The organism is Bradyrhizobium sp. SZCCHNRI1029, from assembly GCF_032487555.1.
In the GTDB taxonomy this organism is placed as follows: Bacteria; Pseudomonadota; Alphaproteobacteria; order Rhizobiales; family Xanthobacteraceae; genus Bradyrhizobium.
On sequence record NZ_JAUEUK010000001.1, the window covers coordinates 573332 to 688674 of the forward strand.

Genomic DNA, 115343 nt, shown 5'->3' on the forward strand with positions numbered 1-115343 from the left:
CCTCGATCTGGACGTAAGCCGCCTCGGTCAGCGCATCGTCTTCGAGCAGCGCGAGCTGAAAGCCGATCAGCTCGGCCGCGTCTCCCTCGAGCCTGTCGATCAGCTCGGCCACGGCCTCGCGCGCATGCGCGACCGCTACGGCGAGCGCTTCATGCTCCTCGGCGATCGCCCCTTTCGTCCGGCTGGCGCCCTCCAGCGCATGCAGGATCGCCGCGGGCCCGATGGCCATCCCGTCCGACGCCGCCCGCCCGAAGATACGCCGCTCCATCGTCACTCCTCGTCGAACTTGCGGTTCACCAGATCGACCAGCGCGGCGATGGCGGCCTCGGCATCGGTTCCATTGGCGCGCAGGAACAGCGTCTCGCCCTTGGCGGCCTTGACGCGCATGATCTTCACCGGGCTCTTGGCGTCGGTCCAGGGCCCGTCGGCCGCGATCGCGACTTCGATGCTCGACGCAAAGCGCTTGGCGAGCTGGGTCAGCTTGACCGAGGGCCGCGCATGCAGCCCGACCTCGTTGGTCAGCAGCGCGTGCGCCTTCGCTTCCTGCATGCCGATCTCTCCACCGTCAGCCATTGTCGTTCCCGCTCATCCGCCCATCAGCTCTTCGGCGGTCGCGCGCACCGCATCGAGCGGCGAGCCGCCGGAAGCTTCCGTCGCCGCCATCACGGCGCCCTCGACCAGCGGCGCGTTGCAGATCACGATGCGCTCGCGCCGCTCCTCCGGCATCATCTCCACCGCCATCTCGCTGTTGGTCTCGGCGCCGCCGAGATCGACCAGGATCGCAACGCCCGACTCCGACCATGCCTTGTCGATCGCGCCCATGATGGCGCCGACATCGGTGCCGAGCCCGCCATCGGCATTGCCGCCGACCGCCGCGAGCGGCACGCTGTCGCCGACCATCTGCCGGACCATGTCGGCCGCGCCTTCCGCCACCTTGGCGGAATGCGACACGATGACGATGCCGACATTCTTCTGCTCACTCATGCCCAGGCCTCATTGAATACGCCGCAGATCGCCTGCACCAGCAGGCTGGACGAGCGCGCGCCGGGATCCATGTGCCCGATCGAGCGCTCGCCGAGAAACGAAGCACGGCCGCGGATCGCCAGCATCGGCACCGTCGCGTCGGCGGCCTCGGCGGCGATTGCGGGCAGCCGGGAACTGAGATCGTCGCCACCGGCCGCAAAAGCGACCTGCACAGGGATCAAGACGTCGAGCATGGTCTTCTGCCCTGCTTCCGACTTGCCACGCGCTTTGACGTCCGCGATGGCGCGACCGAGCGCCGCCGCCGCTTCGGCGGCAGAGGGCTCTGATGGCAGCGCCTTGCCAAGTCCCATCGCCAGCGTGCCATAGAGCGGACCGGACGCACCGCCGACCTTCATCACCAGCGCCATGCCGACCGCCTTCAACGCCTCGGGAAGAGGCTTGGCGGAGATATTGTCCACATCGGCGAGCACGGCCTCGAAGCCGCGCTTCATGTTGAGGCCGTGATCGCCGTCGCCGATCGCCGAGTCGAGCGCGGTCAGCTCCTCCGCATGGGCGATGATGGCATCGGCCATCGCCACGATCACCTTGCGCTTGAACGCCTGGTCCATTGTCTATCTCACCCGCTGGCCCGCCCGGTCGAACAGCAGCGGCCGGGTGAACTCGATAGCGACGGAGTCGCCGACTTTCAATTCCGTATCCGGCTCCACCAGGCTGACGATGGTCTGGTCCTGCAGCGTGATATGCAGATGATTCTGATCGCCGAGATGCTCGATCCATTTCACCCGTGCGTCGGCACGGCTCTCGGCGCGCCGGACCGTCATGTGCTCGGTGCGCGCGCCGATCGTCGCGACGTCGCCCGGCACCGCAAGATCCGGAAACAGCCCGCGCGGCAGTAGATTGATGCCGGGACTGCCGAGCCGGGTCGCCACATAGGTATTGGCCGGATCCTCATAGACCTCCCGCGGGCTGCCGACCTGCACCAGCCGGCCCTGCTCGATCACGCCGATACGGTTGGCGAGCGTCATCGCCTCGATCTGGTCGTGGGTGACGTAGAGCATGGTGGCGCCGAGATCCTGCTGGATACGCTTGAGCTCGATGCGCAGCTCGGAACGCAGCTTGGCGTCGAGCGAGGATAGCGGCTCGTCTAGCAACGCGATCGCAGGTCTGCGCACCAGCGCGCGGCCGATCGCCACGCGCTGCATCTGGCCGCCGGAGAGCTGAGTAGCGCGGTTGCCGAGCTTGTCCTCGATCCGGAGCATCGCCGCGACGTCACCGACGATGCGCCTGATCTCAGCCTCCGCAATCTTGCGCACCGGCGAGCGCAGTGGGAAAGCCAGATTGTCGTACACCGACAGATGCGGATAGAGAGAATATTGCTGGAACACGAATGTGACGTCACGCGCGGCCGGCGTCGCCTTCGTCTGGTCGACGCCGCCGATGGTGATGCTGCCGCGATCCGGCATCTCGAGGCCGGCCACGAGCCGCAATGTCGTGGTCTTGCCGGCACCGGTCGGCCCGAGCAGCACGACGAGCTCGCCGTCGCGGATGGTCAGCGACAAATCCCGTACCGCCGGCTTGGAACCGAACGACTTGCTGACGGCGTTGAGCCGCGTCTCAGCCATGATGGCGCCCTCCTCTCACCGGCTGCTCATACAGCGCCGTGCGGACCGCGCGGCCCGTGGCGGCGTCGAACAGCGACAGCCGGTCGGCGCGGAAGCTGAGCCCGACCGGCTCCGCACGCTGCACCCGGACCGCCGCGGGCGCGCGCGCCTTGACGATGCCATGAGACGTCGTGACGGTGATGATCTGGGTGGTGCCGAGATATTCGGCGCCGAACACCTCGCCGCGCAGCCCGCCTTCGGCGCTGAGCGCCACCTGCTCCGGCCGCACACCGAGGACCAACTCGTCGCTCCCGGCATCCTCGCGCAGCTCGGGCACGCCGATCTCGGCGCCGTCGATCCGCACGCAGTTCGTGCCGGCGCCAAGCCTGCCCGCGAAGCGGATGAAGTTCATCGCCGGCGAGCCGATGAAGTCCGCGACGAACATGGTGGCGGGACGGTCGTAGATCTCCTGGGGCGTTCCGAGCTGCTCCACGACGCCGCGATTCATCACCGCGATCGTGTCGGCCATCGACATCGCCTCGAGCTGGTCGTGAGTCACGAACACGGTGGTGGCCTTGAGCCGGTCGTGCAGGGCGCGCAGCTCGCCGCACATGATGTGACGGAACTCCGCATCGAGCGCGCCGAGCGGCTCATCCATCAAGAACGCTTTCGGCTCGCGGACGATGGCGCGGCCGAGCGCGACGCGCTGGCGATCGCCGCTCGACAACCCGCTCACCGGACGGTCGATCAGATGGTCGATGCGCAGGATGCGCGCGGCTTCCTCGACCCGCCGCCGGATCTCCCCCTTGGGCACCCCCATCGAGACCAGGGGAAAAGCGATGTTCCGGCGCACGTTCATGTGCGGGTAGAGCGCGAACAGCTGGAACACCATGGCGATGTCGCGCTCGCGCGCGCGGCGGAAGGTGACGTCCTCGCCGCCGAGCCTGATCGCCCCCGAGGTCGGCAGCTCCAGGCCTGCAATCATGCGCAGCGTCGTGGTCTTGCCGCAGCCGGACGGACCGAGCAGGCAGAAGAACTCGCCGTCGGCGATCGTGAAGCTTGTGCCGCGCACGGCGGCAAAGCCGCCGAACTCCTTGAACAGATTCTCGATCCGGATCTCGGCCATGGCGTCAGTCCGGAAACTTGGAGACGATGGTGAACATCACGACGCCGGCGAGCGTGGTGATGAAGGAATAGGTGTAGAGCACCAGTGCGAACGGCTGCAGCAGCATCAGCACGCCGGCCGCAATGAGGATCGTTGCCAGCGTCTCCATCGGGCCGCGCCGCAGCGCCCGTGGCCAGCGCGAGTGCGCCGCATCGGCCGGCTGATCTTGTGCCATCTCGGTCATTTGCGCACCGCTCCGAAGGTGATGCCGCGCAACAGATGTTTTCTCAGCAGCACCGTGAACACGACGATCGGGATCAGGAACAGCGTGGTGCCCGCCGCGACCGCCGGCCAATCCTGGCCGCCCTCGCCGATGATGATCGGGATGAAGGGCGGCGCGGTCTGCGCCGTGCCCGAGGTCAGAAGCACCGCGAAGGCATATTCGTTCCAGGCGAAGATCAGGCAGAAGATCGCGGTGGCGACGATGCCGGTGGTGGCCTGCGGCAACACGACCTTGAAGAAGGCTTGCAGGCGGGTGTAGCCGTCGACCATCGCCGCCTCCTCGTATTCGCGCGGGATCTCGTCCATGAATCCCTTGAGCAGCCAGACCGCGAGCGAGATGTTGACGGACGTATAGAGCAGGATCATGCCGAGCCGCGTGTCGGACAGGCCGAGCTCGCGATACATCAGATAGATCGGGATCGCGACCGCGATCGGCGGCATCATCCGGGTCGACAGGATGAAGAACAGCAGATCATCCTTCAACGGCACCTTGAAGCGCGAGAACGCGTAGGCCGCCAGCGTGCCGAGCACGACCGACAGCGCCGTCGAGCCGAACGCGATCACCAGCGAATTCACGTAGCGCGGGATGTAGTTCGATGGACCCGCGACCACCATGTTGCGGCCGCGCGAGATGCGGTCGCACAGACTGGCAGCCGGTGGCAGCTTGGCCATGTACTCCGGCGCCTGCCGGGTCCGGGTCGTGAACAGGTTGCAATAGCCCTCCAGGCTCGGCTCGGCGACGAGCTTCGGCGGATAGGCGATCGCGTCCGACGGCGACTTGAAGCCGGTCATGAAGATCCACAGCAGCGGCACCAGAGTGATCAGCGCATAGGCGATCACCACGGTTGCCGCGATCCGCTTGGTCAGCGGCGACGGATCGACGACGGAATGGGCGGTTGCGAGACCGGTCATCGGCTTTTCACCCGGTTGAGCGCCTTGACGTAGATGTTGGCGAGGCCGAACACGGTGACGAACAGGATGATGGCGAAGGCCGAGGAATAGCCGGTCCGCCACTTCTCGAAGGCTTCGCGCTTCAGGGTGATCGAGGCGACCTCGGTCGTCGAGCCTGGACCGCCGCCGGTCAGGAGGTTGACCATGTCGAACATCTTGAAGTTTTCGATGCCGCGGAACAGCACCGCCAGCATGATGAACGGCAGCGCCATCGGCAAAGTGATCGACCAGAACTGCCGCCACGGCGAGGCGCGATCGACCTCGGCCGCCTCATAGATGTAGTCGGGAATCGAGCGGAGACCTGCAAGGCAGATCAGCATCACGTAAGGCGTCCACATCCAGGTGTCGACGATGACGATCGCCCAGGGCGCGAGCGGCACTTGCGCCAGCATCTGGAAAGACGATGCGGGCGCGCCCGTCGCGGCGGAGATGACGTAGTTGAAGAGCCCGATCTGCGGCTGGTAGAGGAACGTCCAGAAGTTGCCGACCACAGCCGGCGACAGCATCATCGGCAGCAGGATCAAGGTGGTCCACAGGCCGTGGCCGCGGAACTTTTTGTCGATCAGCCAGGCTAGCGTAAAGCCCAGCAGGGTCTGGATCAGGATGGTCCAGAACACGAAGCGCGCGGTCACCGTCATCGCCGCCCAGACGTCCGGATCGGTCAGGATCGACTGGTAGTTGGCGAGTCCGATATCGAGCACGGTGGCGTTCGGACGGTTCGCGCGATAATTGGTAAAGGACAGCCGGATGGTCCAGATCAACGGGAAAATGTTGATCGCGAGCAGCAGCAGCATGGTCGGCATGATGAATAGCCAGGCGATGGCGCGCTCGGACAGGCCGCGCACGCGCCCCGCCACGGCGGGCGGCGTCACCAGGGCGGCGCGGTCGACGAGGCTGCTCAGTCCGGTTTGGTCGGTCATGCGAGGGGCTGCTTCACTGGCGGCTTCGGGCTGGCGGTGAGACTGGCTGGTCCGCCCGGCAAGCCGAAGCTCGCCGGAGGGATTGTCGTGGCGGATCTCGCTTGCGCGAGAGGTGCCGCCTCCATCACAGCTTGCCGTCCTCCTTGAACACCTTGGTCCAGTCGGCGATCAGCCCGTCGAGCGCGCCTTTCGCCGTACCCTGGTCGGCGACGACATAGTCGTGGACGCGCTTCTGCATCGCGAGCAGAAGCTGGGCGTAGGACGGCTCGGCCCAGAAGTCGACCACCTGGTCCATCGCCACCAGGAAGTCGGCGGCGAACGGCGCGGTGTTCTTGAAGTTGGGATCGTTGAGCACGCCCTTGTGGCAGCTGTAGCCGCCGAGCGCCCACCACTTCTTCTGGGTGTCGAGCGCGGCGAACCACTTGATATATTCGAGCGCTTCGGCGCGGTTAGGCGAATATGCCACCACCGAGATGCCCTGCCCGCCGAGCTGCGAGCCCTTCTCCTTCTGCGCGGGGTTGACGAAGAAGCCGATCTTGTCGCCGCCGACATTGGGGTCCTTGTAGAGGCCCGGGAAGAAGGCGAACCAGTTCATCTGCAGCGCGACCTGGCCGGACTTGAAGGCATCGAGGCCTTCCTGCATGTAGCCGTTGGAATAGCCGGGCGGCGTGCAGCATTTGTACAGCGCCTTGTAGAACTCGAGGCCCTTCACCGCATCGTCCGAGTTGACGAAGCCCTGCATGTCATACGGCTTCTTCGGGTTCTGATACTTGAAGCCGAACGGATAGAGCGCGTTGGTGACGCCCATGGTGATGCCTTCCGAGCCACGCTCGGTGAAGATGGCCGCGCCATAAACGGTCTTGCCGTCGATCACCCGCTTCTGGAAGAACTCGGCAATGTCCTTCAGCTCTTCCTGCGTCTTCGGCACCTCGAGCTCGCGGCCGAACTTCTTCTTGAATTCCTCGCGAATCTCCGGCCGCGCGAACCAGTCCTTGCGATAGGTCCAGCCGTTGGCGTCGCCCATCGCCGGCAGCGCCCAGTAGTTCGGCGAGCCCTTCGGCCATTCGGCGTAGCCGGCGACGGTGGCCGGCATGAAATCAGAGATCTTGATGCCTTCCTTGTCGAAGAACTCGTTGAGCTTGACGTATTGGCCATTCTCGGCCGCGCCGCCGATCCATTGGGAATCGCCGATCATCAGGTCGCACAGCTTGCCCTTGGAGTTGAGCTCGTTGAGCATGCGGTCGGCGAAGTTCGGCCATGGCACGAACTCGAACTTCATGTTGACGCCGGTCTTGGCGGTGAAGTCCTTGGACAGCTCGACCAGCGCATTGGCCGGGTCCCAGGCGGCCCAGCACAGGGTGATCGTCTTTCCTTCGGCGCGCGCCGGCGCGGACGCGCCGAGCACGGTCGCGGCGGCGACCGTCGCCGCCAGTGCAAATGTCTGCAGCAACTTCATCTGGCACTCCCTCCCTGTTGGCGCCGTCCCCGCTTCGCGTGGGTGACGGCGATGCATGGCCCGCGGCGAGCGGCGCCGTCACAACGACAGCGCGAGCCGCAAGCGTTTCCCCTGGCCCTCGGATCATCCGTCCGAGTTAAGTATTTTGTTTAGTAGATTGCGAACGACTAAACATGTCAAGCGCGTTTTCGCGACGTTTGCAGCGCATCATGTTTAGCGACTGCGGTAAGCTGCTCGTCGTCCGGAGGTTTGCCGGGATGGCGATGGCGTGGCTCTCCGGCGCCGCCGCCAGGACGCAGGCGCGGCCCAACTCCAGGCTGCATCCGCGTGATCAGCCCTTCGCCAACGTCACGCCGCAACTGACCCGGCCGTCAGCGATGAAGAAGCGTCCGGCAAGGCGAGCAACGGCGGCCGGCCAATCCTCTCTCATGACACGCACCTCGAAGGTGCCCGCCGCCCATGCGATCGCGAGCTCGACATCCTGGAAATCCAGGAAGCCGCGCGTGAGCGGATACTGGCATTTGTAGTAGGCTTCCTTGGCGCTGAAGATCACGATCGGCAGCATCGGCTGCAACGCGTCGGGCTGGCCGCGAAGCCATTGCCGTTCGGCCGGCGTGAGCACAAGATCGCGCATCGACGGATCGAGCTCGCGCAGGTCCTCGACATCCAGTCCAAGGGACGGGACATCCCTGCTTCGGGCCACGGCCACGGCGCAATGATCGGCACAATGGGAGATGCTTCCCGCATAGCCCGACGGCCACACCGGCGCGCGATCCGGCGTCGGGACGAGCGCGACCGGCGAAGCTCCCAGCGACGCCAGCGCCCTGCGCGCCAGGATCCGCGCGGTCGCGAACTCGGCGCGCCGCTTGGCGACCGCGGCCTGGATATGCGCGCGCTCTTCGGGAAACAGCTCATCCTCCGCCAGCGAGAGGCTGGACGCCGCCACCACGACCGGACCGTCAAACAGATTTGCAAGCACTCACATCACCAACTCTGCACGCGCGTCTCTTTGCGGACCGGCCTCGACCAGCCGCCACCGTATACGAAACGGCGACGTCGAAGCGAATTCCAACGATTCAACATGTCTCGCGATCTCGCGGCGCCACGCCCCCGAGCTTTGCATGGCGAGCGCACGCTGCCGCTCGGCGAGCTGCACCACCGACCACTGCGGATCGGCATCGACTAGCACTTGCGCCCGGCGAGGTGCCAATGCACCCGGCTCCCCCCGGGAGCCCATGGTTGGATCAGGATCAGAACATACTGCGATGCAAGTCGATTCTGCCATAACTCGCCGGCTTGTCCAACGCGCCCCGGCCGCTGTCCCCCGGTCCATGCTTTTCGGCCCCGCTGACATGCGCGTCGGCGGCCAGCTTTTGCTTGACGGCAGCGGGCTGCAACGGGACTTATCCAGTCCCTCTGTCTGCCGAAGAAGTGCGTTCCCATGGCCGCCGATCCGCTCTCGATCCTCAAGACCGTGTTCGGTTACGACAGTTTCCGCGGCCGGCAGCGTGACATCGTCGAGCACGTGATCGCCGGCCACAATGCCTTCGTGCTGATGCCGACCGGCGGCGGCAAGTCGCTGTGCTACCAGATCCCGGCGCTGGCGCGTCCCGGCCTCGGGCTGATCATCTCGCCGCTGATCGCGCTGATGGAGGACCAGGTCACCGCGCTCCGGCAGGCCGGCGTGAAGGCCGCGGCGCTGAACTCGCGGCTCTGGGGCGCCGAGAAGGACCTGCTGTGGCAGGACATCGAACGCGGCGAGCTCGATCTCCTCTACATGGCACCCGAGACGCTGCTCAAGGCGGAGAACCTCGAGCGGCTCAAGACCGCACGGTTGTCGCTGATCGCGATCGACGAGGCGCATTGCGTCTCGCAATGGGGCCATGATTTCCGTCCCGAATACCGCGCCCTCGACTGCCTCGCCGGGCTGTTCCCGACCATCCCGCGCATCGCACTCACCGCCACGGCCGATGCGCCGACGCGCGCGGAGATCGTCGAGCATCTTTCGATCGGCGACGGCAACAGCTTCATCGCCGGCTTCGACCGGCCGAACATCCGCTATGGCGCAGCGGAGAAAACCAGCACGATGCAGCAGATGCTGGCCTTCCTGAAATCGCGCGAGGGCGAGAGCGGCATCGTCTATTGCCTGTCCAAGCGCAAGACCGAGGAAGTCGCCGCCTCGCTCAGCGATCATGGCTTCCCGGCGCTGCCCTATCATGCCGGCATGGAGATGAAGGCGCGCGAGAAGAACCAGCGCCGCTTCCAGCTCGAGCAGGGCCTGATCATGGTCGCCACGATCGCCTTCGGCATGGGCATCGACAAGCCCGACGTGCGGTTCGTTGTTCATGCCGATCTGCCCTCCAGCATCGAGGCCTACTACCAGGAGACCGGCCGCGCCGGGCGCGACGGCCTGCCCTCCGAGACTCTGATGCTGTACGGGGCGGAGGACATCGCGCTGCGCCGCCGCTTCATCGATGAGTCCGACGCGCCCGATGCGCGCAAGCGCACCGAGCGCCGCAAGCTCGATGCGCTGCTCGGCTTCGCCGAGACCTGCCAGTGCCGCCGCCAGGTGCTGCTGCGCTATTTCGGCGACGATTGCGCTCCGTGCGGCAATTGCGACATCTGTCTTGACCCGCCGGAGACCTTCGACGGCACCATCGCCGCGCAGAAGCTGCTGTCCTGCATCCACCGCACCGGCGAGCGCTTCGGCCAGGCCCACGTCATCGCGGTGTTGCTCGGCGAGACCGACGAGCGCATCGAACGGCTCGGCCACGACAAGCTCTCGACCTTCGGCATCGGCAAGGAGCACGACCGCAACGCCTGGCGCTCGATCGTCCGCCAGCTCGTCGCGCATGGTCTGATCAGCGTCGACGTCGCCGGCCATGGCGGCCTGTCGATCTCGCCCGAGGGCCGCCAGTTCCTGCGCGACAAGCCGCAGCTCAGCCTGCGCGTGCTGAAGAAGCCGCGGCGCGACCGCAAACCCCGGGAGCGGCAGACCACGGCGGCATTTCCCGACCTCGACCGCGACCTGTTCGAGAAGCTGCGCGTACGCCGGATGGAGCTCGCCAAGGCGCAGAACGTCCCGCCCTATGTCATCTTCCACGACAAGACGCTGGCCGAAATGGCGGCCCGCCATCCGCGCTCCGTCGCGGAGCTTGCGAGCATCCCCGGTGCCGGCACGGTCAAGCTCGCGCGCTACGGCGAGGCCTTCGTGGCGGTGATCAATGCGCATGATGCGGGCGCCTGAGCCGGCCATCGTCCAGCAGCACCGCGGCTCCTTCGCTCGACGATCAGACGGCACACATGGCTCACACATGGCCTCGCGATCCCGCCGCTGATGACGCCCGGGTTATGCAACTGAAGTCCCCTTCTCCTCGAAGAAGAGGCGCAGGGAAGACCGGGTATCAGCTGATACCCGCGGTCCGCGTGCAGCAAAAAGCACGCGGCAGAACCACAGGTTCAGCCCAATATCCGGCCTTCCCTGCGCGACGGTTTGACGACTTATAGGCGCTCTCCCCGGGGATCGGCTGTCTTGCCCCCGTCGCCGGCGGATCATCATCACCGCCGGTTTGGCATCAGCACCGCGATGCCAGGACCACACCACTTCGCCGTCGCATCGCTCCGTTCGTCGGCGCGGGCTTTGACACCCGGCTGCGGAGCAACGCGCCCGTCGCCTCCCCGGCTCGACGCTCGTGACGATCGCGAAACGTCCCTCTTCAGCGAGCCGGGATAACAGGAAATGTGGATGTGATTTGCCCGACGGTGCAAGTGATGAGTTTGCGACAAACTGGCACGACGGGCAGTTGGCGCATACGCGCCATGCAGAGATTGCCCGTCGTGCAGCTCGGGATGGCGCGAGTTCGTCGGGTCACAGCAGCCGGTCCCATCGACGCCTTCAAACGTCTTCAGTGATTGGAATGCACCGTCACAGTGATGAGCTTGGCTCCGGCACCGAGCTGCCGGGTCGGCAAAGCACGAGCCATTCTACTTCTCCGCGTGCCCGGCGGCACTGGTCCGACCGCATGGAAGTTCGGGCGGGGCCGGAAGATCGATGCTGCCAATCAGGTCCGAGCGCAACGTTTCAGCGGCGGCCGTCGCCGCCATGGTCTGTCGCAAGGTGCTGACGTTCGATCCGAGCGAAACGATGCCGCCGAGCACCGCGGCAATCGTCCCGAGGACGACGACCGCATTGGACCCCAGCAGGCCCAGCACCGCCCCGAGCAGCAACGCGGCGCAGCCGGATATCACGATCTTCGAGGCCATGATGATCTTTCGACACCGCTCGGCCGCGTCGGCCAGCTGTTCGATCCGCGCCTCGATGAGGGAGATTGATCGCTCGGGTCGTCCTCATCCATCAGACCAACTGTTCTCCACGGTGTTGCTTTGGGCTAATTCCGTCCCCGCCCACCAACGTACGGCCATTGGTTGGACAATCCAAGAGATGGTTTGCGGCCGTGAGGCATCGACCTTGATGAAGCTCGCGATCATCTGAGATATTACAGGCCTTGGATCACACCAACGCATGGCATCTGGCTTTGTTACGGCGCGACCAAGCCGAGGAGCCTCTCGAAACTAGGCCGGCACGGGAACCCCGGCTTTCTTCTCCAGCGCGGCCACCCGGTCGCGAAGGCTGCGGATCTCCGCGACCAGGTCAAGGACGTCCGGCGCGGGTTGATGCCCCATCATCCCGACATGGCTCGTTGTCACACGAATGGTCGACGAGCTGATCTCCATGCTGGTGCGGGAGCTCGCAACTGATAGACCCGGTTGCAATGCGGGCGGTGCGGGGACTGCGATCGTAACGCCACCCGCGACAATTCCGTCTGGAGCGGTAACGGTTTTCTCGAACCGCGCGGCGCCTTTAACGGTCACGTCTTCGAGTTTCGCCGCACCGTGAATCGAAACGCCCCCGGCGTAATGCTTGCCATCGTTGAGAACAAGTTCGTCAGCCTGGGAGTGAGAGAGCGCCGCGCGCGCCGCCGGAGGCACTTTCGGGCTCTGGAGCTGCACGGTCTCGACGTTGCATGCCATTATCGCTCGCCCCAACCAAGCCGGGGCTAGCAAGAGACGTCCCGCGTGGGCCGCCGCGCCGTCAAACTCGATTCTGAGCATGCCGGGATAGCCCTGCGCGTCGACGGGAACCCTGACATTGCCGCTCTGCAGCACAGTCGTTGATCCTTCCAGGATGACCGACGTGTCGGTGAGTTTGATGTCGCTCGTCATGTTCGCCGCCTCCCGCTGAAGATGTAACTTAAAATATCGTCAACTCGGCCGCCGCAGTTTGATTCACGTCAACGCTCCATCGGCTGGCGCCTGCGACCGTTAACTACGAAGTAGGATGTTCTGGCGCGCGCCAGGCCGCGCTCAGAACATGGGAACTGGCGGGGTCTTGAAATGCCCAATGATCTGCACACCGTCCTGAGCGGCATTCACGGATTGAAGGTCGACGCAGTCGAGAGGTCGGTTCCGGCCTGCGCGGACCATGCCTTCGCCTGGGCAGGCAAGCTGCTCCCCACGCCCCACGTTCGAGCCCGCGCCGATTTCAGCTCGGCTCATCAGCGGGCTTGGCTCGAGGCCATGAGCAATCTAAGTGCATGGAAGACGCGGCAGATCGATCTGAACCTGCCGGCATCGGGGAAGCTGCTGATTGTCGGATGGTACTTCCCGGAGCTCGCTAGCCTGCTCGGCACTGCGGACAAAAAGCATGTGATCGTTCTGGTATCGAATGATGCTCCCTGGCTCTCCGAGTTGAAGGACGCAGGCACCACACTGAACTTCCGGGCCGCAGGCGGTGCGGAGGCGCTCGCCGCGTACATGCGCGAAGGCCGCAACGTGTTCGCGATGATGGACAATATTCATCCGGGCACCGAGTTCATCCGCAGCCCATTCTTCGGGCGCCCCGCCAAGACTCCGGCCGCCATTCTGAGGCTTGCGATCCGCAACGGCTACACGCTGGCGCTGATAGCGCCCAGGGACAGCCGCGTGGAAGTGGTGGCGACGCTGCCCACCGCCGGCAAGCAGCCGGAGGATCTCGCTGCCTGGGTGAACCAGAAGATCGAACAGGAAGTCAGACGGGCGCCGGAACGCTGGCTGTCGTGGCCGACGCTCGCCTACCGCTTCCAGGCAAGCTGATTCACCAGTCAGGAGGACGCGCGCATGCCCACCACGTCGTTCAATCAGCTCGCGCAGCAGGCCGACGCACTTTACCCGCCGCAGTCGATGCACAGCCTGTTGTCCAGGCTGCGCTACCCCGGAGCGGCACCGGGAACGACCCTGCCGACGGCTTCGTTCGCCGAGGCGGCTTGGCGCCTGTCGGGCCCCTCCACGACACGAATTTCATTCCTCCACTACAACATCTGGTGCCTGCGCGCGAAGATCGGATTGAAGGAGATCGTCGCCGCTGCCGGAGGGGTGGGCCACTTCGCGGCTTGTCTTGGGGTCTCATCGGCTGAGTTCATCGGCAAGGCACTGGAGATGATCGGGGCCGACATCGGAGATGTCTGCGACCGCATCTTCCCGCCGATCGTGGAAGTCTGCGGCGTTTCCGCCAACCCGCTGAACGATGCCTGCAAGCTGGTGGGCAACAGCCTCTCGCTCGGCGGATACATCATCGAAAATCTCAGTTCCGACCTCGACTGGCTGATAAGCCTCTTCTCGATCCCCGAGGAGGTCGTATTCGAGGTGCTGATGCAGTTGGTCGCGCCGGTGCTTGGCGTGTTCGAAGTGAGTGTCATGGAGAAGCCGGTCATCCCCGAGCGCGCCGGCGAAATCGGCCGGAGGGTGTTCGCCTACGACCTCGTATCGCTGGTCGAGGCTTGGGACCAGGATACGCGGGATACGATCCTGGCACATGGCACCGCGCAGCATGTCGACGGACCGACCGGCTCCCTCGCCTACAAGCAACTGCAGAGCGGGATCCTCGTCCTCAGCCCGACGCGGACGATCGAGAATGGCGGCGGGCATGTCTATGCCGCGGACGGCGTGTCGCGAGTGATGCCCGGCGGATGCGAGATGGGCTACATGTTCGATTCTGACAAATGGGCGAACAAAGGGGTGCAACTCACGCGTATCCCGGTCGGCTTCGGTGCGATCGAGCTCTATTCGACGCATGTTTATGCCGGCGATGGCGGCCTTCTGCCGCCCGGCCCAACTGACGCGGAGAAGATCGACGTCAGGCGCAGGCAGATTGATGAGTTGATTGCCTTCATCAAGGCGACGCACCTTCCATCCAACGTGGCCATTGTCGCAGGAGATTTCAACATCGGTGCTGATACCGACGAATACCACAACCTGGTCGCGGCGATGGAGCAGGCCGGCTTCTATGACCTGTGGAGCGTCCCGTACGATACGATGAAAAGCGACGGTTTGACCGACCGTCACGGCGAGGGCGACGAGCCGATCTACAACGACTTCAATACCAACTGTAAGGTCTATCGCGCCAGCGAGGCATATCGGCAAGCCTACGATCCGGCCGTTGCCACGCCGACGATGTCAGATGATGTCGATTATTACTGCGACGACATGCAGCCAGACGACGCGAATCCCACCGGATCGAGGATCGACTACCTGTTCATGGAACGTGCGACTGCATTTCACGGCTTCAATCTCGACGTCTCACGTGTGCGCCGGCGTGCTTTCAAGTCACGCATTCGCTGGGTCGTCACCCCCGGCCCGCAGGACTACCTTTCGAACCACATCGGACTGGAGGCGACTTTGTTCGCCAGCTCAAGGCACTAGAGCTCCGGGCGTTCAAGAAGCGCGGCAGAGGCTCGGAGTCACAGAATGGGTCACTCATCGTCGACAATGCCGACTTGGCCGTCTGCGCAGCGCTTGTCGGCGGGGATGCCAAGTTGAGGCGTCTTGGCACTCGACCTGGTAAACGGTAGGCGATTAGCATCACCAACCTCTCGCCGACCGCTGAGCATAAGGGTTCGGCCAGCTTCATGTTCATGCGCGCCGGCAGACCGCCGACCTCGTGGTGCGACTTGATCGTCACCGACAGGCCGCCGGTGAAGAAGACGCTCTCGATCACGTCGAGATAGGGCCGCAGATCACCTTGCGACTGCCCACTTTGTGCGGGACATCGCACGACCGCGTGTTGTACGTTTCAAACAGCAGGCAAGGCTGAGCCATCTCGCGGCGGCATCCGCCCGAGTTGTCATCTTGAGTGAACCTCTTCCTCCGAAGAAGAGACGCAGGGAGGACCGGGTATCAGCTGATACCCGCGGTCCGCGTGCAGCAAAAAGCACGCGGCAGAACCACAGGTTCAGCCCAATATCCGGCCTTCCCTGCGCGACGGTTTGACGACTTATAGGCGCTCTCCCCGGGGATCGGCTGTCTTGCCCCCGTCGCCGGCGGATCATCATCACCGCCGGCTTGGCATCAGCACCGCGATGCCAGGACCACACCACTTCGCCGTCGCATCGCTCCGTTCGTCGGCGCGGGCTGTGCCCCCCGGCTGCGAAGCAACGCGCCCGTCGCATCTCCGGCTCGACGCTCGTGACGATCGCGAAACGTCCCTCCTCAGCGAGCCGGGATGCGCGAGAATGTGAGGGTGATTTGCCCGACGGTGCAAATGATGAGTCCGCGACAAACTGGCACGACGGGCAGTTCAGGCATGAGAGGCATGCACGGATTGCCCGTCGCGCAGGAATGGCCGTGGTCAGATGCGCCGCTGCACCGACGCGGGCTGGAGATCCTGCTCGCAGTGGCAGGTCCTCTGCGCCCTCTCCCGCAGGATCTGCGAGACCATCCGCTCCGTCCCGGTCAGGCCGGTCAGGATCGTCGCGCCGACAGCCATGCCCGATCGCAATCCGGCGGGCATGGCCGCCTTCAGCAGGCTGATCTTCAGCGCGATCCGCGCTTCGCCGGTTGGCGAGCCGGACGCCGCGCCGATCCACTCAGCATCCGCGACATGTCCATAGAGCCGGACGGGCAGGCCCGGCACGTCGATCGTGACCGCCTGTCCGATCGCGACATAGGTGATCTCGGAAACCGCGAGAGCTGCGATGACGTGGGGCTCGCCTGGCGTGACCACCGCCATCAACGACCGATCTGTCGTCACGGCGTCGCCGACATGGAGACCGCTTGCAGCCACGACGCCGGCGACGGGAGCGATGACGTCGTTCAGCGCGACCGTCGAAGCGCGCTCGTCCCGGTGCTCGATCCGCGCGAGAACCTGTCCCGCAGCGATCTCCTGATTGTCGGTCACGAGCAGGTCCCTGACCAGGCCGGACACCGCCGACCTGACCGGGATCTCGTTCATACTGACATAGGCGTCATCGGTGTGAACCAGATATTGGCCCACGGTCACATACTCGACCATCCACGGCACCGCGACCAGCATTCCGAACATCAGGCTGAGCGCGGCGAGCAACCACAGCGCACGTCCTGCGGACGCCCCGGCGCGCGGCTCCGCTGGGGGACGCTCCTGATGCAGAATGACCGGCCGGGATCCACCCGGCGCTTGCTGTCCGTCCACCACTCGCTCCTCACGACCACGGCATGGGGCGCGTTGCCGCCTCGGCGGCATCCTGTTGACGTCAGGGTCGCACCCATCGAATGCCCGTGACGCGAGATGTGGCGGCTCGCGGGCCGGTTGATAATGGCGCCTGGACCGAATTGGGTCTTCAATTTCTCGAAATAATGCCCGTGTCGACGACACCGCGACACCGCCGCAGCCTCGACACGAGACGGGGGTAACGCCGTTGACCGTCGCGCAAGCTTTGCCAGCGCTTCAAACAACGGCCCCAAACAGCCTTCCGATGCCTGCGGTGAGACCCAGGGCGAAGGCCCCCCAGAACGTCACGCGAAAGGTGGCGCGCGGAATGTTGGCCCCGCCTGCCTTTGCGCCGATCGCTCCCAGCACCGCGAGAAAGGCGAGAGAAGCCGCGGAGACGATCGGGACCAGCAAATTGGCGGGCGACACGACGACCATCAGCAAGGGCATGGCGCCCCCCACCGAAAACATCATGGCCGAGGTCAGGGCAGCCTGGATCGGCCGCGCTGCGGTGATCTCCGAGATTCCCAATTCGTCGCGGGCATGAGCCGTCAGTGCGTCTTTCGCCATCAACTGCTCGGCCACCTGCCGCGCAAGGGATTGATCCAGACCTCGCTTGACGTAGATTTCGGCAAGCTCGTCGCGTTCGAATGCGGGGTTGTCGCTCAGCTCCTTGCGTTCCCGGGCCAGGTCGGCCTGCTCCGTATCCGACTGCGAGCTGACGGAGACATATTCACCGGCGGCCATCGACATCGCTCCGGCGACCAATCCCGCCACGCCTGCGATCAGGACGTCGTTTCGTGTCGCTGCTGCCGCAGCAACACCGACGATCAGGCTCGCAGTCGAAATGATGCCGTCATTGGCTCCCAGAACGGCCGCTCTGAGCCATCCGATCCGCGCCACCAGATGGCTTTCGGGGTGGACGTGAAGGCGGCTCATGTCTTTCTCCTGATCACGCCTTGCAACTTCGTGGCGGCCGCCACGGTGTTGGAAATCGTTCCATACTTCCTGACATTCTGATGAAGCAGCTCGAGCCGGCGGTCGTCTTCGTCGGTGTCGACGATCAGCTCGTAATCGATCGACGCCATCATCGGCGGGCTGTCCTGACGGAAGCCGATCAGTCGCACCTCGACGCCACGAATATGGAACTTGAGCATCGGCGTCACGCGTTCGATTCCCTTGATCATGCAGGCGGCAACCGCGGCGAGAAGAAGCTCGGCCGGGTTGAACGCATCCCGCCGTCCCTGGACATCGGTGTCGAGCACCACGGTCGCATCCTTGCAGTCAGCCACGCTTTCATGCGCATCGATCCGTCGGGCGTTGACGCGATACTCTAGCATTGGGGGAGTCTCCGGGCCGCGTGTCCTTGGGGTTGGCAATCCGAACCATGAGCGGAGTGATCGATCGGATCGCGACCGTCCGGTTACGGCGGCGGAAGCGACCGGCGCAATCCATGGTTTCCGACAGGCGTGTCGCCTTCCCTAGTCGTCCGAGTGAGGCAGCATGCGAAGCAGCGTCCGATCCCGGAAGATCCAGTGATGGATCAGCGCGGCGGCCGCATGCATTGCGGCCACGATGACGAGGGCGTGGGCGAGAATTTCATGCACTTCCTTGACGTTGTGAGCAAACGCGCGGTCCTTGGGCCAGGGCGACGCGATCTCGGCAATGCCAAACAGCGGCAAGGAATCACCGCGCGCAAACTGCAACACGATGCCAACGACGGGCACGGCAAAGAGCAGCGCATAGAGAACGTAGTGCGCGAAACGCGCGGCCGGATCCTGCCACTTTCCCATCCATGTGGCGAATTCGGTCGCTTCGGGCGGCGGAGAAGGATCGGCCAGCCGCCAAGCCAGGCGCACCGCCAGAAGCATGAGGATCGCGATCCCAGCCGTGACATGGACGAGCAGGCCGGACTCGCGCGGCGCGCCCTTGGGCAGCACGTCACCGAAGACCCCAAGCGCCCAGGCGACGGCCACGAGAACGACCGTCAGCCAATGCAGCGTCTGCGGAATCGCCCCGTAGTCCCTCGTCGAGTTGAAGAGCTGCATCTCAGACCTCTTTGATCAAAAGATGCTCCTGGCGCGACCGTCCCTCGTTGATGTGGATCAAGCCCTTGCCGGTCTGGGTGCTCAGGACGGCGGGGCGAGTGCCAGCTCTGCATCGGCGATGACATAGCGGACGTAGCGGTAGTCGCGGATGAAGCTGATCTTGCCGTCGCGCCAGCTCAGCCACATGACGTAGCTGGGCCGCGGATCGCCCTGGCGTTCGAACACGGCGATCACTTCCCGGCCCTCGAGCCAGGCCGGCGCCAGCCAGACGCCGTCCATCCCGGCGTAAATGCTGAAGAACATCCCGACATCGGCCGGGCCGACACGGACGGGATGAGTGGACTGGTGCAGTTTGACGTCGTGTGCCAGCAGCGCGCGCAGGCCGTCCCAATCACGCCGGTTGAACAGGCTCACATAGCGTGTCGCCGCATCGGAGGCGGGTCTCGCCGCCGGCCGCGCCTCGGCCACAGCGTTGATCTCGGAGAGCCGCGCCCGGGCGCGGGCGAGATGCGCCTTCACCGAGTCCACCGTCAGGTCGAGCAGCGCCGCGATGTCGGCGAGCGACTCATCGAGCACATCCTTCAGAACGAGGACACTCCGCTGAGGGATCGGAAGCTCCGTGAAGCGCGACACCGCGGTCCGGATCGCCTCGTCGCGCATCATCGCCTCCACGGCATCCGGCACGGTGTCGTCGGCGACACCGTCAGCCGCCTCCATCGGTTCGGCGGCCCGGATCGCACGGCTGCGCAGCAGGTCCAGCGCCCGGTTATGCGCGACCCGGAACAGCCAGGCGCGCAGCATCACGACGTCGCGCATCTCGTCCACCGCGACGAGCGCTTTTGTCAGGGTGTCCTGCACGACGTCCTCGCCGTCGATCACAGAGCCCATCAGGCGCGCGCAATAACGATGCAGCTCGGGCCGCAGCTGCTCTGCGAGGGCCACGAGCTCGGCGCTGCGCGCGCCGCGCGAAGCATGTCCGCCGTCGCTCAAGCTGCCGCTCCTTCCATCACCGTCACGCCGGAATCTCCGTTGAGACCGAACACGACGCCGTCGACGAACCGCGGGTCCTCCAGCACTGCGACCACACGATCGCCGAACGCCCGTGGCGGCATCGGCGCGCCGAAGCGGGCAACGAACGCTTCCGGCGCAATGCCCATGGACCCGGCATAAGCACCCGCGGCCGTATCCCCCACTCCCGTGCCGAGGATCATCATACGCGGCACGATCGCCTGGAAGCGGATGCCGAGCCTGTCGTCCTGCGACACGCCGTTGGCGTATTTCGCCATGAACCAGAGCATGCGCTTGGCGCCGCCGTAGCCGCCTGACATCTGCGAACCGCCCACCGCCGCGCCGCTCGATCCGACCAGGACGCGGCTTCCTGGTTTCAGGGGGAGCTTGAGCGCCGCCTGGATCCAGTACAAGCCCGCCTTGACGTCCGTTTCCCAGGCAACCGAGAAATCCCTCCAGGTCAGCCGATCCAGCCGGTCCATGTGCGGCGTTGTGCCGGCGTTCAAGATCAGGATGTCGGGGCTGATATCGCCGACGATGCGATGCGCAGCGGCCTCGTCGGTGACGTCGGCCGCGATCGTGGCCACACCCAGGCGCGCAGCAATCGCGTTCAGCGCCTCGGTTCCGCGCGCGACGACGGTCACCTTGGCGCCGCGATCGACGAGGGCCTCCACGACTCCCAAGCCAAGGCCGCGGCTTCCGCCGGTCACGACGATCGTCTTGTCTTTCAGGCTCATGATGATGCTCCAATGTCCAGATGACATGAAAACGATCGAGGCATCGGAAAAGAGTCAGGCGGCGAAACCAATGCGAGCCCCCTTGCGCAACCGGCCGCCCGGCTGGATGCTCCGGGCACATCGTTCATCACGGGAATCGCTTCATGTCCGTCGACACCACCGCCGCCACCGATCGTCTGATGCGTTTTCTCGCCGTCCAGGGCGTGACCGGACAGGAAAAGGCGATCGGGCGCGAGATCATGGCGGCGCTGAAGCAGGCCGGCGTGCCGGCCAAGGCGATGCGGCTCGACGATGCCAATACGCGCATTCCGCTGCCGACCGAGACCGGCAACCTGATCGTCGAGCTGCCTGGCCGCGGCAGCCAGCACAATCAGCCGCGGATCATGTTCATGACCCACATGGACACGGTGCCACTGTGCGCCGGCGCGCAGCCGAAGATCTCCGGTCGCAAGATCGTCAACCAGGCCAGGACCGCGCTCGGCGGCGACAATCGCTGCGGCTGCGGCATTCTCGTCACGCTCGCGGCCGAGCTAATCCGGCAGAAGCTCGATCATCCGCCGATCACGCTGCTGTTCTGCGTGCGCGAGGAGAGCGGGCTCTATGGCGCGCGGCACGTCAACACCGACGACCTCGGCGCGCCCGAGATGGCGTTCAACTTCGACGGCAGCTCGGCCTCCGCCGTCACGATCGGCGCTGTCGGCGCCGACCGCTGGGAGGTCGAGATCTTCGGCCGCGCCTCGCATGCCGGCGTCGCGCCTGAGCGCGGCATCAGCGCCACCATGATCCTGGCGCTCGCGCTCGCCGAGGTGAAAGCCGGCGGCTGGTTCGGCAAGGTGGTGAAGGGCAAGGGCAAGGACGCGAGGCTTGGCACCAGCAATGTCGGTCCGGTCACCGGCGGCGAAGGCCGCCCCGCGGGCGACGCCACCAACGTCGTCACCGACTACGTCCACGTCCGCGGCGAATGCCGCAGCCACGATGCCAAATTCATCCGCGAGATCACCAAGGCCTACAAGGCGGCTTTCGAGAAGGCGGCCAAGCAGGTCACCAACAGCGAAGGCAAGTCCGGCCGCGTCAAGTTCAAGGCCGAGACCGACTATCATCCGTTCCGGATGAAGGAGACCCTTCCCGTCGTCAAGCGCGCCATGGCTGCCGTTTCCGACATCGGCGCCGCGCCGACCCTGCGCGCCGGCAATGGCGGCCTCGACGCCAACTGGATGGTCCGCCACGGCATCCCCACCGTGACCTTCGGCACCGGCCAGAACGAGCCGCACACGATTGACGAATGGATCAACCTGGACGAATACGATCGGGCGTGTGCGCTGGCGGTCAGGCTGGCGACGATGGGGTGAGACGACGCCATCCGGACACGCACTTGGATGGCTGCAATCTCCTTGCTCCCGCGCAACGTCGTGATGACGGGCTCGCCAGCAAACGCGCATGTTCCGAACAGGTCGAACAGCGAGGCCATGACGTCGCGCTCCCGCGGCGGATGTCACCCAGGCAGAGATTGCCCGTCGTGCAGCTCGGGATGGCGCGAGCTCGTCGGGTCACGGCGGCCAGTCTCATCGACGCCCTTCAAACGTCTTCAGTGATTGGAATGCACCGTCACAGTGATGAGTTGGCTCCGGCACCGGGCTGCCAGGTCGGCAAAGCACGAGCCATTCCTCCTCCGTGTGCCCAGCGGCCCCTGTCCGATCGCATGGAAGTTCGGGCGGGGCCGGAACTCCAAAGCCGGACGGCGGTTCTAGTGCGATGGACCTGCCATTTGCGTTGGACCGTCGCCAGCTCCTCGGCGAGGTCAGGTCCAGAACCGCAATCGATCATCCGTTTGCCGGCATTGTTCGGCTCTGACGTTCGTCACAGTTCTCGGCAGAGCCGGACACCGGAGACATCAGCCAATCACGGCGCACTTCACTGGAGGCCTGACATGTCGACCAAACCAGCTCTGCTCGGCCGCACGGCCGCAATTGCTTCATTGACTGCACTCGCGATCGGCGCCTTCACCCCGACCAGTGCCGACGCGCGAAATGGGCGCTGGCACGGCGGCGGCGGCGGCGCTGCGATCGGCGCGGCACTTGCGGCGGGTGCCATCGGCACCGGTCTTGCGATCGCCGCAAGCCGCGACGCCTATGATTATTACGATGGCCCGGTCTATGACGGCCCGGCCTATTACGCGGCTCCGTCCTACTACGGCGTGAACCCCCACGCCTATGGCTATTACCGCAAGGGCGAATACCCCTATCAGGTCTATGGCGGCGACAGCCCGAACGCGGTCTGCGCGCAGGGCACGACCTGGAATTGCCGCTGAGACCGCTTCTGATTGAAACCTCGACGCGGCATCGGGCGAGGTCTCGCGGCGCTCGCCCGGCGCTGGACTCGCTTCTCTGCCGTCGCGATCAGTCCCGTAACCTGCCATGAGCGCAGCGACATGCGGGACCGATCTCTCGCCGGGTCGCTTCCCCGAAACCCATTGAGCCGCGGCGGGGGCTACGCGTCGAACGCGAGGCGGATGACCGATCGCAATACCTTTACCGGCATGCGTACCGCTGCCCAATTCCGCGTGCCAGCCGGCATCATGATCCCGATGCGCCATCCGGCGGGATGACGCCTTTGCTGAAGATGAAGCAGCCGTAGAACCGGCGCTCGCCGGTGGCGATCACGCAATAGGCTGATCTGGCCATCTCATAGAATGCGAAGCGCTCGACGCCGACCAGCGGCCACGACCTGCCCTCGGCGCGGTCGATCACCGCCTGCACCTCCTGCTGCACCGGCGTCACCTCCACAGGACTGCCCACGACCTCCATCCGCACGGCGGCATCGTCGATGAAGCTATCGAGCGGCAGCACCGATAGCACGGCCTGGACCGCGCGCGCCGCGCTGACATTATCGATGCGCAGCAGCCCGCCGAACACTGTCTGCCGCGCGATCGCATCCGCCGGAAAATTGGTGTCGCAGATCACGAGACGGTCGCCATGCCCCATCGCGCGGAGCGCATGGAGCACGTCGGCATTGAGCAGTGGATCGATCCCCTTGAGCATGTGGTCTCCCTGTCATTTTCATCGAACGGACCAAGTCGCCGGGCCATCGGCCAAGGGCAACTGCTGCCAAACACCTGGAGCGCGTCACGCCGTCATCCCATCGCGAACTACACGCTCCCTCGCCTCTCGCCAACCAGGCGAAGATCGATGCTGCCGATCAGGTCCGAGCGCAGCCTTTCAGCGGCGGCCATCGCCGCCATTGTCTGTCGCAACGTGCTGACATTCGATCCGAGCGACACGATGCCGCCGAGCAGCGCCGCAATGGCGCCGAGGAGCGCGACCGCATCGGATCCGAGCAGGCCCAGCACCGCGCCGAGCAGCAATGCGGCGCCGCCGGCTATCGCGATTTTCGAGGCCAGGATGATCTTTCGACACCGCTCCGCCACGTCGGCAAGCTCGTCGATCCGCGCCTCGATCCGGGATATCTCTCCGCTCGGGTCGTCCTCATCCATCACGCGAGCTGCCCTCCGCGCCATCAGCGCCTCATCCTGAAACGACCCGGTCCCCGATCATGCCACCTGTCACGTGGCGCGCGAGCGTACGACGCCGCCATCCCACCGGCAACCATCCACGGCCTGACTTCACCGCGCACAACAGGTCCCGATGCACGCGGACGCTCCTCCAGGGCCGAAGGCCCGGAACAAGGCCGGCAACTCCGGATTGTCGTAACCGGAATTTCCACACGGCAGATGGGCGGCCCATGCCGAGCGCCCGTTCGGCAACCATCGGCTGCTATTGCCTACACGGCAATGAGCAACTTCTGACCTTGGTGCCAGCAGCTCATGAATGAGAGCTGAGCGGAAACGACAATTCAACTACGAAAGCAGCGCGACGGCCAGGCGATATCAGGAAAAGGCCGCAGAGGCGCGTGATGCTCAAGGCGCCTCGTTACGGGGACGCGCAACCATATCATCTCGAGTTGCCCAAACACGAGCACCGTCCGCTACTCGCGGCGGCCCGAGCCGTTCGTCAATTGCAAACTTCCCAAGTTGATCCTGTGTTGCACGCGATATAGTAGCGAGCCGGCGGGGATCCGAAGCGGCGCGACTCCACTAGCGAGCCATTTGCGTCCGTCGGCCGGGCGGCGGGTGGGGAAGGCCACCCCACCCTGGACAACGACAACGGTCCTCCTGACCACTGCCGCGTCCCCACTTCAGGCAACAACCCGTGGCCGACTTTCACAAGCCGCGAAGTGTGACCAAGTCGTTCTCATGCCTCCAGGCTCCGAGAGGTCACATCGAGCCATGCCTGGAGCGAGCTCACGAGCATGAGAGTCCTCAAACGTTCGCGCCGGCGACGTTCCTGCCCGCGAGCCAGCCGAAGACCAGCGCCGGACCCAACGTGATGCCGGGCCCGGGATAGGCCCCTTCCATGATCGAGGCCATATCGTTGCCGCAGGCGAACAGGCCAGGAATGGGTGAGCCATCCGCGCGCAACACCCGCCCGCGCGCATCGGTGACGAGGCCCGCAGACATGCCGAGATCGGCCGGATAAACCGCGACCGCATGGAAAGGCGGCTCCAGGATCGGCGCGACGCAGGGATTGGGATGCTGATCGGCGTCGCCGAGCGCACGCTGATAGATGTCGCCGCCGCGGCCGAAGGCGGGATCCTCGCCGCGCACCGCACCGGCGTTGAACTGGTTGACGGTTGCAGTCAGCGCCTGCGCCGGGACGCCGATCGTCTCCGCGAGCGCGTCCAGGCTGTCGGCACGCTTGAGATAGCCCGCGGCGACATCACGCGCGACACTGCGCGTGAACGGCTTGATCTTGCCGAGGCCGTATCTCCACAGGAAGCGGCGATCGCAGATCAGCCAGGCAGGAACAGCCGTCGCGTGCCTGAGCTGCGCGCGCACGAACTCGTGGTAGGACACCGCCTCGTTGACGAAGCGGCGGCCGGTGCCATCGACCGCGATCAGGCCGGGCTTGGCGCGATCGGTGACCGTGTGCGGGAAGATGCCGCTTCTGCCGTCGGCCCGTGTGAATGTCGAAGCCGGCACCCAGAACGCGCCCTCTTTCGTCGGCGCCGACAGGCACGCGCCCAGGGCCATGGCCAGACGCGCACCGCGTGGTGCGGCGCCGGGGTCGACGGTGGCCGACAGCAGGCCGGCGGCCTGCGGCACATAGCAGCGGCGCAGCTCGGCATCATGCGACAGCCCGCCGGTCGCGAGCACCACGCCGCGCCTTGCGGTGATCCAGGAGCGGCCGGAGCGATCGACAATTTCGAGCCTCGAGACCCTGCCCTGCGCGTCGGCCTCAAGCTGCTGGGCGGAGGTGCCGGTGCGTATCACGACGCCACGATCGAGTGCCGAGCGCAGCAGCCGCGCCGCCAGCGCGTTGCCGAGATAAAGCGTCGTGCCGCGCCGCGCCGTGAGCCGCTGCAGGCCATAGCGCGCGATCAACCTGGCCGCATGCAGGGCCGAGCGCAACGATCGGCCGGCACGGCGCAGATGCGGGATATCCTGGCGGCTGATCATCATGCCGCCGAACAGCATGAACTCCGGCAGCGGATCGCGCAGCAGCGCAAAGGCGTCGCCGAGGCCGCGCGCATCGAATGGCAGCGGCTCCAGCACCCTGCCTCCCGCGGTGGCTCCGGGCAGGTCGGGATAATAATCCGGATAGGTCGGCACCGGCTGCAGCCGCAGCGCAGTGCGGGCCTCGAGATCGCGCAAGGCTTCGTCGCCGAATGCAAGGAACGTCTCGAGCCGCGTGCGGTCCTGCCCCGGCACGGTCCGGTCCAAATACGTGCGCGCCGCCTCCAGCGTATCCGCCCGACCCTCCGCGGCCGCCTTGTGATTGGCAGGAATCCAGACCATGCCGCCGGAGATGGCGGTGGTGCCGCCGACGAATTCGGCCTGCTCCAGCAGCAGCACCGAGCAGCCGTCAGCAGCCGCGATCGTCGCCGCCGTCATGCCGCCCGCGCCGGCTCCGACGACCACGACATCGAACGTCTCGCCGGCGTGCACCGCCGCCGTCATGCTCACACCATGCCGCCATTGGGCTGCACGATCTGTCCCTGGATCCAGGAGGCCTCGCCGGAGGCCAGGAAGCGCACCACCTCCGCAATTTCGCCCGGCTTGCCGATGCGATTGAACGGGCTCAACGCCGCCATGCGCTGCTTGGCCTCCTCGGTCTTGCCGGCATTGAAAAGTTCGGTGTCGACGGGACCGGGCGCCACCGCATTGACGCGAACACCGCGCGCCGAGAGCTCCTTCGCCATCGACCGCACCAGGCTTTCGACCGCTGCCTTGGTCGCCGCATAGGGCCCGGTGCCCGGCACCGCGTGACGGACCAGCGACGTCGTGATCGCGACGATGGCGCCGGCGTCGCGCACACGCCGCGCTGCCTCCGCCAGCACGTTGAAGGCACCCACGACGTTGACCTCCATCAGCAGCCGGAAGTCCTCCGGCTTGAAGCTCGCCAGCGGACCTGCCGGCACGTTGATGCCGGCGTTGGCAATGACGGCCTGCGGCGCACCACCGAAATCGGCGGCCACTTGCGCGAAGACCTGCGCGACCGACGCGGCATCGCGAATGTCGACCTTGTATTGCCGGCCGGGCCCTCCGTCCGACGGGCTGGCGGCGTAGGTCGAGGCCACCTGCCAGCCGGCGACGGCAAACGCCTGGGCGCAGGCGGCGCCGATGCCGCGGGAGCCGCCGAAGATGAGAACGATCGGAGAAGAGGTGGTCATTTTCGATTCCCTGATGCAGATGGTGTCTTCGCCATCGCGGCCCGCGTCGCTTCGATCGTCGCCTCGATGCCTTTTTGCAGATCGTAGCGCGGCTGGTAGCCGAGCTCCGCCTTGGCGCGGCCGATGTCGAGCGCGCCCTTGACGGCGCTCAGCACGCGGCCGCCATGATGATAGGGACCGGTGTCCCCGACCGTGATCCTCGCACCGGGAATGGCGCGATTGACGGCGTCGGCCGTGTCGCGCAGCGTCGGAGCCACTCCGGTCGCGACGTTGTAGGCGTCGAAGCTGTGATGCGGCTTGTCGAGCGCGAGCAGCACGCCGGCCACGGTATCGTCGATATAGACCTGATCGACCGCGAGATTGCCGCCGTCCTCTTGATGAAATGGCTCGCCGCGCAACGCGGCCTCGATGAAGGTGCGGGGCATGCGCAGGCGCGGCAGATGCGGTCCGTACACCCAGCAGGTCCGCACATTGATGCATTCGAGCCCGTGATCGCGCGAATAGACGCGACCATAGTGCTCGGCTGCGAGCTTGGTCACACCGTAGACGCTGGCCGGCTTCTGCGGGTGATCCTCGTCGATGATGGCCGACTGGAAGTCGCCATAGGTCTCCTCGGTCGAGATCTGCACGACGCGCCGGACGCCGGAGAGCCGCATCGCCTCGAACAGGTTGATCGCGCCCTCGACATTGACCCGCAGCGCCTTCAGCGGGATATCCGCGGCCTGAACCACGCCGACCACCGCGGCGGCGTGGATGACGGCGTCGGGACGAAATGTCTGGAACGCCCGCAGCACTTCATGCCATTCGCCGAGATCGATCGCAGCGTTGACGAGTAGCTGTTGTTGCGAGGCGAGTGCGGCCATGGCCGGCGAGACCACCAGGTCGATGGCGACGACGCGATCGCCGCGGGCGAGCAGCGCCTGTACGATCGCCGAGCCGAGCCAGCCGCAGGCGCCGGTAACCAGGATGGACTTGGTCGTGGTCATGCCCGGCCCCTCACCGCGGCGCCGGCTCTTCGTCGGTCGGCGGGCTGGTGATCACCAGGAACACCAGCGGGTCGTTGCCGGTGCAGTGGAATTCGTGCAGCACGCCCGGCGGAATGTAGGTGACGTCATTGGCACGGACCAGCCGGCGCTCGCCGTCGAGGATCAGGATGCCCTCGCCCGACAGCACGTGATAGATCTGCTCCTGCACCTTGTGAGAATGGCTCTCGACATGCGCGCCGGGCTCGTAGGACGAGATGCGATGGTCGAAGAAGCGGCTGCCGGTGGTGTCCGGCGTCACGATCGCCTTCGACAGCGCCTGGTTATAGTGGCCCGGATACTGGGTCCAGAAAATCTCGGCGAGATTGCGCGTCACCGCCTTCTTCTCTGTCGCCGCATTCGCGTAGGCGTTCGGTCCGGGAACGACGATGGTCATGTCTCATCTCCTCAGGAAGGTTCAGATTGGGCCGGCCAGCCGGTGCCGATGGTCACGAACTCGCAGCTGCTCATGACCCGTTTGCCGCCCGTTGCACTGCATCAGCGGTCTGAGTGATGCCAAGCAAACGCCCTTGCAGTTCGTGATCGGCCGCGAGCGCGGCAGCATCGCCGACATGGGCCACGCGCCCATTCACCAGCACATAGGCGCGGTCCGCCATCGCCAGCACGCTCTCGGCATGATGCTCCACGATGACGAGGCTCGCGCGCGACCTCAATTTGGACACGGCGTCGCGGACCTCCTGCACCACAGCGGGCGCCAAGCCCTCGAACGGCTCGTCGAGCAGAATCAACCGGCTCGGCACCATCAACGCGCGCGCGATCGCCACCATCTGCCGCTCGCCGCCGGAGAGATTTTCGGCACGCGCCTTGTGCAGGATGCGGAGCTTCGGGAACAGATCGAACACGTCGTCGAGCGACGCGCCGCCGGCGCGGCTCGCGAGCTTGAGATTCTCCTGCACGGTCAGATTCGGAAACAGCCGGCGTCCTTCCGGTACCAGCGAGATGCCAAGACGGTTGATCTCGTCCGGCCGTAACCGGTTGAGCTGCCTGCCGTCGAACGTGATGCGACCGCCGCTCGCCGGCACCGTGCCTGTGATGGCCCGCAGCGCGGTGGTCTTGCCGACGCCCTTGCGCCCTAGCAGCGCCACCACTTCGCCAGGCCGCACGGCCAGGTCGAGCCCGTCGAGCACGGTGCCACCGCCGTAGCCGGCGCGCACGCCCTCGAGCCTGAGCAGCGGCTCGGCGGCGGCGCTGCCGGGAAGCGGCGTCACATTGGTCGCCCGCGACGGAGCCGCCGCGACCTGGCCATGGGCCGTGCCGAGATAGGCCGTGACGACTTCGGGATGGGCAGCCACTTCCACCGGCTTGCCGTCGGCGATCAGCCGCCCCTGATGCAACACCGTGATGCGGTCGGACATGGCCAGCACACGGTCGATGTCGTGCTCGATCAACAGCACGGCATGGGACTTCGCCAGTCGCATGATCAGCTCGCCTACGATCTTGCGGTCCGACTCCGCCAGACCAGCCAGCGGCTCGTCGAGCAGAAGGAGCTTGGCATCGATCGCGAGCGACACCGCGATCTCGAGCAGCCGCTTCTCACCATGCGCCAGCGCGGAGCAAAGCTCGGCGGCGCGATCGGCGAGGCCTACGGCATCGAGCAGCGACCACACCTTCGCGTTTGCAGCCGCATCGTCATAGGCATCGCGCCAAAGACCTGTCCATTGCCGGTTGGCAGCCTGGACCGCGATACGCACGTTCTCGAATGCGGTGAGGTTGGGAAACACGCTCAGGATCTGGAACGAGCGGGCGATGCCGAGCCGCGCGCGCTTGTACGGTGACAGCTGATCGATGGGCATGCCCTCGAACAGGATGGTGCCGGCGTTGGCCCGGAGCACACCGGTCAGCAGATTGAACAACGTGGTCTTGCCGGCGCCGTTGGGGCCGATCAGGCTGTGCAGTCCGGTGCGGCTCATCTCGAAGGACACGTCGTTCTGGGTCACGATCGAGCCGAAATGCTTGGACAGGTTGCGGATCGCGAGAATTGGCACCTCTGAGGCCGTCGCCGCAGCCTGACGTGCACGATCCGGCGCATAGGGAACGATGTCGCGCGGCCGCGGTGGAATGACATTGCGCGTCAGGGTCCAGCGGCTGCGGCCGGCGATACGCTGGAAGATGCCGTGAATGCCCTCATCTGACAGCAGCGCGAAGGCGATGATGATGGGGGCGAAGACCAGCCACCAATTCTCCGTGATGGCGCTGAGCCGGTCCTCCAAGACGATGAAGACGATGGCGCCCCACAACGGCCCCAGGAAGTGATGCACGCCGCCGAGCGCCGCCATCAGCACCGGATCACCGGCATGCTCCCAGTTCAGGTTGTTGGCGTAGACGCCCTGCAGCAGCAGCGCCATCAAACCGCCGGCGACGCCGATGCCGCCGCCGGCAATGACGAGCGCAATCAGCTTGGTGCGGTAGGTGTCGAAACCCAGGCTTGCGACCCGCTGCTCATTGTCGCGCAACGCCTGCATCAGCCGGCCGAACGGCGCATGCGCCAGCCGCCACAGCATCCACAATGATCCGATCACCACGACGAGCGTGAAGCCGTGGAAGGCAAGCGCGGAGCGAAACAGCGGACGCGCGACGTTCTGCAGGCCGTTCTCGCCTCCGGTCACCGAGGTCCATTTGAACGCAATCTCGAACGCGATCTGGGAGCACGCCAGCGTCAGCAGCGAGAAGTAGAGTCCGCGCCGGCGCAGGATGATGGCGCCGACGATCAGCGCCAGCAGCAGCGAAAATGCCAGCGCGATCGCCAGGCCGGTGATTTCGTTGGCGGCCGGCATGAAGCCCAGGCCGATTGCCAGCGCATAGCTCGCGCAGCCGAAGAAGAAGGACGCGCCGAACGGCACCAGGCCGAGATAGCCGATCAGGAAGTTCACCTCCGCGCCGTAGAGCGTGTAGATCGCGATCTGGGTCACGCGATGGATCGGCATGCCCACAGCGAGCGCGATGCCGGAGGCGAGCGCCAGTATCGCGGCCGCCACGAGCACCGGGTGACTTGCGAGCCGCTGCAGCACGGACTTGGCCGTCGTCATTCGAAACGCTCCCAGCGCTCGCCGAATAGCCCGCGCGGCCGCAGCAGCATGATCGCGAACATCAAGGCATACATCGATGCCGCAGCCGCCTCTGGCCAGAACTGAATGGTCAGCGAGGTGACGATTCCAACCGCGAGTCCGGCGACCACTGCGCCCCGAAAGGAGCCGAGGCCGCCGATGGCCACGATCACGAACGCTGGCATCACCGCATTGGCAGCCATTGACGGCGACACCGTCCACAGCGGCGCGGCCAGCACGCCGGCGATCGCCGCCAGCATGCAGCCGAGCCCGAACACCGCAGTGAGCACCCGCGGCAGATTGATGCCGAGCAATTCCACCATCTCCGGGTCCCGGCTGCCGGCACGCAGGATCCGGCCATAGGGTGTGAACGCCAGGAAGCCCCATAGGCCGAGCAAGGTCGCCGTGGTCGCGCCGAGCACGGCCACGCGATATTTGGTGATCAGGAGAGGACCAACTTCAACGATCCCTGCAAAGGCCGGCGGGGGATTGAATGGCTTGCCGTCGGCGCCCCAGGCGTAGCGGATCACCGCTTCGATCAGCAGCGCCAGCGCAAAGGTCACGATCAGGCTGAGCAACGGCTCCTTGCCGTAGAGGCGGCGGATGATCGTCACCTCCACAGCCATGCCGATCAGCCCGACCACCGGCGGCGCCAGGATCACGGCGCTCCATCCGAACAGCTGGAACAGCTGCCAGGCCACGTAGGCCCCCAGCGCGAAGAAGGCGCCATGCGCGAAGTTGATGACGCCGAGCAGGCCGAAGGTAATCGACAGACCTACGGCGATCAGCACGTAGATGAAGCCGAGCACGAGTCCATTGGCCGCCTGGGAGACGAGAGTGTCGAGCATCGTTCGAGCCTGTCAGTACGCTGCGGGAACAAGGGTCGCCGCCGCCTCAGAGCGAGGGCATGCTGCAGCCGATATCCTCCTTGGTACCGAACGCCTTCGCCGTCTCCTCGGCGGTCGCCGAGGTGTTCTTCAGGACGTCGAAATAGTCGAACTTGTCGGTGATCTGCTTCTTGATCTGGACGATGACGGCCGGGCGGACCAACTGGTGATCCCAGTCGCGGAAGAAGAACGGAAACTCGCCTTCGGTGTTCTTCCACTGCTCGAGATGCGCCACGAGCTGAGCGGCCTCGGTCGACTTCGCCGCCTCGATCGATTCCAACAGCGCCCGCATGCCGATCCAGCCCGACCACGTCTTGTCCGATGGCGGCTGATTGTACTTCTTCTTGAAATCCTCGATCAGCTTCTGCTCGGCGGCGGTATTCTTCGGATTGTTGTAGTACCACGGCTTGATGTAGATGCCGGTCGAAGCCTGCGGCCCGACGTCCCAGAAGTCGGTGTCCGTGACGGCGACCGCCGCATAGGGGATCTTGTCCTTCATCCCCATCTCGTTCCACTGCTTCAGGAAGTTGGAGAAGTCGCCGCCCACCAGGCCGCCGACGATCACGTCCGGCTTGGCCTGGCGGATCTTGAGGATGTAGGAGCTGTAGTCCGCGGTGTTGATCGGCACCTCGTCGACCCCGACCTCGGTGGCGCCGACCTGCTTCAGCATCGCGCGCGAGGCGCGCAGGATGTCCTGGCCGAAGGCATATGACGCCGTGATGAAATAGACCTTCTTGCCGATGCTGGAGACGTAGGGCATCAGGCCGGCCATCTGAACCGGCACGGTCGCCTGGGTGCGGAACGTGTACTTGCTGCAGCTCTTGCCGGTGATCTCGCTGGCCGCGGCGCCGGTCAGGATCAGCGGCACCTTCTCGCGATTGGCAACGCTCATCATGGCGAGCGCCGAGGACGAGTAGTTGCCGCCGACCACGGCGACCACCTTGCTCTCGTCGACAAGCCGCTGCATGTTCTGCTGCGACACCTGGGGATTGGGCTCGTCGAGCCAGACCAGCTCGATCGGGCGGCCCAGCACCTTGCCGCCGGCCTGCTCGACCGCAAGCGCGCTGCCGCGTTGCAGGTACTCACCGATCGAGGCGCCCGGCCCCTGCTTGGCATAGATCATGCCGATGCGGACGGGCCCATCGGACTGGGCTCGCGCGGGACCGCCGACGCCGAGCACGGATGCGGCAGCCACGCCGGCCGACGCGCGCATGAAAGATCGCCGGTTCAGATCACGCTTCAACATGGTGCTCCTCCCTCTCAATGTTGTTATCTTTGTTTTGTATCGTCAGTCGCGTTTGTAAGGCTTGCCGAACACCGGCTCCTTGAATGGGATCGGCGGCAGCTCCCAGGTGCCCGTCGATGGCGGCCGCACCTCGGCGTCGACATGCAGATCGATCACGCAGGGGCGGCGGTTCTTGATCGCGGTCTCGACTGCACCGCGCAGGTCGGCGCTGCGGGTCACCGTCACGCCGTCAGCGCCGCAGGCGCGCGCCCAGGCGGCAAAGTCGGGGTTGTAGCGATCTCCGCCGGGCCCCTGATTGCCGCGATAGAACGCGGTGCCGAGCTCGCGGCCCTCGAACAGGCCATACTGCAAATCGCGGATCGCGCTCCAGGCGAAGTTGTTCCAGACGATCCAGACGCACGGCAGGTCATATTCGACGGCCGTGGCGACGACGTAGGGCGCCATCATGAAGCCGCCGTCGCCGACGACGGCGACGCAGGGACGGTCGGGCGCGGCCAGCTGCGCGCCGAGCACGCCGCAGACGCCGAACCCCATCGACGAAAAGCCCCAGCTGTTCAGCATGCTCTGTGGCCGCTTCGGGTGCCAGAACTGCATGAACCAGTTGTGATGCACGCCGGAGTCGAGCGACAGGATGACGTCGTCCGGCAGCACGTCCTGCAGGGCTCCGACGACATATTCCGGCCGGATCGGCGTGGTGTCGGCGCTGAAGTGCGGCCGCACGAACGCCTCCCACTCCGCCTTCCAGGTCCCGATCTGGTCGCGCCACGCCGCGAAATTTTCGCGGCGGATCGCGGGGCGGCGCTCCAGCGCCGCGAGCAGTTGCGCGGCGAAGGTCTTGGCGTCGGCGATGATGCCGAGCGTCGGCGGATAGTTGCGGCCGAGCTCCGCCGGATCGATGTCGACCTGCAACAGCTTCGTCGACGGAAAATTCCACGAGTAGCCCTGGTGCCAGCTCGACGACGAGCGATCGTCGAAACGGGTACCGATGCAGAGCACGAGATCGGCGTGACGGCCGGCCTGGTTGGCGGGATAAGCGCCGTTGCGGCCAATGAAGCCGAGCGTCAGTGGATCATCCGCCGGCACGCAGCCCATGCCATTGGGCGAGGTGATGACTGGAATGCCGTAGCGGCTCTGCAGCGCGCCGATCTCGGGACCGGCCTCCGAGAGAGTCGTGCCCTGCCCGATGAAGAACACCGGCCGCCTGGCGGCTTCGATCAGATCGAGCGCCTTGGTGACGTCGGCCTCGCTCGCACTCGGCCGGTGACTGCCGTGAACATGCGACAGCGCCGGCAGCTCGACGTCGGCCTCCTCCTGAAAAACATTGTACGGAATATCGAGATTGACCGGACCGGGACGTCCCGTGACCATGGTGTCGAAGGCTTGGCGCAGCGCCAGCGGCAGCATGTCGACGCGACTGGGCTGGAAGGAACGCTTCACCACCGGGCGCAGCACCTGGGCGAAATCGGCCTGGTTGTGCGCGTATAGTTCCTGAAACGGCGCGCGGTTGGCCTGCGACGTGGGCACGTTGGCGGTGATCGCAAGGAAGCTCGAGGAGTCCGACAACGCAGTTGCGAGCGACATCACCATGTTGGCCGAGCCCGGCCCGGTCGAGGTCAGCGTCGCGACCGGACTGTGCTTGACGCGGAAATAGGCGTCGGCCATGTGGCCGGCGCACTGCTCGTGACGGGGCGAGACCAGCTTGACGCGGTCACGCACCTGATAGAGCGCATCAAGAATGCCGACATTGCCGTGTCCGCAGATGCCGATCACGAAAGGCACCTTCTGCTTGACGAGATATTCGGCGATGACTTCGCCGCCCTTCATCTTGGTCATGGTCAGATCCTTGTCAGGTGACAGTCCGCGTCATGCGAGGATCGTCACGATACGCTCTTCGCTCATTTCGCGGATGGCGTAATGCGGCCCTTCGCGGCCGAAACCGGAATCCTTGGAGCCACCATATGGCATGAGGTCCACACGGGAGCTCGGCGTCTCGTTGATGTGAACGCCACCGACCTGCAATTGCCGCGCGGCCTGAAGAGCCTCGTCCAGGCGCTTGGTGAAAATGCCCGTGGCCAGCCCGTAGGGTGTATCGTTGACGCGCGCGATGGCCTCGTCCAGCACATCGAAGGGCGCGACGCACATCACAGGCCCGAACACTTCCTGGCAGCCGAGCGGGGTCGCCTTGTCGACATTCGTGAGCAGCGTGGGAGGAACCACGGCGCCCACCCGCGCGCCGCCGACCAGACGCCGCGCGCCGCTCTGCTCGGCCAGCGCGATCCAGGACTCGATGCGCTGGGCGGCGGCCTCGCTGACGACCGGCCCAACAACGGTGTCGTCCTCGCCGGGGTCTCCGTAGGGCAGCCCGGCAACGAGCTCTGAAAGTCTCTGCTCCACCTGCCCGATCAGCGAACGCTGCACCAGCAGCACCTGGATCGATGTGCAGACCTGGCCGGCCTTGCGGAAGCCGGCGTTGACGACCTTCGGCAACGCAATATCGAGATCGGCGTCCTCGCAGATCACGCAGTGCGAGATCGAGCCGAGCTCCATCTGCGTGCGGCGCAGTCCCGCCTTGCTTTGGATGATGCGGCCGATGTCCGTGCTGCCGGTGAACGCGAAGAATTTCACTGCCGCCTCGGCCATCAACCAGTCGGCGACCTCACCATCGCCATGCAGCACCGACATCAGGCCCGATGGCAGACCTGCCGCGATCAGGCACTCCGCCATGATGCAGGACGTCATCGGCGTATGCAGCGATGGTTTCAGCACCACGGCGTTACCAGCCGCCAGTGCAGGCGCAACCTTGTGCGCCACCGTATTGAGCGGAGCATTGAACGGCGTAATCGCGGCCACGACGCCGAGCGGCACGCGGATGGTGAAGCCGATGCGGCCCTTCTGGCCTGCGGCCCCTTCCATCGGCACCATCTCGCCGGCCAGCCGCCGCGCCTCTTCGGCGGAGAGCCGAAACGTCGTCGCACAACGCTGGACTTCGCCCATTGCATCGCGGCGTGGAAAGCCCGCCTCCTGGCGCAGCACCTCCACCAGCTCCGACGCACGCGTCTCAAGCTCGACCGCAGCGCGATCGAGGATGAGGCCGCGATCATAGGGCGTCAGTACATTGGCTTCGAACGCCCGCTCCGCGGCGACAATGCAGCTGCGGACCTGCTCGCGCGACGGCAGATGCGCGGACATGGCGGGCTGCAGGCGATATTTGTCGAGCACGGCGACGGTGTGCGGACCATTCACCCATTCCCCGGCGATCAAGAGGCGGCACGATGGCAGACCGGCCGACGCCTGTCCCTGAACCGCAGCGTCCGCCATCGTCTGGTTCCTCCCAAAGGGTCTTCACACCTGTTACCCTCGTCCTTAGAGAGAAATTGACATTAGCAAAAATACTGTTTTGGATTAGTTGCCATAAGCTGAGCATATAGCCCGGCGGCAAGGTCTCGTTCTTCCCAAGCAGTGCGGTTCCCGCTCATGGATTTGCGTCAGTTGCGCTATTTCGCCCAGATCGTCGAGAGCGGCAGCCTGTCGAAGGCGTCGCGCTGCCTGTTCGTTGCGCAGCCCGCACTGAGCCAGCAGATCGCAAAGCTCGAGGAGGAAGTGGGCAGGCCCTTGCTGCAGCGCTCCTCGCGCGGCGTGATCCCGACCGAGAACGGCCTTGCGCTCTACCATCACGCCCGGTTCATGCTGCGGCAGCTCGACCATGCGCTGTCGATTGCCCGCCAGGATTCGGCAGAGGTCAGCGGCATGGTATCGGTCGGCTTGCCCGCGACGACCGTGCTCGCGATCGGGCTGCCGCTCACCAAGTGCATCCGCGCCAAATATCCCGGCATCCTGCTCAACGTCGTCGAGGGAATGAGCGGCCACATCGCCCACATGATGCGGCTTGGCCAGCTCGACCTGGCCATCCTGTTCAACAACGACGTGTCATCCAAGCTCGACGCGATTCCGCTGCTCGACGAGGAATTGTTCGTGCTTCTCCCTGCCGACAGCCCGCTGGTGCCGCGCCACCGTTGCAGCATCACAGTTGCAGAAGTTGCAGAGCTGCCCCTGATCCTGCCGACGGGAACTCATGGCCTGCGCCGGCGTGTAGCTGCGGAGTTCGAGCGGCGCAACATCACGCCGAATGTGGTCGCCGAGATCGACTCGCTCTCGCTGGTGATGAGCTGCGTCGGTGAGGGCATCGGGGTCACCATCAAGCCGATGTCGGCGCTGCAGGCAGGAGGACGAAGCAGCGAGGACTGGCGCGCCCTGCCGATCTCGGACGCCCGGATCACGCGACGCAACTATGTCTATTCGATCAAGCCGGACCTGCTGGCGCCTGCAGCCCTCGCCGTCGCCAAGGAGCTCCAGGATACTGCGCGAACGCTCGTCACATCCGGACAATGGCGCGGCGTCAGCTTGGTCGACGACTCCATGTCTTCCGCCATCCCGCCGGCGGCCTAGCGCACGCGCCGACCGTCTGACCGGCGGTCGCGACTGCATCACGCCCCGCCTCCGGCCCGGTCTCGTCTACTTCAGCGCCGCTTGCCCGGCGAGGGATACGACGTTGTCCTGGGCGCCCGACCCACCACTCACACCGACGGCACCGATGATCTTGCCATCCACGACCAGCAGATTTCCGCCTCGCGATGCGATCATGTCATCGAGCGTGGCGAGATAGGCGAAATACGCACCTTTGCCCAGCAACGTCTCGAACACCAGCGTGGGGCGTCGATAACGTGCCGACGTGCGCGCCTTGTGCTGAGACAGGCCGATCGACGCATATTGGCAATTGTCCTGCTTTTCGAAATAGACCAGATCGCCGCTCGGATTGACCACGGCGATGCAGAATGCGTTCCAGTTGCGCTTCGTCGTCTCGGCAACGGCCGCAGCAGCCACCTTCTTGGCCATCTCCAGGCTGATCGGCTCGCCATAAGGAGGCGGCGTCAGTGCATCCGCGACCGCGTCGTTGGGATTGTCGGTGTTCGATGTCTGGGCGAGGCTGTTCGATAAGTGCAGAGCTGCGACGCATGCGACGACGCTCAAAATGGTCCGATAGTGCATGTCTTCCTCCCGACCCTGTTGCCTTCTCCGTGCTCTCGTCGGCCAGCGTGGGCGCCTTGTTTCGCTCGACGAGGCGTGTCGTTCTCAGCCTCCTCATTCCGACGGCCGCGCTTGGAGGTTGCCGAGATCTCCCGGCTGCCCTGCTTGCGTCTCCAACGGAATCATGCGCTGCAGGTCAGCGCCGCTCGTCTCGGGCAAAGCCATCGCGGCGATGAAAGCGAGTCCATAGGCGGCGAGCGCGCAAAGGCCCATCGACAAGCCAAGAGGATGCGACGCAGCAAGCACGCCCACGGTCGCAGGCACGACCGAGCCGAACCCGCGCCCGCCACCGAGGCAGAAGCCCTGCCCGCTCGCACGAATCTCGGTCGGAAACAATTCGGCAAAGGTCGGCAACATTCCTGATGCCAACCCACCCTGGAACGCGCCCAGAAAAAAGCTGAGCAGGATTGTCGTGTTGGCGCCGATCGGTGCTAGTAGATAGATGCTCGCGTTCACGGCCTGGCATAGCAGGAAGATCATGAACGCGGGGCGCCGGCCCGTGCGATCCGAAAGCCAGCCATAGAGCAACGGTCCGACCAACGAACCCAGGATGTTCATGGCAAGATAGCCTGCACTGCTCCCCACGGTCAGGTTGAGGACGGTGCGCAGATAGGTCGGCAGCCACGTGATCATCACATAGGCACCGCCGAAAATGCCGGTGGCCATCGTGACCGCCGCCACGGTACGCCGCACATGGGCCCTGGTGAAGATCGTCCAGGCGGGCCGTCCGGCTGTCTTGTCCGCGCGGCTTTGACGATAAAGCCCGGACTCCGGCACAAGGCGGCGGATGAAGAACACGAGAAAGGCCGGCGCGATGCCGACCGCAAAGAACACGCGCCAGCCGAGCTCTTCAGGAAACAGCGATGAAATGACGGGGAGCAGCGCGACGGAAATCGCATAACCCACCGCGTAGCTGCTCTGCACCGACGCGGCCACCCGGCCGCGCAGCGCGGGCCTGACGACCTCGCTGATCAGGACGCCACCCACGGCCGCCTCACCGCCGTAGCCGAGGCCCTGGAGAAAACGCACGATCAGCAAGTAGTTGAAGCCGGTCGCGAAAGCCGATGCGAGCGTGAACAGGGCAACCCAGAGGATCGTCAGTTGCAGGACCTTGATGCGGCCGATGCGATCGGCAAGGATCCCTCCGCCCCAGCCACCGATGGCTGCACCGACGAGGGCTGCGGTCGCGAGATAGCCGGCTTCAGGACGCGTCAGTCCGATTGTTGCAATCAGCGCCGGGATGACCAGCGCATAGATCGTCGAATCGAGCGAATCGAGACCAAAGCCCGCGAAGCAAGCCCAATACGTCCGGCGTTCGACCTCGTCGAGTTCGGAATACCAGCCCAGTTTCATGATCGTTCACTTTCAGGCCAGGACTCGAACCAGATGCGCTTCTTCGTTGGCCGGGAGAACAAGCGCGAGTGCAGTACAATCGGGTGGCCGCATGGACCATGCAGGCGCACTTTCCGCGCGTGCCTGCCGGTCGTGTCCATCATGATTGCCGACAGCTTCATCGCCCGCCGATTGGAGATAGACGGAATTCCAGGACAGCCAAAATACGATTTGGCCTTGGCGCTCATAAGCGAAAGATATGGCTTGGCCGGAGCTCACCGCGGCATCACGGGGCGACCTTGGCGGTGACAAATCCACTTTGATCGAGCGCCCGGCGTACTGTGCCATTCGCCTTGGCATCTGCAAGAAATCCGGCCGCCCACTCCCGCGCCGTCACTTTGCCCTTCGGGACGACCACGACGACGCCCGTTGATTGGATGACCTCTTTCAAGACCCGGCTGCCCGGCAGGCGCCGCGACAGCTCCTCCAGTGCTTCCATGCCCATGGCGAGGGCGTCGAGCCGACCCTGGCCGATCAAGTCAGCGGCCGCTTCGGGTTTTACGAATTTCGTAACGCTGGCACTTTTCATGCTCGCCTCGACCGTTCTGGACGTCGAGGTGCCTTCGATGCAGCCAACCCGGATTCCCGGACGGTCGATATCGGCAACGGAGATGATGTCTGATCCGGCTCGAATGAGATACCCGCTCATGTAGGCGACATAAGCGGGTCCCTGATCGACGAACTGCTCCCGCTTGCGATCCGCCGGCATGAAGGACAGATCCCACGCCCCTTTGCTGCCGGCGGCCGCGATTTCGTCCGAGCTCTGATAGTCTACGAGCTCGAGTGGCACATTGAGCTTGCCTGCGGCCGCCTTCGCAAGTTCGACTGTCACGCCGACAGGCTTGCCTGTCGCCGGATCGCGTGTCGTCCAGAACGCCGAGGCGGCCGGCCCGACCGCAACAGCTACGCGCAACACGCCGGCCGGAGCGATCTCGCGCGCATCCTGCGCAGCTGCTCCCGCCATCATGGCCCAGAAGCCCAAGCCAAGGCTTGCGATGGCAAAGCCAAGCGATGCGAGCGGACCGGTCGATTTCATGCGTGGTCTGGCGCGATCCGACATCGGTACCGCCGTGCTGACAATGTGCCGGTCTTTCATAGCGTCGGATTCCACGATGATGGGATCAGCCGATAGCCGGCGCCGTCTTTCTCGACGCGTCCGACCGACGGGAACGCGAAGTGGAATCCGATCACGGTCGCCTTCTCCGCTGCCGCATCAGCCTCAGCTTCATGTCTCGTCCCTCCCGCTTCGTCTTCTTTTTTCGTCAATCCGCAGAATGCACCGGAGAAGACCGAGCCGACGAGCCGCCCGCCGCGCCGCCAAGGGAATGGATCAGACGATGATGTTCCGTCGCTTCTCATCGCCGTGACAGCCGATCACGCCGCGAATAGTGCGCGCAACCGGCCGATGTCGTCGATTTCTTCGAGCCGCCCAACCATGTCGATCAGCTTCTCCGTCTTCTCACGCCCCAGAACGGGCGTCATCAGATCCCTGGTCTTGACGTTGACGGCCTCCGTGCCCAGCGGATTCTCCTTGGTGCCCGGCGGGTGTCTGGTGAAATGATCGACCTTGCGGCCATCGACCAGAGTCACCTCGACGATCGCACCGCGTGGCGCAGCCGGATCCATCAAGCCCTTGTCGCCTGCGAGCGTCACCTTCGCCCGTTGCTCCAGGATCGTCGGGTCGCGCATCAGCGCGACATCATGACTGTCTCCGAACGAGACCGCCCCCTTGACCAACGCAAGCGCGACGAGATGCTGACAGTTCACGTCGGGCATGGCGCTGTCGCCGACGATGCCCATCGCGTCGGTCGGAAGCTTGACCAGGATGCTGCGGACGTTGTCTGGAGTGAGCCCTTGCTGTCGGCGCAGCGTGAGCAGCGCATCCAGCGGCGACTGGATCGGATAGCCGACCGAAAAGGTCTTGATGGCCGTCTCCGTGACGTAGAAGCGGCTGCCGAGATCCCTGACCATCTCCTCCGGCTTCGGATCGCTCGACAGCGCGATGAACAGGTTGTGGGTGCCATCGAGCACGTCATCGACGCCGGTGAGCCCGGCCATCACCATGTCGACCGCCATGACACCGTTGCGCGCGCCCATTCCGGCGAAATCGAATGCCTTCTCGATGTGGTCCGTGTCCTTGACCCAGCTCCACAGCCCCGAGACTTGCTGCGCCGAATAGGAAATGGCGTGACGCATGCCCCTCTCATCGAGCCGCGCCAGCGAGGCCGCAGCGCCGAGCGCGCCGAATGTCGACGACGTGCCCTCGGCACTGCGATGCGAGCCGCGTACCAGGTCCGGCCCGAGCGCCATCAGAAGGCGGCAGGTCAGGTCATAGCCGAGCACAACGGCGCGGATCACGTCGCGCCCATTGCGATGCTCCCGTTCAGCCATAGCGAGCGCGGCGGGGATGACCGCGCACCCCGGATGCGCCTTGGTGACCGGTTCGAAATCGTCGGTCTCGTCGGCGTGAGCGCACATGGCGTTTGCCATCGCCGCATTGACGGCCGTCGTCCGGACGTCGGAGCCGGCGACGGACGCCTGCGGCTCGCCGCCGAGGCTGCGCACGTATCTCAGCGCCATCTCGCCCGGATGCATACGCGCACCCGAGACGATCGCACCGAGCGTGTCGAGAATGCGGTGCTTGCATGCGAGCATCACCTGCTCCGGCAGCTCCTGGTCACGCGCCGCAACCATGTAGCGCGCCAGGCGCTCGGTCACGCCCGGGCCGGCGGCCTGGGAGAAACGGATCGGCATCGCCGAGATTGCAGCAAACGCCCCCGCCGATTGCAGCAGACGGCGGCGCGACGGCATGGCGCTCCTCGCCATCGTCAGGCCGACGCCGACATCTTCGCGATGTCGGCAGCATTCGACACACTCTCGACATTCCAGCAGGCGTCCATGATCCGCCGGATCGACGCCGCCGGAACGATGCCGTCGGCGAGGTCCACGAACTTCGCCTCGAGCTGCTGGTCGGTCATCGGCACTTCCACGCTGCCGACGGCGTGCTCGATGCGGCGGCTGAGCTTCCGCCCATCCTTCAGCACGATCGTCATCTCGACCTGCTCCGGCTTGATCTCGGGCGTGATGACCGGAATGACCTTGCTACGCAGCGACAGCACCGTCGGATCGGTTACCGCGCGATCGCTGAACTGCTTCTCTCCGCCCGCGCCTTCCACGATCGCCACGGCCACCGCGTGATAGATGCTGAACTTGCCCTCGAGCCCCTGCTGCGGCGTCTTTTTGCCGGTCAGCTCGAGCACGAGCGGGTTGACCTTGAGATCGACATGGTCGATCTGGTCGGCCGTCAGCCTGTTCTCGTTGCGCAGCTGAATCGCAGCGTCGATCGCCGGATGCAGAACGATGCCGCAGGCGAACGGCTTGTAGGTGTTGAGGGCGGCTTCGTAACGCTTGCCGAGATCGCCGACGATCTCGCCATAGTCCTGCTTCGTGCTGATCGTGTTGGCCCAGCCGCGCTTCGCCTCGATCATCCCGTCCGACGACGTGAAATTCTTCGACGCCAGAAGGGCGGCAAATATGCCGTTTGACGCCGCACGGCCGGGGTTGAAGCTCTTGTTCATGGACCCGAACGATTCGCGCAGGCCGACCGGCTGCGACGCGGCGAGACCCAGCGCCCAGGTCATCTGCCGCTCGTTGAGCTTCAACAGCTTGCCGGCAGCCGCAGCCGCACCAAACACCCCGGCAGTCCCGGTGATGTGCCAGCCGACATCGTAGTGGTTCGGATAGACGGCGTTGCCGATCCTGCACTCGGTCTCGACACCGAGGACGAGCGCATTCAGGAACTCCTTGCCGGACACCGGCTGCATTTCCGAGAGCGCAATGATCGCCGAAACCACCGGGCCGGCCGGATGGATGATCGTCTTCAGATGGGTGTCGTCGAAATCGAAGATGTGGCTGGACACGCCGTTGATGAAGGCGGCGTTCATGATGTCGAACCGCTCGCGCCGGCCGAACAGCGACGCCTGCTGCGGGCCGGAGAACGGCGCCAACGCCGCGACCGCGATATCGACCGTTTCGTGTCGCGACCCGCCGATCGCGACGCCGACCCAGTTCAGCAGCGTCCTCACGCCTTCCTTGCGGACCTTGACCGGCAGAACATCATATCCCGCCGAGACGATGTACCGCGCAAGCGTACGCGTGACCTCCTTGGGCGGCGCCGCGGCGGGCGCCGCCGGTGCCTGAGCCTGTGCAAATGCCGTAGTCGCGCCGACCGCGGACAAGGGAAGAGCGGCGGCGGCCTGAAGCAGGGTCCTGCGATCAGTGTGCATGTGACATCTCCCGGGCTTTGAACGAGGCCAATTGCGCGGCGAGCCGGACCGCGCTTTCGAGCGCGCCGGTGTCTGCGACGCCCTTGCCGACGATGTCGAACGCCGTGCCGTGCGAGGGCGTGGTGAAGACGGTCTCGAGGCCGGCCGTGACGGTCACTCCGCGATTGAAGCCGCGCAGCTTCGTCGCGATCTGCCCCTGGTCATGATACATCGCGACGACGCTGTCGAACTCGCCGGCAAAGGCGCGAATGTAAACCGTATCCGCCGGATACGGACCGCTGCAGACAATGCCCTGTTTCGCAATCGCCTCCACCGTCGGCTTGATCATCTCGATCTCGTCGCGACCGAACAAGCCGCCCTCGCCGGCATGCGGATTCAGTGCGGCCACGGCGATCCGCGGCGCGGCGACTCCGGATCTCCGCATCATCCTGTCGACGAGGACCACCGCATCGGTGATCCGCGGCGGGCTGATGTCGTTCAGCGCCTCGCGCAGGGACTGGTGCCCGGTGACGCGCGACATCCATTGTCCATCCAACACGTTCATTTCAGAAAAATACGTACGGTGCCCGAGCAGGTCCGCGAACATCTTGTGCTCGTCCGGGTACCTCCAGCCGCCGTCGAACATCGCCCGCTTGTTCAAGGGCGCGAAGGTGATGGCATCGATCGCGCCGTCCTTGGCGAGATCGATCGCCCGCGACAGCGTCTCTCCGGTGAGCCGCCCGGACTCGGCGCTGGCCTTTCCGATCGGGTGCCTCGACGGGTCGGTGTTGCCGAGATCGATCAGCTGGATCTTGCCGGAAACCCAGGAAGCCTCGCTGGGTGAGCCGATCCGCTCGATATCGAGGCTCACGCCGGCATGCGCCATTCCCATCTCCAGCACGCGGGCATCGCCCACCACGACGAGGCGCGCCGCATCGGCCAGCCGGTGATCGGAGAGGATTCGCGCCGTCTGCTCAGGACCGATACCGGTGCAATCACCGGGCACCAGCGCCACGATCGGCAAGTCTTCACTGAGAACCATGGATCCTACTTCGCTGCTTTCATCTGGACGACCCGCCCCCAATCGTCGCGGTCGAATTCACCATCCCATTTCGCCACCACGATCGCGGCCACTGCGTTGCCGATGGTGTTGGTGATCGCGCGCGCCAGCGACATGAAGCGGTCGATTCCGAGCAATAGCGCGAGGCCTTCGACAGGCAGCCCGGCCGCAACGACAGTCGCCGCCAACGCGGCGAACGCTCCGCCCGTGACACCGGCTGCGCCCTTGCTGGTGAACAGCATCACGACAAACAGGCTCAACTGCTGCGCCGTGCTCAGCTCGATGCCGTAGACCTGCGCCACGAAGATCGTGCTCAGCGGCAATGTCAGCGCCACGCCGTCGAGATTGAAGGAATAGCCGGACGGAATGACGAGACCGGTCACGGCGCGTCCCACCCCCGCCCTTGGCAGCTTCTCCATCATTCCGGGAATCGCCGTCTCCGACGACGACGTTCCGAGCACGACGAGAAGCTCGGGGCGCAACAGCCGGAGCAGGTCCATCAGCCGGATGCCGACCAGACGGCAGATCATTCCCAGGACGACGAAGATGAAGAACGCCATCATCGCCCAGGCCGTCCCGACCAAGAGCGCGAGGGCGTACAATGTGGCGGCGCCGAATTTGCCGACCGTGAACGCCATGGCGCCGAAGGCCCCGATCGGTGCCAGCATGACGACGACATGGACCACGCTGAACACGAGCTCGGTCAACCGCTCCATGCCCGAGCGCAACGGCAGCGCCTTCTCGCCGAGCATCAGGAGGCCAATGCCGCACAGCAGCGCGAGCACGAGAACCTGAAGCACGTCGCCGCTGGCAAAGGCGCCGAAGAAGCTTTCGGGGATCATGTGCTGGATATAGGCCGACAACGAGCCGACATGGGTCTGCGCATAGCGGGCCACGGCTTCGGCCTGTTGCGGGGTGGCGTGCGCCACACCCGCGCCGGGCTGGACCCATCGCACCACGATGAAGCTGAACAGCAGGCAGAGCGTCGTGACGATTTCGAAATACAGGAAGGCCTTGAGTCCGATGCGCCCGACCGCCTTCATGTCGCCGACCTGCGCGATGCCGGTCACCACGACCAGGAACACCAGCGGCGCAATCGTGACCTTGATGAGCGAGATGAAGCCGTCGGCGAGCGGCTTGAATTCGAGTGCTGCAGCCGGGAACAGCGCGCCGACGAGTGCGCCGAGCACGGCGCCCGCCACGATCAGGACATAAGGCTCCCGCCAAAGCGAGCCGGCACGGGGGGCAGCAGCCTGCGTCGGGAGCGCCTCGGACAAAGGAGTCGTTGTGATCGTCAATTCCGTGTCCTCCCGCCTCGCGCTCTTTGGCGCTGCAAACAGCGTCTCCGCGGCCCTTATCTTTGGCCTGACATTGGACCAGCCGGTGCCGCGGTGCTAATGCCGTATTGGAATAATTCAATAACGAGCTGGCATCATGGACCTGAGCTGGATCGAGGATTTCCTCGCCATTGCGGAGGACGGCGGCTTCTCCCGCGCAGCGCTGCGCCGGCACGTGACGCAGCCGGCCTTGAGCCGGCGGATCAAGTCGCTGGAAGCGTGGCTTGGAGCGCCTCTGTTCGAGCGCAGCACGCATGTCGTGAAGCTGACGCCGGCGGGGGAGAGTTTTCGTCCGGTGGCGGAGGACGTCATTCGCAGGCTGTCAAACGGCCGCGAGGAGGCCCTGGAAGCGGCGCGCCTCAAGGCCGAGACCGTTCAATTCGTCGCCACCCACGCACTGTCGCAGACGTTCTTTCCGGACTGGATCCGCCGGGTCGACCGCGCGCGATCCGGATCCGCCGTTCAGCTCGTGGCGTCGAACTTCGCCGGGTGTGAGAAGCTCCTGCTCGATGCCCATGCGCATTTCATGCTGGCGCATTACCATCCATCGCTCGCCAGCCGTCTAAATAACGATCGCTTTCAGCGCATCGACCTCGCCGACGACGTCCTGGTCCCGATCAGCGCGACCGGTTACAAGGCCGTCGCGCGCAGCGGTCGCCGCCGACAATCGATGCCGCGGTTTGCGCTGCCTGGCTCTGCGGACAAACCGCTGCCTTATCTCGCCTATCATCCGGGTTCAGGCGTGGGCCGCATCGTGACCGCCTTCCTCGCGACGAAGCAGCCAAGCGCCATGCTGCTCCCCAGCTTCTCAGCACCGGTGATGCTGCTCATCAACATGGCCCGAGAAGGCCGCGGGATCACCTGGGCTCCACGCAGCCTGGTCGAGCTCGATCTCCAGAGCGGCCGATTGGTGAGAGCCGGCCCCAAGGACTGGGACATCAAGATCAGCATATGCCTCATCCGCGCGCGGGCGCGGATGATCCATGCCGCTGAGAGCCTTTGGAGCACGGCAAGGAAGCTGGCAGCGACTTAGCCAATTGGCGAAGATGGCGGCATAGCCAGCGTTGCTGGTCAGCCCACACAGGGCTTCGGCGTCGCGCTCCATCTCCGCATGTCCAGCGCCTCTTCGACCCGCTACCAGCGGCAGGTTCCGGTATGCGAATTCGTAGCCCGATACCCTGATCGGGTTCTTTCTCAGTTCAAACCTTCGCAAACCCTCGCAATTGGAGCGAATCCGACACCGGCGTCTGGAACTGATCTATTGTTTGGTCCAAGATTCGGGAGAACAGTTGGACCAGAGAACCGATGGCACGACGCCGAACCATCATCGCAATTCCCTCGCTGGGCTCGCTCGACCGGACTGCCGGCCGCGTTGGATACCAACTGACTCAAGCGCTTCGCGAGGCGATATCGAAGGGGATCCTGAAGCCTGGCGAGCGACTGCCATCCACTCGCGCCCTTGCCAATTCATTGCAGCTCGCGAGAGGAACCGTCATCGAGGCGTTTCATCAGCTCCATGCAGAAGGCTACCTCGAGGCCCGGGCCAGAGGCAGCACGATCGTCGCGAACGTCAATGCCGACACCGATTTGATGACCCGCGCTCCGGCATCGATCGAACGCGCGGACCCCAGTCCTCTGTTGCCGGAGAAAGTCGCCCGTCTTGCTGAGGTCGCGCGGACTCTCCGGCCTCAAGACCCGGCGCCGTTTGCGATCGCTCATCCCGCGGGTGCAGTTGCCCCCGGCGACCAATGGCGACGGCTTGGCAATCGCGTCCGGGCTCTGCGGGCAGCCGCCCCGTCGGGCTACATTGATCCGAAAGGATTACCCGATTTGCGGATCGCGATTGCCGAATATGCACGGAAGGCTCGGGGCGTGAAATGCGAGCCCGATCAGGTCATCGTTACGGCGGGCACGCAACAGGGGCTTTTCATATCGGCGACCGTTCTTCTCTCTGACGGCGATGCCGTGTGGGCCGAAGACCCGGCCTACCCCGGCATCATCGCCGTGCTCGAAAACTTCAATGTCCGGACTTTCCGGATTCCCGTGGATGATCAGGGCATCGACGTCCAAGACGGTCTCGTCCAGTGCCCGAACGCCCGGGTCGCTTTCGTCACACCTTCGCATCAGTATCCGTTGGGCATGCCCATGAGCATGGCGAGACGCACCGCGTTGCTGTCGTGGGCGCGGCAGAACAATGCCTGGATTGTCGAAGACGACTACGACAGCGAACTTCGCTACGCCGGACATCCATTTCCATCGTTGCAGGGACTTGATCCCGCGCGCGTCGTGTACCTTGGGACGATGAGTAAGGTCATGTTCTCCTCGATGAGGATCGGATATGCGATCGTTCCCCCTCCCCTGGTCGACGCGTTCGCTGGCGCGCGCGCCCTCATCGATCGCCATTCGCCGGCGGTCGACCAGCACGTCCTCGCGCAGTACATGCGCGAAGGCCATTTCGAAGCCCACATCCGGCGCATTCGCGGCGCTTACGCAGAACGACGCGCCGCCCTGATCTCCGCCCTTGTCAAGGACCTACCGTCCTGGGCAACGCTGCAGCCGAGCGACCAGGGCATGCACCTGTTACTCTGGCTTCCGCCCGGCCTCGACGATCTCACGATCGCGGAGCAGGCGCACAAAGCGGGGCTGGTGGTGCGACCGATCTCGCCCATGTACCATGCGACCCCGCCTCGTGGCGGACTCATGCTCGGGTTCGGCGGCTTTTCGATTGCGGAGCTACAGTCCGCCGTCGTCCGCCTCAGAGGTGTCCTCGATGCATGCGTCGCAGCCAAGGGGACGGCTCGCCCATCCAAGCCCGCGCCGCTGAAGGCGGTCAGATAGGGAGACAGTCGCTCATGCTCACACCGGCGCGCCGGACGTCTCCTCGCACGGCATGGGGACGCTGACAAATACGAAAGCTGGATCGCTCGCGCGTTGCTCTTATCACCTGATTGCCGCGTCTCTACTCCTGGCTTGCCTTGACGGCTGCGGCCGCCAGCATGGCGTCTCCGATGGCATGCTCGCCTCGTTCTTTCAAGGCCTCGCCTGCGGAGCGTATGTCCCGCACCTCCTTGTTCTGGCTCAGCTTGGATTTTCCGACCAGGTTCGTGATTGCGATCTCCAGCCCGACGATCGCCTTGAGCATCGTGTCGATATAGTCCTTCGGACCGTCAGTCATCTTCCAAGGGACCGGTTGAGACGCTTCATGCTTCCGTGTCAAACGGGCGACATTGCCACGCACGTAACGTTCGTCGTCGTGAATGGTCACGCGCCCGTACGCGTGCGCGACGAGATAGTTCCAGCTCGGCACCTGCTTGTGGAAATCCCGCTTGCTCGGGTACCATTGAGGGGAGATATAGGCGTCAGACGCGCGGAACACCACGAGCACCTCAGCGCCAGTGTCCAGATCCCGCCACACCGGGTTCGCGCGCGCCACGTGGCAGTGCAACGTTCCCCACTGCCCCTGCGCTCTGTTCAGCTCGAACGGAATATGATTGGCGTCCAAGCCGCTCTTGCCGTGCGTGATCAAAATGCCAAGCGGATTCTTTTCGATCAGATCGCAGAGCATCTCAGGACGGGCTTCGTCGAAGTGCGAGGGAACGTACATTGCAACTCCTTCGGCAGGAAGAGAACGCCACGTCACCGTTGACGGTCACGCAGCCATTGTCGGGATTTGTTCAGACCTCGACCATCGCGAAGTCGCTCTTGCCTGCACCACAGTCGGGGCAGATCCAATCCTCGGGCACGTCCTGCCAACGCGTGCCGGGTGGAATGCCGTCGTCGGGCCATCCGTCGCGTTCATTGTAGACGAGTCCGCAGAGCACGCATGTCCAACTCTTGTAGACCGGCGCTTCAGCGGTCGTTTCGGAGTTCGGGTGAGCGCTGTCCCTGCTCATGATGGCTTGCCCTTGTGTCAGGAGGCGGTTCACGAGCGATTTAGGTCAGGCCTGCCCCATTCAACAGTGCCAGTTTTTGGCATTATCACTGGACCAGAATTGTCCTTGATGCGGCAGACTCGATGCTTTGCCTGAAGATGAGCTGCTCGTCGCCATTGCCCCTCTCCGAACCACTGCGCTGCAGTCACCAGCTATTCGGCCGAAGCTCTCGAATTTTGCGTGCTCGGGCCAATAGCGTCTTGCACTTTGGCCACACAGAGTCTGGGTTTATCACGCTCACCCAGCGCATCGCGCCATAAACCGGATGAGGGAAGAACGTGTCTGACGCCTGATAGTCAAAGCTCGCTTTTTGGAGATCAGCCTTACCTCTGATTTCCGGAAAGAGACTTTGAAAGGTCTCCTTGTCGGTCGCAAAATTCAGGCGGTATCTGCCCTCGCGGTTCAGTTGCGAGGAACTATCGTGATCTTCGTCACGGGTCACGATAGTCGCGAAAGGGAATTTTGTGTTGCCGTCCGCAAGGAAATACAGGTCAGGCGTGGTGTCATGAACCTCGACGTCATCGAATTCCGTTTGAATCCAGTCGCAAATGTCTTTGAGCGCAATTTCCACAACGATCTCCTTAGGTAGCCAAGTTTGGCTACCAATCTAGCGCGGGAAGTCAAATTTGTCTAGTCTGGAGGCGAAAGGTCCGTATGATGAATGTAGTTAGACTGCTGGTGCTGGGAGTGATCCGGGAACTCGGGCGTTGCCACGGCTACGCCATTCGGCAGACGTTGGAAGAATGGCAGGTGCAAACGTGGAGCCGGCTGCATTCAGGCTCCATCTATCACGCGCTGCAGCAGCTCGCAAAAGAGGGCCTGCTAGAAAGCGGCGCTCCCGAACCGGGCAACCGAGGCCCAGGAAAGCTGACCTTCGCGATAAGCGGGGCCGGAGAAGTCGAGTTTCACGACCAGTTGCGACAGGCCTTGGCCAGCTTCGACCTCATCGAGTTGAGCGCGGGCATCGCGTTCGTCGGATGCCTACCGGCAGCCGAAGCCAAGTCCCTAATTTCTGAAACCATCGACCGCTTGAGGGACAACGCAGAACGTTTGGCGCTCATCGCCTCTTCGGTCCAGCCGAGCGTCAAGCCGCCCCGCACAAAGAACCTGCTTGATCTCTGGCGTGCAAATTTGGCGACGACAGCTACATCATTGGAAGAAATCCGCGGCACGCTGCATACACTCGCCGCGCCGCCAAAACGTGCCCGCACGACCCGTAGCCACTGAATAACTGCCATGAGAAGCTATCCGATTTGTACGCTATAGCCCGATATCACCGCATGCATTCACGCTGGGGCTTCAAATCGAAGATCTATCGTCTCTATCTCCAAATATCAAAACACTGGAGATACGGTATGAGCGCCGCGCAGCATGTCGCCCGCAGGACAATTCTCATTACGGTGACAGTGCACAAAATTAAACACCCGCCCCGCAGCGCCGTCAGATCAGCACCTTGAACGACGCCATGAACTTCCGGTCTGCCGCATCCCAGCCCTCCAGCGGTTTGCGTTTCATGACCTGCACGAGGAAGGTGTGCGGTCCGGAGACCGTCGTCAGGCCGCCTCCCCAGACCTTGTCGCTGCTGAAGGTGAAGCGCTTGGCGGGGAGCATCGCGCCGCTCGCCGACTTGAACTCGGTCTTGTCGATCGAGAGGAATTCGCCCGATACGCGCTCCACCAGTCCGTCGAGCATGGACTGCATCATCAGGGCTGGCTTGCCTTGGATCGGCCAGGACGCATGGAAAACGGCGAAGGCCTTGTTGCCGTCCTTGGCGAGAAACGTCGTCGACGAAAGTCCAAGCAGGCCGCTCGACTTTTCCTCCGGCGACGTCGGAAATTCGACCGAGAAGAAATGCTCGGCCGGGGCGAACACGCGGCCGGCGAAGGCCGGGGCCGGGATAACGGCGCCACTGAGGATGGCCAACAGATGGCGTCGCGATATCCCGCTCATGACGGCCTACCCTACTCCCACTCAATCGTCCCCGGCGGCTTTGATGTCACGTCGTACACCACCCGGTTCACGCCCTTCACCTCGTTGATGATGCGGGTTGCCGTGTTGCCGAGGAACTTCATGTCGAACGGATAAAAATCCGCGGTCATCCCGTCCGTCGAGGTGACGGCGCGCAGGCCGACGACGTAGTCGTAGGTGCGGCCGTCGCCCATGACGCCGACGGTCTTGACAGGGAGCAGCACGGCGAAGGCCTGCCAGATGGTGTCGTAGAGGCCGGCCTTGCGGATCTCGTCGATGTAGATGGCGTCCGCCTTGCGCAGGATGTCGAGCTTGTCGACGGTGATCTCGCCGGGACAGCGGATGGCGAGGCCAGGGCCCGGGAACGGGTGGCGGCCGACGAACACGTCGGGCAAGCCGAGCTCGCGGCCGAGCACGCGGACCTCGTCCTTGAACAATTCGCGCAGCGGCTCGACCAGCTTCATGTTCATGCGCGCCGGCAGGCCGCCGACATTGTGGTGCGACTTGATCGTCACCGAGGGGCCGCCGGTGAAGGAGACGCTCTCGATCACGTCGGGATAGAGCGTGCCTTGCGCCAGGAAATCGGCGCCGCCGATCTTCTTGGCCTCCGCCTCGAACACGTCGATGAAGAGTCGTCCGATAGTCTTGCGCTTCGCTTCCGGGTCGGTGACGCCCGCAAGTTCGCCGAGGAAGAGCTTCGAGGCGTCCACATGCACCAGCGGGATGTTGTAGTGGTGCCGGAACAGATCGACGACGGTCTCGGCCTCGTTCAGGCGCAGCAGGCCGTGATCGACGAACACGCAGGTGAGCTGGTCGCCGATCGCCTCGTGGATCAGCACCGCGGCGACGGCGGAATCGACGCCGCCGGAAAGGCCGCAGATCACCTTGCCTTGACCGACCTGCGCGCGGATCTTCTTGATCTCCTCGGCGCGGAAGGCGTGCATCGTCCAGTCGCCGCCGAGGCCGGCGATGTTGCGGACGAAGTTGCGGATCAGCTTGGCGCCGTCGGGCGTGTGCACCACCTCGGGGTGGAACATCAGGCCGTAGTATTTGCGCCGCTCGTCCTGGATCACGGCGAACGGCGCGTTCGGCGAGACGCCGGCGACCGAGAAGCCCGGCGGCATCTGCGTGATGCGGTCGCCATGGCTCATCCACACCTGGTGCTGCTCGCCCGGCTGCCAGACGCCGTCGAACAGGCGGCTCGATGTCTTGACCTCGACGTCGGCGCGGCCGAACTCGCGGTGGTGGCCGCCCTCGACGGTGCCGCCGAGCTGGGCGGCCATCGTCATCTGGCCGTAGCAGATGCCCATCACGGGGACGCCGCTCTCGAAGATCAGCTGCGGGGCGCGCGGGGAGCCGGCCTCGTGGACGGATTCGGGGCCGCCGGAGAGGATCACGGCCTTCGGGTTCATCTGCCGGAAGGCGGCCTCCGCCTTCTGGAACGGCACGATCTCGCAATACACGCCGTCCTCGCGCACCCGGCGCGCGATCAGCTGCGTGACCTGGCTGCCGAAATCGACGATCAGGATCTTGTCGTGGAGCGCGGCCACGGAGGTGTCGGCGGCGGCGCTGGCGGGGGTGTTGGGCTGGGCTGTCATGGCAAGGAATTACGCCGAGAGCACGAGTCCCGCAACCCTTCGCCGGGGTTGACGCCCTTTCCTCCCCGTCATTCCGGGGCGCGCGGAGCTCGAGCCCGGAATCCATAACCACGACCGGGAGTATGGATTCCGGGCCCGCGCCAAGGGGCGCGTCCCGGAATGACAGCGTGCTTGTGGCAACGCCGTCATACCCCGCGAAGGCGGGGTATCCAGTACGCCGCGGCGTCTCGGTCGGACACGACCGGCGGGTGGATTACTGGGTCCCCCGCTTTCGCAGAGGACGACGGTGGAGGATGCCGCGGCTGCCTCCTCCGTCATTGCGAGCGCAGCGAAGCAATCCAGAGTCTCGCGCGCAACCCTGGATTGCTTCGCTGCGCTCGCAATGACGGCGGTGGGTGGAGTTTAGGCCTGCTTCTTCAATACCGACACGAAGAACCCGTCCGTACCCGTCCGGCGCGGGGTCATCAGCCAGCCCTCCGGCGTCTTCAGCGCGGCCTCGGCGAAGGCCTCGGCCTTGTCCCAGAGGACGGTGGCGGTCTGCTCCGGGGGCTGGATGGCGAACTCCGGGTGCCGATCCACGAAGGCGCGGACCTGGTCGCCATTCTCGGGCTGCAGCACCGAGCAGGTGATGTAGGCGATGCGGCCGCCGGGCTTGACCAGGGAGGCGGCGCGGTCGAGCACTTCGGCTTGGTCCTTCAGCCGGATCTCCAGCGCGCCGGGGCGCATGCGCCATTTGGCGTCGGGGTTGCGGCGCCAGGTGCCGGTGCCCGTGCAGGGGGCGTCGATGACGACGAGATCGGCCGAGGCCTTGATGTCGGCGAGCGGGTCGGCGTCGCCCTTCGGGCTGCGGACGTCGGCATTGTGGACGCCGGCGCGCGACAGCCGCTCGTGGATGGGCGCCAGCTGGCGCTTGTCGTGGTCGGTGGCGATCAGCCGGCCCTTGCCGCCCATCATCGCCGCCAGGGCCAGCGTCTTGCCGCCGGCGCCGGCGCAGAGGTCGATGACCTGCTCGCCGGGCTTGGCGGCCGTGAACAGCGCCGCGAGCTGCGAGCCCTCGTCCTGGACCTCGATGCCGCCCTTGATGAAATCCTCCTCGGCATGGATTCCGGGATTGCGGGCGTCGGCACCGAGCGTGATGCGCAGGCCGATCGGCGACCACGGCGTCGGCACCGCACCGAGATGCTTCAGCGAGGCCTGCACCTTCTCGCGCTTGGCCTTGAGCGTGTTGACGCGGAGGTCGAGCGGCGCGCGGCTGGCCATCGCCATGGCCTCGGCGACGCGGTCGTCGCCGAACACCGCAGTGAGATAAGGGTCAAGCCAGTCGGGATAGTCGCCGGCGACCGGCGGCGGCGCGCCCTCGGTCGTGCGCGAGGCCAGCGCCGTCTCCTCCTGCGCGGTCAAGGGCGGCGGCGCGAAGCGGCTGCCGTCGCACATCGCCGCGATGGTCGGCACATCGAGGCCGCGCTCGAGCTTGAGCATGCCGAGCACCCGCGCCCGCGCCGTGTCGTCCTCCATGACATAGGCGCTGGAGGCACGGCGGCGCAGCACGTCCCAGACCAGGCCCGCGATGGCGGCACGGTCGCCGGAGCCGGCGAAGCGGTGGCTGGTGCCCCAGTCCTTCAAGGCCTTGGCCGCCGGCGCCCTCTGGGCCTCGATGGTCTCGATGATGTCGATGGCGGCGGACAGCCGGGCGGCGGGGGTCATTCAGGAGGTCCAGTTCTAGATCAGGAGAAGGATCTTGAGGGCGAAATACAGCCACATCGCCAGCAGCACCAGCGCCGAGGCGGTCCAGGCGAGGCCGCGCTGGCGGCTGTCCTTGGCGCCGCTGACGAGGCCGGCATCGACGAAGCGGGTCACCACGAACACCCAGGACAGCAGCACGATGACCAGATCGGCATGCCGCAGCGGCAGCGCAATCGCGATCAGCGCGTAGAACAGGGTCGGCAGGCCGAATTCGTCGGCGACGTCAGCGGTTTGTGCCCGTGTCCTGTTCCAGAACAGCAGCGCGAAGGTGAGCCCGACCTGCACGAAGACGGGCAGCAGCACCATGGTCAGCGACATGGAAATCCCCCTTGGGAAAGTCGAAGGCCCGGCATGATGCCGGGCCCTCGTGGATGAACCGGTTCCCTCAGGACTCCCGATAAGCGCCCGTGGTTCCCGCTTTTTTCCAGACAGGCTTAAGAATTACATCAGGTGTGCTCAGGCCTTGTCGGGTCCGACCCGCACCAGCTGCTTGCCGAAATTGGCGCCCTTGAGCAGGCCCATGAACGCGGACGGCGCGTTCTCCAGGCCCTCGGTGACGAACTCCTTGTACTTGACCTTGCCGTCGCGGACCCAGGTCGACATGTCCTTGAGGAAGTCGCCATGGCGGGAGGCGAAATCGCTGACGATGAAGCCGCGGATGGTCAGCCGCTTGGTCAGCACGTTGCGCATCAGGGCGCCGGCCCATTTCGGCGCCACCGACTGGGTGTCGTTGTAATGCGCGATCAGGCCGCAGACCGGCATGCGGGCGAAGGCGTTGAACAGCGGAAACACCGCCTCGAACACCGGGCCGCCGACATTCTCGAAATAAACGTCGATGCCCTTGGGACAGGCTTCTTTCAGCTTCGCCGGGAGGTCGGGATCGCGATGGTCGAGGCAGTCGTCGAAGCCGAACTCCTTCTTCACATAGTCGCATTTGTCCTTGCCGCCGGCGATGCCGATGGCGCGGGCGCCCTTGATCCTGGCGATCTGCCCGACCGCCGAGCCGACCGCGCCCGAGGCCGCGGCAACCACGACCGTTTCGCCGGCCTTGGGCTGGCCGATGTCGAGCAGGCCGGTGTAGGCGGTCATGCCGGGCATGCCGAGCACGCCAACGGCGGTCGAGATCGGCGCCAGCTTCGGATCGACCTTGGCGAGGCCCTTGCCGTCGGAGATCGCGTGCGTCTGCCAGCCGGCGCGCGCCAGCACGATGTCGCCGGCCTTGAAGCCGGGATTGTTGGAGGCCACGACTTCGCAGACGGTCCCCGCCTCCATGACGCCGCCGACCGGCACCGGCTGGGCATAGGACGGCCCGTCGCTCATGCGCCCGCGCATGTAGGGATCGAGCGACAGCCAGATCGTGCGCAGCAGCACCTCGCCGGCGCCGGGCGTCGGCACGGCGTAATCCTCGAGGCGGAAATCAGTGGGCTTGGGCTCGCCGACGGGACGGGCGGCGAGAACGATGCGCTTGGCTTGGGACATGGTGTTTCCTCTTTTGTTGGTTGTGACGTTCGATGCTAGCCCCACGGGCACCGTCATTGCGAGGAGCGAAGCGACGAAGCAATCCAGGGCTTCACGCGCCGCCCTGGATTGCTTCGCTTCGCTCGCAATGACGGAAAGAGCGGGCGTGCGGCTTACGCCCCGCCCGGATAGTTCGGGCTTTCGCGCGTGATCGTCACATCGTGGACGTGGCTCTCGCGCAGGCCCGCGCCGGTGATGCGGACGAACTCGGCCTTGGAGTGAAATTCGCCGAGATCCTTGGCGCCGACATAGCCCATGGCTGCACGGAGGCCGCCGGCGAGCTGGTGCATGACGTTGCCGACCGGGCCCTTGTACGGCACCTGACCCTCGATACCCTCCGGCACGAGCTTCAAGGTGTCCTTGATGTCCTGCTGGAAGTAGCGGTCGGCCGAGCCGCGCGCCATCGCGCCGACCGAGCCCATGCCGCGATAGGCCTTGTAGGAGCGGCCCTGCCACAGGAACACTTCGCCCGGGGTCTCGTCGGTGCCGGCGAGCAGCGAACCGACCATGGCGACGTCGGCACCGGCGGCGAGCGCCTTGGCGAGGTCGCCGGAGAACTTGATGCCGCCATCGGCGATCACCGGCACGTCGGCCTTCTTGGCGGCCTCGACCGCATCCATGATCGCGGTGAGCTGCGGCACGCCGACCCCGGCGACGATGCGCGTGGTGCAGATCGAGCCCGGGCCGATGCCGACCTTGACCGCGTCTGCGCCGGCATCGATCAGCGCCTGGGCGCCGTCGCGGGTGGCGATGTTGCCGGCGATCACCTGCACCGCGTTGGAGATGCGCTTGATGCGGTTGACCGCCTCGAGCACGCGCGAGGAATGGCCGTGCGCGGTGTCGACCACGACGAGGTCGACACCGGCCTCGATCAGCTTCTCGGTGCGCTCGAAGCCGCCCTCGCCCACGGTGGTCGCGGCGGCGACGCGGAGCCGGCCCTGGCCGTCCTTGCAGGCCAAGGGATGCGCGACCGCCTTCTCCATGTCCTTCACGGTGATCAGGCCGACGCAGCGATACTGGTCGTCGACGACCAGCAGCTTCTCGATGCGGTGCTTGTGCAGGATCTTCTTGGCCTCGTCCTGGCCGACGCCCTCGCGCACGGTGACGAGGTTCTCATGCGTCATCAGCTCGGAGATCTTCTGGCGCGGATCGGTGGCGAAGCGCACGTCGCGATTGGTGAGGATGCCGACCAGCTTGCCGGGGATGCCCTTGCCGCCGCCGGTGACCACCGGGATGCCGGAGAAGCCGTAATCCTTCATCAGCGCCAGCGCGTCGGCGAGCGTGGCGTCGGGCGCGATGGTCAGCGGATTGACCACCATGCCCGACTCGAACTTCTTGACCTGGCGCACCTGGGCGGCCTGGCCCTCGGGATCGAAATTGCGGTGGATGACGCCGATACCGCCGGCCTGCGCCATGGCGATCGCCATGCGCGCCTCGGTGACGGTATCCATGGCGGAGGCCATGATCGGAATGTTGAGCGGGATCTCGCGCGTCACGCGCGAGCGGATGTCGACCTCGGAGGGCAGCACATCGGACAGGCCCGGCTTCAAGAGCACGTCGTCGAAGGTGAAGGCTTCGCGAAGTGTCTGGACGGTCGCCATCGTCAACTCCTTGTCTGCGGCCAAAACGGCCGCGATGCGGGTACGGATGAGCGACGCCGCCGTCGAGACCATGCCTCGCCGTCGAATCGGTGCCCATCGGTGGGGTTGACGCGGGTCGATAGCATGGGCCTGTGACGAATCAAAGGGCCGATCCGCTGTCCTCCCGCGATTGCGAAGAACGGCCCAGACCGGCCCTGATCGGGTCCGAAACGCGCAACAAAAGGTCGCGAAGACCCCGATTCCGGAGCAGAAGTTCCGCGCCTCTAGCGCCATGCGCCCGGCGGTGGCCCGTAGCGGCGGATGGCCTCGACCACCTCGCGGTGCCGCCGGTCCTCCCGCCGCATGTGCACGGCGATCAAAGCGTGCGCCGAGGGCACCAGCAGCAGCACGTGAAAGAACAGGCCGAGGACCAGACACACCAGACACAGCAGCAGGTTGAAGATCGCCGCGAACGGCTGCCCGTTGAGCAGCAGACCCAGCGGCGGCACCAAAGCGGCGAGCAGGTAGATCATCGGCACATCTCCAACAAAACGGGACGCGGCAGCGTCACGCTGCATCTAGGGGGCCATGCCAGCAGCGCAATGGCCTCGTTCGCCGCAGGGTGTTAAAGCCCCGGCGCCCGCCCTCCTCTCCCGCTGCCGACCTCCGATGAACAAGCAACGCGTCATTCCGCTGATCGTCGCCACCGCCCTGTTCATGGAGAACATGGACTCCACGGTCATCGCGACCTCGCTGCCGGCGATCGCCAGGGACATCGGCACCAGCCCGCTGACGCTCAAGCTCGCCATCACCTCCTATCTGCTGTCGCTGGCGGTGTTCATCCCGGCGAGCGGCTGGACCGCCGACCGCTTCGGCGCGCGGCGGGTGTTCTCGAGCGCGGTCGCCGTGTTCATGATCGGCTCGATCGGCTGCGCGCTCGCCAACTCCGTCGAGAACTTCGTGTTCGCGCGCATCCTGCAGGGCATGGGCGGGGCGATGATGACGCCGGTCGGGCGTCTCGTTCTCTTGCGTTCCGTCGACAAGAGCGCCCTGGTCGGCGCGATGGCCTGGGTCACCATCCCCGCGCTGATCGGTCCGGTGATCGGACCGCCGGTCGGCGGCTTCATCACCACCTATTTCTCCTGGCACTGGATCTTCCTGATCAACATCCCGATCGGCGTCGTCGGCATCATCATGGCGCTGCGCTTCATCGATCCGATCAAGAGCGACAATCCCGAGCCGTTCGATCTCTATGGCATGGTGCTGGCCGGCATCGGCCTCGCCGGCCTCGCCTTCGGCCTCTCGGTCGCCGGTCTCAACCTGCTGCCGTGGCCGGTGGTCGCGAGTCTCGTTGCGATCGGCGCGATCTCGATGACGCTCTACGTCCGCCACTCCTGGCGCACCAACTCACCGGTGCTCGACTTCTCGCTGCTGCGGCTGCCGACCCTGCGTGCCTCGATCGTCGGCGGCTTCATGTTTCGCCTGGGCATCGGCGCCCTGCCCTTCCTGCTGCCGCTGCTGATGCAGCTCGGCTTCGGGCTGTCGCCGTTCCAGTCCGGCCTCGTCACCTTCGGCTCCTCCGCCGGCGCAATGGGCATGAAGGCACTGGCCGCGCGCCTCATCCGCGCCTTCGGCTTCCGCCATCTGATGACCGTCAATGCCGTCGTCAGTTCGGTCTTCCTCGCCGCCTGCGCGCTGTTCACGCCGGCGACCCCGCTGCTGCTGATCCTGATCATTCTCGTGGTCGGCGGCTTCTTCCGCTCGCTGCAGTTCACCGCGATCAACACCGTCGCCTATGCCGAGGTCGAGACCGCCCAGATGAGCCGCGCCACGACGCTCACCAGCGTCAACCAGCAGCTCGCGATCTCCGCCGGCGTCGCGGTCGGCGCGTTCTCGGTGGAGACCACGATGTGGATGCACGGCGCGAGCCAGCTCACCGCGGCGTCCTTCGCGCCCGCCTTCATTGTCGTCGCGATCACGTCGGCGCTGTCGTCGATCCTGTTCTGGCAGATGCCTGATGACGCCGGCAGCGAGATCTCAGGCCGCAAGGTGGCCGCGATCGCGAGCCGCAAGGGCGCCGAGAAGGGCGCGGAGAAGGCCGCCAGGAAATCGGCGAGCGAGACCACGCATGATGCGCGGGATCAGAAGCTCGGCTGATCGTCCCGCTTCCGGCTCAAGGACGCCTCGCCCCGGACTTCCAGTAGTCGGCCAGGCGATCGGCCCACATCCGCGCGTGCAGCTCGGTGCCGGCATGGCTCATGTGGCAGCCATCGTGGCGCAGCTTGAGCCCGATCTGGTCGGTATCCGGGCCAGGATAAACGCCGAGTGCCGGGTTCGGCACGGCGGCCTGGGCTGAACGGATGATCTCGTCGGGAACACTGCCGCAGAGCGTCGCCGTGGCGACGAAGATCGGCGCCGTCAGGTCGGCCGCCCGCAGGCCGGCAACGATCTCAAGATAATTGCGCAAGTAGGACAGTCGTCCCGCTTCCTTCATTTTCGCAGTGACGTCTAGGGACGCGCCGTCCTCCGCACCATTGGTGGAGAACGCGAAGGCGTTGTACTCGCCCTGATGCCAGAGCACCGCGCTCGGTTCGAGACCTACGTCGCGCAGGCCGGCGACGGTTGCGAGCAGCACCTCGAAATACTTGCCGCCGCGGGCGCGCCACTCCTCGAGATAAGTCCCGCCGATCGCAACGGGTGCGATCACGACCGTCTTCGCCAGCCCGCGATCGATCAATTCGTCGCCCAACCGGGTGGCGACGTTCTCGCCCTCGCCCGGCGTTCCCAGCAATGGATTGCGCGCCACGTAGCAGCGGCCGTCGAAGCGGTCGAAATTGTAGAACCGGTTGTGAGGCTGATAGAGCCGGCCACTCTGATCGGGCGCGCCGGTGTTGGAGATGTTCGACTGGCCCGCGGTCAGAAGCACCACCAGCCCCTCGCGCGGAATCGCGTCGCAGGCAATCGACGTGGCCCTGGCACGCACAGCCTCGTTGTCCGGCAGGAGGCAGCGCGAGGCGTTGCCGCCCGCGATGAAATCCGCGTCAGAACCGTACAGTGCACGGGCCAGGTTGCGTCCCTGCAGCAGGCTCTGCACCTCCGGGTCGCCGCTCGCGCCATCGATACGACGGTCGATGTCGGCAAAGGCGGCGCGCCGCGTGCGCACCTGCTCCAGCAGTGCCAGGAACCCAGGGGCGGTCGAGATGGGTCCGACGGCGCAGGGAACGCAATTGCCGTCGCGCGATTTGGCCGAGGTGGTCGGCTGGCAGACGTCGCGGGCCGGCAGCACCTCCGCAGCTCCTGCCGTCGCGGTCAACGAGACGGCCAACCACGCTGCGACAAGCGTGGCCACGATTGCGCGTCGCATCATGCTCGGATCACTTCTTTCGTCGCCTCGGCTGACGGCCGCCTCAGGCGCCGGGCATCTGCCTCCCAGCCTCGAACATGCCTGAGGAGACCGGATTTCCATTATAGTCCGACTTCATGAAAGAGAGCCGAATCGATCCGCAGCCGCTCGCGGCGATGGCGATGAACTGTTGGCCGTCCGCGCTTCTCCTGGCAGCGACGGCGCTTGCCGCCCCGGCACTCGGCGGCATCGTCAGACCAGCCTTCATCCTCGGCTGCGCGGTGGCCGGCTGGTTCGCGTGGCGTCGCAGCCCCGCGGCCCACGTGCAGTCGGCGATCCTGATGTTCGCCTTTGCTCCTTTCGTGCGCCGCCTGGTCGACATCTCCGCAGGATTCGATTCGTCCGGCGTCATGCTGAGCGGCCCGCTGCTGTTCATCATCGCGCCAGTTCCGAGTCTGGTGCTTTCGCCCTCGGACAAGGACAGGCCGGGCAATCCCTGGCTCGTGGCGCCCTTCATCGTCCTCGCCTGCATCGTCTATGGCGGCGCGCTGTCGATCTTCCAGAACGACTGGTTCAACGCCGCCAACGGCGGAATGAAATGGGCCGCGCCCGTACTCTATGCGATCGCCCTGCAGCAGCGGGCGCGATCCGACGGCGCCCTGCTCGATGCAATCACGCGCGTATTCCTGCTGGTGCTGCCCGTCACCGGCCTTTACGGCATCTGGCAATATGTCGATCCGCAAGGCTGGGATCGGTTCTGGATGGTGAATGCCAGCATCACCTCGGCCGGCTATCCGCTGCCCTACATGGTGCGCGTGTTCAGCACGATGAACGGCCCGGCCAGCTACGCGACCTTCACGGCCACCGGCCTGCTGCTGGTGGGCTTCCTGCGCCCGGGATGGCTGGCAATGGCGGCGATGGCGCCCGCGGCGCTCGGCCTGTTGCTGTCGCTCTACCGCACCAGCTGGATCACGCTTGCGGTGGGCCTGCTGTTCTGCATGTTGTTCCCCGCGACGCGGCGTCGGGCCGTATCGATCACGGTCGGACTGGTCGGCGCGGTGATCGTCACCGTCCTGTTCACGCCGTTCGCGGAGGTCATCACCTCCCGTCTGGAATCGCTCGGCAGCGTGTCGCAGGACAGCAGCGGCAGCGAGCGGCTGGATGAGTTCGTCACGCTGTGGAATGCGCCGAACAGCATGGTCCTGGGATCGGGCTTCACCATCACCGACGTCGGCGTCGCCGGCGCGATGCCGATCGACGGGCAGATCATCGCAAGCTGGGTGACGATGGGCATTCCGGTCGGACTGATCTGCCTCGCGGCCTATGTCTGGGTTGGGCTCGCCGCCACCGGCGCCGCGTGGCGGATACCGACGCGCGAGGGCGCCGTGCTCGGGGCGCTCGCCATCAGTGCGCTCTTGATTCAGCTGCCGCTGACCAGCATCTCCTCCGGCGAGGTCTCGGCGCTGTTCTGGATGCTCGTCGCGATGGCCTGTCCGCTCGACCAGATGGCCGACGGAGCACGGCGCACCGTCGCCGCTCGGCAGCATCAGGCCGGCGCCTGATCGGACGTTGCAGCGCGCGGCGTGATCGCCGCAGTCTGCGGCTTGCGGGAGGCCGGCGGTGCGAGCCCGAAGAGGGCCAGCAGATTGAGCCGCCGCAGGATGGCATGTGCGATCAGAGGAAGCACCACGCCGGCCGCCGTTCCGGCCAGCAGATAGACCCATGGCGATGGCGGGATGTGCAGCTTCAGCATGATGATCCGCATGCCCGAGCCGGCAAGGATGTGCAGCACATAGATCGTCATCGACGCGACGCCTGCGGCCGCCAGCCAGCGATGGCTCGTTGGCGCGAGCAGCTTGCAGAGCCCGACCGTGCCGGCGATCCCGAGCACACAGGCCGGCAGGGAGGCGAGCCCGTTGGCGTCCATGCCGGACAGCTGGCCGCCCAGCGCCACTGCGGCCGCAAACGCGATCCCGATCACGGCCAACGCGGACCAGCCGAATGGCCGCCATTCCGCCACGACGCTGACACCGTAGACGCCCGCGACGTAGAACGGCAGATGATGCAGCGTGAGCGCGAGGTCAGGCCGGATCGGCAGCGCGAGGAACACGCCGAGCCCGGCCAGCGCGAGCGTGGTCAAAACCGTCCGCGACGGGACCAGCACCGCGATCACGTGGCAGATCATCAGCGCGTAGAGAAACCAGAACTGTGCGATCGGACGATACCAGATCGCGGCGAGATCGCCGGGATGAATCGGGATGTTGGCATCCCGCGCCAGCAGCATCGTGATCCCGCCCTGGATCAGCGACCACAGCACGTAGGGATAGGCGATGGTCCAGAGCTTGGAGGTGAGGAAAGGACGCGCGCCGCGCCGCAAGCTGTGCTGCACGTTCAAGCCGGCCAGGAAGAAGAACAGCGGCATGTGGAACGTATAGAGCGTGTAGTCCATCCAGCGCGCGACGGCTCCATCCGGGAAGATGCCGGGGCGCACCAGACCGCCAAGCACATGACCGTACACCACCAGGATGACGCCGAGGCCGCGCGCGAAATCGATCCACGCCGTGCGCGCGGTGTCAGCCGTTGCCCTCTGCGTTCCAGCATCCATGCCCGACTTGTCCTGCCTCTGTCGCGCAGCCCGCGTCCGGTCCGCGATGCTGCAAAGTCAGCGCCCCAAGTCATATCGCAGCCGGCTTTGCAGCGCCGTCGGCGCCTGCCAGGACATCGGAGGTATTCTCGCGTTAGTCTTAACCAACCGATAAGCCTCTGCCGGATGGCACGAGCTGGAGGCAAAGGCGCTGCCGTGATGCTTCTCCGAGGCGAGCTCGAGGTGACGCCGTGCCACCGTCGCGCGTCCAAGTGCGCGGTTCGACGGCGGGCCCGCTGCCGCCTGCGGCGACCTCCCTGCCTACCCTACGCAGGATCGGGAACGTCACCGCCCGACGAAACCGCGTCGCGCCAGCCCTGCCAGCGCACCGCGCAGGCGGGCGCGATCGGTGATGACGCCGCGGGATGAGCTGAACAGGCGGACCACCAATTGCCGCCGTTGCGCTTCGTCGGGCTGCAGGCGCAGATGCGTGGTCGTCCCGGAGACGGCCTCGACCGACGCCTCGAGCCATCCGAGGCCGTCGAGATGCAGCGGCAATCGGGTGCCCGGCCGTGTCATGCGATGATGCGGTGGGCCGGCCACGCGGGCCAACGACAGCGACAGCGCCTCGATCTTGCACGGCACGACCTCGCCGCTCTGCGCCAGCCAGCCCGCCTCGTCGCTCGGAAACAGGTCCTCACCGCGCGGCAGCTCGAAGCAGACGAGAAACGCGATGAAGGCGATCAGCATCGCGATGCCGGCCCATAGCAGATTGAAGTAGTCGATCGACGAGATCTCGCTGGCTGCATTCGGCGACACGAACGCCCAGACGATGGCCGCCGCCGAGCTCGCGGCGATCGCGCCGAAGATCGCGGCGAGCTTGCCGTGGACGCGCGGCTTGGAGCGGTCGCCGCCCTTGTCGGTCACCTTGAAGGGGCGGCCGAACGGCCGGACCAGCGCGCTGAACAAGGTGGCCGTGACGGCAAAGCAGGTCACTGCATGGGTCGCTTCCATGAACAGCGGCAGGGTCTTGGAACGCGAGATCCAGCCCATGTAGATGATCGTCCCGAGCAGCGCCGGCACGCCGTAGCGCAGGAACGACAGATAGTCGGCCTCGAACGCCGGCAGCCCGGCGAACCAGTAGATCGGCGGCGCGACCAGAAGCAGCACCATGAACGGCTTGCAGGCCCAGTTGAGCACGCCATGCAGGAAGTGCCAGCGCTGGGTGAAGCTGTAGCCGCGGCTGCGCAGCGGACCATCGCGCAAGAGCGCGACCTGAATCGTGCCGAGGCACCAGCGGGCGCGCTGGGTGATGTATTCGGGCACGCCTTCCGCCGAGAGGCCGAAGCTGAGCGGTTCGTTCAGCCAGACCGTGCGATGGCCGCGCTTGAGCAGCGTGTAGGTGAGGTTGATATCCTCGGAGATCGCCGCGTGCGGGAAGCCGCCGATCTCCATGAGCCGCTCGCGGCGGACGACGAAGGAGGTGCCGACACAGAACGCGCAGCCCCAGGCGTCCTTCGCCGGCTGGAACACGTCGAAGAAGAAGCGCTGGTCGTCGACCCAGTGGCTTGACGCCAGCAGATTGTGCTGGATCGGATCGGGGTTGTAGTAGAATTGCGGCGTCTGCACGACGGCGATATCGGGCTCGGACAGCAGCAGGCCGACCGTCCGCTGGAGGAAGTCACGGCGCGGGGCGAAGTCGGCATCGAGCACCAGGATCACCGGCGCGTTCGATAGCTGCGCCGTCGCCGCAAGCGCGTTGTTGAGATTGCCGGCCTTGGCGCCCTTGTTGTCGGGCCTCGTCAGATGGCGCGCGCCGACCTCGTCGCAGAAGGCGCGGAGCCGATCGCGCCTGGTGTCGTCGAGCACCCAGACGGTCTTGTTGGGATAGTCGAGCGCGAGCGCGGCGAGGATCGAGCGCTCGACAATCTCCATAGGCTCGTCATAGGTGCAGATGAACACGTCCACGGCCGGCTGCTCGCCCCGTGCGGCCAGCGCAGCTTGCGCGGCGTCGGCCTGTCCCGAGCGGTCGACGCTGCGGGTCAAGATCAGAATCGACATCAGCGTGTAGGAGATCGCCACGATCTCGAGCGTGATGAACAGCCGCGGCCACAGCGCCTGCAGGGTCAGGTCGAACACCGGCAGCGTGTCGTGCCAGCGCCACAGCGTGTAGATCAGGAGGAACGACGCTGCGGTAGCGCCGAACAGCAGGCGGTCGCGCCGGCGCGTCGGATCGAGCAGACGCGCCATCACGAGGAGCCCGAGCAGGACTCCGAGATCGGTGGTCAACACCGAGGCGTCATTGCTGGGGAGCGGAAACATCAGGGGACCCTTGCGCCGGTGAAAGGATTCCAGCCGGTCTCGGCGAGCACGGCCCAGGCGGTGGCACCGAGATGCGGGCGCTTGTAGTAGAAGAAGTCCTGGATGGTGGTCGCGCCCGTCGGGTCGATCGACAGACCCGTGGTGAGGCGCGCGTTGCGCGTCGCGTTCAGCAGTCCCGTTGCCGTGCGGTCGGCACGCAACCCTGCAAGCAGCTCCTCGCTGGCAGCGGCATCTCCGACCATGCGATAGGCCAGCGCCGCCTGCGCGGTGCCCTCGACCCAGACGCCGTCGCGATCGCTGTTGAAATCGAAGCCTCCGTCGACGGCAAGATGAGTTTCGGCAAAGCGCAGCGCCCTGCGCCAGTCGGGCGTATTCGTCACCGCCATCCACGGCCAGAGCTGCACGTCGAGCGCGAGCAGATTGTCGTCGGCGAGGCGGCCATCGGGCTTGGTGCCGAGCAGGAAGCGATCGCCGCGGAACGTGCGATCGAGCAGGCGGCGCGCCGTCTGCGCGGCATCCTGATAGCGCGGCTCCAATGTGATACGATGGAGCCAGGAGGCCACGGCGTAGACATCGGCATTATGCTCGGTCGACATCCAGCTGAGGCGCACCTGCTGCGGATCGTAACCGTGATAACCGCCGCTGAAGCCGTCCGCTCCGTTCGTTGCGCTGGCAATGATCCAGTCCATCAGGCGCCGCGCGCTGGACAAGTAGCCCTCCTCGCCGGTCGCCTGATGCAGCGTCAGCAGCGCCAGCGCTGCCCAGGCGACGTTGCCGGTCGCGGTGCCGTCCTGCGCGGCATCCTCGCCCCAGATCTTCTTCTGGTCGTCCCACCAGCCCGGCAGCAGCGCCGCCCCGGGGCCGACAGGACCGGCGCGATAGGCATTGCGAAGGCGCCCATCGCCGAAGGTGCGATCGTGGGAGGCGGCATGCACCAGCGCGTTGCCGATCACGCGACCCTCGTCGATGCGACCGCATGCGACCAGCGCGATCGCTGCCAGGGCGTTGTCATAGGTGAACGCCGTCGTCGAAAGGCCGAGCGGCGGCCCCTCCTCGTCGGCACCCGGCTCGTAGCTGCGAATGAACGCCGCGTCACGGCCGGCGAGGCCAGGCTCGACGGCCTGCACCAGTCCCGCACAGAGCGAAGTCTCGGCCCGCATCGGCGATGCGCCGCCGAGCAGAGCGATCACCGCCATCGTCATGGAGAGAAGCCTCATTGTGCCGAGACCGCGCGCGCCGTTGGTAGCCACTGCTCGTCCAATACCGGCTGCTGCGCCGGGTGCGACCGCAAGGCGGAGTCGAGCTTGGTGACACCGGCACGGCGCGTCGCTTCGTCCGGCTCAGACGGGTCCAGGTCGGTCAGCGACGCAACGAGGTGGCCGAGCCGGCGCCATGTCACCGACATCGACGGCACGATGCCATTGTCGCGCGTCACGGTGACCCACTGCCCCACCGTGCAGGCCGGTGTCGCCGCGGAGGTCGGCTGCGCCGCCGGCTTTTCGTCGGCAGCATCAGGTGTGATCATGACATAGAGCTCGCGCCGCTCGGTCTGCGGAAATGGCACGGCAAAGCGCTCGTCGACCTTGTCGCTGGTCTTCGGCAGCACGGCGCTGACGATGCCGCTATGGAAGCCGCCGCCATCGATGCGCACCTTGGTGCCCGGCTTCATCGCTTCGCCCTGGCGATAGGAGAAGATCGCGACCACAAAACGCTTGTCGCAATCGACCACCGAGGCGATCGTATCGCCGGCGCTGACGTGGCGTCCGGTGTCGGCGCCCACCGCCAGCACCTTGCCGGGACCGGGCGAGAGCACGTCCGCGGCAGCGAGCCGCGCCAGCCGCGCGCGCTCCGACTTGATCAGGCCCTCGAGATCGTCGAGCACGGCCGCCTGCTGTTTCTCCTCGATCTCCATCCGCCTTGCATCGAGATCGATGTCACGGCGCTTCTGACTGAGCATGTTCAGCGCGACCAGATCCTCGCCGACATAGACGCCGGCGTCGAGCGCCTTCAGCTGTGTCAGCTTCTGGTTCAGCTTGGCAGTCTGCGCATCGGTGTCGTGCAGCGCCGCCGCATATTGTTGCTCGGTCGGCTTCAGCATCTCGACGCTGGCGGCATCGCGCGCGACCATGCGGTTCTGGCGGTCGACGATGGCCTTCTTCTCGCTGCTCTGCGCGTTCGACTGCGCGACGCGGGCACGCAGCTCCTCGATCTGGGACTGCAACTGCGCCTTCAACTGACCGGCTTGGCTCGCGATCTCCTGATCGAGCGAGCTGACATAAGCAACGTCGGACTGATGCTTGGCGCGCGTGGCGTCGAGCTTCTGACGCGCGTCGCCCGCCTTTTCTTCCAGCGAGATGAGCGTGGCGCGGTCCAGCCGCGGATTGGTGATCTCTGCGAGGCGGTCGCCGGACCGAACCTCGCCACCCGGCTTGGCCGTGAGCGAATCGACCTGGCCCGCGATCGGGGACGTCAGCAGCATCACCGGCGCATCGACCACGGCGCGATCGGACTGGTCGGCCACGATCGGCGGCACCACCGCGGTCAGCATCAGCGCCGAGAGGATGCCGGCCACGCCGAGCGCCGACACCCTGAGGATCACGGGATGGCGCTGTGGCTGGGTTGCGGTCTTCGGAGCGGCGGGACGTTGCGCGGGGGCTGGCTTGAAACCGTCATCGAAGCGATCGGTCATCAGGTCTCTTTCGGTTTGGGGTGACACGCCCCGAAAGACGCTTCCTCGGCTGATCCGGAGTTCCAGGCTCCGGTCTCGATGGCTCAACCCAAACCAGATCGCGGGCACATCGTTTCAAGCTGCGCCCGATCTCCGCGCTCACCTCCGGTCACGTTATGTTGCAGTGCGATGGCGCGGTTTCCGCTTGCGGCCGCGCTCAATCCTCATTCGCCTTGAAGCGTCCGAGTCCCTTCAAGATGAACGGCGCGATCAGAGCAATCAGCGCGACGACCAGAAGCGTTGCAGAGATCGGCGACTGCAGCAGGGTCATGGGGTCCCCAAGGCTGATCGCGAGCGCCCGCCGCAACTGGCTCTCGGCGATCGGCCCGAGGATGAGCCCGACCACGACGGGCGCAATCGGGAAATCGAACCGGCGCATCAGGAAGCCGAGCACGCCGAAGCCGGCCAGCATCGACAGTTCCACGACCGACGGTTTTGCCGCGATCGTGCCCATGGTCGCGAACACGAGGATGCCAGCGTAGAGCCATGGTGTCGGGATCGCGAGCAGCTTCACCCACAGGCCGACCAGCGGCAGGTTGAGGACGAGCAGCATCGTGTTGGCGATGAACAGGCTCGCGATCAGGCCCCAGACCAGGTCGGGCCGCTCGGCGAACAACAGCGGGCCCGGGTTGAGACCATACTGCTGGAAGCCGGCGAGCATCATCGCGGCGGTCGCCGACGTCGGCAGGCCGAGGGTCAGCAGCGGCACCAAGGTGCCCGCGGCAGAAGCGTTGTTGGCGGCCTCAGGGCCGGCGACGCCTTCGATCGCGCCTTTGCCGAATTGGTCGGGATATTTGGTCAGGCGCCGCTCGGCAGAATAGGACAGGAACGTCGGGATCTCCGCCCCGCCCGCCGGCAGCGCGCCGATTGGAAAGCCGAACATGGTGCCGCGCAGCCACGGCTTCCACGACCGCTTCCAGTCCTCGCGCGTCATCCACAGCGAGCCCTTGATGGCCTCGATCTTCTCCTCGGTATGATGCCGGCGCGAGGCGACGTAGAGCGCCTCGCCGACCGCGAACAGGCCGACCGCCAAGGTCGTCACCTCGACGCCATCGAGCAGCTCGGGCACGCCGAAGGCGAGCCGCGCCTGCCCGGTGAGCTTGTCGATGCCGATGAGGCCGAGCGTGAGACCAATGAACAGGCTGGTGAGGCCGCGGATCGGTGAATCGCCGAAGGTCGCGGACACCGTGACGAAGGCGACGCACATCAGCGCGAAGTAGTCCTCCGGCCCGAAGCGCACAGCGATGTCGACGAGGTAAGGCGACAGGAAGGCGAGACCGATGGTGGCGATGGTGCCTGCGACGAAGGAGCCGATCGCCGCGGTCGCCAGCGCCGGGCCGCCGCGGCCGGCCTTGGCCATCTTGTTGCCCTCGAGCGCGGTCGCCATCGAGGCGCTCTCGCCAGGCGTGTTGATCAGGATCGCGGTGGTCGATCCGCCATACATGCCGCCATAATAGATGCCAGCGAACATGATCAGCGAACCGCCGGGATCGAGCTTGTAGGTGACCGGCAGCAGCAGGGCGACCGTGAGCGCCGGCCCGATGCCCGGCAGCACCCCGACGGCGGTGCCGAGGAACACGCCGACCAGCGCATAGAGCAGGTTCATGGGCTGGACGGCGATCGCCATCCCATGCGCGAGCGCGGCAAAGGTGTCCATCAGAGCAGTCTTTCGAGCGGACCGGCGGGAAGGCTCAAGGTCAGGAGGCGGTCGAAGGCGAGATAGATCGTGGTCGTCAGCACCGCGCCGATGACGAAATCGGTGACGAAGGCGCGCCGGCCGAACGCCGCCGACGTCGTCACGAACAGCGCCGTCGTCGCCAGGATGAAGCCGCCGCCGAAGCCGATGATGGCGATCAGCAGCGCAAGTCCGACAAGAATGAGCAGCACCGCGACCGGATCGGAGCTCTCGCGCGGCGGCAGGTTGCCTCTGACGGCATCGATCAGATTGGCCAGTGCAAGAATGCCGAGCCCGATCGCGATCACGACCGGCATGACCTGCGGGCCCATGCCGTACATCGTGGTCGCCGGGATCTGATTGGCGTCGTAGACCAGCACGAGCGCGACGGCCGCCAGGAGCGCCGCAATGACGATGCCGGCCTTGTCGACGCCTCCCGAGGCGGGTGTCTCGGTGCCGGCGCGCTCCGTCGTCATGACTTGACGAGGCCGACCGACTTCAGCACGTCGGTAACGCGGACGTTCTCCTTCTTCAGGAACTCGGCGAAGGCGTCACCCGGAAGATAGGCGTCATCCCAGCCCTTCTGTTTCAGGATCTCCTTCCAGGAATCCGACTTCACCATCTTCTCGACGGCCTCGCTGAGCGTCTTTTTCTGCTCCGGCGTAATGCCGGGCGCAGCGACGACCGAGCGCCAGTTGGCGAGCACGAGATCGATGCCCTGCTCCTTGAAGGTCGGGATGTCGACGCCGGGAATGCGCTTCTCCGAGGATATGCCGATCGCGCGCAGCTTGCCGCTCTTGATCTGCCCGTCATACTCGGACAGGCCGGAAATGCCGGCGGTGACCTTGCCGCCGAGAATCGCCGCCAGCGACTCGCCGCCGCCTGAGAACGGGATGTAGTTGACCTTCTTGGCGTCGGCCCCGACGGCGCCGGCGAACAGCGCGGCCATGACGTGATCGACACCGCCGGCCGAGCCGCCGGCGAAGGTGACCTTGGCGATGTCGGCCTTCAGCGCCGCGGCGAGATCCTGCGCGGTCTTGATCGGCGATGCGGCCGGCACGACGATGACCTGGATCTCCTCGGTCAGCCGCGCGATCGGCGTCACCTGCTCCAGCGTCACCGGCGACTTGTTCATGGCGAGCGCGCCGACCATCACGAAGCCGTTGACCATCAGCTGGTTGCCGTCGCCCTTGGCGCCGGTGACGAACTGCGCGATGCCGACGGTGCCGCCGGCGCCGGCGACGTTGGTCACCTGGACGCTGCGTGCCACACCCGACGCCACGAAGGCCTGCTGCATTGCCCGCGCGGTCTGGTCCCAGCCGCCGCCGGGCGCGGCCGGCGCCATGACCTTCAACTCGAGTTGCTGGGCGAAGGCTGGAGTACCGGCAAGCACAGTCAAAGCGACGACCGCGCCGAACAGGCGCGTACAGAACGAATTCAAAGCGGTCCTCCACGGTCGGCCGAACGAACGGCTCGCGTTTCTTTTGCCTCTGAGGAACGGCATTTCAGCGGGAAATGCGGCCGCTGTCCAGACGGGATTGCTCGCGCCGTCGCCCGCGTTGCAGCAGCAGCCTTGGGAGAACGAGACGGTTGTGGGAGGAGCGGCCTAACCGCAAGTCCAGACCATCCCCACCGGCGTCCGCGTCCAGCACGGGCCGAAGCTGCCGCCATTGTAATGGCCGCGATAGAAGCCGGGCTGGCCGAAATAATGCCACTCGCCGTTGTAGAGCATGTATTTCGGCGTACCGTCGATATACCAATGGCGGCGGCTGCCGCGCGGCCCGTTGCGCATGGCCTCCTTGTCGGCATAGAGCGGCAGGCTGTTGTTGGGCGGCTGCTTGTAGCCGGGCAGGAAGCCATAGCCCTGCCAACGGTGCGCCTTGCGCTTGTGCGACGGCGCCGCGGACGCGATCGCGGGCACCAGCAGCAGAAGCATCACGATCGCGACGATGAAACGATGCGGCATCACGGCAGCCCGATGGATACGAGGGTCTCGAATCTTCAGTTCGATTGCGGCACGGCAACGGCCGTTCCGTCATGAAATGTTTCAGCGATGCCGCCGATGCGCGCGGCGCGGCGGAGGCGACGGCGGGGCGTAGAAGGGATTGAGGTCGCACATCGCCGCACGGCCCGACGCCGTCGCGCGACATTGCGGCAGCGACGTATAGCTGCAGTCGATCCACTCGCCACCGCCAAACCGGCCGCCTTCATAGACCTTCATGCACACGGGATAGCGCGGATCGTAGGCTTGGGCGTGAGCAGAGCCCGATAGGACGGACCCGACCGCCAAACCCAGCGCGAGGGCGCTCCAGTTGAGGACACGCATGCAGGACCTCCGGAATCGACGTCTCGCCGGCCCAGGCCGATTCCCGAGACGGTGATTGCCCCTGCTCTGTATCGCCAGGGCGTCAAGGCCGCAATGACGCCATTACAACAGGTCGGCCTGCTCTCCGCCGCGGAACCCCATCGCCAGCACGTAGCGCTCCGACGAATCCTGCCGGCTCGCCGCCGGCTTGACGTGACGGACGCTGGCGTAATCGCGCTTGAGCTGCGCCATCAAGTCGGCATCGGCGCCGCTCTGGAACGTCTTGGCGAGAAAGCTGCCGCCCGGCTTGAGCACCTCGCTGGCGAAATGCGCGGCGAGTTCGACGAGACCGACAATGCGCAACTGGTCGGTCTTGCGGTGGCCGGTGGTGTTGGCCGCCATGTCCGACATCACCACATCGGCACGCCCGCCGAGCATCGCGCGGAGCTTTTCGGGCGCATCCTGGGCATGAAAGTCGAGCTGGGTGAAGGTGACGCCGGGGATCTCGCCCATCTCCAGCAGATCGATCGCGATCACCCTGCCCTTCCCGGCTTCGGCCCCGACCCGGCGCGCCGCGATCTGGCTCCAGCCGCCGGGCGCAGCGCCGAGATCGAGCACCGTCATGCCGGGCTTGAGCAGATGATGCTTGTCGTCGATCTCGAGCAGCTTGTAGGCCGCGCGCGAGCGATAGCCGTCGCGCTTGGCTTGCGCGACATAGGGATCGTTGAGCTGGCGCTCCAGCCAGAGTTTCGAGGACAGCTTGCGCTTGCCTCCGGTCTTGACCTGCACATGCATGCGGCCCGTGGTGTCTTTTGCCATGTGTTTCTCGGTCGTCGTGACCAGACGCGGGAGGCGAAAATCCATCCACGCTCGAGGTCTGGCGGAACTACAAAGGTCACCCTCCCCTGGAGGGGGAGGGTCGATCGGGAGCGAAGCGAGCGATCGGGGTGGGGTGAGCCGCACGAAGACCGCTCGTGGAACTCACCCCACCCCGTCTCACATTGCGCTCCATGTGAGACGACCCTCCCCCTCCAGGGGAGGGTGAAGTCGCTACGCCGTGCGCAGCGCGCCGTCTTCGCGCATCATCTCGACCAGCATGCCCTCGCGCAGGCCGCGATCGGCGACGCGCAGCCGCGGCAGCGGAAAGGACCGGCGGATGGCGTCGAGAATGGCGCAGCCCGCCAGAACGAGATCGGCGCGGTCGATGCTGATGCAATTGTTCTCGGCGCGCTCCTGGTAGCTCATCGCCAGCAGCCTGCCGATCGTCGTCGTGATGTCGGCGTCGTTGATCCAGATGCCATCGACCCGGCGCCGATCGTAGCGCGCGAGGTTGAGATGGATGCCCGCCAGCGTCGTCACGGTGCCGGAGGTTCCAAGCAGATGCATGCCGGCGAGATCGCCGCCGTTCTCGGCCGCGAACGGGCCAACATGCTCGGCCACGGCCTCGACCATGGCGGCATAGATCTCCGGCGTCACGTCACGGCCGCCGAACCGTTCGGCCAGCGTCACGACCCCGAGCGGGATCGACATCCAGGCCTTGATCCGCGGCTCGGCGTTGCGGTCGCCCGCATCGCGCTCGATCCGGACCAACTCGCTGGAGCCGCCGCCGATGTCGAACAGGATCGCCCCTCGCCCGCCGGGATCGAGCAGCGGCGCGCAGCCCTTGACGGCCAGTGCCGCCTCGGTCTCGCGGTCGATCACCTCGAGCTCGATGCCGGTCTCGGCCGCAACCCGGCTGCGGAACCCCTCGGCATTGGCCGCAGCGCGGCAGGCCTCGGTCGCGATCAGCCGCAGGCGCCTGGCCTTCTTCGACTGGATCTTGTCCCGGCAGATGCTGAGCGCCGCGATGGCCCGATCCATCGCCGCGTCGCTGATGCAGCCGGTGGTCGAGATGCCCTCGCCCAGCCGGACAATGCGCGAGAAGGAGTCGACCACGCGGAAACTGTCGCCCGAAGGACAGGCGATCAGGAGCCGGCAATTGTTGGTTCCGAGGTCCAGGGCCGCGTAGACGCTGCTGCCATTGCTGGCGCAGGAAGGCGTCGCGACGTCCAGACCCGGACGCAAGCCGGGCTCCAAGTTCCCGCGCGGCGCGGGACTCTCCCGCAGCCGCGTGTCATTGATCATTCAAATGTCTTTCCGCTGGCCGAACCGGCCCAGATGGAAGTTCTCTTTCGTGAGACATTATCAGTGGATAGCGCCGGCGCAACAGCCCCTCCATCAGGCGTGATGCACCATTCCTAATCAACCGTTGTCCGGCCGCGGGCGCTGCACTATCTGGGAACAGCCCGCATTTGCGACCAATTCAGCCCCTTGGGTCCTCATCCATGCAAGATCACACCTCCCCGGCCTCCCTCGAAAACGCGATCGCGCTGCAGAAATTCGGCGTCGGGCAGCCGGTCCGGCGCAAGGAGGACGACACGCTGGTGCGCGGTCACGGCAAATATACCGACGATTTCAACCTGCCCGGCCAGGCCCATGCCTGGATCGTGCGCTCCAGCCACGCCCACGGCATCATCAAGGGAATTGATACCGCGGCCGCAAAGGCGATGCCCGGCGTGCTCGGGGTGTGGACCGGCGCCGACCTCGCCGGAGCCAATTATGGTCCGTTCACCTGCGGCCTGCCGCTGAAGGGCCGGGACGGCTCGCCGCTGCTGCAGACCAACCGGCCGGCGCTCGCCACCGACAAGGTCCGCTTCGTCGGCGACCCCGTTGCGTTCGTAGTCGCGGAGACCGCGGCCCAGGCCCGCGACGCGGCCGAGGCGGTCGAGCTCGATATCGAGCCCCTGCCCGCGGTCACCAATGCCGAGGAAGCCGCCAAGCCCGGCGCGCCGCAGCTCTATGACCATATCCCCAACAACGTCGCGCTCGATTATCATTACGGCGACACGGCCAAGATCGAAGAGGCCTTCGCCAAGGCCGCGCACGTCACCAAGCTCGACATCGTCAACACCCGCGTCGCCGTGGTGTCGATGGAGCCGCGCGTCGCGCTCGCGGCGTTCGACGGCAAGACCGAGCGCTTCACCTTGCAGGTGCCGACCCAGGGCGTGTCCGGCAACAAGGCGACGCTGGCGAAGATTCTGAACGTCGCGCCGGACAAGGTCCGCATCCTCACCACCAATGTCGGTGGCTCCTTCGGGATGAAGAACGTCTCCTATCCCGAATATGTCTGCATCCTGCACGCCGCCAAACAGCTGGGCCGCCCCGTGAAATGGCGCGACGAGCGCACCACCGCCTTCCTGTCCGACAGCCAGGGCCGCGATCAGATCATCCATGGCGAGCTGGCGCTCGACGCCGACGGCCGGTTCCTCGCTGTGAGACTGTCCGGCTACGGCAATCTCGGCGCCTACATCATGGGCGTCGCACCGCTGCCGCTGTCGCTCAACACCGGCAAGAACCTCGCCAGCGTCTACAAGACGCCGCTGCTCGGCGTCGATATCAAGACCGTGCTGACCAACGTCACCCTGATGGGCGCCTATCGCGGCGCCGGCCGTCCCGAGGCCAACTACTTCATGGAGCGCTTGATCGACACCGCCGCGCGCGAGATGGGCATCGACCGTCTCACCATCCGCAAGCGCAACTTCATCAAGCCGAGCCAGATGCCGTTCCCGGCGGCGTCGGGCGTCACCTACGACTCCGGCGACTTCGCCGCGGTGTTCGAGAAGGCACTGCAGGTCTCCGACTACGCCGGCTTCGCCAAGCGCAAGCGCGAGAGCCGCAAGAACGGCAAGCTGCGCGGCATCGCGGTCGGCTCTTATCTCGAAGTGACCGCGCCGCCCTCGGGCGAGCTCGGCAAGATCACCTTCGACGCCGATGGCGGCGTGACCCTGACGACCGGCACGCTGGACTACGGCCAAGGCCACGCGACTCCGTTCTCGCAGGTCTTGTCGGCGCAACTCGGCGTGCCGTTCGAGAAGATCAGGCTGGAGCAGAGCGATTCCGATCTCGTGCGGTTCGGCAACGGCACCGGCGGCTCGCGCTCGATCACCGCGACCGGCCAGGCCATCGTCGAGTCCTCACAGCTCGTCATTGCCAAGGGCAAGCAGGCCGCCGCGCATCTGCTCGAAGCCTCGGAAGCCGACATCGAGTTCGCGGGCGGCCAGTTCACCATCGCCGGCACCGATCGCAGCATCGACATCATGGAGCTGGCGCGCCGCCTGCGCGAGGGCAAGATGCCCGACGGCGTGCCAGCCTCGCTCGACGTCGACCACAACTCGACAGTAACGGAATCGACGTTCCCCAATGGTTGTCATGTCTGCGAGGTCGAGATCGAACCGGACACCGGCGTCGCGCAGATCGTCGCCTACACCGCGATCAACGATTTCGGCACGGTGATCAACCCGATGATCGTCGCCGGCCAGCTCCATGGTGGCGTCGCCCAGGGCATCGGCCAGGCGCTGATGGAGCATCTACGCTACGACGAGAGCGGCCAGCCGATCACGGGATCTCTGATGGACTACGCGCTGCCGCGCGCCTCCGACGTGCCGATGATGACGGTCGACAACCATCCGGTGCCGGCGAAGTCCAACCCGCTCGGCACCAAGGGCTGCGGCGAAGCCGGCTGCGCCGGCTCGATGGCATCCGTGATCAACGCGGTGATCGACGCACTGTCCGACTACGGCGTGAAGCATCTCGACATGCCGCTGACCACCGAAAAGCTCTGGCGCGCGATCCAGGACGGCAAGGCGAGGACCGCGGCGTAGCCGCTTCGCTCGCGATGAGGCGAAAACTCTCATTGCCAAACGAAAAGCCCGTAGCCCGCATGCGGGGTCTCACGGGCTGTATCGGTGAACCCGGATGTCGCTCCCGCCTGCACCCGCTGGGCGCCGGCGTGCGCGCATCCGGGCTACGGACTGTCGAGATTGGGCCGCGGGTCCTCTCCACGTCATTGCGAGCGTAGCGCGTAGCGAAGCAATCCAGACTGCCTCCACGGCAACACTCTGGATTGCTTCGCTGCGCTCGCAATGACGGGAGTGTGGGGCAAGCAGCGTACCCAGAACTTCGCCGTCATCGTCCGCGCAGGCGGAGCATGACAGCTGTCTTTTGGATGCCGCGTGCCTCTTGCCAAGTCCGTCCGCTAGGCGGCCGCCTGCGCGCGCGGCTGATAGATCGCCACGTGATGGCAATGCGCGGGTGGGCGGTCGCCATTGGCGACCACCAGCGCATCGATCTCGACGAAGCGGTGGCCCTTCTTCTCGTAGTTCGCGACCACCCGGCCACGCGCCGTGATCTCCTCGGCTTCTGCAATCGCCGACAGCAATTGCATTCGGCTGCCGACGTGAATCCAGGGGCCGAGGACGACATTGTCGACCAGCAGCCGGTTCATCACCCTCTGCAACATGCCCGGGTGACCAAGCCGCTCGTTTGCATAGATCGGATCGCGCTCGCGAATCTCAGAGAGATAGGCGGTGGCCGCCTGCCCTGGCCACGCGCGTGCCGCCGTGCCGAGCCAGCTGCCGACAGCGAACGACTCCGCGCTGACGAGCGGCCGCACCGCCGCGGCTGGAACCTCTCGATATTCGGCCAGAGCGATGTCGGGCGCTGACGCGGGCAGCGACGCGGAACCGGTGGCGCAGATCTCACCTTTACTCACGACCTCCAGGCTGAGCCCGTCGCCGACCTCCTCCGCCCTGACCTCGGCGATCTCGCCGTCATAGACCGGCTTGGTGAACCGCGCCTCGATCAGCCCGCGCTCCAGGAATGCCCGGCCCCAGCGCACAACCGGCTGATGCAGCATATAGGCCAGCACTTCGACGCCGGGCACGAGGCCGCCCGCGAAGCCGAACCGGCGCGCCACGCTGTCATCGTGCATCTTGTTCTCGGACTGCTTGGCCGTGTTGAACGCCTCGACCGCATAGGTCGCGATTCCGTCTGCCATCCTTGCCTCCCTTTGACCCTTTTCGGGCGATGGTAACGGCCGGAAAGGTCCTGGCAAGGCCAGCGTTTGGCTCGCAATTTGGCTGGCGATGGGGTACCAACCGGCCACCCCCAGCAGAACGCCAGATGACGACCGAAACCGCCGAGCTCGCCCCTGTCACGATCTATGTCGACGCCGACGCCTGTCCGGTGAAGGACGAGATCTATCGCGTCGCGATCCGCCACGGCCTGCCAGTGATCGTGGTCGCGGGCGGCTTCATCCGCGTGCCCGAGGATCCCCTGATCACGCGCGTGGCGGCGGGCAGCGGCATGGATGCCGCGGACGACTGGATCGCAGAGCGCGCCGGCGCCGACGACGTCGTCATCACAGCGGACATTCCGCTGGCGAGCCGCTGCGTCAAGGCCGGCAGCGCGGTGATCGCGCCGAACGGCAAGGCGTTCACCGAGGAGTCGATCGGCATGACGCTCGCCGTGCGCAACCTCATGACCGATCTGCGCTCGTCCGGCGAGGTCACCGGCGGGCCGCGCTCGTTCACGCCGCGCGACCGCTCCACCTTCCTCTCCACCCTCGATCAGACCATCCGCCGCATGCAGCGCCAGCGCGCCGCGCGGATGCAGCAGCAAGGCTAGACCCATGGCGCCGCCTCTCATCCAACTCAAGGACATCCGCCTGACCTTCGGCGGCACCGCCCTGCTGCAGGGCGTCGAGCTGTCGGTCTCGCCGGGCGAACGCGTCTGCCTGATCGGCCGCAACGGCTCCGGCAAATCGACGCTGCTCAAGATCGCCGCCGGCCTCGTCGAGTGCGACAGCGGCACGCGCTTCGTGCAGCCGGGCGCCACCGTGCGCTACCTGCCGCAGGAGCCGGACTTCTCCGGCCATGCCACCACGCTGTCCTATGTCGAGGCCGGGCTCGGTCCCGGCGACGATCACTATCAGGCGCGCTATCTCGTCGAGCAGCTCGGCCTCACCGGCGAGGAAGATCCGGCGCATGTTTCCGGCGGCGAGGCGCGCCGCGCGGCGTTGGCGCGCGTGCTCGCGCCCAACCCCGACATCCTGCTCCTGGACGAGCCGACCAACCATCTCGACCTGACGACCATCGAATGGCTGGAGAACGAGCTCGACGGCCGAAGCTCGGCGCTGGTGCTGATCAGTCACGATCGCCGTTTCCTCACCAATCTGTCGCGCGCGACCGCCTGGCTCGACCGCGGCCAGATCAAGCAGATCGACCGCGGCTTTGCGGCGTTCGAGGCGTGGCGCGACGAGGTGCTGGCGGAAGAAGAGCGCGAGCAGCACAAGCTCGACCGCAAGATCGTCAACGAAGAGCACTGGCTGCGTTACGGCGTCTCCGGCCGCCGCAAGCGCAACGTCAAGCGGCTCGCCAACCTGCATGCGCTGCGCCAGCAGCGCCGCGACTATCGCGGCACGGCGGGCGCCGCCAACCTCGCCGCGGCCGAGGCCGACAAGTCCGGCAAGCTGGTGATCGAAGCGAAGGGCGCGTCGAAGAGCTTTGGTGATCGCAAGATCGTCGACAACTTCTCCATCCGCATCCAGCGCGGCGACCGCATCGGCATCGTCGGCCCGAACGGCGCCGGCAAGACCACGCTGGTCAACCTGCTCACCGGCGGCAGCGAGCCGGACAGCGGCAGCATCCGGCTCGGCGTCAATCTGGAGACGGCGACGCTCGACCAGCACCGCGAGAGCCTCGATCCCCGGACGACGCTCGCCGAAGCGCTGACCGGCGGCCGCGGCGATCACGTCATGGTGGCCGGCAAGCCGAAGCACGTCGTCGGCTACATGGAGGACTTCCTGTTCTCGCGCGAGCAGATGCGCACGCCGCTCGAAGTGCTCTCCGGCGGCGAGCGCGGCCGGCTGATGCTGGCGCGCGCGCTGGCCAAGCCATCGAACCTGCTGGTGCTGGACGAGCCGACCAACGATCTCGACCTGGAGACACTCGATGTGCTCGAGGACATGCTCGGCGACTACGAGGGCACGGTGATCCTGATCAGCCACGACCGCGACTTCCTCGATCGCGTGGTCACCTCGGTGATCGTCCCCGAGGGCAACGGCAAATGGCAGGAATACGCCGGCGGCTACAGCGACATGCTGGCGCAACGCGGCGCCGACCTGAAGCGCCAGCATGCCAAGGCGGCTGAGGAGAAGAAGGAAACCAAGCACGCGGCCACGGCGCCTGCGAGCGCGCCGAAGCGCAAGCTCTCCTTCAACGAGAAGCACGCGCTGGAGACCTTGCCGAAGACGATCGCCAAGCTGCAAGCCGAGATCGCCAAGCAGCAGGCCGTGCTCGCCGACCCCGCGCTGTATGCGAAAGACCGCAAGAAATTCGACGCCGCCTCCCTCGCGATCGCCACTGCGCAAGCCGAGCTCACCGCCGCCGAGGACCGCTGGCTCGAGCTCGAAGTGCTGCGCGAGGAGATCGAGGGCGCGTAACGTTCATCGAAATCACTTCGTCATTGCGAGCGACGTGAAACAATCCGGGGCTGCAGCCGGACTCTGGACTGCTTCGTCGCTTAGCTCCTCGCAATGACGGCAACATGGAGTAAATGACATGACCACCCCGCTCGCCGCCAGGATCGCCCGGGAGTACGGCACGCCCTGTGCCGTCATCGACATGGACAGGGTCGAGCGCAACATCGCGCGCATTCAGGCCCAGTGCGAGGCCGCGGGCGTCGCCAACCGGCCGCACATCAAGACGCACAAGAGCCCGGTGCTCGCGAAGCTGCAGATCGAGGCGGGCGCGCAAGGCATCACCTGCCAGAAGATCGGCGAGGCTGAGATCATGGCGGGTGCCGGCATCGACAATATCCTGATCAGCTACAACCTGATCGGCGAGGAGAAGATGGCACGCCTCGCCGCGCTGCAAGCCAAGGCCGACATGACGGTCGCCGCCGACAACGCGACCGTGATCGCCGGCCTGCCGCAGGCGGCAAAACAATCCGGCCGCACGCTCTCGGTCGTGGTCGAATGCGACACTGGGCGCAAGCGCGCCGGCGTCGAGACGCCGACGGAAGCGATCCAGCTCGCGCGCCAGATCGCAGCGTCAGACGGCCTGCGCTTCGCCGGCTTCATGCTGTATCCGACCGAGACCGGCTGGGACGAGGCGCAGCGGTTCTATGACGAGGCGCTGGCCGGCGTCCGCGCCGACGGGCTGGACGCGGCCATCGTCTCGACCGGCGGCTCGCCCAACCTGAAGAATCTCGGCAAGCTCAAGGGCGCCACCGAGCACCGGCCCGGCACCTACATCTACAACGACCGCATGCAGGTCGCCGCCGGTGTCGCGACCTGGGACGACTGCGCGCTGCACATCTATTCGACCGTCGTCAGCCGCGCTGCACCGGAGCGCGGTATCCTCGACGCCGGCTCTAAGACGCTGACGACGGATACCGGCGGCCTCGACGGCCACGGACTGATCCTGGAGCACCCGGAAGCGAAGATCGCGCGCTTCGCCGAGGAGCACGGCTTCCTCGATCTGTCGCGCAGCAATACCCGCCCCAATGTCGGCGACGTCGTGCGCATCATCCCCAACCACGTCTGCGTCGTCGTCAACATGATGGACGAGGTCGTCATGGTCCGCGGCGAGGAGATCCTGGGCATGCTGCCGGTCGCCGCCCGCGGCAAGCTGCGGTAGGGCGAAACTCTCTCGCAGCGTCATTCCGGGGCAGCCGCGCTAGCGGCTGAGCCCGGAATCCATACGCCCGATCGTGGTTATGGATTCCGGGCTCGCCCTCCGGGCGCCCCGGAATGACGACGGTGTTTGTGGCCGCCCGCTCGGCTATTCACTGCAACTGTTCCGCCAATCTTCCATGGAATCGTAGATGACGGCCTCGGGCCAGCGAGGATCAAGCTCGCGGCGCCGTGTCCACGTCAAATGGACTTGAGCCACGCAGCCTCCCCCGAACGCTACAAGAACGTCGTCGCAGTCCTCGCGTCGGGCGACGATCCTGAGGGACCGATTAGCCAGTGCATGATTGGGACCTACTTCGCGCGCAAGTTCTTCTTCGAACGCGGCGCGGAGCTGATCGTCCGTCATCCAAGACCAGGGCTCGGGAAGCTGGTCAGACATTGCCTGCCATTCCCCCCGCACGCCACTTCAACACGCCCTTCCCCGCGGCGACCCCGGTCGCAAACGACGCCTGCAGCAGGTAGCCGCCGGTCGGGGCTTCCCAGTCGAGCATCTCGCCGGCGGCGAACACGCCGGGCAGGCGTTTGAGCATGAAGTCGGCGTCGAGTTCGTCACGCGCGATGCCGCCGGCGCTGGAGATCGCGCGCGCCAGTCCGGCGGTGCCCCTCAGCTTGATCTGCACGGCGTTGATCAGTGCAGCGAGACGGTCCGGCAACAGCGATGACAGCGACAGGCCTTGCGCTTTTGCCGCCTCCTGCAGCAGGCCGATCGCGACGGGGGACAGTTGCAGCGCCTTGCGCAGGACATTCGAGAACGACTGCTTGCCGCGGGGCGCTGACAGCCGCTTGACCAAATCGGCGGTCGCAAGATCGGGTCGCAGCGCGACGTCAAGAATGGCCGCGCCTTCCAGAGCGATTGCCTCGCGCAACTCGGCGGACAGCGCATAGACCGCGCCGCCTTCAATGCCGTCGCGCGTGACGATAGCCTCGCCGCGGACGCTGCGATCAGCAAACGACAGCGCGATGCCCTTGAGCGGGTGGCCCTCGAAGCGATCGCGGAAGATGTCCGACCAGGCGACGGTGAAGCCGCAATTGGCCGGCCGCAGCGGCGCGATCGCGACGCCTTTCGCCGCCAGGATCGGCACCCAGCCGCCGTCGGACCCGAGCCGCGGCCAGCTGGCGCCGCCGAGTGCGAGCATTGTCGCGTCAGCGGCGACGACGCGCGGTCCTGCCGGTGTCTCGAACGTCAGCTTCCCCTTGCCGTCCCAGCCGGTCCAGCGATGCCTCAGCTCGAAGCGCACGCCTTGCGTCACGAGCCGGCGCAGCCACGCCCGCAGCAGCGGCGACGCCTTCATCGCAGTCGGAAACACCCGGCCCGACGAGCCGACGAAGGTCGGCTCGCCCAGCGCCTCGCACCAGTCGCGTAGCCGCTGCGGCGGGAACGCGCGGATGGCCGGCTCAAGCCAGGCCGCCGCATCGCGATAGCGCGACAGGAAGGCAGGCAGCTCTTCGCTATGCGTGAGATTGAGGCCGCCGCGCCCTGCCATCAGAAACTTGCGCGCGACCGACGGCATCGCATCGTAGACGGTGACGGCGGCACCGCCCTCAGCCAACACCTCGGCCGCCATCAGCCCGGCCGGCCCGGCTCCGATGACGGCAACTTGCTTGGATAAGGTCATGACTGGAGTTTAGGGCCATGGCGTCACCACACAACAGGTCGTCATGCCCGGGCTTGACCCGGCCATGACGGCGGAGGGTGCGATGAGTATGGTGCCTTACAGCTTGATCCCCAGCCGCGCTGCGGCCTGACCGACGTATTTCTGGGTCTGCTCGAACGCACCCTGCAGCGCCCGCGCCTTCGACATGTCGCTGATCTCGGCAAAATGCGCGGCGATCGCGTCCGGCGTCCACTCCTCCGGCGGCAGGTTGATGCCCTCGCTCTCCAGGATCTTGATCACCGCGAAGGAGCCGGCGCCGGCGCCCATGATGGTGCGGGTCGGCGCGTCTTCACTCAGCAGATACTCCACCGCTGGCGTGATCGATTCCGGCTTCATCAGCTGCAGCGCCTGCGGCGGCAGCAGCTCCTCGGTCATGCGGGTCGCAGCCGTCGGCGAGATGATGTTGACGCGGATGTTGGTCTTGCGGCCCTCCTCCGCCAGTACGTTCATCAGGCCAACCATGCCGGTCTTGGCCGCGCCGTAGTTGGCCTGGCCGAAATTACCGAACAGGCCGGACGACGACGTCGTCAGCACGATGCGGCCGTAGTTGCGCTCGCGCATGCCGTTCCACACCGCCTTGCAGCAGTAGAAGCTGCCGACCAGATGCACGTCGAGCACCTTGGCGAAATCCGCCACCTCCATCTTGGCGAACGACTTGTCTCTGAGGATGCCGGCATTGGCGCACATGATGTCGACGCTGCCCCACTCCTTGGTGGCGCGCTCGACCATCGCGGTGACCTGCTCGAAATTCGAGACGTCGGCACCGTCGGCGATCGCGGTGCCGCCGGCTTTGCGGATCTCCTCGACCACCGTCTCCGCCGCGGTCATCGAGCCGCCGGTGCCGTCGCGCGCGCCGCCGAAATCATTGACCACGACCTTGGCGCCGCGGCTCGCCAGCCCCAGCGCATGCGCGCGCCCCAAACCATTGCCTGCGCCGGTGACGATGGCGACGCGTCCGTCGAATCTGATTGCCATGTGTCGTTCCTATTTGTCGCTCGTCATGCCCGGGCTCGACCCGGGCATCCATCCACTTCGAAAGACTCTCGGACTTGATGGATCGCCGGGTCAAGCCCGGCGATGACGAAGGGTGGGTTGTGACGAGGTGAGTTAGCTCAGATAGATGAGTCCGATCCAGTCGGCGACCAGCGCGGGCTTGTCCTCACCCTCGATCTCGACCGTGACGTTGGTGCGCGACTGCAGCTCCTTCGGCTTGCGCAGAGTGGCTTCGGCAAGGACGAAGCGGCCGCGCACGCGTTTTCCCGATCTCACCGGCGAGATGAAGCGCAGCTTGTCGAAGCCGTAATTGACGCCCATCGCGGTGCCCTCGATCGCCGGCATGACCTCATAGGACATGACCGACAGCAGCGACATGGTCAGGAAGCCGTGCGCGATCGTGGTGCCGAACGGCGTCGCCTTGGCCTTCTCCGGATCGACATGGATGAACTGATGATCCTCGATCACGTCGGCATAGGTGTCGATGCGCTTCTGATCGAGCACGTGCCATGACGACACGCCGATCTCCCGGCCGACCATGGCCTGATAGGCTGCAAGCGAAATCGGCGGCTTCTTCCAGATCTTGTTCATGCGTTCCTACACCTCGTGCCCGGATGGCCTCGTTTTCAACTCCGGGAAATCCTCTTCCTTGAATTCCGTGCCGCGCAGATGGTCCGTGCGGTTGTCCTCGTGCTCAAGCCGGCGCAGCTGCACCCTGCGGATTTTTCCGGAGATCGTCTTCGGCAGCTCGCTCACGAGCTCCAGCCGGCGGATGCGCTTGAATGGCGCCAGGCGCGCCTGCAAATGGGTGAAGATCGACAGCGCCGTGGCGCGCGAGCGCTCCGCGCCCGCCGTCAACAACACATAGGCTTTCGGTATCGCAAGACGGATGGGATCCGGAGACGGCACAACGGCAGCCTCGGCGACGGCCTCATGCTCCAGCAGCACGCTTTCCAGTTCGAACGGCGAGATGCGGTAGTCGGACGATTTGAATACGTCGTCGGAGCGGCCGACGAAGGTGAGATAGCCGTCATCGTCCTGGAACACGACGTCGCCGGTGCGGTAGCGCATGCCATCGGCGCCGGACAGCTTACCGTCGTCGCCCTGATAGCCCTGCATCAGACCGGCCGGACGCTCGCCGGTGAGCGCCAGCGTGATCTCGCCTTCGCCGGCGAGATTGCCGTCGATGTCGGCGACCTCGACGCGATAGCCTGGCAGCGGCCGCCCCATCGAGCCGATCTTCAGTTTCTGGCCCGGCGAGTTGCCAACGATCGCCGCGGTTTCGGTCTGGCCATAGCCGTCGCGAATCGTCAGCCCCCAGGCGGCCCGCACCTGATCGATCACCTCCGGATTGAGGGGCTCGCCGGCGCCGCAGGCCTCGCGCAGCGAGACCTGGAAGTCGGCGAGATGCTCCTGGATGAACAGCCGCCACACCGTGGGCGGCGCGCACAGCGTCGTGACGCCGCAGCGCTTGATGATCGCGAGCAGCCCCTTGGCGTCGAAGCGCGGCTGATTGACCACGAATACCGTGGCGCCGGCATTCCAGGGCGAGAAGAAGCAGCTCCAGGCATGCTTGGCCCAGCCCGGCGAGGAGATGTTGAGGTGCACGTCGCCCGGCTGCAGGCCGAGCCAGTACATGGTCGAGAGATGGCCGACCGGATAACTGCGATGGCTGTGCCGCACCAGCTTCGGCTTGGCCGTGGTGCCGGAGGTGAAATACAGCAGCATCGGATCATCCGGCTGCGTCGGCCCATCCGGCGTGAACGCCTCGGCCGCGTCGGCCGCCTGCTCGAACGGCAGCCAGCCGGCAGGTGCCGCCGGCGCGCCGACGACGATGCGGACGAGATCATCGACGCCCAGATCGGCGAACTTCGCAACCTGATCCTGCGCCGCGACCACGGCCTTTGCGCGGCCGCGCTCCAGACGATCGCGCAACTCGTCGGTGGTCAGCAGCGTCGTCGCGGGGATCACGACGACGCCGAGCTTCATCGCCGCCAACATCGTCTCCCACAGCGGCACGACGTTGCCGAGCAGCAGCAGCAGATGGTCGCCGCGCTTCAAGCCCTGCGCGCGCAGGAAATTCGCGACCTGGTTGGAGCGGCGCGACAACGCCGCAAACGACAGCTTGGTCTGGCGGTCCTGCGCGGCGTCGAAGATCCAAAGCGCGGTGCGGTCGCGGCTCTCCGGATCGGACGCGAGTTCGGCATCGAACCAGTCGAGCGCCCAGTTGAACGGGACGGCATCGGGCCAGCGGAAACCCTTCACGGCCGCATCGTAGTCGGTACGATGCGCCAGCAGAAACGCGCGTGCGTCCTTGAATGTCGTCATCAGGTGGTCCCGGCGAGCTTGCGAACGTGCTGAATGATCCCGGAAAAATCGACGCCGCCATGGCCGCCGGCCTCGAACGCCTTGTAGATCTCCTGCGCGTGCTGGCCAAGCGGGGTCGCCGCGCCGGCGGCCTTGGCGGCGTCCTGCGACAGCGTGAGGTCCTTCAGCATCAGCGCGGTCGCAAAGCCGGGCTTGTAGTCGTTGTTGGCCGGCGAGGCCGGCACCGGGCCTGGCACCGGGCAATAGGATGTCAGTGACCAGCACTGCCCCGACGAGGTCGAGGCGACGTCGAACAGCGCCTGATGCGACAGGCCGAGCTTTTCACCCAGCGCAAACGCCTCGCTGACCGCGATCATCGAAATGCCGAGGATCATGTTGTTGCAGATCTTGGCCGCCTGCCCCGCGCCGGCGCCGCCGCAATGGACGATCTTCTTGCCCATCTTCTCAAGGATCGGCTTGGCCGCAGCGAACGCGCTCTCCTCGCCGCCGCACATGAAGGTGAGCGTTGCGGCCTTGGCGCCGCCGGTGCCACCGGACACCGGCGCGTCCACGGCGGCGATGCCGTGCTTCGCGGCCAGCGCATGCGCGGCGCGCGCGCTCTCGACGTCGATGGTCGAGGAATCGATGATCAGCGCGCCCTTCAACATCGCCGGCACGACCTCGTTCCAGACTGCCTGCACATGCCTGCCGGCCGGCAGCATGGTGACGACGGCATCGGCGCTTTTGGCCGCGGCGATGGCGCTGTCGGCGATTTCGGCGCCATCGGCCTTGGCCTGGGCGCGCGAGGCCTCGACCAGATCGAACGCGACCACCTTGTGGCCGGCCTTGACCAGGTTGGCGGCCATTGGTCCACCCATGTTGCCGAGGCCGATGAATGCGATCGTTGCCATGGTTCGTTCTCTCCCCTCGACCTGATTGTTATCTGCTCTGCGGAAAGGTCAGCTCGTCGGCGCCAATCTCGGCAAGATATGGCGCCAGCATGTCCGGTGTCACCTGATCGACATCAGGCGGCGTCCATCTGGGATTGCGGTCCTTGTCGATGATCGCCGCACGCACGCCCTCGCGGAAATCATCGCTGCGGAACACTTCGAGCGCCGCACGATACTCGCGCACCAGGCATTCCTCCAGGGACGCCGCACCGCGTGCCAGTCGCAGCAGCTCGAGCGTCACGACCATGCCGCGCGGCGACTTCTCCTGCAGCGTCTTCAGCGTCGCCAACGCGAGCTCCGAGCCGTCCGCTTTCAGCGCGGCAAAGATGTCGTGCATGCTGTCATGGGCAAACCAGGCGTCGATCTTGGCCTGCTGCGCCGCCACCGGGCCGGACGTCTCCGACGTCGCGAAGCCTGCGATCAGCCGGTCGATCTCGATCGACAGCGTCCCCGGCCTGACTTTGGTCAGGACATCGCGCAGCGCCGGCCATTTCTCGGTCGGCACCACAGCATCGGCAAAGCGCGCATGGATCGCGTCGGGCCCGTTCATGGTCTGCCCGGTCAGGCCGAAATAAGCGCCGAGTTCGCCGGGCGCGCGCGACAAGAGCCAGGTGCCGCCGACGTCGGGAAAGAAGCCGAGACCGACTTCGGGCATTGCGAGCTTGGTCTTCTCGGTCACGATGCGGTGGCGGCCATGCGCCGACAGCCCGACGCCGCCGCCCATCACCAGCCCGTCCATGTAGGCGACATAGGGTTTTGGAAACGCCGCGATGCGCGCGTTCATGATGTATTCCTGGCGCCAGAACACCTTGCCGAGATCGCCATTCGTCTTCGAGCTCTCATAGAGCCCGCGGATGTCGCCACCCGCGCAAAGTCCACGCTCGCCCGCGCCTTCGAGCACGACAATTGCGACGGCCGGATCGCCCTCGAACCGATCCAGCGCGGCGTCGATGCCCATCGACATCTCCAGCGTCATCGCGTTGATCGCCTTCGGCCGGTTCAGCCGGATGATGCCGGCCAAGCCTTCGCGGCGGACGATCAGGTCGCCCTCGATAGCCTCGCTCATCGCGCCGCCTCGATCAGCTTGCGCGACACGATGAGGCGCATGATCTCGTTGGTGCCTTCGAGGATCTGGTGCACGCGCAGGTCACGCACGATCTTCTCGATGCCGTATTCGCTCAAATAGCCGTAGCCGCCATGCAGCTGCAGCGCCTGATTGGCGACCTCGAAGCCGACATCGGTCCCGAAGCGCTTGGCCATAGCGCACAACATGGTCGCGTCAGCATCCTTGCGGTCGAGCGCAGCCGCCGCGCGCCAGACGAAGGTGCGCGCCGCCTCCAGCTCGATCGCCATGTCGGCGATGCGAAACTGCAGCGCCTGGAATTCGTCGAGCCGCTTGCCGAACGCCTTGCGCTCTTTCGTATAGGCCAGCGTCTTGTCGAGCGCCGCCTGCGCGCCGCCGAGCGAGCACGCGGCAATGTTGAGGCGGCCGCCGTCGAGCCCGGCCATGGCGATCTTGAAGCCGATGCCCTCCTCGCCGAGCCGGTTGGCCACCGGCACGCGCGCATTCTCGAAGATCACGGCCCGGGTCGGCTGCGCGTTCCAGCCCATCTTGCGCTCATTGGCGCCGAACGACACGCCGGGGGTATTGGCATCGATCACCAGGGTCGAGATGCCGCCGGGACCGTCGGCTCCCGTGCGCACCATCGCAACGAGGATATCCGTGGCGCCCGCGCCGGAGATGAACTGCTTCTGGCCGTTGAGCACGTAGTCGTCACCGTCGCGCACCGCGCGCGTGCGCAGCGCCGCCGCATCGGAGCCCGCGCCCGGCTCGGTGAGGCAATAGCTCGCGATCAGGTCCATGGCGCAGAGCTTCGGCAGGTAAGCCTGGCGCTGGGCCTCGGTACCGAAGGTGTCGATCATCCACGAGGCCATGTTGTGGATCGAGATGAAGGCCGACACCGTGGGGCAGCCCGTCGCCAGCGCCTCGAAGATCAGCGCCGCATCGAGCCGGCTGAGACCCGAGCCGCCGACATCGTCGCGGATGTAGATGCCGCCCATGCCGAGGCTTGCGGCCTCTCGCATCACATCGACGGGAAAATGCTTCTCCTCGTCCCAGCGCAGCGCATGCGGCGCGATCTTCTCCGCCGCGAAGGCGCGCGCCATGTCGCGCACCGCGATCTGATCCTCGTCGAGAGCGAACTGCATCCGTTCTCCGCGTTTCCTGGTCTTGTTTGTTGGCCGTGGCGCCTCTTCACACTCCGTCATTGCGAGCGAAGTGAAGCAATCCAGAGTCCTTCCGCGGAGGCAGCCTGGGTTGCTTCGCCGCTTCGCTCCTCGCGATGACGGAGTGGGAGCCCTAGCGGGCTCCCACTGTTGTCAGTTCATCTCATCACTTCATCAGCGGGATCGAGAATTCCGCGCCTTCCTTGACGCCGGACGGCCAGCGCGAGGTAACCGTCTTGGTCTTGGTGTAGAAGCGGATCGAATCCGGGCCGTGCTGGTTGAGATCGCCGAAGCCGGACTTCTTCCAGCCGCCGAAGGTGTAGTAGGCGATCGGCACCGGGATCGGCACGTTGATGCCGACCATGCCGACATTGACCTTGGCCGCGAAGTCGCGCGCGGCGTCGCCGTCGCGGGTGAAGATCGCGACACCGTTGCCGTAATCATGCTCCGACGGCAGCGCCAGCGCCTCAGCATAGTCCTTGGCACGAACGACCGACAGCACCGGCCCGAAGATCTCCTCCTTGTAGATCCGCATGTCCTTGGTGACGTTGTCGAACAGACAGCCTCCCATGTAGAAGCCGTTCTCGTAGCCCTGCATCTTGAAGCCGCGGCCGTCGACGGCGAGCGTCGCCCCCTCCTTGATGCCGATGTCGACGTAGTTCTTCACGCGCTCGACCGCCTCGCGGGTGACCAGCGGGCCGAAATCGGCCGATGGGTCGACTGACGTGCCGATCTTGAGGCTTTCCACGCGCGGGATCAGCTTCTCCATCAGCCGGTCGGCCGTGGTCTTGCCGACGGGCACCGCAACCGACACCGCCATGCAGCGCTCGCCGGCCGAGCCGTAGCCGGCGCCGATCAGCGCATCGACGGCCTGGTCGAGATCGGCGTCGGGCATCACGATGGCGTGGTTCTTGGCGCCGCCGAAACACTGGCAGCGCTTGCCGTGGGCGGCGGCGCGCTCATAAATGTACTGCGCGATCGGCGACGAGCCGACGAAGCCGATCGCCATGATGTCCGGATCCTCGAGGATGGCGTCGACCGCCTCCTTGTCGCCGTTGACGACGTTGAGGATGCCCGGCGGCAGACCGGCCTCGATCATCAGCTCGGCGAGCTTCATCGGCACGCCCGGATCGCGCTCCGACGGCTTCAGGATGAAGGCATTGCCGCAGGCGATGGCGGGAGCGAACTTCCACATCGGAATCATCGCCGGGAAATTGAACGGCGTGATGCCGGCAACGACACCGAGCGGCTGGCGCATCGAATAGATGTCGATGCCCGGACCGGCACCTTCGGTGTACTCGCCCTTCATCAAATGCGGAATGCCGCAGGCGAACTCAACCACCTCGAGGCCGCGCTGGATGTCGCCCCTGGCATCTGGAACGGTCTTGCCGTGCTCGCGGGCCAGCAGCTCGGCGAGCTGGTCGTAATCGCGCTGCGCGAGCTCCAGAAACTTCATCATGACGCGCGCGCGGCGCTGCGGATTGGTGGCGGCCCAGGCCGGCTGCGCCGCCTTGGCGTTCTCGACCGCGGCCCGGAGCTCGGCGCGGGACGCCAGCGCGACCTTGGCCTGAACGTCGCCGGTCATGGGCTCGAAGACATCGGCCGTCCGTCCAGACGTGCCCTTGACCTCTTTGCCGCCAATAAAATGACCGATCGAACGCATGGGGTATCCTCCGCAGGGGTAAGCAGTGCCGAATTGGCCGGCATCTTGCAGTCTTTGCGACGTTTGGGAAGGGTCTAAGCGCTGATCGGCGCTGCGAAAATGCCGCCCCTTCGCTCGGTCGGCACGATCACTGCAGACCCCGCGGCGTGCAGCGTGCCGCGTCCCGCATCCGAGCCGCGCGACGGATTAGCGCTTCGCGGCTACCGCCTTCTTCACGGGCCTTTTTGCGGGTGCCCGCACAGGTGCCCTGCCCGCCGGCCCACCTCCGCTGGCGACGGCCAGCGCCACCTCGCGCCCGGAGTTCAGGATATCGTCTGACAATTCGCCGCTGCCCATGAGTCGCGCCATCACGAGCGTCCCCGCCAGCGTCGCGAGCATCGCCGAAGCCCGCTTTCGCGCAGTCTTGGCCGGTACGTCGACGATGTACTCGGCGAACAGGTCGATCAACTCTTCCAGCTTCGCAGCAAAGGCCTTGCGGGTCTTGGCGCTCTCGCGGGCGATTTCCGCTCCGAGCGCAGGAACCGCGCAGCCGTGACCGACATCGTCGCGATGGCCGGCGGACAGATAGCCGTCGACGATGGCCGAGAGCCGCTTCTGCGGCGGCAACTGGTCCAGCAGCTTGCGCCAATGCTCCATCGAACGATCGATCGCATAACCGAACGCCTCCACGACCAACGCCTCGCGCGAATCGAAATGCGCGTAGAAGCCGCCGTGAGTCAGTCCGGCCTCCTTCATCAGGTCTGCAACCCCGACACCATGAGCGCCACGCTCGCGCAGCCGCACCGATGCCTTGCGCACGATCCGCGCGTGGGTTTCCGCCTTGTGTTCCGGAGAGTAACGCATTGCCGTCCCATTGAATGTCTGCGGTCATACTATAACAGCTCTGCGTCCTGCTCGCTGCAGCTATTTGATGAATTCGAGTTGATCTAAATCAACTTCGCTGGCCTGATTTATTCCCGGCACACCCCTGTTGCCCAGGAACCCGACGAGGACGACCATGGACATGCTCAATTCCCACTGCGGCGTGAGTCGTGACGGCCAAGGCGTCGTCCGGCTGACGATCTGCAATGCAGGCGCGCTCAACATTCTCGGTTCGGCGGCGATTCTCGACGTGGAAGCCGGGCTGCGATCGCTCGCCTCCGACGCCGCCATTCGCGTTCTCGTTTTGGCCGGCGAAAGCGGGAAGAGCATGATCGGCGGCGCCGACATCAAGGAGATGGCAACGCTGGACCAGGCTTCAGCGGAAACCTTCATCTCGCGACTTGCCGGGCTCTGCGAAGCGGTGCGACATTTTCCTGCCCCCGTGATTGCGCGGATGCCGGGGTGGTGTCTGGGTGGCGGATTGGAGGTCGCAGCGGCCTGCGATATCCGTGTCGCGGGACACGACGCCAAGTTCGGCATGCCCGAGGTGCGTGTCGGCATTCCCTCGGTCATTCATGCCGCGCTGCTGCCACGTCTCATCGGCTGGGGCCGCACGCGCTGGCTGCTGATGACCGCCGAGACGATCGACGCGCCGACCGCTCTCGCCTGGGGCCTCGTCGATGCCGTCGCCGCCGAGGGAGAACTCGACATCGCGGTCGAGAAGGCCGTGGCATCCCTGCTCGCCTGCGGTCCCGAAGCGCTGCGGACGCAGAAGGCTCTGCTGCGGCAATGGGAGGAGCTGCCGCTGAAGGAGTCCATCGAGATATCGATCGGCGCCTTCGGACGGTCGTTCCTCACCGACGAGCCGAAACGGCTGATGCAACATTTCATCGACCGCAAGCGATAGCAAGTTTCTCCAAGTCTCGCCTCGCAGATCCCGGCAGCCTCGCGCCAGCTTCACGACGGTTCAGCAGGGACCGTCGGGGTTTCCTCTTGCGAGAGATTATTATATGATGATTATCATATTTCATCAGAAAGCCTTGTCATGGCCTCGTCCGATTCCGTCGTGATCCTGTCCGCCGCCCGCACGCCGTTGGGCCGTTTCATGGGCGAATTGTCGCCGCTGAGTGCGAACAAGCTCGGCGCGCACGTGATCGGATCCGCGCTCGAACGCGCCACCGTTTCGCCCGATGCGGTCCAGGGGGTGTTCATGGGCAACGTGCTGTCGGCCGGCCAGGGCCAGGCTCCGGCACGGCAGGCCGCGCGCGGTTCCGGCCTGCCGGACGCCACCGGCGCCACCACCATCAACAAGGTCTGCGGCTCCGGAATGAAGGCCACGATGCTGGCGCACGACATCATTCGGGCGGGCTCCGCCGAGATCGTCGTGTCGGGCGGCATGGAGAGCATGAGCAATGCGCCATATCTGCTGACCAAGGCGCGCGGCGGCTATCGTGCTGGCCACGATCGGATCCTCGATCACATGATGCTGGATGGCCTGGAGGACGCTTATGAGACCGGACGCTCGATGGGCGATTTCGGCGAGGCCACGGCCGAGGCCTATCAGTTCACCCGCGCCGACCAGGATGCCTACGCCATCGAGACGCTGACGCGTGCGCGCAAGGCGGTCGAAGGCGGGGCGTTCAAGGCCGAGATCGCCCCGATCACGATCGTCGAGAAATCCGGCCCGCGCCTGGTCGCCAACGACGAGCATCCGCTCAAGGTCGATCCGGTGAAGATCCCGGCGCTGAAGCCGGCGTTCCGCAAGGACGGCACGATCACGCCCGCAGCGTCCTCCGCGAACGCGGATGGTGCCGCGGCGCTCGTGCTCGCCGCGCGGTCGCGTGCCGATTGCGACGGGCTGCCTGTCATCGCGGAGATCAAGGGCCACGCCACCCACAGCCAGGAGCCGCAATGGTTCACGACGGCGCCGATTCCGGCGATCAGGAAACTGCTCGACAAGGTCGGCTGGCGCGTCGAGGATGTCGACCTGTTCGAGATCAACGAGGCCTTCGCCGTCGTTGCCATGGCCGCGCAGCGCGACCTTGGCATCCCGCGTGACCGGCTGAACGTCAACGGCGGCGCCTGTGCGCTCGGCCACCCGATCGGCGCCACCGGCGCGCGGCTGATCGTGACGCTGCTGCATGCGATGGACGCGCGCGGGCTGAAGCGCGGCGTGGCCGCACTGTGCATCGGCGGCGGCGAGGCGACTGCGATCGCCGTGGAGCGACCCTGATGTCCTGAAACGAGGGAACTTAGCCATTTATGTCATTTGGGCGCCCTGGCAGAATGGGCGCGCAACCCCATTGTACTGAGAGCCTCATGATCTCGAACCAACTTGCAGCGATCCTTGGACGGCGCAACATCCATTACGGCTGGGTGATGGTCGCCGTGACGTTCTTCACGGCCCTGGTGTCCGCCGGCACGGTGGGCGCACCCGGCGTGTTCATCGTGCCACTCCAGCAGGAATTCGGCTGGAGCACCGCGGAGATCTCCTCTGCGCTCTCCATCCGCTTCGTGCTGTTCGGGCTGATGGCGCCGTTCGCCGCCGCCCTGCTCAACCGCTACGGCCTGCGCAACATCACGCTGCTGGCCCAGTTGATCGTGGTGTCGGCGCTGCTGGCGTCGCTCGCGATGACACAGGTGTGGCACCTCGTGCTGCTGTGGGGCGTCGTGATCGGCATCGGCACCGGCATGACCGCCTTGGTGCTGGGCGCGACCATCGCCACGCGCTGGTTCGTCGCGCGGCGCGGCCTCGTCGTCGGCATTCTCACGGCCAGCGTCGCCACCGGACAGCTGGTGTTCCTGCCGCTGCTCGCCAGCCTCACCGAGCGGCTCGGCTGGCGCGTCGCGCTCGGGCTGATCTGCATCATGCTCGGCGTTTCCGCCACCGCCGTGCTGCTGCTGATGCGCGATCGCCCGAGTGATCTCGGCCTCCGACCCTATGGCGACAACGACACCGACCCGATCGCCGCCCCCTCGCCCGTCACCACGCCGATCCTCGCCGCCGCCCTCGGCACCCTCCGCGACGCCTCGCGGGCGCCGGTGTTCTGGATGCTGTTTGCGACGTTCTTCATTTGCGGCGCCTCGACCAACGGCCTTGTCCAGGTGCATCTCATCCCGATGTGCCTCGACTTCGGAATTCCTCAGGTGGAGGCGGCGAGCCTGCTCGCCGCGATGGGCATGTTCGATTTCGTCGGCACGATCGTCTCGGGCTGGCTGTCGGACCGGTACGACAATCGCTGGCTGTTGTTCTGGTACTACGGCCTGCGTGGTCTCTCGCTGCTGTTCCTTCCGTTCACCGACTTCTCGTTCTATGGCCTGTCGCTGTTCGCGATGTTCTATGGCCTCGACTGGATCGCCACCGTGCCGCCGACGGTGCGGCTGACGGCGCAGCGGTTTGGGCCCGAGCGGGCCAACCTGGTGTTTGGCTGGGTGTTCGCCGGACATCAGCTCGGCGCCGGCACCGCCGCGTTCGGCGCCGGCCTGTCGCGCACGCTGCTCCAGAGCTACCTGCCGGCGTTCTTCACCGCCGGCGCGCTCTGCATCGTCGCGGCGCTTCTGGCGCTGGCGATCGCGCGGCAGGCGAAGCCCGCCGCGGCGTAAGCTCACGGCCGCGTCGTCATCGCCGTGGGCGGCCCGGGCGTGCGCAGCGGCTCGGCGAGGCGGGCGAACTCGCACAGCAGCGCGCGCGTCTTGCGGGGATCGATAATCTCCTCGACCCAGAACTTCTCGGCCGAGCGGAACGGCGAGCGCAGCTTGGTCAGCCGCTCCTCGATCTCCTTGAGCTTGGCCTTCGGATCCGGCGCGGCGTCGATCTCGGCGCGATACGCCGCCTCGATGCCGCCCTCGAGCGGCAGCGAGCCCCAATGGGCCGACGGCCAGGCATAGCGGATGGAGAATCGATCGGCCGGCTGATGAACGACGCCAGCGACGCCGAAATTATTGCGCACGATCACCGTGCACCACGGCACCGTCGACTGGTTGACGGCGGCCATCGCGCGCACGCCGTGGCGGATGGTCGCGGCCTTCTCCGCCTCGAGGCCGACCATGAAGCCGGGGCAATCCATCAGGTAGACGATCGGCAGATGGAAGGTCTCGGCGAAGTCGACCCAGCGGATCACCTTCTGGCAGGCGTCCGCCGTCCATGAGCCTCCGAAGTGATAGGGATCGCTCGCCAGAACCATCACCGCGCGGCCCTCGAGCCGCGCGAGGCCGATGATGATCGGACGGCCATAGTTCTGCGCCACCTCGAAGAACGAGCCGTTGTCGACGACGGACTCGATGATCGGCCGCATCTTGTAGACGCGCCGGCGATCCCGCGGCACCGCGCTGATGAGCTGCTCGTCGACGCGCTGCGGATCGTCGGTGCAAGGCAAGGTCGGCGGCAGCTCGTAGACCGACGACGGCAGATAGGACAGGAAGCGCCGCGCGCAGGCGAACGCCTCCGCCTCGGTGTCCACAGCATGATCGACGCCGCCGGCCTTGGTCTGGATGTCGGCGCCACCGAGCTCCATCTTGCCGAGGTCCTGGCCCAGGCGCTTCACGACCGGCGGCCCGGCGACGAACATCGCCGACTGCTTGGTCATCACCGAGTAGTGGCTCGCCGCGAGCCGCGCTGCGCCAAGCCCCGCGACCGAGCCGAGGCCGAGCGCGACCACCGGGACCAGCGACATGTTCTCGGTCGTGTAGCGGTACCAGCGATTGCCGCCGATGCCGCCGGGCAGATTGGCCGCGCCTTTGGTCTCGATCGTCTTGACCGAACCGCCGCCGCCGGAGCCCTCGATGATACGGATGATGGGCAGACGGAAGTCGTGCGCCATCTCCTCCGCCATCAACGGCTTGGCGGCGATTGAGGCATCGGCCGAGCCGCCACGCACGGTGAAATCGTCGCCGACCACGACCACGGTGCGGCCGTCGACGCGGGCGCGCCCGAACACGCAATTGGCGGGCGTGACGTGCTTGAGCTCGCCCTGCTCGTCATACTCGCCGAGGCCGGCGACCGCGCCGATCTCGTGAAAGCTGCCGGGATCGACGACGCCGTCGATGCGCTCGCGAACGGTGAGACGGCCCTGGTCGTGCTGACGCTTGACCTTGTCAGGCCCGCCCATCTCCCGCGCGAAGGCCTCGCGCCGGGCCAGTTCCTCGAGCTCCGGCTGCCAACTCATTCGTTCCCCCTGCCCCGGTGATGGTCTTGTTCTTGTGGTTAGTCTTCGCGTTCACCTGGAGCGGTTTTCTGTCCATCCGGTTGTTGAAGACGTCGGCTTCCGCGCCCTGCAGCAGCGCGGCGATGCTGCGGCCGAGCTCGCGCATCGGCTGGGCGACCTCGTCATGCAGCCGCTGCTCGTCGTACATCGCCGACAACAGCCCGATCGTGAGCACGACATAGGTCTGGTATTGCGGCGACCACAGCGGCAGCGCGACGCCATTGATGTGCGGACTCCACAGGCCGCAGGCCACGACGTAGCCATGCTCCTTGAGAAACTGTCTGTTGTGCTCGAGGCGTGGCCGCAGCAGCTTGGCCGCGTCAGGCATCTCGCGCTCCATCTCGGCCAGCAAGGCGTCGCCGACCTCCGGCTCGAGCGCGGCGACATAGGCATGACCGGCCGCGGTCGAGGCCATCGAGATGCGGCTGCCGGTGGTCTCATGCAGTCCGAGCGCATTCGCGGCGCGGCCGAACTCCAGATAGACGAGGTGGAAGCGATCGGGAATCACGAAGCCGACGGTGCCGGGCAACTGCTCCGCGACGTCCTGCAGCCGCTGCCGGATCAGATTGCGCAGCTGCAAGCCTCTGGTCATCGACGTGCTCATCGCCACGGCACTCGGGCCGATGCGGTATTTCTGATCGCGCGGCAGGTAGACCAGCTGGCCCATGCGCGTCAGCGTGTGCGTCAGCCGCGACACCGTCGACCGCGGCAGGCCGCAGCGGTTGGAGATTTCGAGATTGCCGAGCCGCGCCTCGTGCCCCTCGAAACAGCGAAGCACGTCGAACGCCCGCGACACCACCTGAATGACCTCGCCCTCGCCGGCGAGATCTCCGGGCAGCATGCTGCCCCTGCTCAATCGCTCAGACCGTCGTCCCATGCGTTTCCCACCAATTCCGTCATGCGGAATGATATTCCGCTTGTTGAACAAGCTAGCCCAGCCGTTTTGCCGTCACAACAGCAGACCGTCTCCAAAACCCGCCATTCTTCAGCGTGTTGGCACAAGACTCGGCATCCTCAGGCAATCGGCTGCAGGATGCGGGAGGGACGATCGTCGCCGGTTCCAACGCGCGGTACCGCAGCGGCGGCTTTCGATGGGCATCGCCTCTCGCGCATGGCAACACGGGACGGTCATCGCGCCCGCAAACCCGCTCAATCGGTGAGCAGCGGCAACATTTGACCAGCGTTGCGACAAGTGTGGGCTGGCTGCGCCGTCGCGGCTGCGACATAACCGGCGCGAGACCTTGTTCCCGCCGAGCTTGCCATGACCACCCACCCGAGGCCGATCCGACATCCGCAGCATTGGGCGACGGCCGCGATGCCGCCGCTGCAGCGCTTCCTGTCGGCCTGCCATGCCGACTTCTGGCCCGATCATGACGGCACCGTTGCGAACTACATCCCCGAGCTCGGCAAGGCCGACCCGGCGCATTTCGGCATCGGCCTCGCCACATTGGACGGCCACGTCTACGAGGTCGGCGACAGCCGCGTGCCGTTCACGATCCAATCGATGTCGAAGCCGTTCGTGTTCGCGCTCGCGCTCGATACGCTCGGCTCCGACGAGGTCGAGCGCGTGATCGGCGTCGAGCCGTCCGGCGATCCCTTCAATTCCATCCGGCTCAATGCGGAGAACCACCCGTTCAATCCGATGGTCAATGCCGGCGCGATCGCGTGCAGCGGTCTGATCCGCAAGGCACGTCAGAATGACGCCTTCGAGACCATCCGCGACGCGCTCGGCCGCTTCGCCGGCCGCAAGCTCGATGTCGACGACGCGGTGTTCGCGTCGGAAGCCGCCACCGGCGATCGCAACCGCGCGATCGCCTATCTGCTGCGGACGTCGGAGGTCATCAGGGAGCCTGTCGATGACGTGCTCGCGGTCTACTTCCGGCAATGCGCCGTGCTCGTCACCGCGCGCGACTGCGCGATCATGGCGGCCACGCTCGCCAATCGCGGCATCAATCCCGTCACCGGCGAGCAGGTGGTGACGCCCTATGCGGTGTCGCGCACGCTGTCGGTGATGACCTCGTCGGGCATGTATGACTTCGCCGGCGAGTGGATCTACCGTGTCGGCATTCCTGCCAAGAGCGGCGTCGGCGGCGGCATCCTGGCGAGCCTGCCCGCGCGGCTCGGGCTCGGCAGCTATTCGCCCAGGCTCGACGGTCACGGCAACAGCGTGCGCGGCATCAAGGTCTGCGAGGCGCTGTCGGCGCATTACGGCCTGCACATGCTCAACCGTTCCGACGATGCGCGCACCACGATCATCGCCGACTACGACATCGGCGCCAGCCCGTCGCGGCGCAGCCGCCGCGCGCAGGAGCGCAACATCCTCGCCGCACATCCGGACGCGGTGCGCGTGCTCGAGCTGGTCGGTACGCTGTCGCTCTCCAACGTCGACTACGTCTCGCGCCAGCTTGCGGCGAGCACGCGACCGCAATTCGTCATCGTCGACCTCCATCGCGTCACCGCGATGACACAAGCAGGCGTGCGCCTGCTTTCCGAGCTGTTTCACGAGCTCGCCGACTTCGACGTGACCGTCGTGCTGTCGGGCATCCGCCGCAGCTCGCCGGAATGGCAGGAAATCGCGGCCCGCACCGGCGACATCAGGAACGTCCGCGACTTCTACCTGCTCGACGCCGCGATCGAATGGGCCGAGGACCAGATCGTCTATCGCTATGGCGGCGCCATCGATTTCCTCGAAACCACCGAGCTCGCCGAGCAGCCGCTGCTCGCGGGGCTCTCCGCGGACGAGCGCCATGAGCTCGCGGCACTGGCGATCATCCGGCACTATCGGCAGGGCGAACGCATCCTTGCGGCCGGCGATGCTGCGGCCTCGCTGTTCTTCCTGCGCTCCGGCGTCGTCCACGTCACCCTGCCCGACGGCATCCGGCTCGCGACGCTGACGGCAGGGCAATGCTTCGGCGAGATGGCACTGCTGGAGCCCGTGCGCTCCGCCGACGTCGTCGCGGATTTCTCCGCCACCGCTTTCGAGATCTCGCTGGTGGATTTCGAGCGTTTCCGCGTGCGCCATCCGAAAGCCGGCGAGCGCATCATGCGCAATCTGGCGCAACTGTTGGCGGAGCGCCTGACGGTCGCCAATGCGCGGCTCAACCTGCTCGCGGCAGACTGATTTCAGTGCGTCGAAGTCCGTCATCGACGTGTCGCACGCGGTCGAAGCAAACAAATACTCAAGGTTGCAATTCACAGTAACTAACAGCTTCCGGTCGATAATTCGCATCACTCGTATTTGTACGGGCTCGCCTAAACGTTACCGGGACTCGGTCGCAGGACAACCATAAGCGAGCCCAATTCACGCCGCATTACCCGACGATGTTCTGAACCGTCGATGAACGCCGAGTGGGGACTCGCGAAGCGAACGTCGAAGTGGGGTGTTCCGAGTAAAATTCCAGCCGACGTAGCGTGTGTATTTGCGCCACGGAGAGTCGTGTCCAGTGTCCAGGGAGGAAACGGCATGAAGGAAGCCACTAAGAGGGCAACGTCGGAGGCACTCGCGCATATGCTGGCGGTGACATCCATGATCGTCATCGCCAGCGTCCTGTTCTACGGGCGATGAAGGGCTGTCTGGAGGTTCTGCGTCGCAGTTTCTTCATCGCCCGTAGGTAGGAATGTGAGCTTGATTGCTCACGCGAACGACCGAGTTGAGTTGCGTTTGAGTTAGTAGGCGTAGCGTAACAGTATTGTGTCAATCGCGCGGCGGTCCGGGTCGGGACGAATTTTTCATGCGTATCGTCCCGCCTCGGCCGCCCGCGGTCGACCTTTTCAGACGTCGTTCTGTTCCCCATCTTCATTTGACTTTCCCGAAGTACGGCACGATGCCGCCTGCGAAGGTGACGAAGCAGGCCATGACGAGATCGCCGATCGCAAGTTCGTGGTCGCCATGGGCCATGATGCGAAAGCCCTCACGCATATCCACCAGCACGATGTTGTAGGGCACATGCGCGCGCGTCTCCGGCGTCGCGGCACGACAGACCAATGATGCCGCATAGATGGTACCTTCGCCCGTCGCCGCGTGATCGGTGAGCGCAAGCGAGCCGCAGGCCGCGCAGAAGCCGCGGCGGAAATACTGCAGGTGGGCACAGCACGCACAGCGCTGAAAGCGAATCGCTGCACCCCCCCTGGTCCAGTCGGACGATTCGCTCATCGCACACGCTCCCAGAACATGCTGACATGCGACGACAGCACGCCGCCATCGCCGTGCAGCAGCGCCAGCGCTGCTTCGCGGACTTGGCGAGGTCCGGCGCGCCCCGTCATCTGCAGATGCGCTTCGCTCAGATGCGCCATGGCGCCGCCGACGCCGCAATGACCGTAGCTGAGCAGCCCGCCATGGGTGTTGAGCGGCACGGCGCCGTCGCGGCTGAAATGACCGGCCCTGACCCGCGCCGCCGCCTCGCCGCGGCCGGCGAGGCCGAGATCCTCGAGCAGCATGCAGAGCGTGATGGTGAAACTGTCATAGACGGCGGCGTAGTCGACGTCTTTGATGTCTACACCCGCTGCTGCCTTCGCCTTCGCGATCGCGATTTCGGCACCAAGCTCGCTCAAGGCCGGCGCCGCCGTGACGTGCTGATGCGTATGCGCCTGGGCACAGCCGCGCACGTGCACCGCAATCGCTCCGGTCGGCTCGCGGCTGACGACGATGGCGGCGCCGCCGTCGGACACCGGACAGCAGTCGAGCAGCTTGAGCGGCCGCGCCACCGGCTTCGATGCCATGACGTCCGCGATGGTGATCGGCTCATGGAATTGCGCGCCGGGATGATCGAGCGCATGCGCCCGCATCAGCACGGCGAACTCGGCGAGGTCATGCTCGGTGACGCCGTATTCGTGCATGTAGCGCGAGGCGACGAGGCCGTAATAGGCAGGGATGGTCGGCCCGAGCGGCAGCTCATAATCGGGATGGCCGACCTGGGCCAGCGCCTGGATCGACGCATCGCGGCTCTGCCCGGTCAGCCGGTTCTCTCCGGCGACCACGAGCATGTGCCTGACGACGCCGGCTTCGACCAGGTGATGCGCGAGCATCACCATCGCGAGCCCGGTGGCGCCGCCGACCTGCACCGCATGGGCGTAAGAGGGTGTGATGCCGAAGTGCTCGGCGAACACGGTTGCGAGCATGATGTGCGGCGACACCGTGGAATAGCCGCACAGGATGCCGTCGATGTCGCGCCGCGTCAGCCCGGCATCATCCAGCGCAAGCTGCGCCGCCATGCTCATCAGGTCGAGCGACGAGCGGCCGTCATGCCTGCCGAACGAGGTAAGCCCGGTGCCGGTGATGTAGGTCATGGTCCCCACCACGAGCGCCGCTGCGCCCCCCTCCCCCTTGTGGGGCGGGGTCGGGGGTGGGGATGGCCGCACGACGAGCCTTCGTGGGGTACCCCCCTCCCTGCCCCTCCCCCACAAGGGGGGCGGGAATGCAGGCATTGTGCGTCCATCACGATTGCGTTCATCATCTCAGTCAGAACCCATCTCAATACGACTTCGGCAAACCGAGGACCTTCTCAGCGATGAAGCTGAGGATCAGTTGCGGGCTGATCGGGGCGATGCGGGGGATCAGGGATTCCCGCAAATAGCGCTCGACGTGATACTCGCGCGCATAGCCGAAGCCGCCATGGGTCATCACCGCCTGCTCGCAGGCGTGGAAGCCGGCTTCGGCGGCGAGATATTTCGCGGCGTTCGCCGCCGGGCCGCAAGGCCGGCCCTGGTCGTACTGCCAGCCGGCCTGCAGCACCATCAGCCACGCGGCCTCCAGCTCCATCCAGTTCTTCGCCAGGGGATGCTGGATGCCCTGGTTCTGGCCGATTGGGCGATTGAACACGTTGCGCACCTTCGCATAGGCCGACGCGCGCGACAGTGCGAGATGACCGAGCCCGACGGCTTCGGCGGCAATCAGGATACGCTCCGGATTCATGCCGTGCAGGATGTAGTCGAAGCCGCGCCCCTCCTCGCCCAGGCGATCCTCGACCGGAATCTCGACATCCTCGAAGAACAGCTCATTGGAGTCGACCGGCTTGCGGCCCATCTTCTCGATCTCGTGCACCTTGATCCGGCTGCGGTCGAAATCGGTGTAGAACAGGCTGAGCCCATGGGTCGGGCGCTTCACCTCCTCCAGCGGCGTCGTGCGCGCCAGCAGCAGAATCTTCTCGGCGACCTGCGCGGTCGAGATCCACACCTTCTGGCCGTTGACGATGTAGCGGTCGCCCTTGCGCACGGCACGCGTCTTGAGCTGGGTGGTGTTGAGGCCGGTGTTCGGCTCGGTCACGGCGAAGCAGGCCTTCTCGCTGCCATCGACGATGCCCGGCAGCATCCGCGCACACTGCTCTTTGGTCCCGAACACGACGACCGGATTGAGCCCGAACACGTTCATGTGGATCGCCGAGGCACCGGACATGCCGGCGCCGGATTCGGCGATGGTGCGCATCATGATCGCAGCATCGAGAATGCCGAGCCCGGAGCCGCCATACGCCTCCGGGATGCAGATGCCGAGCCAGCCAGCCTCGGCCAAGGCCCTGTGGAAGTCGGCGGGAAAACCGCCCTCCTTGTCCTTCTTCAGCCAGTAGGCATCGTCGAAGCGAGCACAGATTTTGGCCACCGCATCGCGGATCGATTCCTGGTTGGCGGAGAGCGCGAAATCCATCGTCTCACTCCCTGGCAGGCGCCGGCGTCGTCACGCCGTCGCGGATCATCGCGGCGATCTCCTCGTCCGAGAAACCAAGCTCGTGCAGGATAACCGCGCCATGCTCGTTCGGCCGTGCCGCCAGACGCAGCGGCTCGGCCTTGGTCTCGGACCAGGTCGCGGACACGCGGGTGCTGCGGATCGGACCTTCGGTCGGATGTTCGACCACGGGAAAGAAATCGGTCGCCACGAGGTGCGGATCGTTCAGCAGGCTTTCGAGGTCGTGCATCGGCATGACCGGCACATCGGCGGCATCCAGCAGATCGGTCCATTCGGCCGTGGTGCGCGTCTGAAAGATGCGCGCGAGCTCGGCATAGACGAAATCGATGTTGGCGGCACGCCGGGCAAAGCTGTTGAACCTGTCATCCGCGCGCAGGTCGGTGCGGCCGGACGCGGTGAAGAACGCGTCCCATTGCTTGTCGTTGTAGACGATCACGCAGATATGGCCGTCGGCGGTCTTGTAGGGCCTGCGGTCGGGCGACAAATGCCGCGCATAGCCGCCCTTGTCGAGCGGGGGCTGGTAGGTGAGCCCGCCCATGTGGTCGCCCATGATGAAGGCCGACATGGTCTCGAACATCGGCACGTCCAGGCGCTGGCCGCGCCCGGTGCGGTCACGGTGCACGAGGCTGGCGCAGATGGCACCGACCGCCGTCAGGCCGACGATGCGGTCGACCAGCGCATTGGGCACATAACGCGGCGTGCCGTCACCGGCGACCGCCATCAGATGCGACAGCGCCGCCCCGCCCTGGATCAGGTCGTCATAGGCCGGTTTGGCCGCATAGGGACCATCCTGGCCGAAGCCGAACACACCGGCATAGACCAGCCGCGGATTGAGCGCGGAGACCACGTCATAGCCGAGGTTCAGCCGCGCCATCGCCTGCGGCCGGATGTTGTAGAGCAGGACGTCGGCGTCCTTGATGAGCCGCAGCGCGGCCTCGCGTCCCCTGGGCTTCTTGAGGTCGAGGCAGATCACGCGCTTGCTGCGGTTGGTATTGAGATAGACCGGCCCCATGCCCGGATGATGCCACGGGCCGATCTTGCGGGTGACGTCTCCTTCCGGCGATTCCACCTTGATGACATCGGCGCCGTAGTCGCCGAGCGTCTGGGCGGCATACGGCCCCATCAGCACGGTGGTCATGTCGATGACCTTGATGCCCGCAAGCGGTCCCATCGTGGCGTCGGCTCCCTCGATGCTTGTTGTCGCCAGAGCTAACGGCACCTGATGTTCCCTAGCAAGCCGCCGCGCGGGTATGGGGCCATGCGTCAGATCCCCCGCCGCAACATTCCGTGTCGCGGATCACGGACGACGACCGCCGCGCTGCACCAGATGTTCCCCGCCGCGAGCTGCATTCTAGGATTCCATTTCAGCGTTCAGGTGTGTCAGCATGCCGGTCCAACATCCAAAACAAACACGAGGGAGAACACTCATGACGCTCTATCAGGGCAAATGCTTCTGCGGCGCGGTCGAGATCGAGGCCGATGGCGAGCCGGAGGCGATGGGCTATTGCCACTGTTCGTCGTGCCGCTCCTGGTCGGCCGGTCCGGTCAACGCCTTCACCCTGTGGAAGCCTGCGAACGTGCGGGTGACCAAGGGGGCTGACGCGATCGGCAGCTATCACAAGACCGACATGAGCCACCGCAAATACTGCACCAAGTGTGGCGGGCATCTGATGACCGACCACCCGCCGCTCGGCATGATCGACGTCTATGCCGCGACGATTCCGACGCTGAAGTTCACGCCCGGTGTGCACGTCAACTACGCGGAGACGGTGCTGCCCATCAGGGATGGCCTGCCGAAGCTGAAGGATTTCCCGGCGGAGTTCGGCGGCTCCGGCGAGATGATGCCGGAGTGAGACAAGGTCTGCTTTTCGCAAGCACCCAAGCATCGATGGCCTCGCGACAGGATCTGTCCGAGCTGTGCTGATCGAAGCCGCCCCCTTCGAAACAGAGGGCGCAGGGAAGGCCGGGTGCCGACTGGCACCCGTGGCCCCCGTGCGAAAGAAAGCACGGGGAGAGAACCACAGGTTCAGCCGGACCGACCCGGCCTTCCCTGCGCGATGGTTTTCACGCTTATTTCGCGCTCTCCTCGGTGCGCCGGCTTTTGGCCACCGTCGTCCTTGGGGATCATCATGCCCCGCGAACTTGGCATCAGCGTCGGGATGCCGGGACCACGCGACTTCACGTCCGCGCCATGCCGTTCGTCCGCGCAGACAAGCTACGCTGCGACACGTCGCGGCCACCGCCTCCCTGCCTCAACGTTCGTGACGATCGCGAAGCGCCCCTCGTGGCGAAGCAGGATGGGGAGAGTGAAGCATATTTTCTGGAAAAGCGAAACATGAATCTTTTTGACCAGGGGACTGGACAGGCCAAATCAGCCTGAAGGCCCTGGAGAAAATCGCCGCTTGGCCGATCCCGGCAGAGTTCCGCAAAAGCGCATGGGGATGATGCGCTCCGGCCCGCCGAAATGGATGGTGAAGGGAGCACGGAGTTCCGTATGATCTGCGGCGAGCCATCACGGGGTGCCCTGATCAATGCCCGCCGATCTCGTCCAGACCTTCCGCGCGTTCGCCTACAACAATGCCTGGGCCAATCACCGGCTGCTGACCGCCTGCGGCCAGCTCAGCGCCGAGGATTTCGCTGCCGAGCGCACGGGCTTTTTCCCCAGCCTGCAGCGGACGCTGAACCACATCTACATCATCGACCTATTCTACATCGACGCGCTGGAAGGCGGCTGGCTCGGCCCGATGGCGTGGCAGAACGAGGTGCCGTTCCCGCGCCTCGCAGATCTTGCGAAGGCGCAGGGCGCGATGGACCGCCGGCTGATTGCATTCTGCGAGGCGCTGACGCCGGCGCGGCTCGACGACACCGTCCGCATCAACCGCGAGAGCCGGGTACAGAACGAGCGCTGCGACCGGCTGCTGCTGCACCTGTTCCAGCACGACATCCATCACCGCGGCCAGGCGCATGCCATGCTGTCGAGCACGTCAGTGAAGCCGCCGCAGCTCGACGAGTTTTTCCCTGCGGATGATTCAAGCTTGCGGGCGAAGGATTTCGTCGAGCTGGGGTTCAGCGAGGAAAAGGTGTGGCGGAGCTGATGCACGCGTGGCTTCCCTCCCTCCGTCATTCCGGGGCGCGCGCAGCGCGAGCCCGGAATCCATAGCCACAACCGGCCGTGGGGCGCGAGATGCTCGTGGCGCCTGCCTTCGACACACCTCGTCCTGTGGTTATGGATTCCGGGCTCATTCGCGCTGCTTCAAAATGGCTTCGCCATTTTGCGCGCGAATGCCCCGGAATGACTGGGAGGAGAGATCAGCACGAGGCATTGGCCCACACCTCGCGCGGAAGCCGGTACATCACCTGCCGGCGCAACGGGCTGTCCGCCTCGACTCGCGGATGATCGAAATCCGACGCCTCGTTCCTGATCATGCCGAGCTTGCGCATGACGTTCTGTGACGCCTGATTGGCCGGCGCGGCATAGGCGATGATCTCGTGGAGGCCGAGCTCATCGAAGCCGAACGTGAGCGACGCCCGCGCCGCCTCGGTCGCAATCCCCCGCCCCCAGGCCGCGCGCGACAGCCGCCAGCCGATCTCGACCGCCGGCGTGAACGGCGCATCGAAGGCGACGCGGAACAGGCCGGTGGCGCCGAGGAAAGTGCCGGTGGCGCGATCTTCGACCACCCAGAAGCCGAAGCCGTGCGCGGCCTGATGGGCGATCTGGAAATCGATCCACCGGTCCGAGTCCTGCCGCGTTGGCAGCGCGCGGAGGAATTGCATCACGGCCGGATCGGCGGACATCGCCGCGAACGGCGCGCGATCGTCGTCGCGCCACTCGCGCAAGGTCAGGCGTTCGGTGGAGATGATCATGATGGGCAATCGGACCAGTCAATGACAAAGAGCTTCCGCATCGCGGAAGCTCTCCTGTATCACCGTCATTGCGAGGAACGCAGCGACGAAGCAATCCAGAGCGGCACGCGCGGCCCCGGATTGCTTCCGCCGCCGCCTTTCGGGCGATGGCGGACAAGTCGCTTCGCTCGCAATGACAAACGATAGACGGTCGTTGATCCTTACTTCGCCGGCTCCAGGATCGAGACGTAGTTGGCCACGGCCGCACCGCCCATGTTGAAGATGCCGCCAAGCTTGGCATTGGGGAGCTGCATGCCTTCCGGCGCGGAGCCGGTGAGCTGCATGGCGGTCATGACGTGCATGGAGACGCCGGTGGCGCCGATCGGGTGGCCCTTGGCCTTGAGGCCGCCGGACGGATTGACCGGCAGCTTGCCGTCCTTGAGCGTCCAGCCCTCCTTGATGGCGCGGGCACCCTGCCCCCGCGGCGTCAGGCCCATCGCCTCGTACTCGATCAGTTCGGCGACCGTGAAGCAGTCATGGGTCTCGACGAAGGAGAGATCGGACAGCGTGACGCCGGCTTTCTCCAGCGCGCGCTGCCAGGCCACGGTGCAGCCCTCGAAGGCGAGGATGTCGCGCTTGGACATCGGCAGGAAATCCTGCGCGTGCGCGGTCGCGCGCACGTTCACTGCTTTCGCGAAGGACTTCGCGGTCTCGCTGTCGGTCAGCACCAGAGCGGCGGCGCCGTCGGACACCAGCGAGCAGTCGGTGCGCTTCAGGGGGCCGGCGACGTAAGGGTTCTTCTCGCTCTCGGAGCGGCAGAACTCGAAGCCGAAATCCTTGCGCATCTGCGCGTAGGGATTGGCGACGCCGTTCTTGTGGTTCTTGGCGGCGATCAGCGCCAGCGCGTCGGACTGGTCGCCGTATTTCTGGAAATAGCCCTGCGCGATCTTGCCGAACACGCCGGCGAAGCCGCCGACGGTGTCGCCGTCCTCCGGCAGGTAGGACGCCTTGAGCAGGTTCTTGCCGATCTCCGGGCCCGGTGTGCGCGTCATCTGCTCGACGCCCACGACCAGCACGATTTTCGCGGCGCCGGCGGCGATGGCGCGGATGCCCTGGTGCACGGCGGCCGAGCCCGTCGCGCAGGCGTTCTCGACCCGGGTCGCCGGCTTGAAGCGCAGCGCCGGATCGGCCTGCAGCACCAGCGAGGCGGTGAAATCCTGGGGCGAGAAGCCCGCGTTGAAATGGCCGAGCACGATCTCGTCGACGTCACCGGCCGAGATGCCGGCGTCGGCGATCGCCTCGTTGGCGACCTTGACGACGAGGCTCTCGACGGTCTCGGCGTCGAACTTCCCGAATGGCGTATGCGCCCATCCGACGATGCTGGCGGTCATGCTCTCTCTCCCGAATGTCTCCCTGCCCCTCAAATGGCGCTTTGCGCCATGTGAGTCCAGAGGCTGGCGGCCGTCTCAGGCCACGAACTTGCCACCGAGCTCATCCTCAATGTGAATCCGGATGATGTCGTCGAAGGTCTTTTCCTCGGTGGTGAAGCCGAGTTCGCGAGCCCGCTTGGCCTCGAAATTCCGCGGCCAGCCGGCGACGATGCCCACAATGAAGGGATCCGGCTCCCGCTTGATGCGATCCGCCACCTTGTCGCCTGCCACGCGACGCAGGGCTGCGATCTGCTCGCCAACCGTCGCCGACAGGCCGGGCATGGTCAGGTTCCGGCGTGGGCCGATCTTGGCCGTGTCCATGGTTGCGGCATGCAGGAGGAAGCCGACCGCCGAGCGCGGCGTGGCGTGCCAGTGGCGGACGTCCTCGGACACCGGCAGCACGGCCTCCTTGCCGGCCAAGGGCTCGCGCAGGATGTTGGAGAAGAAGCCGGAGGCGGCCTTGTTGGGCGCGCCGGGGCGGATGCAGATGGTCGGCAGGCGGATGCCGACGCCATCGAAGAAGCCGCGGCGGCTGTAATCGGCCAGCAGGAGCTCACCGATCGCCTTCTGGGTGCCGTAGCTGAGCAGCGGCGCGTTGACGAACTCGTCGCCGATGGCCTCGGGGAACGGCGCGCCGAACACCGCGATCGACGAGGTAAAGACCAGCCGCGGCTTGTAGCCGTCGCCGATCAGCCTGACCGCGTCGAACAGCATCCGCGTGCCGTCGAGATTGATGCGGTAGCCCTTGTCGAAATCGAGCTCGGCCTCGCCGGAGACGATTGCGGCGAGATGGAAGATCACGTCGGGACGGTCGGCGACCAGCTTCTCGGCGAAACCGGGCACGGCGAAATCGCCGGCGATGGTGTCGACGGCGATGGACGTGTCGGGCTTGGCCGGCGCGACGATGTCCTGCAGCGTCATGCGAGTGATGGCCTTGTCGCCGAGGCGGCCGTCGCGGACGAGACGCTCGACCAGCTTGCGCCCGACCATGCCGGCGGCGCCGAGAACGAGAATATGCAAGGGTATGCTCCTTCAAATGCAACGATTGGGCGTGGTCTCAACGTTCGTCATTGCGAGCGAAGCGACTTGTCAGCCATAGCCCGAAAGGCGACGGCGGAAGCAATCCAGAGTCATCGGAATGGCTCTGGATTGCTTCGTCGCTTCGTTCCTCGCAATGACGGGAGTTGAGATCCGCGTGAGCAGCAAGCGACGCCTTGACCCGGCTCGCGGACAAAGCCGCCTACTCCTTCACCGCGCCGGTCATGGCCGACACATAATGCTCGACGAAGAAGGCGTAAAGAATGACCAGCGGCAGCGAGCCGACCAGGGCGCCGGCCATCAGCGATCCCCATTTGTAGATGTCGCCGTCGACGAACTCGTTGACGATGGCGACCGGCACGGTCTTGTTCGGCGTCGACTGCAGGAAGGTCAGCGCGTAGATGAACTCGTTCCAGCACAGGGTGAACGAGAAGATGAAGGCCGAGATCAGGCCGGGCACGGCGAGCGGCACCACGATCTTCACCAGGATCTGCCAGCGGCTGGCGCCGTCGATCAGCGCGCATTCCTCGAGCTCGAACGGGATGGTCTTGAAGTAGCCCATCAGCAACCAGGTCGAGAACGGGATGAGCAGCGTCGGATAGACCAGGATCAAGGACAACGGCGAGTCGAACAGCCCATAGGCCTGGATCACCGAGGCTAGCGGGATGAACAGGATCGACGGCGGCACCAGATAGGCGAAGAAGATCAGCACGCCGACGGTGTCGGCGCCCTTGAAGCGCAACCGCACGATCGCATAGGCCGCGAGCACGGAAGCGAAGATCGACAGCGTGGTGGCGCCGACCGCGACATACATCGTGTTCCACAGCCAGCGCGGATACTGCGTCTCGAACAGCAGCTTGGAGATGTGCTTGAAGGTCGGATGCACCACCCAGAACGGATTGTACTTCTCCATGTCGATCAGCTGCTCGTCCGGTTTGATCGACGTCAGCCCCATCCAGTAGAACGGGAACAGCAGCACCACGAGGATGATGCCGAGCGGCAGATACAGCGTGATCAGCCGGCGCGGCAGCGACTCGAGGTAGCTCATGCCCTCGGATTCGTCGGTGCCGGCCGTGGTGGGCGCCTTGGCGTGCAGCGTGGTGTCGGTCATTGGTCGGATCCTTGCTGCCATTTGCGCCGTTGCATGCCAAACCAGGAGATCGCGATCGCCGCCATCAGGAACGGGATCATCGCGGTGGCGATCGCGGCGCCCTCGCCGAGCCGTCCGGAGATGATGCCGCGCTGATAGCTCAAGGTCGCCATCAGGTGCGTGGCGTTGACGGGGCCGCCACGGGTGAGCGCCCAGATCAATTGGAAGTCGGTGAAGGTGAACAGCACCGAGAACGTCATGACGACCGCGATGATCGGCGTCAGCAGCGGATAGGTGATGAAGCGGAAGCGCTGCCAGCTGGTGGCGCCGTCGAGCGTGGCGGCCTCATAGAGCGAGGGCGACACGGTCTGCAGGCCGGCCAGCAAGGTGATCGCGACGAACGGCACGCCGCGCCAGATGTTGGCGATGATGACGGAGGCGCGCGCCCAGGAGGTGTCGCCGAGGAAGTTGATGTTCTGGGTGATGACGCCGAGCTTGATCAGCGACCAGGAGATGATCGAGAATTGGGAATCGTAGATCCACCAGAACGCGATCGCCGACAGCACCGTGGGCACGATGAAGGGGATCAGCACGATGGCGCGGATCATCGCCTTGAACGGCATGTGCCGGTTCAACAGCAGCGCGAGATAGAGCCCGATGGCGAATTTGATGGCGCTCGCCACGATCGTGTAGAGCAGCGTGTTGAACACCGACAGCCAGAAGATCGAGTCGTCCCACAGCCATTCGTAGTTCTCCAGACCGACGAAGACGCCGCTGCGGCCGATCTTCTCGTCGGTGAAGCTCATCCAGACGCCGAGCCCCAGCGGATAGGCCAGGAACAGGATCAGGAAAGCCGCCGCGGGCAGCATGAACCACAGCGCGATCACGTTGCGGTTGGTCTTGATGCGCACCCATGCCGAGGGCTCGCCGACGGCGGCGCCTCGTGGCAACGAGGTCTGAATGGTACTCATTTATCCAGCAGCTCCCTTCGAACCGTGGGGTGAGCGACGCGCGCCCACCGGCGTTCGGGACGGATAGAGTTACTCCGTCATTGCGAGGAGCGAAGCGACGAAGCAATCCAGAGTCCAACGTTCGGCCCTGGATTGCTTCCGCCGTCGCCCGTCGGGCTATGGCGGACACGTCGCTGCGCTCGCAATGACGGTGGGCACGGCGCGTTGCGCCTTGCCCACCCTCCGACGATGGCGACCGGCGCTCTCGCGCGCCGGTCGGCCTCGCCTCAGCGGAAGATGCGCTTGGCGGAGCGCTCGGCGCTCGCCATCGCCGTCTTCACGTCCTCGCGGCCCGTGCAGTAGTTCGCGAACATGTCGACCAGGACGAAGTCGGCGATCGCGGCCGCAGCGGCCTCGCCGAGCTTGCCGACGCCGGCCGGCGTGGTCGCGGTCGCCGCGACGTCGCGATACGGCGTGTTCTTCGGATCGACGGTCCAGATCGGGTTGGCGTCATAGGCCTTGAGGAAGTGCGACAGGTAGCCCTGCGCCGCCTCGATCCACGGATTGAACTGCTCCGGTTCCAGCATGAAGGCGGTGAACGCCTTGCAGGTCTGCGGATACTTCGAGAAGTTGAACACCAGGATCGGGAAGCCCAGATGCATCTCGCGGGTCTTGCCGTCGAGGCCGGGCGGCAGATGCGCGTGGTTCATGTCCTCGGCGATCTGCGGCGCCTCCTTCTTGGCGGTCACGTAGATCGAGATGCCGTTGACCGTCGCGTAGAGCTGGCCGGCCAGGAACGCCTTGTTGTTGGAGCTATCGTTCCACGACGCGGTGCCCGGCACGAAATTGTCGTACAGGCCCTTGACGTATTCGAGCGCCTTGGCGGTCTCCGGCGAGTTGATGACGACCTT

100 protein-coding genes and 3 pseudogenes (2 of these 103 running past the window's edge) are annotated in these 115343 nt (G+C 65.7%); 21 read left to right on the plus strand and 82 right to left on the minus strand.

The window, feature by feature from the left end; genetic code table 11:
• The 11 genes from ptsP to QW861_RS02755 all read right to left on the minus strand — a co-directional run.
• Window positions 1–268, minus strand: the 5' portion of a protein-coding gene (gene ptsP / locus QW861_RS02705; RefSeq protein ID WP_315749855.1) for a phosphoenolpyruvate--protein phosphotransferase. Its footprint begins 1352 nt before the window's first position; only the first 268 of its 1620 coding nucleotides appear in the window; the start codon lies at window positions 266–268; its stop codon lies off the left edge, out of view.
• Between the two features lie 2 nt (window positions 269–270).
• Window positions 271–573, minus strand: coding sequence for an HPr family phosphocarrier protein (locus tag QW861_RS02710; RefSeq protein WP_315749853.1), 303 nt, complete (start codon window positions 571–573; stop codon window positions 271–273).
• A gap of 12 nt (window positions 574–585) precedes the next feature.
• Window positions 586–984: a dihydroxyacetone kinase phosphoryl donor subunit DhaM gene (dhaM, locus tag QW861_RS02715; RefSeq protein WP_284416623.1), complete on the minus strand. Its 399-nt coding sequence runs from the start codon at window positions 982–984 to the stop codon at window positions 586–588.
• Window positions 981–1592, minus strand: coding sequence for a dihydroxyacetone kinase subunit DhaL (dhaL, locus tag QW861_RS02720; RefSeq protein WP_315749852.1), 612 nt, complete (start codon window positions 1590–1592; stop codon window positions 981–983). The genes dhaM and dhaL overlap by 4 nt, the downstream gene beginning before the upstream one ends.
• Before the next feature lie 3 nt (window positions 1593–1595).
• Window positions 1596–2606 (minus strand): ABC transporter ATP-binding protein, encoded by a 1011-nt coding sequence (locus tag QW861_RS02725; RefSeq protein ID WP_315749851.1) that lies wholly within the window; start codon window positions 2604–2606, stop codon window positions 1596–1598.
• Entirely contained in the window at window positions 2599–3711 is a 1113-nt protein-coding gene (locus tag QW861_RS02730) for an ABC transporter ATP-binding protein (protein WP_315712564.1), read from the minus strand. The genes QW861_RS02725 and QW861_RS02730 overlap by 8 nt, the downstream gene beginning before the upstream one ends.
• A 4-nt stretch (window positions 3712–3715) precedes the next feature.
• A complete protein-coding gene (locus QW861_RS02735) occupies window positions 3716–3934 on the minus strand; it encodes a hypothetical protein (protein ID WP_315749850.1) in 219 nt (72 codons plus the stop codon).
• Window positions 3931–4884 carry a carbohydrate ABC transporter permease gene (locus QW861_RS02740; protein ID WP_315712568.1) on the minus strand — a complete coding sequence of 318 codons (954 nt, stop codon included), beginning with the start codon at window positions 4882–4884 and terminating at the stop codon, window positions 3931–3933. The genes QW861_RS02735 and QW861_RS02740 overlap by 4 nt, the downstream gene beginning before the upstream one ends.
• The gene (locus QW861_RS02745; RefSeq protein ID WP_315712570.1) at window positions 4881–5843 is read right to left on the minus strand and encodes a sugar ABC transporter permease; all 963 of its coding nucleotides are present in this window, start codon (window positions 5841–5843) and stop codon (window positions 4881–4883) included. The genes QW861_RS02740 and QW861_RS02745 overlap by 4 nt, the downstream gene beginning before the upstream one ends.
• A gap of 124 nt (window positions 5844–5967) precedes the next feature.
• Entirely contained in the window at window positions 5968–7299 is a 1332-nt protein-coding gene (locus QW861_RS02750) for an ABC transporter substrate-binding protein (protein ID WP_315749849.1), read from the minus strand.
• Window positions 7300–7630: 331 nt separating this feature from the next.
• Window positions 7631–8278, minus strand: coding sequence for a 4'-phosphopantetheinyl transferase (locus QW861_RS02755; protein ID WP_315749848.1), 648 nt, complete (start codon window positions 8276–8278; stop codon window positions 7631–7633).
• 462 nt (window positions 8279–8740) lie between these two features.
• Between QW861_RS02755 and recQ the strand changes: the two genes are divergently transcribed.
• Window positions 8741–10546 (plus strand): DNA helicase RecQ, encoded by a 1806-nt coding sequence (recQ, locus tag QW861_RS02760; protein ID WP_315749846.1) that lies wholly within the window; start codon window positions 8741–8743, stop codon window positions 10544–10546.
• Window positions 10547–11283: 737 nt separating this feature from the next.
• Here the strand turns inward: recQ and QW861_RS02765 are convergent.
• Window positions 11284–11654 (minus strand): annotated as a pseudogene (locus tag QW861_RS02765) (hypothetical protein).
• A 217-nt stretch (window positions 11655–11871) separates the two neighbouring features.
• Window positions 11872–12522, minus strand: coding sequence for a hypothetical protein (locus QW861_RS02770; RefSeq protein ID WP_315749844.1), 651 nt, complete (start codon window positions 12520–12522; stop codon window positions 11872–11874).
• Window positions 12523–12693: 171 nt separating this feature from the next.
• On the opposite strand from QW861_RS02770, the gene QW861_RS02775 reads away from it, so the two are divergent.
• Window positions 12694–13431 (plus strand): hypothetical protein, encoded by a 738-nt coding sequence (locus tag QW861_RS02775; RefSeq protein WP_315749842.1) that lies wholly within the window; start codon window positions 12694–12696, stop codon window positions 13429–13431.
• A gap of 24 nt (window positions 13432–13455) precedes the next feature.
• Window positions 13456–15036, plus strand: a complete 1581-nt coding sequence (locus QW861_RS02780; protein ID WP_315749839.1) for an endonuclease/exonuclease/phosphatase family protein — start codon at window positions 13456–13458, stop codon at window positions 15034–15036.
• 925 nt (window positions 15037–15961) lie between these two features.
• Here QW861_RS02780 and QW861_RS02785 read toward each other — a convergent pair.
• The 6 genes from QW861_RS02785 to QW861_RS02810 form a co-directional block, all read right to left on the minus strand.
• Window positions 15962–16780, minus strand: a complete 819-nt coding sequence (locus QW861_RS02785; RefSeq protein WP_315749838.1) for an HlyD family efflux transporter periplasmic adaptor subunit — start codon at window positions 16778–16780, stop codon at window positions 15962–15964.
• 255 nt (window positions 16781–17035) lie between these two features.
• Window positions 17036–17737, minus strand: a complete 702-nt coding sequence (locus QW861_RS02790; RefSeq protein ID WP_315749836.1) for a VIT family protein — start codon at window positions 17735–17737, stop codon at window positions 17036–17038.
• A complete protein-coding gene (locus QW861_RS02795; protein ID WP_315750037.1) occupies window positions 17734–18138 on the minus strand; it encodes an OsmC family protein in 405 nt (134 codons plus the stop codon). Before QW861_RS02795 ends, QW861_RS02790 begins: the two co-directional genes overlap by 4 nt.
• A gap of 141 nt (window positions 18139–18279) precedes the next feature.
• Window positions 18280–18846, minus strand: coding sequence for a cytochrome b (locus tag QW861_RS02800; RefSeq protein ID WP_315718501.1), 567 nt, complete (start codon window positions 18844–18846; stop codon window positions 18280–18282).
• An 81-nt stretch (window positions 18847–18927) separates the two neighbouring features.
• Window positions 18928–19836 (minus strand): sigma-70 family RNA polymerase sigma factor, encoded by a 909-nt coding sequence (locus QW861_RS02805; protein ID WP_315749835.1) that lies wholly within the window; start codon window positions 19834–19836, stop codon window positions 18928–18930.
• The gene (locus QW861_RS02810; RefSeq protein ID WP_315749833.1) at window positions 19833–20591 is read right to left on the minus strand and encodes an SDR family oxidoreductase; all 759 of its coding nucleotides are present in this window, start codon (window positions 20589–20591) and stop codon (window positions 19833–19835) included. Before QW861_RS02810 ends, QW861_RS02805 begins: the two co-directional genes overlap by 4 nt.
• A 143-nt stretch (window positions 20592–20734) precedes the next feature.
• On the opposite strand from QW861_RS02810, the gene QW861_RS02815 reads away from it, so the two are divergent.
• Together QW861_RS02815 and QW861_RS02820 are read left to right on the plus strand one after the other, a co-directional pair.
• Window positions 20735–21940: a M20/M25/M40 family metallo-hydrolase gene (locus QW861_RS02815; RefSeq protein WP_315749831.1), complete on the plus strand. Its 1206-nt coding sequence runs from the start codon at window positions 20735–20737 to the stop codon at window positions 21938–21940.
• 578 nt (window positions 21941–22518) lie between these two features.
• A complete protein-coding gene (locus QW861_RS02820; protein ID WP_316164640.1) occupies window positions 22519–22899 on the plus strand; it encodes a hypothetical protein in 381 nt (126 codons plus the stop codon).
• 265 nt (window positions 22900–23164) lie between these two features.
• On the opposite strand, the gene QW861_RS02825 is transcribed toward QW861_RS02820, so the two are convergent.
• From QW861_RS02825 to QW861_RS02875, 11 genes are all read right to left on the minus strand, one after another.
• Complete coding sequence (locus QW861_RS02825) at window positions 23165–23629, minus strand: RbsD/FucU family protein (protein ID WP_316192675.1); 465 nt, start codon at window positions 23627–23629, stop codon at window positions 23165–23167.
• Window positions 23630–23736: 107 nt separating this feature from the next.
• A complete protein-coding gene (locus QW861_RS02830; protein WP_316173906.1) occupies window positions 23737–24081 on the minus strand; it encodes a hypothetical protein in 345 nt (114 codons plus the stop codon).
• 825 nt (window positions 24082–24906) lie between these two features.
• Window positions 24907–26604, minus strand: coding sequence for an FAD-dependent oxidoreductase (locus QW861_RS02835; RefSeq protein ID WP_316192783.1), 1698 nt, complete (start codon window positions 26602–26604; stop codon window positions 24907–24909).
• A gap of 2 nt (window positions 26605–26606) precedes the next feature.
• On the minus strand, window positions 26607–27317 hold the full coding sequence (locus tag QW861_RS02840) for an SDR family oxidoreductase (RefSeq protein WP_316184784.1): 711 nt from the start codon (window positions 27315–27317) through the stop codon (window positions 26607–26609).
• Entirely contained in the window at window positions 27314–28303 is a 990-nt protein-coding gene (locus tag QW861_RS02845) for an NAD(P)-dependent oxidoreductase (RefSeq protein WP_316192676.1), read from the minus strand. The genes QW861_RS02840 and QW861_RS02845 overlap by 4 nt, the downstream gene beginning before the upstream one ends.
• 10 nt (window positions 28304–28313) lie before the next feature.
• Window positions 28314–28736 carry a cupin domain-containing protein gene (locus QW861_RS02850; RefSeq protein ID WP_316186892.1) on the minus strand — a complete coding sequence of 141 codons (423 nt, stop codon included), beginning with the start codon at window positions 28734–28736 and terminating at the stop codon, window positions 28314–28316.
• Between the two features lie 70 nt (window positions 28737–28806).
• Window positions 28807–31386 carry a branched-chain amino acid ABC transporter ATP-binding protein/permease gene (locus QW861_RS02855; RefSeq protein WP_316192677.1) on the minus strand — a complete coding sequence of 860 codons (2580 nt, stop codon included), beginning with the start codon at window positions 31384–31386 and terminating at the stop codon, window positions 28807–28809.
• Window positions 31383–32252: a branched-chain amino acid ABC transporter permease gene (locus QW861_RS02860; protein ID WP_315739227.1), complete on the minus strand. Its 870-nt coding sequence runs from the start codon at window positions 32250–32252 to the stop codon at window positions 31383–31385. Before QW861_RS02860 ends, QW861_RS02855 begins: the two co-directional genes overlap by 4 nt.
• A gap of 46 nt (window positions 32253–32298) precedes the next feature.
• Window positions 32299–33537: an ABC transporter substrate-binding protein gene (locus QW861_RS02865; protein WP_316170357.1), complete on the minus strand. Its 1239-nt coding sequence runs from the start codon at window positions 33535–33537 to the stop codon at window positions 32299–32301.
• 42 nt (window positions 33538–33579) lie between these two features.
• Window positions 33580–35370 (minus strand): thiamine pyrophosphate-binding protein, encoded by a 1791-nt coding sequence (locus QW861_RS02870; RefSeq protein WP_315749818.1) that lies wholly within the window; start codon window positions 35368–35370, stop codon window positions 33580–33582.
• A 30-nt stretch (window positions 35371–35400) separates the two neighbouring features.
• Window positions 35401–36855, minus strand: a complete 1455-nt coding sequence (locus QW861_RS02875; RefSeq protein ID WP_316192678.1) for an aldehyde dehydrogenase family protein — start codon at window positions 36853–36855, stop codon at window positions 35401–35403.
• A 156-nt stretch (window positions 36856–37011) separates the two neighbouring features.
• Between QW861_RS02875 and QW861_RS02880 the strand changes: the two genes are divergently transcribed.
• Entirely contained in the window at window positions 37012–37983 is a 972-nt protein-coding gene (locus QW861_RS02880) for a LysR substrate-binding domain-containing protein (RefSeq protein WP_315718515.1), read from the plus strand.
• A 66-nt stretch (window positions 37984–38049) separates the two neighbouring features.
• Here the strand turns inward: QW861_RS02880 and QW861_RS02885 are convergent, their stop codons facing one another.
• From QW861_RS02885 to QW861_RS02920, 8 genes and pseudogenes are all read right to left on the minus strand, one after another.
• Window positions 38050–38583, minus strand: coding sequence for a GlcG/HbpS family heme-binding protein (locus tag QW861_RS02885; protein ID WP_316192679.1), 534 nt, complete (start codon window positions 38581–38583; stop codon window positions 38050–38052).
• Between the two features lie 93 nt (window positions 38584–38676).
• Window positions 38677–39975 carry an MFS transporter gene (locus tag QW861_RS02890; RefSeq protein WP_316192680.1) on the minus strand — a complete coding sequence of 433 codons (1299 nt, stop codon included), beginning with the start codon at window positions 39973–39975 and terminating at the stop codon, window positions 38677–38679.
• Between the two features lie 265 nt (window positions 39976–40240).
• Entirely contained in the window at window positions 40241–41110 is an 870-nt protein-coding gene (locus QW861_RS02895) for a transporter substrate-binding domain-containing protein (protein WP_315749812.1), read from the minus strand.
• Window positions 41107–41229, minus strand: a pseudogene (locus QW861_RS02900) (MBL fold metallo-hydrolase); the annotation flags it as partial. The pseudogene QW861_RS02900 and the gene QW861_RS02895, both read right to left, overlap by 4 nt.
• Window positions 41230–41388: 159 nt before the next feature.
• Window positions 41389–42825 carry an MmgE/PrpD family protein gene (locus QW861_RS02905; protein ID WP_410052321.1) on the minus strand — a complete coding sequence of 479 codons (1437 nt, stop codon included), beginning with the start codon at window positions 42823–42825 and terminating at the stop codon, window positions 41389–41391.
• Between the two features lie 17 nt (window positions 42826–42842).
• Window positions 42843–44300 carry an MmgE/PrpD family protein gene (locus tag QW861_RS02910; protein WP_316192682.1) on the minus strand — a complete coding sequence of 486 codons (1458 nt, stop codon included), beginning with the start codon at window positions 44298–44300 and terminating at the stop codon, window positions 42843–42845.
• A complete protein-coding gene (locus tag QW861_RS02915) occupies window positions 44290–45321 on the minus strand; it encodes a PdxA family protein (protein WP_315718521.1) in 1032 nt (343 codons plus the stop codon). Before QW861_RS02915 ends, QW861_RS02910 begins: the two co-directional genes overlap by 11 nt.
• A gap of 5 nt (window positions 45322–45326) precedes the next feature.
• Window positions 45327–46637 carry a cation:dicarboxylate symporter family transporter gene (locus QW861_RS02920; protein WP_316192683.1) on the minus strand — a complete coding sequence of 437 codons (1311 nt, stop codon included), beginning with the start codon at window positions 46635–46637 and terminating at the stop codon, window positions 45327–45329.
• Between the two features lie 136 nt (window positions 46638–46773).
• Here QW861_RS02920 and QW861_RS02925 point away from each other — a divergent pair, with 136 nt between their 5' ends.
• Both QW861_RS02925 and QW861_RS02930 read left to right on the plus strand, forming a co-directional pair.
• The gene (locus QW861_RS02925) at window positions 46774–47709 is read left to right on the plus strand and encodes a LysR family transcriptional regulator (RefSeq protein WP_316192684.1); all 936 of its coding nucleotides are present in this window, start codon (window positions 46774–46776) and stop codon (window positions 47707–47709) included.
• Between the two features lie 272 nt (window positions 47710–47981).
• The gene (locus QW861_RS02930; RefSeq protein WP_315749805.1) at window positions 47982–49514 is read left to right on the plus strand and encodes a PLP-dependent aminotransferase family protein; all 1533 of its coding nucleotides are present in this window, start codon (window positions 47982–47984) and stop codon (window positions 49512–49514) included.
• A 121-nt stretch (window positions 49515–49635) separates the two neighbouring features.
• Here the strand turns inward: QW861_RS02930 and QW861_RS02935 are convergent, their stop codons facing one another.
• From QW861_RS02935 to QW861_RS02945, 3 genes are all read right to left on the minus strand, one after another.
• Window positions 49636–50280, minus strand: a complete 645-nt coding sequence (locus QW861_RS02935) for an FMN-binding negative transcriptional regulator (RefSeq protein WP_315749804.1) — start codon at window positions 50278–50280, stop codon at window positions 49636–49638.
• A 70-nt stretch (window positions 50281–50350) separates the two neighbouring features.
• Entirely contained in the window at window positions 50351–50497 is a 147-nt protein-coding gene (locus QW861_RS02940; protein WP_409998619.1) for a rubredoxin, read from the minus strand.
• A 256-nt stretch (window positions 50498–50753) separates the two neighbouring features.
• Window positions 50754–51179, minus strand: coding sequence for a DUF6194 family protein (locus QW861_RS02945; RefSeq protein ID WP_315749801.1), 426 nt, complete (start codon window positions 51177–51179; stop codon window positions 50754–50756).
• Window positions 51180–51262: 83 nt separating this feature from the next.
• On the opposite strand from QW861_RS02945, the gene QW861_RS02950 reads away from it, so the two are divergent.
• Window positions 51263–51835, plus strand: a complete 573-nt coding sequence (locus QW861_RS02950; RefSeq protein WP_315749800.1) for a PadR family transcriptional regulator — start codon at window positions 51263–51265, stop codon at window positions 51833–51835.
• Between the two features lie 213 nt (window positions 51836–52048).
• Here QW861_RS02950 and QW861_RS02955 read toward each other — a convergent pair whose 3' ends face one another.
• The 7 genes from QW861_RS02955 to QW861_RS02985 all read right to left on the minus strand — a co-directional run bounded on the left by QW861_RS02955 (window position 52049) and on the right by QW861_RS02985 (window position 59548).
• Window positions 52049–52531 (minus strand): hypothetical protein, encoded by a 483-nt coding sequence (locus QW861_RS02955; protein ID WP_315749798.1) that lies wholly within the window; start codon window positions 52529–52531, stop codon window positions 52049–52051.
• 38 nt (window positions 52532–52569) lie between these two features.
• Window positions 52570–54174: a glutamine-hydrolyzing GMP synthase gene (gene guaA, locus QW861_RS02960; protein WP_316192685.1), complete on the minus strand. Its 1605-nt coding sequence runs from the start codon at window positions 54172–54174 to the stop codon at window positions 52570–52572.
• Between the two features lie 402 nt (window positions 54175–54576).
• Window positions 54577–55878 (minus strand): RsmB/NOP family class I SAM-dependent RNA methyltransferase, encoded by a 1302-nt coding sequence (locus QW861_RS02965; protein WP_316192686.1) that lies wholly within the window; start codon window positions 55876–55878, stop codon window positions 54577–54579.
• 15 nt (window positions 55879–55893) lie between these two features.
• Window positions 55894–56235 (minus strand): MAPEG family protein, encoded by a 342-nt coding sequence (locus QW861_RS02970; protein WP_316192687.1) that lies wholly within the window; start codon window positions 56233–56235, stop codon window positions 55894–55896.
• A gap of 138 nt (window positions 56236–56373) precedes the next feature.
• A complete protein-coding gene (locus QW861_RS02975; RefSeq protein WP_316192688.1) occupies window positions 56374–57396 on the minus strand; it encodes an NADP-dependent oxidoreductase in 1023 nt (340 codons plus the stop codon).
• Window positions 57397–57548: 152 nt separating this feature from the next.
• The gene (gene guaB, locus QW861_RS02980) at window positions 57549–59036 is read right to left on the minus strand and encodes an IMP dehydrogenase (RefSeq protein ID WP_315827414.1); all 1488 of its coding nucleotides are present in this window, start codon (window positions 59034–59036) and stop codon (window positions 57549–57551) included.
• A 263-nt stretch (window positions 59037–59299) separates the two neighbouring features.
• Entirely contained in the window at window positions 59300–59548 is a 249-nt protein-coding gene (locus QW861_RS02985; RefSeq protein ID WP_315749790.1) for a hypothetical protein, read from the minus strand.
• A gap of 136 nt (window positions 59549–59684) precedes the next feature.
• Between QW861_RS02985 and QW861_RS02990 the strand changes: the two genes are divergently transcribed.
• Window positions 59685–61172, plus strand: coding sequence for an MDR family MFS transporter (locus tag QW861_RS02990; RefSeq protein ID WP_316192689.1), 1488 nt, complete (start codon window positions 59685–59687; stop codon window positions 61170–61172).
• A 16-nt stretch (window positions 61173–61188) separates the two neighbouring features.
• On the opposite strand, the gene QW861_RS02995 is transcribed toward QW861_RS02990, so the two are convergent.
• On the minus strand, window positions 61189–62382 hold the full coding sequence (locus QW861_RS02995) for a sialate O-acetylesterase (RefSeq protein WP_316192690.1): 1194 nt from the start codon (window positions 62380–62382) through the stop codon (window positions 61189–61191).
• 113 nt (window positions 62383–62495) lie between these two features.
• Between QW861_RS02995 and QW861_RS03000 the strand changes: the two genes are divergently transcribed.
• The gene (locus QW861_RS03000) at window positions 62496–63920 is read left to right on the plus strand and encodes an O-antigen ligase family protein (RefSeq protein ID WP_316192691.1); all 1425 of its coding nucleotides are present in this window, start codon (window positions 62496–62498) and stop codon (window positions 63918–63920) included.
• Here QW861_RS03000 and QW861_RS03005 read toward each other — a convergent pair.
• The 11 genes from QW861_RS03005 to QW861_RS03055 form a co-directional block, all read right to left on the minus strand.
• Window positions 63905–64963: an acyltransferase gene (locus QW861_RS03005; RefSeq protein ID WP_316192692.1), complete on the minus strand. Its 1059-nt coding sequence runs from the start codon at window positions 64961–64963 to the stop codon at window positions 63905–63907. The two genes, QW861_RS03000 and QW861_RS03005, sit on opposite strands and share 16 nt — an antisense overlap.
• 324 nt (window positions 64964–65287) lie before the next feature.
• On the minus strand, window positions 65288–67264 hold the full coding sequence (locus tag QW861_RS03010; protein WP_316192693.1) for a cellulose synthase catalytic subunit: 1977 nt from the start codon (window positions 67262–67264) through the stop codon (window positions 65288–65290).
• The gene (locus QW861_RS03015; protein ID WP_316192694.1) at window positions 67264–68481 is read right to left on the minus strand and encodes a hypothetical protein; all 1218 of its coding nucleotides are present in this window, start codon (window positions 68479–68481) and stop codon (window positions 67264–67266) included. Before QW861_RS03015 ends, QW861_RS03010 begins: the two co-directional genes overlap by 1 nt.
• Window positions 68478–69953 (minus strand): HlyD family secretion protein, encoded by a 1476-nt coding sequence (locus tag QW861_RS03020; RefSeq protein WP_316172356.1) that lies wholly within the window; start codon window positions 69951–69953, stop codon window positions 68478–68480. Before QW861_RS03020 ends, QW861_RS03015 begins: the two co-directional genes overlap by 4 nt.
• 196 nt (window positions 69954–70149) lie before the next feature.
• Window positions 70150–71649 (minus strand): tripartite tricarboxylate transporter permease, encoded by a 1500-nt coding sequence (locus QW861_RS03025; RefSeq protein ID WP_315714419.1) that lies wholly within the window; start codon window positions 71647–71649, stop codon window positions 70150–70152.
• Entirely contained in the window at window positions 71649–72143 is a 495-nt protein-coding gene (locus QW861_RS03030; RefSeq protein WP_315714420.1) for a tripartite tricarboxylate transporter TctB family protein, read from the minus strand. Before QW861_RS03030 ends, QW861_RS03025 begins: the two co-directional genes overlap by 1 nt.
• Entirely contained in the window at window positions 72140–73108 is a 969-nt protein-coding gene (locus tag QW861_RS03035; RefSeq protein ID WP_315714421.1) for a Bug family tripartite tricarboxylate transporter substrate binding protein, read from the minus strand. Before QW861_RS03035 ends, QW861_RS03030 begins: the two co-directional genes overlap by 4 nt.
• Before the next feature lie 165 nt (window positions 73109–73273).
• On the minus strand, window positions 73274–73633 hold the full coding sequence (locus tag QW861_RS03040) for a hypothetical protein (RefSeq protein ID WP_315714422.1): 360 nt from the start codon (window positions 73631–73633) through the stop codon (window positions 73274–73276).
• Window positions 73634–73714: 81 nt separating this feature from the next.
• On the minus strand, window positions 73715–73993 hold the full coding sequence (locus QW861_RS03045) for a DUF3551 domain-containing protein (protein ID WP_315714423.1): 279 nt from the start codon (window positions 73991–73993) through the stop codon (window positions 73715–73717).
• Window positions 73994–74095: 102 nt separating this feature from the next.
• The gene (locus QW861_RS03050; RefSeq protein ID WP_315714424.1) at window positions 74096–74791 is read right to left on the minus strand and encodes an RlmE family RNA methyltransferase; all 696 of its coding nucleotides are present in this window, start codon (window positions 74789–74791) and stop codon (window positions 74096–74098) included.
• A gap of 231 nt (window positions 74792–75022) precedes the next feature.
• Window positions 75023–76096: a Ppx/GppA phosphatase family protein gene (locus tag QW861_RS03055; RefSeq protein ID WP_315714425.1), complete on the minus strand. Its 1074-nt coding sequence runs from the start codon at window positions 76094–76096 to the stop codon at window positions 75023–75025.
• A 200-nt stretch (window positions 76097–76296) separates the two neighbouring features.
• Between QW861_RS03055 and QW861_RS03060 the strand changes: the two genes are divergently transcribed.
• Window positions 76297–78672, plus strand: coding sequence for a xanthine dehydrogenase family protein molybdopterin-binding subunit (locus QW861_RS03060; RefSeq protein ID WP_315749777.1), 2376 nt, complete (start codon window positions 76297–76299; stop codon window positions 78670–78672).
• A 374-nt stretch (window positions 78673–79046) separates the two neighbouring features.
• Here the strand turns inward: QW861_RS03060 and QW861_RS03065 are convergent, their stop codons facing one another.
• On the minus strand, window positions 79047–79847 hold the full coding sequence (locus QW861_RS03065) for a hypothetical protein (RefSeq protein ID WP_316192695.1): 801 nt from the start codon (window positions 79845–79847) through the stop codon (window positions 79047–79049).
• A 125-nt stretch (window positions 79848–79972) separates the two neighbouring features.
• Here QW861_RS03065 and QW861_RS03070 point away from each other — a divergent pair, with 125 nt between their 5' ends.
• The 3 genes from QW861_RS03070 to QW861_RS03080 all read left to right on the plus strand — a co-directional run bounded on the left by QW861_RS03070 (window position 79973) and on the right by QW861_RS03080 (window position 83490).
• On the plus strand, window positions 79973–80476 hold the full coding sequence (locus tag QW861_RS03070; RefSeq protein WP_315714429.1) for a YaiI/YqxD family protein: 504 nt from the start codon (window positions 79973–79975) through the stop codon (window positions 80474–80476).
• Between the two features lie 4 nt (window positions 80477–80480).
• Window positions 80481–82292, plus strand: a complete 1812-nt coding sequence (locus tag QW861_RS03075; protein ID WP_315714430.1) for an ABC-F family ATP-binding cassette domain-containing protein — start codon at window positions 80481–80483, stop codon at window positions 82290–82292.
• 118 nt (window positions 82293–82410) lie between these two features.
• On the plus strand, window positions 82411–83490 hold the full coding sequence (locus tag QW861_RS03080; RefSeq protein ID WP_316192696.1) for a D-TA family PLP-dependent enzyme: 1080 nt from the start codon (window positions 82411–82413) through the stop codon (window positions 83488–83490).
• A 427-nt stretch (window positions 83491–83917) separates the two neighbouring features.
• On the opposite strand, the gene QW861_RS03085 is transcribed toward QW861_RS03080, so the two are convergent.
• The 9 genes and pseudogenes from QW861_RS03085 to QW861_RS03125 form a co-directional block, all read right to left on the minus strand.
• Window positions 83918–85162, minus strand: a complete 1245-nt coding sequence (locus tag QW861_RS03085; protein WP_316192697.1) for a TIGR03862 family flavoprotein — start codon at window positions 85160–85162, stop codon at window positions 83918–83920.
• A 96-nt stretch (window positions 85163–85258) separates the two neighbouring features.
• Window positions 85259–86176 (minus strand): SDR family NAD(P)-dependent oxidoreductase, encoded by a 918-nt coding sequence (locus QW861_RS03090; protein ID WP_316192698.1) that lies wholly within the window; start codon window positions 86174–86176, stop codon window positions 85259–85261.
• A gap of 132 nt (window positions 86177–86308) precedes the next feature.
• Window positions 86309–86785, minus strand: coding sequence for a MaoC family dehydratase (locus tag QW861_RS03095; protein ID WP_316192699.1), 477 nt, complete (start codon window positions 86783–86785; stop codon window positions 86309–86311).
• 6 nt (window positions 86786–86791) lie between these two features.
• A complete protein-coding gene (locus QW861_RS03100; protein WP_316192700.1) occupies window positions 86792–88522 on the minus strand; it encodes an AMP-binding protein in 1731 nt (576 codons plus the stop codon).
• Window positions 88522–89430 (minus strand): annotated as a pseudogene (mmsB, locus tag QW861_RS03105) (3-hydroxyisobutyrate dehydrogenase); the annotation flags it as partial. The pseudogene mmsB and the gene QW861_RS03100, both read right to left, overlap by 1 nt.
• Before the next feature lie 10 nt (window positions 89431–89440).
• The gene (locus QW861_RS03110) at window positions 89441–90517 is read right to left on the minus strand and encodes an enoyl-CoA hydratase/isomerase family protein (protein ID WP_316192701.1); all 1077 of its coding nucleotides are present in this window, start codon (window positions 90515–90517) and stop codon (window positions 89441–89443) included.
• A complete protein-coding gene (locus tag QW861_RS03115; RefSeq protein WP_316192702.1) occupies window positions 90514–91659 on the minus strand; it encodes an isobutyryl-CoA dehydrogenase in 1146 nt (381 codons plus the stop codon). The genes QW861_RS03110 and QW861_RS03115 overlap by 4 nt, the downstream gene beginning before the upstream one ends.
• A gap of 184 nt (window positions 91660–91843) precedes the next feature.
• Entirely contained in the window at window positions 91844–93340 is a 1497-nt protein-coding gene (locus tag QW861_RS03120) for a CoA-acylating methylmalonate-semialdehyde dehydrogenase (RefSeq protein ID WP_316192703.1), read from the minus strand.
• Between the two features lie 186 nt (window positions 93341–93526).
• A complete protein-coding gene (locus tag QW861_RS03125; RefSeq protein ID WP_316192704.1) occupies window positions 93527–94183 on the minus strand; it encodes a TetR/AcrR family transcriptional regulator in 657 nt (218 codons plus the stop codon).
• A gap of 154 nt (window positions 94184–94337) precedes the next feature.
• Here QW861_RS03125 and QW861_RS03130 point away from each other — a divergent pair, with 154 nt between their 5' ends.
• From QW861_RS03130 to QW861_RS03140, 3 genes are all read left to right on the plus strand, one after another.
• The gene (locus tag QW861_RS03130; RefSeq protein ID WP_315714441.1) at window positions 94338–95108 is read left to right on the plus strand and encodes an enoyl-CoA hydratase; all 771 of its coding nucleotides are present in this window, start codon (window positions 94338–94340) and stop codon (window positions 95106–95108) included.
• A 138-nt stretch (window positions 95109–95246) separates the two neighbouring features.
• The gene (locus QW861_RS03135) at window positions 95247–96434 is read left to right on the plus strand and encodes an acetyl-CoA C-acyltransferase (protein WP_316192705.1); all 1188 of its coding nucleotides are present in this window, start codon (window positions 95247–95249) and stop codon (window positions 96432–96434) included.
• Between the two features lie 86 nt (window positions 96435–96520).
• Window positions 96521–97804, plus strand: a complete 1284-nt coding sequence (locus QW861_RS03140; protein WP_316192706.1) for an MFS transporter — start codon at window positions 96521–96523, stop codon at window positions 97802–97804.
• 2 nt (window positions 97805–97806) lie between these two features.
• On the opposite strand, the gene QW861_RS03145 is transcribed toward QW861_RS03140, so the two are convergent.
• Both QW861_RS03145 and QW861_RS03150 read right to left on the minus strand, forming a co-directional pair.
• Window positions 97807–99366, minus strand: a complete 1560-nt coding sequence (locus tag QW861_RS03145) for an acyl-CoA carboxylase subunit beta (RefSeq protein ID WP_315749753.1) — start codon at window positions 99364–99366, stop codon at window positions 97807–97809.
• Entirely contained in the window at window positions 99296–100282 is a 987-nt protein-coding gene (locus QW861_RS03150) for an IclR family transcriptional regulator (protein WP_316164610.1), read from the minus strand. Before QW861_RS03150 ends, QW861_RS03145 begins: the two co-directional genes overlap by 71 nt.
• 384 nt (window positions 100283–100666) lie before the next feature.
• Here QW861_RS03150 and glsA point away from each other — a divergent pair, with 384 nt between their 5' ends.
• The gene (gene glsA / locus QW861_RS03155) at window positions 100667–102526 is read left to right on the plus strand and encodes a glutaminase A (RefSeq protein WP_316185944.1); all 1860 of its coding nucleotides are present in this window, start codon (window positions 100667–100669) and stop codon (window positions 102524–102526) included.
• A gap of 675 nt (window positions 102527–103201) precedes the next feature.
• On the opposite strand, the gene QW861_RS03160 is transcribed toward glsA, so the two are convergent.
• From QW861_RS03160 to QW861_RS03175, 4 genes are all read right to left on the minus strand, one after another.
• Window positions 103202–103558 (minus strand): Zn-ribbon domain-containing OB-fold protein, encoded by a 357-nt coding sequence (locus QW861_RS03160; protein ID WP_316172012.1) that lies wholly within the window; start codon window positions 103556–103558, stop codon window positions 103202–103204.
• Window positions 103555–104691, minus strand: coding sequence for a thiolase family protein (locus QW861_RS03165; RefSeq protein WP_315749747.1), 1137 nt, complete (start codon window positions 104689–104691; stop codon window positions 103555–103557). The genes QW861_RS03160 and QW861_RS03165 overlap by 4 nt, the downstream gene beginning before the upstream one ends.
• 184 nt (window positions 104692–104875) lie before the next feature.
• Window positions 104876–106042: an acyl-CoA dehydrogenase family protein gene (locus QW861_RS03170; RefSeq protein ID WP_315749745.1), complete on the minus strand. Its 1167-nt coding sequence runs from the start codon at window positions 106040–106042 to the stop codon at window positions 104876–104878.
• Window positions 106043–106046: 4 nt separating this feature from the next.
• Entirely contained in the window at window positions 106047–107252 is a 1206-nt protein-coding gene (locus QW861_RS03175) for a CoA transferase (RefSeq protein WP_315749743.1), read from the minus strand.
• Window positions 107253–107508: 256 nt separating this feature from the next.
• On the opposite strand from QW861_RS03175, the gene QW861_RS03180 reads away from it, so the two are divergent.
• The gene (locus QW861_RS03180) at window positions 107509–107934 is read left to right on the plus strand and encodes a GFA family protein (RefSeq protein ID WP_315749742.1); all 426 of its coding nucleotides are present in this window, start codon (window positions 107509–107511) and stop codon (window positions 107932–107934) included.
• A 678-nt stretch (window positions 107935–108612) separates the two neighbouring features.
• The gene (locus QW861_RS03185; protein ID WP_315749740.1) at window positions 108613–109176 is read left to right on the plus strand and encodes a DinB family protein; all 564 of its coding nucleotides are present in this window, start codon (window positions 108613–108615) and stop codon (window positions 109174–109176) included.
• A gap of 214 nt (window positions 109177–109390) precedes the next feature.
• On the opposite strand, the gene QW861_RS03190 is transcribed toward QW861_RS03185, so the two are convergent.
• The 6 genes from QW861_RS03190 to QW861_RS03215 form a co-directional block, all read right to left on the minus strand.
• Window positions 109391–109945, minus strand: coding sequence for a GNAT family N-acetyltransferase (locus QW861_RS03190; protein ID WP_316173940.1), 555 nt, complete (start codon window positions 109943–109945; stop codon window positions 109391–109393).
• 200 nt (window positions 109946–110145) lie between these two features.
• Window positions 110146–111315: an acetyl-CoA acetyltransferase gene (locus QW861_RS03195; RefSeq protein ID WP_316173942.1), complete on the minus strand. Its 1170-nt coding sequence runs from the start codon at window positions 111313–111315 to the stop codon at window positions 110146–110148.
• Between the two features lie 75 nt (window positions 111316–111390).
• Window positions 111391–112374, minus strand: coding sequence for a D-erythronate dehydrogenase (gene denD / locus QW861_RS03200; protein ID WP_316192707.1), 984 nt, complete (start codon window positions 112372–112374; stop codon window positions 111391–111393).
• A gap of 220 nt (window positions 112375–112594) precedes the next feature.
• A complete protein-coding gene (locus QW861_RS03205; RefSeq protein WP_315714455.1) occupies window positions 112595–113503 on the minus strand; it encodes a carbohydrate ABC transporter permease in 909 nt (302 codons plus the stop codon).
• Complete coding sequence (locus QW861_RS03210; RefSeq protein WP_316192708.1) at window positions 113500–114453, minus strand: sugar ABC transporter permease; 954 nt, start codon at window positions 114451–114453, stop codon at window positions 113500–113502. Before QW861_RS03210 ends, QW861_RS03205 begins: the two co-directional genes overlap by 4 nt.
• A 266-nt stretch (window positions 114454–114719) precedes the next feature.
• Window positions 114720–115343, minus strand: the final stretch of a protein-coding gene (locus tag QW861_RS03215; protein WP_315714457.1) for an ABC transporter substrate-binding protein. The gene runs 699 nt beyond the window's last position; only the last 624 of its 1323 coding nucleotides appear in the window; its start codon lies off the right edge, out of view — the gene reads right to left on this strand; it ends in the stop codon at window positions 114720–114722.

Bases quoted from the DNA above. Each gene is read 5' to 3' on its own strand.
- QW861_RS02710 (WP_315749853.1), bottom strand. From the start codon at position 573: ATGGCTGACGGTGGAGAGATCGGCATGCAGGAAGCGAAGGCGCACGCG.
- dhaM (WP_284416623.1), bottom strand. From the start codon at position 984: ATGAGTGAGCAGAAGAATGTCGGCATCGTCATCGTGTCGCATTCCGCC.
- dhaL (WP_315749852.1), bottom strand. From the start codon at position 1,592: ATGGACCAGGCGTTCAAGCGCAAGGTGATCGTGGCGATGGCCGATGCC.
- QW861_RS02725 (WP_315749851.1), bottom strand. From the start codon at position 2,606: ATGGCTGAGACGCGGCTCAACGCCGTCAGCAAGTCGTTCGGTTCCAAG.
- QW861_RS02730 (WP_315712564.1), bottom strand. From the start codon at position 3,711: ATGGCCGAGATCCGGATCGAGAATCTGTTCAAGGAGTTCGGCGGCTTT.
- QW861_RS02735 (WP_315749850.1), bottom strand. From the start codon at position 3,934: ATGACCGAGATGGCACAAGATCAGCCGGCCGATGCGGCGCACTCGCGC.
- QW861_RS02740 (WP_315712568.1), bottom strand. From the start codon at position 4,884: ATGACCGGTCTCGCAACCGCCCATTCCGTCGTCGATCCGTCGCCGCTG.
- QW861_RS02745 (WP_315712570.1), bottom strand. From the start codon at position 5,843: ATGACCGACCAAACCGGACTGAGCAGCCTCGTCGACCGCGCCGCCCTG.
- QW861_RS02750 (WP_315749849.1), bottom strand. From the start codon at position 7,299: ATGAAGTTGCTGCAGACATTTGCACTGGCGGCGACGGTCGCCGCCGCG.
- recQ (WP_315749846.1), top strand. From the start codon at position 8,741: ATGGCCGCCGATCCGCTCTCGATCCTCAAGACCGTGTTCGGTTACGAC.
- QW861_RS02770 (WP_315749844.1), bottom strand. From the start codon at position 12,522: ATGACGAGCGACATCAAACTCACCGACACGTCGGTCATCCTGGAAGGA.
- QW861_RS02775 (WP_315749842.1), top strand. From the start codon at position 12,694: ATGCCCAATGATCTGCACACCGTCCTGAGCGGCATTCACGGATTGAAG.
- QW861_RS02780 (WP_315749839.1), top strand. From the start codon at position 13,456: ATGCCCACCACGTCGTTCAATCAGCTCGCGCAGCAGGCCGACGCACTT.
- QW861_RS02790 (WP_315749836.1), bottom strand. From the start codon at position 17,737: ATGAGCCGCCTTCACGTCCACCCCGAAAGCCATCTGGTGGCGCGGATC.
- QW861_RS02795 (WP_315750037.1), bottom strand. From the start codon at position 18,138: ATGCTAGAGTATCGCGTCAACGCCCGACGGATCGATGCGCATGAAAGC.
- QW861_RS02800 (WP_315718501.1), bottom strand. From the start codon at position 18,846: ATGCAGCTCTTCAACTCGACGAGGGACTACGGGGCGATTCCGCAGACG.
- QW861_RS02810 (WP_315749833.1), bottom strand. From the start codon at position 20,591: ATGAGCCTGAAAGACAAGACGATCGTCGTGACCGGCGGAAGCCGCGGC.
- QW861_RS02815 (WP_315749831.1), top strand. From the start codon at position 20,735: ATGTCCGTCGACACCACCGCCGCCACCGATCGTCTGATGCGTTTTCTC.
- QW861_RS02820 (WP_316164640.1), top strand. From the start codon at position 22,519: ATGTCGACCAAACCAGCTCTGCTCGGCCGCACGGCCGCAATTGCTTCA.
- QW861_RS02825 (WP_316192675.1), bottom strand. From the start codon at position 23,629: ATGCTCAAGGGGATCGATCCACTGCTCAATGCCGACGTGCTCCATGCG.
- QW861_RS02830 (WP_316173906.1), bottom strand. From the start codon at position 24,081: ATGGATGAGGACGACCCGAGCGGAGAGATATCCCGGATCGAGGCGCGG.
- QW861_RS02835 (WP_316192783.1), bottom strand. From the start codon at position 26,604: ATGACGGCGGCGGTGCACGCCGGCGAGACGTTCGATGTCGTGGTCGTC.
- QW861_RS02840 (WP_316184784.1), bottom strand. From the start codon at position 27,317: ATGACCACCTCTTCTCCGATCGTTCTCATCTTCGGCGGCTCCCGCGGC.
- QW861_RS02845 (WP_316192676.1), bottom strand. From the start codon at position 28,303: ATGACCACGACCAAGTCCATCCTGGTTACCGGCGCCTGCGGCTGGCTC.
- QW861_RS02850 (WP_316186892.1), bottom strand. From the start codon at position 28,736: ATGACCATCGTCGTTCCCGGACCGAACGCCTACGCGAATGCGGCGACA.
- QW861_RS02855 (WP_316192677.1), bottom strand. From the start codon at position 31,386: ATGACGACGGCCAAGTCCGTGCTGCAGCGGCTCGCAAGTCACCCGGTG.
- QW861_RS02860 (WP_315739227.1), bottom strand. From the start codon at position 32,252: ATGCTCGACACTCTCGTCTCCCAGGCGGCCAATGGACTCGTGCTCGGC.
- QW861_RS02865 (WP_316170357.1), bottom strand. From the start codon at position 33,537: ATGTTGAAGCGTGATCTGAACCGGCGATCTTTCATGCGCGCGTCGGCC.
- QW861_RS02870 (WP_315749818.1), bottom strand. From the start codon at position 35,370: ATGACCAAGATGAAGGGCGGCGAAGTCATCGCCGAATATCTCGTCAAG.
- QW861_RS02875 (WP_316192678.1), bottom strand. From the start codon at position 36,855: ATGGCGGACGCTGCGGTTCAGGGACAGGCGTCGGCCGGTCTGCCATCG.
- QW861_RS02880 (WP_315718515.1), top strand. From the start codon at position 37,012: ATGGATTTGCGTCAGTTGCGCTATTTCGCCCAGATCGTCGAGAGCGGC.
- QW861_RS02885 (WP_316192679.1), bottom strand. From the start codon at position 38,583: ATGCACTATCGGACCATTTTGAGCGTCGTCGCATGCGTCGCAGCTCTG.
- QW861_RS02890 (WP_316192680.1), bottom strand. From the start codon at position 39,975: ATGAAACTGGGCTGGTATTCCGAACTCGACGAGGTCGAACGCCGGACG.
- QW861_RS02895 (WP_315749812.1), bottom strand. From the start codon at position 41,110: ATGAAAGACCGGCACATTGTCAGCACGGCGGTACCGATGTCGGATCGC.
- QW861_RS02905 (WP_410052321.1), bottom strand. From the start codon at position 42,825: ATGCCGTCGCGCCGCCGTCTGCTGCAATCGGCGGGGGCGTTTGCTGCA.
- QW861_RS02910 (WP_316192682.1), bottom strand. From the start codon at position 44,300: ATGCACACTGATCGCAGGACCCTGCTTCAGGCCGCCGCCGCTCTTCCC.
- QW861_RS02915 (WP_315718521.1), bottom strand. From the start codon at position 45,321: ATGGTTCTCAGTGAAGACTTGCCGATCGTGGCGCTGGTGCCCGGTGAT.
- QW861_RS02925 (WP_316192684.1), top strand. From the start codon at position 46,774: ATGGACCTGAGCTGGATCGAGGATTTCCTCGCCATTGCGGAGGACGGC.
- QW861_RS02930 (WP_315749805.1), top strand. From the start codon at position 47,982: ATGGCACGACGCCGAACCATCATCGCAATTCCCTCGCTGGGCTCGCTC.
- QW861_RS02935 (WP_315749804.1), bottom strand. From the start codon at position 50,280: ATGTACGTTCCCTCGCACTTCGACGAAGCCCGTCCTGAGATGCTCTGC.
- QW861_RS02950 (WP_315749800.1), top strand. From the start codon at position 51,263: ATGATGAATGTAGTTAGACTGCTGGTGCTGGGAGTGATCCGGGAACTC.
- guaA (WP_316192685.1), bottom strand. From the start codon at position 54,174: ATGACAGCCCAGCCCAACACCCCCGCCAGCGCCGCCGCCGACACCTCC.
- QW861_RS02965 (WP_316192686.1), bottom strand. From the start codon at position 55,878: ATGACCCCCGCCGCCCGGCTGTCCGCCGCCATCGACATCATCGAGACC.
- QW861_RS02970 (WP_316192687.1), bottom strand. From the start codon at position 56,235: ATGTCGCTGACCATGGTGCTGCTGCCCGTCTTCGTGCAGGTCGGGCTC.
- QW861_RS02975 (WP_316192688.1), bottom strand. From the start codon at position 57,396: ATGTCCCAAGCCAAGCGCATCGTTCTCGCCGCCCGTCCCGTCGGCGAG.
- guaB (WP_315827414.1), bottom strand. From the start codon at position 59,036: ATGGCGACCGTCCAGACACTTCGCGAAGCCTTCACCTTCGACGACGTG.
- QW861_RS02985 (WP_315749790.1), bottom strand. From the start codon at position 59,548: ATGATCTACCTGCTCGCCGCTTTGGTGCCGCCGCTGGGTCTGCTGCTC.
- QW861_RS02990 (WP_316192689.1), top strand. From the start codon at position 59,685: ATGAACAAGCAACGCGTCATTCCGCTGATCGTCGCCACCGCCCTGTTC.
- QW861_RS02995 (WP_316192690.1), bottom strand. From the start codon at position 62,382: ATGATGCGACGCGCAATCGTGGCCACGCTTGTCGCAGCGTGGTTGGCC.
- QW861_RS03000 (WP_316192691.1), top strand. From the start codon at position 62,496: ATGAAAGAGAGCCGAATCGATCCGCAGCCGCTCGCGGCGATGGCGATG.
- QW861_RS03005 (WP_316192692.1), bottom strand. From the start codon at position 64,963: ATGGATGCTGGAACGCAGAGGGCAACGGCTGACACCGCGCGCACGGCG.
- QW861_RS03010 (WP_316192693.1), bottom strand. From the start codon at position 67,264: ATGTTTCCGCTCCCCAGCAATGACGCCTCGGTGTTGACCACCGATCTC.
- QW861_RS03015 (WP_316192694.1), bottom strand. From the start codon at position 68,481: ATGAGGCTTCTCTCCATGACGATGGCGGTGATCGCTCTGCTCGGCGGC.
- QW861_RS03020 (WP_316172356.1), bottom strand. From the start codon at position 69,953: ATGACCGATCGCTTCGATGACGGTTTCAAGCCAGCCCCCGCGCAACGT.
- QW861_RS03025 (WP_315714419.1), bottom strand. From the start codon at position 71,649: ATGGACACCTTTGCCGCGCTCGCGCATGGGATGGCGATCGCCGTCCAG.
- QW861_RS03030 (WP_315714420.1), bottom strand. From the start codon at position 72,143: ATGACGACGGAGCGCGCCGGCACCGAGACACCCGCCTCGGGAGGCGTC.
- QW861_RS03040 (WP_315714422.1), bottom strand. From the start codon at position 73,633: ATGCCGCATCGTTTCATCGTCGCGATCGTGATGCTTCTGCTGCTGGTG.
- QW861_RS03045 (WP_315714423.1), bottom strand. From the start codon at position 73,993: ATGCGTGTCCTCAACTGGAGCGCCCTCGCGCTGGGTTTGGCGGTCGGG.
- QW861_RS03050 (WP_315714424.1), bottom strand. From the start codon at position 74,791: ATGGCAAAAGACACCACGGGCCGCATGCATGTGCAGGTCAAGACCGGA.
- QW861_RS03055 (WP_315714425.1), bottom strand. From the start codon at position 76,096: ATGATCAATGACACGCGGCTGCGGGAGAGTCCCGCGCCGCGCGGGAAC.
- QW861_RS03060 (WP_315749777.1), top strand. From the start codon at position 76,297: ATGCAAGATCACACCTCCCCGGCCTCCCTCGAAAACGCGATCGCGCTG.
- QW861_RS03065 (WP_316192695.1), bottom strand. From the start codon at position 79,847: ATGGCAGACGGAATCGCGACCTATGCGGTCGAGGCGTTCAACACGGCC.
- QW861_RS03070 (WP_315714429.1), top strand. From the start codon at position 79,973: ATGACGACCGAAACCGCCGAGCTCGCCCCTGTCACGATCTATGTCGAC.
- QW861_RS03075 (WP_315714430.1), top strand. From the start codon at position 80,481: ATGGCGCCGCCTCTCATCCAACTCAAGGACATCCGCCTGACCTTCGGC.
- QW861_RS03080 (WP_316192696.1), top strand. From the start codon at position 82,411: ATGACCACCCCGCTCGCCGCCAGGATCGCCCGGGAGTACGGCACGCCC.
- QW861_RS03085 (WP_316192697.1), bottom strand. From the start codon at position 85,162: ATGACCTTATCCAAGCAAGTTGCCGTCATCGGAGCCGGGCCGGCCGGG.
- QW861_RS03090 (WP_316192698.1), bottom strand. From the start codon at position 86,176: ATGGCAATCAGATTCGACGGACGCGTCGCCATCGTCACCGGCGCAGGC.
- QW861_RS03095 (WP_316192699.1), bottom strand. From the start codon at position 86,785: ATGAACAAGATCTGGAAGAAGCCGCCGATTTCGCTTGCAGCCTATCAG.
- QW861_RS03100 (WP_316192700.1), bottom strand. From the start codon at position 88,522: ATGACGACATTCAAGGACGCACGCGCGTTTCTGCTGGCGCATCGTACC.
- QW861_RS03110 (WP_316192701.1), bottom strand. From the start codon at position 90,517: ATGAGCGAGGCTATCGAGGGCGACCTGATCGTCCGCCGCGAAGGCTTG.
- QW861_RS03115 (WP_316192702.1), bottom strand. From the start codon at position 91,659: ATGCAGTTCGCTCTCGACGAGGATCAGATCGCGGTGCGCGACATGGCG.
- QW861_RS03120 (WP_316192703.1), bottom strand. From the start codon at position 93,340: ATGCGTTCGATCGGTCATTTTATTGGCGGCAAAGAGGTCAAGGGCACG.
- QW861_RS03125 (WP_316192704.1), bottom strand. From the start codon at position 94,183: ATGCGTTACTCTCCGGAACACAAGGCGGAAACCCACGCGCGGATCGTG.
- QW861_RS03130 (WP_315714441.1), top strand. From the start codon at position 94,338: ATGGACATGCTCAATTCCCACTGCGGCGTGAGTCGTGACGGCCAAGGC.
- QW861_RS03135 (WP_316192705.1), top strand. From the start codon at position 95,247: ATGGCCTCGTCCGATTCCGTCGTGATCCTGTCCGCCGCCCGCACGCCG.
- QW861_RS03140 (WP_316192706.1), top strand. From the start codon at position 96,521: ATGATCTCGAACCAACTTGCAGCGATCCTTGGACGGCGCAACATCCAT.
- QW861_RS03145 (WP_315749753.1), bottom strand. From the start codon at position 99,366: ATGAGTTGGCAGCCGGAGCTCGAGGAACTGGCCCGGCGCGAGGCCTTC.
- QW861_RS03150 (WP_316164610.1), bottom strand. From the start codon at position 100,282: ATGGGACGACGGTCTGAGCGATTGAGCAGGGGCAGCATGCTGCCCGGA.
- glsA (WP_316185944.1), top strand. From the start codon at position 100,667: ATGACCACCCACCCGAGGCCGATCCGACATCCGCAGCATTGGGCGACG.
- QW861_RS03160 (WP_316172012.1), bottom strand. From the start codon at position 103,558: ATGAGCGAATCGTCCGACTGGACCAGGGGGGGTGCAGCGATTCGCTTT.
- QW861_RS03165 (WP_315749747.1), bottom strand. From the start codon at position 104,691: ATGACCTACATCACCGGCACCGGGCTTACCTCGTTCGGCAGGCATGAC.
- QW861_RS03170 (WP_315749745.1), bottom strand. From the start codon at position 106,042: ATGGATTTCGCGCTCTCCGCCAACCAGGAATCGATCCGCGATGCGGTG.
- QW861_RS03175 (WP_315749743.1), bottom strand. From the start codon at position 107,252: ATGGGACCGCTTGCGGGCATCAAGGTCATCGACATGACCACCGTGCTG.
- QW861_RS03180 (WP_315749742.1), top strand. From the start codon at position 107,509: ATGACGCTCTATCAGGGCAAATGCTTCTGCGGCGCGGTCGAGATCGAG.
- QW861_RS03185 (WP_315749740.1), top strand. From the start codon at position 108,613: ATGCCCGCCGATCTCGTCCAGACCTTCCGCGCGTTCGCCTACAACAAT.
- QW861_RS03190 (WP_316173940.1), bottom strand. From the start codon at position 109,945: ATGATCATCTCCACCGAACGCCTGACCTTGCGCGAGTGGCGCGACGAC.
- QW861_RS03195 (WP_316173942.1), bottom strand. From the start codon at position 111,315: ATGACCGCCAGCATCGTCGGATGGGCGCATACGCCATTCGGGAAGTTC.
- QW861_RS03205 (WP_315714455.1), bottom strand. From the start codon at position 113,503: ATGACCGACACCACGCTGCACGCCAAGGCGCCCACCACGGCCGGCACC.
- QW861_RS03210 (WP_316192708.1), bottom strand. From the start codon at position 114,453: ATGAGTACCATTCAGACCTCGTTGCCACGAGGCGCCGCCGTCGGCGAG.